The following is a 115,343-nucleotide window of genomic DNA, read 5'->3' on the forward strand; positions in this document are numbered from 1 at the left end:
CCGATTATTACAGCGGCCTACTGGTGACGGTTCCCCTGCCTCTTGCGGCCTTGAAAGCCCCGTATGCTTCGGGCCAAGAGCTGGCTGGGCTTTTGCAAGATTATTATCAAAACAGCCCGCTTGTTAAGGTTCAGCCCTTAAATAGCCAGCCAGATGAGAAAATGCTGGCGGGCAACCGCTTGGCCAATCTGGATGGTTTAGATATTTTTGTCTTTAGCCAGGGTGATCAGATCTTATTGGCAGCCAGCCTAGATAACCTGGGCAAGGGGGCGTCAGGGGCAGCGGTGCAGTGTATGAATTTGATGTTGGGAAGGGATGAGGTGGCAGGGCTTAATCTCTAATAAATGATGGCGCCAGCCTCTAGGCTGGTGCCTTGTGATATAAGCACCAGCCTGGAGGCTGGCGCTATCGTGAGGAAACACTATGCAAACACAAATAATTTCAGGCGGCGTAACCGCCCCAAAAGGTTTTAAGGCGGCAGGCATACACGCTGGCATTCGGAAAAATAAGGACAAGTTAGACCTGGCCCTCTTGGTCAGTGAAGTGCCTTGTGCCACGGCGGCCGTTTACACCCAAAACAAGGTCAAGGGTGCACCTATTACGGTGACCAAAAACAATATCGCCGATGGCTATGCCCAGGCCATGCTCTGTAACAGCGGCAATGCCAACACCTGCAATGCAGATGGCCTTGAGCTGGCAGAAAAATGCTGTGGTTTGGTGGCTCAAGCCTTGGGCTTAAAAACTAGCGATATTGTGATCGCCTCCACTGGCGTAATCGGCCAGCCCCTGCCCCTTGAGCCTTTTGAATACGGCATTCCCTTGGCTGTTAAGGCCTTGAGTGCGCAAGGCGGCAGCCAGGCAGCTGAGGCCATTATGACCACCGACACCCGCAAGAAGGAATATGCCCTGGCCTTTGAACTGGACGGCAAGCCCTGCAAGATGGGCATCATGACCAAGGGGTCAGGCATGATCAACCCCAACATGGCCACCATGCTGACCTTTATCACCACCGATGTGGCCATCAGCCCGGCCATGCTCCAAGCAGCCTTGAGCCAAACGGTCAAACAGACCCTCAACCAAATCAGTGTGGACGGCGACACTTCCACCAATGATATGGCCAGCATCATGGCCAATGGCCTGGCCGGCAATCCGGTGATTGAAGCGGCCAATGCCGACTTCGAGGCTTTCTGCCAAGTGCTGCACCAGCTCTGCGTTTGGGCCTGCCGTGAGATTGCCGCAGATGGCGAAGGGGCGACTAAGCTCCTGCAATGCTCGGTTAAAAACGCACCCAGCCAGCAAGTGGCCCTAGCCGTGGCCAAGAGCATTATTTCCAGCGATCTCTTTAAGTCGGCCATGTTCGGCCAAGATGCCAACTGGGGGCGGATTTTATGTGCTATTGGCTACACCGAGGGGGACTTCGCCATTGAGCGGGTATCGGTATCTTTGAAAAGTGCTAAGGGGGAGGTTTTGGTCTGCCAGAATGCGGCCTATCACCCCTTTAGCGAGGAGGAGGCAGCCCAGATTCTGACCGAAAGCGAGATTGAAATTTTGGTGGATATGCAGGACGGGCTTGAATTTGCCCAGGCTTGGGGCTGCGATTTGACCTATGACTATGTCAAGATCAACGGGGATTATCGGAGTTAAAAACTCCCCTCTTTAGCAAAGAGGGGTAGGGGGAGATTTGGCAGAAGTGATAGGCGAAGAGAGAGAATAAATAAAGCGATAACAAGCGGCCTAAGATTTGCGAAAAATTGCAAATTTAAGCGTAAAGCTAGGCTGTCAAATCTCCCCTAACCCCTCTTTTCTAAAGAGGGGAACAGGATCGCTAGGTATTGAAATTCCTTCTGATTAAACCAAAACCTTCATCAAGGAAATAATATGCAAACAACACAAATCCACACCCTCGCCCAGGTGATGGGCGAAGCTACACCCTATATCAAGAAATATCAGGATCAGGTTATCGTGGTTAAATACGGTGGAAATGCCATGATCAACCAAGAGCTTAAACAAACCGTGATGCAGGACTTGCTCCTGCTCAACCAGCTGGGCATTAAGGTGGTTTTGGTGCATGGCGGGGGGCCGGAGATCTCCCAAGGCCTCAAGCTGATTGGCAAGGAAAGCCAGTTTATCCAAGGCCTGCGGGTGACCGATCAGGAAACCATGGACGTGGTTCAGCAAATGCTGGCCGGCAAGGTTAATAAGGGCCTGGTTTCCCTCCTCCAGGGCAAGGGCATTGGCCTATGCGGCTTGGACGGCAATCTCTTCCTCTGCCAAAAACTCCAGGGCGAGGCCGATTGGGGCTTTGTGGGCGAGGTCACTCAGGTGGACACCACTCTCATTGACTTCGCCTTTCAGGCCGGCTTTATCCCTGTGATTGCCACCATTGGGGCGGACGAGCAGGGCGTGGTTTATAACGTCAATGCTGATACGGCCGCCAGCCAAATTGCCATTGCCCTTAAGGCCAGCAAACTGATTTCCATGACCGATATTGCCGGCCTCCTGCGGGATTGTTCCGATGAAAGCAGCTTGATTGCCAGCGTGGAACTGGGCCAGGTGCAAGGCCTGATCGCAGAGGGCATTATTTCAGGCGGTATGATCCCTAAAATTGCCTGCTGCACCGACTGCCTCAAGCAGGGCGTGCAGGAATCCGCCATCATTGACGGCCGGGTGCCCCACGCCATTTTGCTGGAACTCTTCAGCGACAAGGGCAACGGCACTCTCTTTTATAAGGAGCCAGCCCATGACTAACCAGCAACTTCAAGCCCTAGACCAAGATTTTCTAGCCCCCACCTACGCCCGTTTTGAACTGGCCCTGTCTCATGGCAAGGGCTGCGAGGTCTGGGATTTTGACGGCAACAAGTACCTGGATTTCACCAGCGGCATCGGCACCAACAGCCTGGGCTTTGCCAACGATAAATGGTTGGCCACCCTGACCCAGCAGGCAGGCCTGCTCCAACACGCCTCCAACCTCTTTGTGACCCAGCCCGCTGTCCAGCTTGCCCAAAAACTGGTGGCGGCAAGCGGCCTAAAAAAGGCCTTTTTTTGCAACAGCGGGGCCGAGGCCAACGAAGGCGCCCTTAAAACCGCTCGCAAGTACAGCCAGGACAAGTATGGCCCAGGCCGTGCCACGGTCTTAAGCCTAGTCAATTCCTTCCATGGCCGCACCATCTCCACCCTGGCGGCCACTGGCCAAGACGTCTTCCACCAACACTTCCAGCCCTTTACCTCAGGCTTCGACCATGTGCCTGCCAATGATCTAGCGGCCTTAACAACCCGGCTGGGCCAGGGCGATGTTTGTGCTATCTTGCTGGAAGTGGTTCAGGGCGAGGGCGGGATTGTGGCCTTGGAGGCGGCTTACTTAGAGGCCGTTCAAGCCCTCTGCCAAGAGCAGGATATTCTGCTTATCATTGATGAAATCCAAACAGGGATTGGCCGCACAGGCAAGCTCTTTGCCTACCAGCATTTTGGCCTGAAACCTGATATGATTACCCTGGCCAAGGGCTTGGGCGGTGGCCTGCCTATCGGTGCCTTCCTCTTGGGTGAAAAATGCCAAGCGACCCTGGGCAAGGGCGATCACGGCTCCACCTTTGGCGGCAATCCCGTTTGCTGTGCAGCAGCCTGTGCGGTCTTAGAGCAGCTAGATGAAGCCTTCTTACAAGATGTGGCCCGCAAGGGGGCCTATTTGCAAGAAAACCTGCAAAAATTACCGCTTGTCAAAAGCGTGACGGGCTTAGGTCTGATGATTGGGGTAGAATTTGAGGCAGGGCTTGTGGCCGGCGACATCGTCAAAAAAGCCATGGACATGGGCCTCTTAACCCTCACCGCCAAACACAAACTCCGCCTCCTTCCTCCACTGATTGTCAGTGATGAGCAGCTGGAATTGGGTTTGGAGGTGTTGAGAAGGGCGGTGGGAGGCGATTGCAGTGATGGTCACTTGCCTATTTGACGCAAACGATTGTCTTTGAGGTGGGTCAAAAGTCTTATGAAATAAAAGCGGAGAACCTTGTTAATCTCCATTCAAAGTAGTTTAATAGGTTTGGTTATAACCCTAAAATTATTATTGAAAAAGGAGACGAAGATGAAAAAAATGCTTTTACCCCTCACTATGGCCCTCTGTTTAGGCGCTTGTAACAATTCTTCTGATGTTGCCCAAGGCTTTGCGGAAAATTTGTTTGATTCATCAGGCACCAACGGTTATAAGACGCTCACGCTCAATCAATCTGTTTTGGCACAGAACGAAGAGCTGATTGTCGATGGCAAGGCATATCGCCTTGGTTCGACACTTGATATAGGCAAATGGAATCAGGGCTTGACTACTAAACCAATGGAAATGAGAAACCAAGATGGTTCGGTTCAAAAAGGCAATTTATTGGTTTATAAGCAGGTTCATTCAGCTGTGCTAGCAACCAACCTTCAAGGGCAGGGAGGCGATCTCTTTTCTGTGAGAAGTGTTCAAGGCCAAGAAACTACCGAGAGCTTGATTCCTAAACAGGGCGATGCAGCTTATGAAGGTGCTGCTTTTACAGCACAGGGTGTAGGTAAGTTTCTCTACAATCTGGATTTTGCCAATAAACAAGGCCAGGGCACTATTCGTGATCTCCCAGGCATGAATGGCACGCTCATACTGCAAGAAGGGGCTTTAGTTGGCAATAAAATAAACGGGAAACTGGTACAAGATAGCCAAGAAGGTGCGTATAGTTTATCCCTTTTTGGCGACAAGGCTCAGGAAGTGGCAGGCCAAGCCAAGATCCTTAACCAAGAGATTGGTCTTGCAGGCAAGAAAACCCCGTCCTTAGGTCATTAAGAGGTTTGATAAGCGGTTAAAAAATCTCCCCGATAACCCAAGCCTCCACTCCACAATTGTTCAAAACATCAAAATGCGATAAAACGTGGTTGGTAGGGACGCATTGCATGCGTCCGTTGCGATATTTATGCCTCATCAACATTTGAATAATGCCTTGTTTGCGGACGCATTCAATGTGTCCCTACAAAAGACTATTTAAGTTCAACGGTAAGGTTTTGAACAGTTGTGGTCAGGCCAGTGCTGGGAGCTTTATATACAAGCGGAGCGTGATGTGTAATATTTTGCAAAAATTGGCCTTAGCTTTACCGCTTGTATTTTCCATCAGCCAGGAAGCTGGCGATTAGCCTTTTATCCTAAAGTGATAACGAATCGGATACTTGTGCAACAAGTCCTCCTCCTGGGTGCCAGATCCGATATTATGAATAACTAGCGGCTGGCCGGCTTGGTTGGTTTTGTCGCTTAAAATCCCAATATGGGTGAGTCCCTTGGGGAGGTTCCAGGTCACAATATCGCCTGCCTGGTAGGGCTGGTTCTTGAGTTGGTAGCCTTGCCGTTTAAAGTAGGTTTCAATATTGGGTACACGGCGGTGGTCTATATTGCGGTCGGTGGTTTTCAAGCCCCATATCTTGGGGTAGTGTTTGAAATGCTTGGCCATGTCTTCATGAATGAGTTGTTGTAAATCCATTTTTTGGCCTCGCAGGGCACGAATCACCACATCAGTACATACGCCCTTAACCAGCGGGACATCGCCCATGGGATAAGATAATTTACTATAGGCAGGATCGTAATAGCGGGTTTGGCCAATCTGTGAACGGCCCGCCTCCACCAAATCCGTGGCCGAAAAGGCCCAGAGAGCAGGGCTAAACAAGAGGCTAATAAGGGCAAGTTTTTTCATGATTCTCCCATCAGGTTTATGGCCTTTTGAGCGCGCTGCTTGCATAAAGTTCTTTGTTTTCCTTAATTTTCAAATTTTTGTTAGAATTGTTAGCAAATTTGCGGGATTTCCTTATCCCTTGTCCATCATATCACTAGAGAATCTATGCTAAACCACGTTTCCCAAAGCCTGCTGGCTGCCAGCGGGCTTGAATTATCCGACCTCAGCCGTGTGCTCGACCACTTTTCCCCCCGCCAAATCGACTATGCCGATCTTTATTTTCAACTGAGCCAGGACGAAAGCTGGTCGCTGGAAGATGGCATCATCAAAGAGGGCGGGTTTTATATCGACCGTGGCTTTGGCGTGCGGGCGGTGGCCGGCGAGAAAACGGGCTTTGCCTATGCCGACCAAATTTCTCTCCACCAGTTAGAGCAATGTGCAGCAGCCGCTCGCTCCATTTCCCAGGAAAAGGGTTCGCTCATCATCCAGCCCTTTCGCCAAACGCAAGCTGTGCAACGTTATGCGGCCATCAACCCGCTAGACAGCCTTAGCCGTGAGCAGAAGGTGGAATTACTCCATTTGGTCGATAAGGTGGCAAGGGCCGAAGACCCTCGGGTGATTCAGGTCAATGCTGGCCTGTCAGCCGTTTATGAAGAAATGCTGGTGGCTGCCACCGATGGCACCCTGGCTGCGGATATTCGGCCACTGGTGCGTTTGTCTATTTCGGTCTTGGTGGAGCAAAATGGCAAGCGGGAGCGGGGTTCAGCAGGCGCGGGCGGGCGCTTTGGGCTGGAATGGTTCTTAGCTCCCCATGCCACGGGCGACAGCCGGGCCATTTATCTGGCCAAGGAAGCTGTTCGTCAGGCGCTAGTGAATCTGGGAGCTGTGGCTGCTCCAGCCGGCGCCATGCCCATTGTCTTAGGGGCAGGCTGGCCAGGCATTTTGCTGCACGAGGCGGTTGGCCACGGACTGGAAGGCGATTTCAACCGCAAGGAATCCTCCCTCTTTACAGGCCGCATTGGCGAACTGGTGACTTCACCGCTCTGCACCATTGTGGACGATGGCACCGTGCCGGATATGCGGGGTTCCATCACGGTGGACGATGAGGGCGTGGCTGCTAAACGTAACGTCTTGATTGAAAACGGCATTCTCAAGGGCTATATGCAGGACAAGCTCAACGCCCGCCTGATGGGCGTGGCCCCAACTGGCAATGGCCGGCGGGAATCCTATGCCCACCTGCCGATGCCGCGTATGACTAACACCTACATGACCGAGGGCAACCACGAGTTTGAGGAGATGATTGAATCGGTCGAATTTGGCCTTTACGCCCCGCATTTTAGCAGCGGCCAGGTGGACATTACCTCGGGCAAATTCGTCTTCTCCACCGCCGAAGCCTATTTAATTGAAAAAGGTAAGATAACCAAGCCTGTCACAGGCGCCACCCTAATTGGCTCTGGCATTGAAGCCATGCAGCAGGTGTCCATGGTGGGCAAAAAGATGGAGCTGGATCTGGGCATCGGCACCTGCGGCAAAGAGGGCCAGAGCGTGCCTGTCGGCGTGGGCCAGCCTTGCTTGAAGCTAGATAAAATTACCGTGGGCGGGCGAGGCTAGCAAGCGGTTAAATTTAGGTGTTTTTCTGCAAAAAGGAGGGGGAGCATGATTGATAAACAAGACTTGTCAGAGAGTTTAATTGGGCAAATTGGTGATGTGGTCGAGGGCAATCAGGCTCAAGCCAAGGATGTCAAACCAGAGGCCTGCCGCAGTGAGCTTTTTCAGGCAGATTTGACCGTGGACTGGCATTTTACCAGCCAAGTCCATGATGAACGTATTGCAGGTGGCGCAAGGCGAGACAATCACTTTATCTACATCAGGGATTTTGAGGATAAAACCCAGATCTATATGGAAGCGGCCAGCTATGATGTCAGCTTACGTCAGGACTTTTTAGCCCATTTAGAGGCTTCAGGCGTGGCCAGCCTAGACCAATCTGATCATCCTCACACGATTGCCGAATTCCCGCCCTTTTCCCACCCAGAAACCTGCTCCCAGTGTAGTGGCCAAGGGCAAAATCGCTGTTCCAGTTGCGGGGGTTCAGGCAAGCACACCTGCTCAAGCTGTGGCGGTTCGGGTCGTCAGCACTATAGCGTGACCACCTACGACAACCAGGGCCGAGCCAATGGCACCCGCATGGATTTTCGCTCCTGCCCAAATTGCCTAGGTGGAAAAACCACCTGTTATACTTGCTCGGGCCGGGGTTCGGTGCGTTGCAAGCCCTGTGATGGCCATGGCTATTTTATGCTGGTGCGGAGCATTTCAGCGGTGGCCGTACCCAGTTATCAGGTGGGGGTCAGCCCAAGCCTGGCTCAAACAGAACTGCAAGCCCTACTCAACTGCCAAGGCACAGCCTTCTGTCGTCACAAGATCTATTTCGACCAAATGCAGGGTGCGGAGGCAGGCCCCGACCACTATCAATATCACTACCAGGGCGAAGGGCAGGTCTTGGAGCAGGACTTCCGCCTCAAGGGCAAGCATTATCGCTGCTACGCCCTCTCAAACCCGCCTTATGCCTTTGTGAAACCACCTATTTTTGATGATCTTTTTGCCGATGAATTGGCCTTTTTGCAATCTAGCGTGTCGGCCAAGGGCAAAATCAACAAGCGACAGGCTTCCACCTTTTTCGTCCGCTATTCCCAACAGCCGGCCTTGGAGCGATCCATGCGAGCCATTGCCGAGGCACGCCAAGCCCAAGATCAGGTCTTAGATGAAAAAATCATGGCTTCCTGCCAGGGCTATATCTCACAACCCATGGCCAACCAGCTAGGCCAGTACCTCAACAAGATTATGGACAAGGTCTCGCCCGCTTATTCGGCAGGCATTTGGTGGATTTGGGGGCTTCTGGCCAGTTTGTACGCCCTAGTTTTCGCCCAAGCAAAATTTGAAGCCACCTTTAGCAGTTCCCCTATCGGCACGATTTTGGGTACATTCTTCGGCGTTTTCCCTTGGATATTGGCCGGCTCGTTTTTTGCCTGGATCCTAAGCATCCTGGTGGTCTGGATTAGGCGGCAGAAAATTCCTAAGGAATATCGCCAAAATATGCGCCATAAGGAGCCTTTTAAGCAGGTTTTGAAGGCGGCCAGTCTGTCCCTTATTTTAGGCGCTGCCTACGGCTATGCCACCACCCAAAACTGGCTGCCCAAGTGGCATAATGCCCCGCTAAATTGGGTGAGCCAGCAACTCAAACAAACCTGCCAATTCCCAATCATCGCAGAGCATTTTAGCCAGTGTAAGCCAGAGGAAAAGCCAGTTGTTACCAAGGGGAAAAGGGCTAAAAATTAGGTGGCTTGAGAAATCAAGCGGGATGGGGGGCGATTGGAATGCTTAGCTGCTAAGCTGTCCTTTATGCCTCCTATTTGGCTCCATCATAAGCCCGCAACATTGGCGGGCTGGGCCTATAAAACAAGCTGTTCTGGTAAACAGTTATAAATCTTGGCGAGCTTTTCCCTGGTGCGTTTTTGGGGCTTGCTGCCTTTGCGTTCAGCTTGTGAAATAGCGGATTGAGTCAGGCCGGTTTTCTCTGCCACCTCTGCCTGTGATAGGTTTCTGTAAATTCTCCAGGCGCCTAATAGGTTTACATTGTGCTCAAACTGAAGAAAGACGACATCATGTGGGATAGTAACATCATCAGAACCATCTTCGCTAGGTTCTACAGGGATGCTTTCCCATTCCTCTTCTAAGCCCTCTTCTTCATCGTAAAAGCGGGCCTTACGTGCGATTTCTTCATAGTCTGCTACTGGTAAAACAACAAATTCAGGCTTGCCAGCTGGGCTGTTAATGTATTGAACGTTCATCTTATTTGCTCCATTAAAGAGGTTGGTTTCCTCTCTGCTTAATTGTAGGTTCTCTCGCTTCGTTTTAGGACTTCTTGGACTTCTATCACGGTTGGAACGCCTGCGATTACTTCGAAGATTACCCGATAATTCCCCACCCTTAGGCGGTATTGGTTCTCGTATTGCTTGCCTCTTAAGTCCTTAATATCAAGTTCTACATCGGGAAAGCTGGCTAGTTCCTTAACTTTCTGATCAATCCTAGCAATATATCGAACATCTATCTTTTCTAGCTGTTTGCTGGCCCGCCTCGTCCACTTTATTTCATTTGCCACAGTTTCCCCTTGTTTGCTTAATTTGAGGTTATTCTAATAAAATTAGATAATTAGCACAATATAGATATTAGAAAATTTGGGGTGATAGACAAAATAGGTGCTATTTAAGCAAAATTTAGCCGTCATATCCCTCTAATAGACATTTTAGGTGTTTTTCTTCTGCTTCTTTGATAAATAATCTTTTATAAACAATAGCTTATTCTCTCTTTTAAGCCCTTGATGACACCTTAATTTCTGCTTCAGATCACCAAAAAGACCTTCTAGCAAATTGGTCGTTTTGGGGATCTGAAATTCAGGATAACGTTCAAAAGTAAATAACCGTTCTAGATTACGCTTCAAGCTAAAATAAGCACTTCTCAGCTTACGATGAGCATAGCCAACCTTGCCTGTTGAGGGACTTATGGATCGCTCATTGAGGTAATCTTTATGGTCTTCATACCAGGCTTCTAGCTTCGCTGAAAACGCTGCTTTATTGTTTTCTTTCAAGGTTAAAGTAATCGCTCTCAATTCTTGCCCTGCAAGCGATTTAAGTTTCCTGCTAAGGTATTGAGTAACTCTTGAAACCTGGTGAAACTGGCAAAGTTGTACAGGAGTTGAGCCAAAAAGACGACTTAAGCCTTGCCGACCATCATAGATAACACTTTGAATTATAATGCCTTTTTTAAGTAATGCTTGATATTGTGAAAAATAGAGTGCGTTGGTTTCATATTTTACTTCTAAGACAGACAGAACTTGATGAGATAGGCTATCAAACATCACCATCACGCCATATTGACGACCAAAATAAGTCGTATCCATGACCAAATTTACGCATTCAGGCTGCGCAAACTCACTCTGCTTATTCGCTTTCTTAAGTAATCTTTCGATTGTTTTCACGCTCACTTTAAAACGTGTAGCAAGCTGTTTTTTCGTCTGCTTACCTAAGCAATATTCTGACCAAATAAGATCAGGATCTGGCTTTGAACCCGCACTGAATCGCTTAAAACATAAGCAAGCATTTATAACGTTGTTTATGGTTTTGATGACCGTCTTTTTTCACCTTGCAAGACTGGCAAAAAGGGCATTTTTTGTATTCAAAACTTTTGAACCTCGTTAAATCCTTATACTATAAGGCTTGCGAGCATTTTTAGCACCTATTTTGTCTATTACCCCGAATATTTTGTTTTATCCCCATCACGGAAAAAGTAGAAAAGAAGGCTTGGTAAGTAAAGGCTGGGAGGTTATTGGCGGTCACTGGAATTTATGGGTTGGCGGAAGTAAATGGGAGTCGAACCCACCCGAGAACGCTGGCGTCCTCAACAGGTTTTGAAGACCTGCCGCCTCACCGGAGACGACTTACTTCCGAAGTTGTGGCCTTATTCTACTGTTTTCATTACAATTATGCAAAATGTCTTCATGAGATCCCTGCTATGTCATCACTTTTTCGTCAAATTCCTTCGCTAGATAAGCTCTTAAAAACCGCCCAAGGCTCGCTTTTGGTTGAACAGTTTGGCCATACTGCCGTTGTTGAACAGGCTCGCAGCTTAATCGATCAGGCCCGCCTCTTTATCAGCCAACATCAAGCCCTGCCTGATTATCTACAAGATGAATTTGCAATTTTTGCTCAAATTGAAACCGCTTGCCAGCAGCTCAAGCAGGTGCAAATTAAGCAGGTCTTTAACCTGACAGGCACGGTTTTGCATACCAATCTGGGCCGGGGGATTTGGTCGGCAGAGGCGGTTGAGGCGGCCAGTCTGGCCATGAAGAATAATGTGGCCCTAGAGTTTGACATTGAAGCCGGCAAGCGCAGCCACCGAGATCTCTATATCTCCCAGCTCCTTGCAAAAATTACTGGGGCGGAGGCCGCTTGTGTGGTCAATAATAATGCGGCGGCGGTTCTGCTTATGCTGGCTACCTTTGCCCAGGGCAAGGAGGTGATTATCTCCCGGGGGGAGCTGATTGAGATTGGTGGCGCCTTCCGCATTCCCGATATTATGGCCCAGGCGGGCTGTAAACTGGTGGAGGTCGGCACGACTAATCGCACTCATCTCAAGGACTACCGTCAGGCCATCAACGAAAATACTGCCTTTCTTATGAAAGTCCACACCAGCAACTATCAAATTCAGGGCTTTACTAAATCTGTGACAGAAGAGGAACTGGTTGAGCTAGGCCGAGAAGTTGGCCTGCCGGTCATCAGCGATTTGGGCAGCGGCTCCCTAACCAATTTGGCTGCACTTGGCCTGCCAGCAGAACCTATGGTTCAGGAGAAAGTGGCGGCTGGGGTGGATCTGGTGTCCTTCTCAGGCGATAAATTACTGGGCGGCCCTCAGGCGGGCATTATTGTGGGCAAAAAGGCCTTGATTGACCAGCTCCAGGCCCACCCGCTTAAACGGGTTCTACGCTGCGATAAGGTGATTTTATCGGCTTTGGAAGCCACCTTTCGCCATTATCTCTTCCCTGATCTGCTAACCCAGCAACTGCCGACCTTGCAGTTGCTGACCCAGCCCTTGGCCTGCTTACAAACCAAGGCAGAGCAATTAAAAGCCGCTCTAAGCAAGCGGTTAGATGCCCGCTATTTCTTGCAAATTGAGGCCAGCCTGGCTCAAATCGGCAGTGGTGCCTTGCCTACCCAAACCCTTCCTTCTGTGGCCGTTAGCATTCAGGCGGAAAAGCAGGGCGATCTCCTGGCCTTGGAGGAGGCTTTTAAGCAATATCCTTCCCCTATTATTGGAAGAATGGCCCAGGGGAAAATGTGGCTGGATCTGCGGTCTGTCACCCAATTTGATGAGTTAATTATGATGTTAGACAAGGGCCAATAAGTCAAAATAATATTTTATAGTTGAACTTATTTTAAATAAGAGGCTCTAATCTAAATAGATTGAGTGGCATATAAGATAATATTATATTAAATAAGGATTTAAATTTGACATGGACTTATGATGTGTGTATTATAAAAAGCGTACAGAATATTTGTGCAACTCAATTAAGTTCATCAACCAAAATAGGAGGCCATTATGAGCAAAGATTTTGATTTGAAACGTGAAGAGTTAACTAATGAAATTCAAGAAATCTTGAGAAGTGCTGAAGAACTATTTAGCGATAAATCAGAAAGCACAGCTGAAGAGCTTGAAAAATTAAAAGCGAAATTAAATAGAAACATCAAAAAAGCCAAGGGTCAATTTGCGTCTTTACAAGACAATGCAGTTGAAACCACTAAGCAGGCAGTTAAACAAACCGATGCTTATGTACAAGACAATCCTTACAAGGCAATTGGTGTTGCAGGTGTAGTCGGTCTTTTATTAGGTGTGTTAATTAGTAAAAGATAATCTATAACCAAATATAGGGCTACGCAAAGGTGTAGCCCTTTGTTTATCTACGCTTTCTTATTTGAGGGATTTTAATGCAGCTATTACAAAATATTAAATCCAGTATTAAAAATAGCGGAATTACCTTGCTTGAATTAGCCACTGTGCGTTTAGAAATGGCTAAGTTAGAAATCAATCAGCAAAAAGAACGCTTGATTAAAACCCTGATCTTGGTGTTATTTATTTTTGTTTTCTTTTTGTTTTCAACCATTAGCCTCTTATTTGGCCTAGATGCTATTTTATTACCAGAACAAAAACAATGGGTCTTTTTTGCCATTAGCGGCGGCAGTTTTGCCCTTATGCTTATTTTGGCCTTGATTACGGTTGCCTTATTGAAAAAGCAACGCCACTTTATGCACAACACTTTAGAAGAGCTAAAATTAGACATTGAGGCTTTAAAAAGTGCAGCCAAACCCAAAGTAGCACCCAGCACAGAGGTAAGGGGGTATGATGAGTAAGCAGTTACCAACCGAAGAAGAACTTTTAATTATGAAGGGCAGTGCCTTGCGCATGAAGTTTAAGGCGCAAACCAACCAAACCAAGAAATCGGTGGCCTATCCATTCAGCCAATTAAAGGCCCTAGGCTCGCCCATGGTGCGGTCTGTTTTGCTAACCCTGCTTTCCAAGCGTTTACTCACCGCCAAGGCCCTGACCTATTCGGCCTTGGGCGTGGGGGCCTTGCTCTTATTAAATCGCCCTAAAAATCAGGACAGCGACTAGGTACAATTCCCTCTTGGCAGGTTGATTAGCGGAGCCTCTCCCTATATACTTGCCATTTTTCATTCTCAAGAGTCTTGCTATGGAAATGGTCTTTACCCTACTCAGCTTTGTGGCGAGTTTTATCAGTTTTATCTTGGTCTTGCGGGCTTGGCTGGAGTTTTGCCGAGTGGATCCCCGCCTGCCCCTGTCCCAAACCCTCATTCGTTTAACCCAACCGCTTTTAAGCCTGCCGGCTAAATTTATCCCGAATGTGAAGCAGGTGAATGTGGTCGCCCTCTTACTGGCTGCCTTGGTGATGGCCCTTTTCTTCTGGATTGTGGGCAATCCGGTGCAAATTGCGGTCTTGGTTGGGGTTTTAAGCGTGGTCAAAACCTTTGGGCAGATCCTCTTTTTCACCACCTTAATTCGGGCACTGATGAGCTGGGTAACCCAGGGTAACCACCCGCTAGACTATGTGGTAGCCCAAATTACCGAACCCGTCCTCGGCCTTATCCGCCGCCTTTTACCCCGCACAGGTATGTTGGATTTCTCGGTCATGGTTTTAGGCTTTATCTTGATCCTACTCAATAGCCTTATGTATAACATTTTCGGTGCCTTTTGGGCGGCAGCCTAATGCAGGCCATCGAACGCACTCACAATCCGCAGGGTATCCGCCTGCGGATTTTTTTACAGCCCAAGGCCAGCCGTGATCAGGTGGTTGGCCTGCATGATGGGGAAATCAAAATCGCCATCACCGCCCCGCCTGTGGACGGCAAGGCTAATGCTCATTTGATCAAATACTTGAGCAAACTTTTCAAGGTGCCCAAGAGCAGCCTGATTTTGGAGAAGGGCGAACTGCAACGGCATAAGCAGATTTTTATCCCCAACCCAGTCAAAATACCGGCTGAATTTGCGGAATTTCTGGCAGATTAATCCGCTTGTTCCAAATTATTCCCTCGGATAAATCGCCCCCAAACAAACCGCCTGCCTGGCTCCCGTCACACTGGGCAGATTGGCTGGCAGATTGTGCATACGCTGATAGGCCAGCCAGGCAAAGGCGGCGGCTTCGACATAATCCACATCTAAACCCAGTTCTGTTGTCGGCATCACCTGCCAATCGGGCAGGCTGGCCACAAGCCTTTCCATAATCAAAGCATTTTTAGCTCCACCCCCGCAGACCAAGAGGCGGCAGGGCAGGCGGGTCTTGATTTTAGCCAGCTCATTAACGATGGATTGCACAGTGAACTCCACCAGCGTGGCCTGCACATCTTGAGGCTGACAAGCGGGCTGGTTGGCTAGTTTTTTTGCAAGCCATGGCAGATTAAAGAGCTCCCGCCCTGTGCTTTTTGGTGGGGCTTGTGCAAAGAAAGGTTCATCTAAGAGGTCGGCCAGCAGGGCAGCATTAACCTTGCCCGTTTTGGCCCAGTCACCGTTTTTGTCGAAACGTTGGCCTAGGTGTTCTTCAATCCAGCTATCCAGTAAGGCATTGCCCACGCCTGTGTCGTAGCCCACAACAGGCTGGCCTGGAATGAGCAGGGAAATGTTGCTGATGCCGCCGATGTTAAGCACCACACTTGCAAGATTTTCATCAAAAAAGACCGCTTGATGGAAGGCCGGCACCAGCGGCGCCCCTTGGCCGCCAAAGGCCATGTCCTTGCGGCGCAGGTCGCCCACCACCGTAATGCCCGTAAGAGCGGCCACCAAATTCATATCGCCAATCTGCATGGTGAAGGGATACTCACCCTGCGGCGAATGCCAGATGGTTTGGCCGTGGCAGCCGATGGCCTGAATGGCTTCAGGGGCAATCTGCTCTTGGGCCAAAAAACGCTCAATACACTGGCCATAGAGCTGGCCCAGTTGATGATCTAACTCGCCCAGGGCTTGTAGGCTGACCTGGCCTGTTAGGCAGGCTTGAATGGCCACACGCAGGTTTTCAGGCATGGGCGTGAAGTTGCAAGCGGTTAAACGTGGGGGATTTTTTGTAAAATCGACCAGAGCCAAATCGACCCCGTCTAGGCTGGTGCCCGACATGACACCCAAATAATATTGCGGCTGCATAGGTTTTCTCAAAAAAGAACGGTTAGCCTAAGGCTAACCGTTGGGGAGGAATTATTCAACAATATCTAACAATTCAACTTCAAAGATCAAGGTGGCAAATGGTGGGATAGAAGCCCCTGCGCCACGCTCGCCATAGGCCAAATTGTGCGGAATGGTTAAACGCCATTTGGAGCCAACAGGCATCATGGTCAGTGCTTCAGTCCAGCCGGCAATCACGCCGCTGACAGGGAATTCGGCAGGCGTGCCACGTTTAACTGAGCTATCAAAGACCGTGCCATCAATCAGGTTACCAGTGTAATGCACACGCACCTTGTCTTGGCGGCTTGGGATTTTACCCGTGCCTTCGGTTAGGATTTCATACTGCAAACCACTCTCGGTTTCTTTCACGCTGGCGTGTTTTTTGTTCTCTGCTAAGAAGGCCTTACCTTCTTCTTCAAGAGCTGCAAAGGCCGCACGTTGAGCTTGCTCTGCACGGGCTTGGAGTTCTTGGAGGGCCGCTGTAACCTCGTTGAGATCAAGGGCTGGCGGGTTTTGGTTGAGGACATCCACAATCCCACGGGCAACCGCTTGGGCTTCCACATCCAGGCCGCTGGCAAGGAGTTGCTGGCCGATTTGTAAACCGATACCGTAGCCACCCTTGGCTTCGGTGCTTTCAAGTGCGATTGCATCAAAATTGACTGTCATAGTGTTTCCTTATAAGTGAGTTGAGTGGCTTAATATGGGGGAGGATTGGGGGAAAACAAGGGGGTGAAAGATATTTTATGTGAAAGAATGCTGGCGCCAGCGTCCTCGCTGGTGCCGTTGCGGAAAGAGAGATCTTACTTGAATGCCTTGAGTGAATGCAGTAGGATCCCTCCACTTCTTTTTATCGCCTTAACTATGAAACCAACCATTCTGCTCTACGATTCAGGCATGGGGGGCTTGACGGTTTATGATGCCATTCGCCAAGCCCTGCCCAACGCCCACTATCTCTACTGTTTCGACAACGCCTTTTTCCCCTATTCGGAAAAAAGCGAGGCGGTACTGATTGAGCGGGCGGTGCAGATTGTGCAGAAAATTGCCCAAAAACACCCGCTTGATGCGGTGGTGGTGGCCTGCAATACGGCCAGCACGGTGGTGCTGCCGGCCCTAAGAGCGGCTTTTCCCTTTGCCATTGTCGGCACCGTGCCGGCCATTAAGCCTGCGGCCAGGCTGTCCAAAACCAAGACCATTGGGCTTTTGGCCACCAAGGGAACGGTGGCGCGGCCCTATGTGCTGGACTTAATTGAGCAATATGCCAAAGACTGCGTGGTGGAAAAGATTGGCACAACCGATTTAGTAGAAATTGTTGAAGAGAAGCTCCAAACCGGGCAAGTGGACATGGCTCGATTGGCCAAGGTGGTTGAGCCTTGGGGGCATCATCCAAGCCTGGATACGGTGATCTTGGGCTGCACCCACTTTCCTCTAGTGACAGAAGAGTTGAAAGCCCTTCTGCCCCAGGTCAAATACTTTATCGACCCCAGCCACGGCATTGCCAAACGCTTGGCAGATTTAATCCGTTACTATCGCCCGGCCCATAAAAATACCGACAACATCGCCTACTGTACGGCTCTGCCTGAGAACCTTGAAAATCGCCAAGAAGTTATGCAGGCCTGGGGCTTCAAGCGGCTAGAAATCTTGGAAAATTTGCAAACATGAAGATCATCATTTTAGGGGCAGGCCAGGTGGGTTCGACCCTGGCAGAAAACCTGGCCAATCAGGACAACGACATCACAATCATTGATGATGATCAGGATCGGCTAGAAAAACTCAAGGAAAAGCACGATCTGCAAGTTATTCGTGGCAACGGGGCTTCGCCTCGGGTACTGCGGGAGGCTGGCGCAGGCGATGCCGATTTGCTGGTGGCCGTCACCAACAATGATGAAAGCAATATGATCGCCTGCCAGGTGGCCTACACCCTCTTTAATGTGCCCACCAAGCTGGCCCGTATCCGCAATCCTGACTATGTGCGGGAGAAGGACATTCTCTTTAATGATGGCGTCCTGCCCATCGACCACATTATCGCACCCGAACTCTTAGTGACTAAGGAGCTGCTTCGCCTGATTAACTACCCCGGCACCCTGCAAGTGGCTCATTTTGCTGATGAACTGGTCAGCTTGGTTAGCGTCAAGGCCTATTACGGCGGCCCACTGGTGGGCTACCCGATTTCTGCCCTGGCCGAACACCTGCCCCATATTGAGGCCCGAGTGGTGGCCATTTTCCGCCAGGACAAGTCCATCGTGCCGCAAGGTTCAACCATTATTGAGGCCGGCGATGAGGTCTATTTCATCTGTGCCACACCCCATATCAAGGCCGTGATGAGCGAACTGCAACGCCTGGAACGCCCGCATAAACGGGTGATGATCGTGGGCGGGGGTAATATCGGCACCAGCCTGGCCAAGGCCTTGGAAGATCATTGCAGCGTTAAGATTATCGAACGCAACCAGCAGCGAGCCGACCTCTTGGCGGAGAAGCTGTCCAAAACCCTGGTGCTGTGTGGCGATGCCTCCGATCAGGAGCTGCTTTTTGAAGAACATATCGAAAATATCGACCTCTTCCTGGCCCTAACCAGCGATGATGAGGCCAACATTATGTCGGCCCTCCTAGCTAAGCGGCTGGGGGCTAAAAAGGCCATTGTGCTGGTGCAACGCATGGCCTATCTCCACCTCATCCAGGGTGGCACCATCGACATCGCCCTCTCTCCGCAGCAGGCCACCATTTCCGCCCTGTCTAGCTATGTGCGCAAGGGCGATATTGTCAAGGTGGCCTCCCTCAAACAGGGCCAGGCCGAGGGGATCGAGGTCATCGCCCATGGGGATATGGAGTCCTCCAAGGTGGTGGGCAGGAAGATCAGCGAGATCAAACTGCCCCAAGGGGTGATTATTGGGGCCATTGTGCGTAACGGAGAGGTATGGATCGCCCATAAATCCACCCTGATCGAGGAAAATGATCGGGTTATTCTCTTTGCCAACGATAAAAAACAGGTCAATGAGATCGAAAAACTCTTTCAGGTGACCACCTTCTTCTTATAGGATCCTTGCAAATTTCGGGGGCGGGCAGACCGCTTGCAAGGATTTTTTCGATCCAGATCACAAAATCCTGCGATCCAAATCACAGTTTCAGAAAAATTTCCCCACAAATCCCAAAAATAAACCAAAATCCTGCTTGCTCTTTGCTTTATTTTTGCGTAGAATTGCGCACCTATTTTATATGAATTTTGAGTGCCTAAGCTCAAAGCAAATGGCACATTAGCGGAGTAAATAATGTACGCAGTATTCCAAAGTGGCGGCAAACAACACCGAGTAAGCGAAGGTCAAGTTGTTCGTTTAGAAAAACTTGAACTGGCTCAAGGCGAAACAGTTGAATTCGATTCAGTGTTATTAGTCGTTAATGGCGAAGAAGTTAAAATCGGTGCACCAGTTGTTGCTGGCGCAAAAGTAGTGGCTGAAGTGGTTGCACAAGGTCGTGGCGAGAAAATCCGTATCGTGAAATTCCGTCGTCGTAAACACAGCCGTAAACAACAAGGTCATCGTCAGTGGTTCACAGAAGTGAAAATCACTGGGATTCAAGCATAATTCAGAGGAGATCAAGTAGATGGCAACTAAAAAAGCTGGTGGTTCAACTCGTAACGGTCGTGATTCTGAAGCTAAACGCCTTGGTGTAAAACGTTTCGGTGGCGAATCTGTATTAGCAGGTAGCATCATTGTTCGTCAACGTGGTACTAAATTCCACGCAGGCAGCAACGTAGGTATGGGTAAAGACCACACCCTATTCGCAACTGCTGATGGTAAAGTTAAATTTGAAGTAAAAGGCGACAAAAACCGCAAATATGTGAGCATCATTGCTGACTAATACTTCAAAGCGCAACGCATAAGATACCCCGCACATCTGCGGGGTTTTTTGTATCTTCTTAGGACACAGGCCTATGAACCAATACCCCCTTTCAGGCTTTCTCTTTAGCTTAAGTGCAGTCATTATGTGGTCCACCCTGCCCATGGCCCTGCAACAAGTCCTGCCCATGATGGATTCGCAGACCATCGTCTGGCTGCGTTTTGTCACGGCCATGATCGGCGTCTTTGTCTTGCTCTTTTTTGCAAAAAAACTGCCTAAACTCACCGCTTGTAGCCCTAAGGAATGGGCCTTTTTAGGCCTGGGCATCGTGGGTCTGTCCTGCAACTTCCTCTTATTTAATATGGCCTTACGCTATATTCCTGCCACGGCCAGCCAGGTGCTTAGCCCAGTATCGTCTTTTATGATGATCCTCTCAGGCGTAGTGATTTTTAAGGAGGTGATGGGGATCCATCAAAAGCTGGGGCTCTTACTCCTGCTTATCGGCCTGCCGCTCTTTTTTAACGATCATTTTGGCGATTTTGCCCAAATGAATAATTATGCTTTTGGGATCTTGCTGGGCACCATTGCCTCTTTTGTTTGGATAGGCTACGGCATCGCCCAAAAAATCCTGCTCAAGCGCTTTAGCTCCCAGCAAATTTTGCTCATCATTTATGTGGGTTGCAGCCTGGTCTTTACCCCCACGGCCGACCCTGCCCAGCTCAAGCAGCTCACCCCCTTGGCCCTGGCCTGCCTGATCTATTGCTGCCTCAACACTGTGATTGCCTATGGCTGCTATGCCGAGGCCCTTAATCGCTGGAGGTGTCCAAGGTCAGCATGATGATGACCCAAATCCCCATTATGACCATCCTCTTTTCCCTGCTCGGCGCCTGGCTGTTTCCGCATCATTTGGTTCATCCTGAAATGAATGTATTGAGTTATTTGGGCGCAGTTTTGGTGGTCACAGGCGCCCTGTCGGCTGCTGTGGGGCATAAGATTTTTTATCGCAAATGGAGGAGAGCATAATGCCCAAACGCCCGTTCTTAGGCTTTGCCTATGCCCTCCTGGCCACGGCCATGTGGGGTATGTTGCCCATTGCGGCCCAGCAGGTCTTGGTGGCTATGGATGCCCCTACCCTGGTTTGGTACCGCTTTTTGGTCGCTGCCCTGGGCCTGGTGCTCATCTTGGGCTTTGCAAAAAAACTGCCCAAACTGACCGCTTGCTCCCCCGTATTTGGGGGCTGATGCTTCTGGGTGTGCTGGGCCTAGCGGCTAATTTTGTGCTTTTTGCCCACGCTCTCCATTACATCTCGCCCACCACCAATCAGGTGCTTTGGCAGTTGGCTCCCTTTACCATGATGTTATGTAGTGTGCTGCTTTTTAAGGAAACCTTTGGCTTCCACCAAAAGATTGGCCTAGTTCTGCTTGTTTTGGGGCTTTTGGCCTTCTTTAACGACCGCCTGGGGGAAATCCTGCAAATGGGGCCCTATAGCTGGGGGATCTTGTTCGGTGCGACAGCGGCTGTCGTCTGGGTCTTGTATGGTATGGCCCAAAAGCTACTCTTGGCCAAATTTATCTCCCAGCAGATCCTGCTCTTGATCTATCTGGGTTGTGGGCTCCTGCTTACGCCGATTAGCACGCCCAGCCAGCTAGAAGGCCTGACTGGCTTTGCCCTGGCCTGCTTTGTTTTTTGCTGTGCCAATACCCTGATTGGCTACGGGGCCTATGCCGAGGCCCTCAACCACTGGGAGGCTTCTAAGGTTAGCGTGGTGACTATTTTGCTGCCTATTTTCACCATGATTTTTTCCACTATCGGCCATTGGCTGGCCCCACAAACCTTTGCCGCCCCTGAAATGAATTTATTGAGCTATCTAGGGGCTTTTGTGGTAGTATTCGGCACGATTTTGTCCGCTGTCGGGCATAAACTGTTTAAGAAACCCTTGTAAAAAGAATAAAAAAATTACCGCTTGCAGGCGGTAAGGAGTAAAGATGAAATTTATTGATGAAGCCCTGATTCGTGTTGAAGCAGGCGATGGCGGTAACGGCTGTGTCAGCTTCCGCCGTGAAAAATTTATCCCCAATGGTGGCCCGGATGGGGGCGACGGCGGTGACGGCGGCGATGTCTATTTGATTGCCGATGAAAATCTCAACACCCTCATCGACTATCGCTTTGAAAAACGCTATGCAGCCGGCCGGGGCGAGAACGGCCGTTCCGCCAACTGTACCGGCCACCGGGGCAAGGACATCACCCTGCGTGTGCCTGTTGGCACCCGGGCCATCGACAACGACACCCAAGAAATCATTGGCGATCTTACTAAGCATGGTATGAAAATGCTGGTGGCCAAGGGCGGCTACCACGGCCTGGGCAACACCCGCTTTAAGTCCTCGGTCAACCGAGCCCCTCGCCAAAAAACCAACGGCACCAGCGGTGAAAAACGGGATCTGATGCTGGAGCTTATGCTCTTGGCTGATGTGGGCATGTTAGGTCTGCCAAATGCCGGTAAGTCCACCTTTATTCGAGCCGTGTCAGCGGCCAAACCAAAGGTAGCGGATTACCCCTTCACCACCCTAGTGCCAAGCTTGGGTGTGGCCCGTGTTGGGTCGGATCGCAGCTTTGTGGTGGCCGATATTCCAGGCTTAATTGAAGGGGCTTCAGATGGGGCAGGCTTAGGCATTCGCTTCCTCAAGCACTTGGAGCGTTGCCGTGTTCTCATTCACTTGGTGGATATTCTACCTATTGATGAAAGCGACCCGGCTCAGAACATTTCCATCATTGAGTCCGAGCTTTATCAATACAGCGAAAAATTGGCCGACAAGCCTCGCTGGTTGGTCTTTAACAAGATCGACACCATGAGCGAGGAAGAGGCCGCCGAACGAGCCGAAGCCATCGCCCAAGAAATCGGCTGGGAAGGGGACTATTACCTAATTTCCGCCGCGACAGGCAAAAATGTGGCAGACCTAACCCGTGACATCATGGACTTTATCGAAGCCAACCCACGAGAAGAAGCTCAGGAACAAGCAGCCGATGAGGTCAAATTCAAGTGGGACGACTACCACCAAGAGGCCCTACAAAACCCAATTGAAGAAGACGATTGGGAGGACTGGGATGACGATTGGTCGGAAGAAGACGAAGAGGGCGTAGAGGTTATCTACCAAAAATAGGCCGACAAGCGGTTTTATTTTGGAATAAATTTGCAAATCTGCGTGAAAAACGGTGCCTAGGCACCGTTTTTTTAAAGGTGTTTTATCAAGGTTGGCACTTCTTTATAAAGGTTTTAAGGAAAAATAAATCATGCAGCAAGAAATTCTAAATAAGCTTACTCAAATTGAAGCGGATGAAGCTTTGAGTATTTTATTAGCGGTCGAAAGTGGCAGTCGAGCTTGGGGATTTGCTTCTCCAGACAGTGATTTTGATGTGCGAGCAATTTATATCCGCCCTAAAGCATGGTATTTACAAATTGATGAGCAAAAAGATACCTTTGAGTTTATTGAAAATCAATGGTTTGATGTAGGTGGCTGGGATCTCCGTAAAGTCTTAGTTTTATTAAGAAAGAGTAATGCTGTTTTATTAGAATGGTTGCGTTCTCCAATTATTTATCAGCAAGATAATTTCTTCGTTCAGCAACTTAATCAATTATTGCCCTTATATGTGCAAGCTGCTCCTTTATTACATCATTATCGAGGTGTAGCAGGAAATACCTTAAAAGATGTTGATTTGTTTTCGCCTATTCGGTTGAAAAAATGGTTTTATATCTTGCGTTCCTTATTAGCTGCCAGATGGGTAGTTTATTATGGCGGTGTTCCACCAATGACCTTGCTTGAATTATTAAGTGACTGGCAGGTTAATTCCCATCAGGAAATTATAGATTTAGTTGCTCTTAAATCTCAACAAGATGAGGGATATTTACACCAATTAAGCCCTCATTTACGGCATTTAACCTTGGAATTATGGCAAGAACTTCAGGAAATAACCTTGCCACCTGCTAAAATCATGACGGACAGTGAGCCTTTAAATCACTTATTTCGTCAAATGCTTGAAAGGGACAAATCATGCTAACGATTCAGGACTTACAAGACCAAAATCTGATTTTATTTGAAGCCATATCAGGCAGTCGAGCCTATGGATTAGCCACACCGCAATCCGATACCGATATTCGAGGGGTGTTTTATTTGCCGCAAGCAGATTTTTATGGCTTAAATTATATCCCGCAGGTTGCCAATGAAACCAATGATATTGTTTATTATGAATTAGGACGTTTTGTTGAGCTTTTATTACAAAGTAACCCGACGGTTTTGGAATTACTTTCCTCTCCTCCTGATTGTATCCGCATAAAAGATCCCATCATGGATTTATTTAATCCCTCTTGGTTTATTTCCAAGGCTTGCCATTTAAGTTTTGCAGGCTATGCCTTAGGCCAAATTAAAAAGGCTCAGGGCTTAAATAAAAAGATGGTGAATCCTGTCGAAAAGGTCAAAAAATCTGTTTTAGACTTTTGCTATGTGATTGATAATGGTAAGAGCATTGCTTTACAGAAATGGTTGATTAAACATCAATTCCAGCAGGAAAATATCGGCCTGGCCAAGGTAAATCATGCCAAAAATACCTTTTCTTTATTCTATGACAGCACGGGGCATTCGGGCTATCACGGTGTTATGCAAAAAGAAAATGCTAATAGTATCTGCTTGAGTAATATTCCATCTTCTGCTCCAGTAGTGGCTTATTTATCTTTTAATCAAGATGGTTACAGTGCCTATTGTAAGGACTATACAGAATATTGGCAGTGGATGGAAAAACGTAATCCTGCGCGTTATGCCCATCAAGCCCAAGGGCAGACCTATGACACCAAAAATATGATGCACACCTTCCGCCTCTTGGAAATGGCAAGGGATATTGCCTGGTATGGAGAAATCCGGGTACGCCGCCCTAACCGAGAGGCCCTTTTGGCTATTAAGGCAGGACAGTTTATCTACGATGACTTGCTTGTAAGGGCTGAGAGTTTGGCTGGCGAAGTGGAGAGAGCCTTTAACCAATCTAACCTGTCTGAGCAAGTTAATCGAAACTTGGCCTTGCAGGCCTTGGTAGAGGCGCGTTTGAGTGTGTATAAGTAAAAACACAAGCGGGCCAAACTTTGCAAAAGTCTGCAAAGTTTGGCCAGCTTGTGCTTGAGGTTTAGAGAATAAAACGACTTAAATCTTCGTTTTCTACCACATCATTCAAGGCCTTGCCAACATAATCCGCATCAATAGTGATATGCTCACCCCGGCGTTCGCTGGCATCAAAAGAAATCCCGTCCATAAGGCGTTCTAGCACGGTGTGTAGCCGTCTGGCCCCGATGTTTTCGGTTTTCTCATTGACTCGGAAGGCGGATTCGGCAATCCGTTCAATCCCGTCACGGGTAAATTCTACTTCCACACCCTCGGTTTTCATGAGCTCACGATATTGAAGGGTTAAAGAGGCGTTTGGCTCGGTTAAGATTCGCTCGAAATCTTCCTTGGTCAGGGACTTGAGTTCCACCCGAATTGGTAAACGGCCCTGGAGTTCTGGCAGGAGATCAGACGGGCGAGCCACCTGGAAGGCCCCCGAACAGATAAAGAGGATGTGGTCGGTTTTAACCATACCATGCTTGGTATTGACAGTTGAGCCTTCGATGATTGGGAGCAGGTCACGCTGCACGCCTTCACGGGAAACATCACCGCCGCTGTGCTCACTCTTCTTACAGATCTTGTCGATCTCATCGATAAAGACAATCCCGTGCTGTTCTACGGCATCAATGGCCTCTTGTTTAAGCTCTTCAGGATTAACCATCTTGGCCGCTTCTTCATCAATTAAGACTTTCAAGGCATCCTTGATCTTCATCTTGCGTTTTTTGGTCTTATTCGGAGAGAAGCCTTCAAAGAGGGATTGGAGCTGGGAGGTCATCTCCTCCATGCCCGGCGGGGTCATGATTTCTACGCTGACAGGCGAGGACACTTCAATATCTACCTCTTTATCGTCTAGCTGGCCCTCCCGCAATTTTTTGCGGAAGATTTGGCGGGTGGACTTGTTGTCGCTCTCCTGCACATTGCCCCATTGATCCTTGGCTGGTGGGAGCAAGATGTCTAAAATCCGATCCTCAGCTGCTTCTTCTGCACGAAAACGGTTTTTTTCCACCGCTTGTTGGCGAACTAGCTTCATGGCCACATCGGTCAGATCACGGATAATGGACTCAACTTCCTTACCCACATAGCCCACTTCGGTGAACTTGGTGGCTTCTACCTTGATAAAAGGGGCATTGGCCAGCTTGGCTAAACGGCGGGCGATTTCGGTTTTACCTACGCCGGTTGGGCCGATCATGAGAATATTTTTTGGGGTCACTTCCTGACGCAGCTCTTCTGGTAACTGCATTCTCCGCCAGCGGTTACGCAGGGCAATGGCCACTGCCCGCTTGGCTTCATTTTGGCCGATAATGTGGGCATCTAATTCGGATACGATTTCACGAGGGGTCATGGACATATTGTCTTCTTCCTTCTTAATCTAAAATAGGTTGATGGCGCAAGCGTCCTCGCTTGTGCCTAGGTATCAAAGCACCAGCCTGGAGGCTGGCGCTATCTTTCATAGGGGTTATACTTGCTCAATTACGTGATTTTGGTTGCTGTAAATATCAATTTCGCCGGCAATTTTAAGGGCCTGTTCCACGATTTCCTTGGCGGATAAATCGCTATTACGCAAGAGGGCGAGTGCTGCCGATTTGGCATAGTTACCGCCTGAACCAATGGCTAGAACATCTGCCTCTGGCTCAATTACATCACCCGAGCCTGACACCAGCAAGAATTCGCTTTCATTAGCCACAATCATCATGGCTTCTAGTCTGCGTAAAGCCCGGTCAGACCGCCACTCCTTGGCCAGTTCCACGGCGGATTTAATCAAGTGACCTTGGTGGAGTTCTAGCTTGCGTTCAAAGAGTTCACGCAGGATAAAGGCATCAGCGGTGGAGCCTGCAAAGCCGGTCACCACCTTATCATTATACATGCGGCGAACCTTGCGAACTGTGCCCTTTTCCACACAGTTGCCCAGGGTTGCCTGCCCATCGCCGCCGATAGCGACCTTGCCATCACGGCGTACACATACGATTGTTGTCATCTTGAATCCTTTGGTTTGAAAAGTGCGGGATTAGATTGTGGCGGTTTGGGCCTTTTTCAAGGCGTGGATCATTTTTTCTCCTTTAAAGGCAGGATACAAGCGGATTAAAAAACCTAAAAATTTACAAAAATGTAAAATTTCTTCCTTTTTGTTTAAAGATTATCGCCTTTTAGTCCTAAATTTTGTACAATTTCACCTTATTTTATCCGCTTGCGAGGGCGGATTTTTTGTGATTGATTACCTATTATTTTTGAGATTTTTATGAATTCAGCACCAAACATTGGCTTTGTCAGCCTTGGTTGCCCTAAAAATTTAGTGGACTCTGAACGTATTTTAACCGAGCTGCGTTCAGACGGTTACAACATTATTCCCACTTACGAAAATGCCGATTTGGTTATTGTGAACACCTGTGGCTTTATCGACAGTGCCGTGCAGGAATCCTTGGAAACCATCGGTGAGGCCTTGGATGCCAATGGCCGTGTGATTGTGACAGGCTGCCTGGGGGCCAAGGAAAACCAGATTCGTGAAGTGCACCCTAAGGTGCTGGAAATTACAGGCCCGCACAGCTATGAGGCGGTCATGAGCCATGTGCATAAGTATGTGCCCAAGCCAGAATATAACCCTTATGTGAACTTGGTGCCCAAACAGGGCGTGAAATTAACCCCTAAACACTACGCCTATTTGAAGATTTCTGAGGGCTGTGACCACCGCTGCACCTTCTGCATTATCCCTTCCATGCGGGGGGACTTGGACTCTCGTCCAATCCATCAGGTTTTAGATGAGGCTAAACGCTTGGCTGATGCAGGGGTCAAGGAGCTTTTGGTGGTCTCGCAAGATACCTCGGCCTATGCTTTGGATACTAAACGCAAAGAAGGCACCAAAACCGTCTTTTGGAACGGGATGCCCATTAAAAACGATTTGCTGACCCTGTGTAAGCAGCTGGGTACCTTGGGTATTTGGGTGCGTTTGCACTATGTTTACCCTTATCCGCACGTGGATGATTTAATTCCGCTTATGGCTGAGGGCAAGATTTTGCCTTATTTGGATATTCCACTCCAGCACGCCAGCCCGAAAATTCTTAAGGCCATGAAGCGGCCAGGTTCAGTGGAAAGAACCCTAGAGCGGATTAAGAAATGGCGGGAAATTTGCCCAGATTTAACCCTGCGTTCTACCTTTATTGTAGGCTTCCCAGGGGAAACGGAAGAAGACTTCCAAATGCTCTTGGACTTCCTCAAAGAAGCCCAGCTAGACCGTGTCGGCTGCTTTAAATTCAGCCCTGTGGAAGGGGCAGTGGCGACCGAGATGGCCGACCAGGTGCCTGAAGAGGTCAAAGAAGAACGCTTCCACCGCTTTATGCAGTTGCAGCAAGAGATTTCTGCTGCCCGCCTCCAGCAAAAGGTAGGAAAAACCTTGCAAGTTATTGTGGATGAGATTGATGAGGAAGGCATTATTGGCCGGTCTATGGCCGATGCGCCAGAAATTGATGGCGTGGTCTATGTGGACAATGCCAGCGGCATAGAAGTAAAAGTTGGTCAAATTATTTCTGTGCAAATTACCCAGGCAGATGAGTACGATCTGTGGGGCTCTTGTTAAGTTTATAGAAGGAATAAATATGTCTGAACAACAAGCAAAATCGCTTAGTATTGAAGCGCTCGAACAGGCCATTGCAGCCAAGGACTATGAAGGAGCCTGCAACCAGCTCTTAGCCATTTTGGGTAAACTGGATAGCAATTTTGGTGGTATTCAGGGTATTGACTTTGAGATGCCAAGCCAACTCTCAAGCCTAGAACAAGACAAGGTGGTTTATTTCTGTAGCCGCATGGCCGTGGCTATCACCGCCTTATTTAGCGATCCAGCCCTACAAGTTTCTGTTTCAGGGGCGCAACGTTTCTTGTCTCTGCAACGCTGGATCAATATGATTTTTGCTTCCTCGCCTTTTGTGAACGCAGACCATATTTTAAAAACCTATAACGTTAATCCTAATCCAGAGCATGCACTCGATATTCACTTGGCCCCGACAGAGGCAGCCCTCATCAAGTTCTGCATCCTCTATTTGCCAGAGTCTAATGTGGTGGTCAATCTTGATAGCTTATGGAGCTTAAACCCTGAGCTGTGTGCCTCCCTGGCCTTTGCTTTGCAGTCGCCACGCTTTATTGCCACTGAACAGGCCTTTGGCAAGCGGGCGACTCTTCTTAAATGGTTCCCTGAAAAACTGGCCCAAATTAAGAACCTCAACAATGTGCCAAGCAGCATTTCCCACGATGTCTATATGCACTGTAGCTATGATGTGGATGCCAACAAGCATCTGGTCAAAAAATCGCTGAATCAGGTTATCCGTCGCCATATCCTAGAATGCGGCTGGAAGGATCGTAATGTTTCTCGCATTGGCCAAACCAATGGCAAGCCTGTGATGGTAGTGCTTTTAGAGCATTTCCACTCGGCCCATTCGATTTATCGCACCCATTCTACTTCCATGATTGCCGCCCGTGAGCATTTCCATCTTATCGGCTTAGGCAATAACTCAGTGGATCAAAAAGGCCGTGAGGTCTTTGATGAATTCCATCTGGTTGAGGGCGAGAATATGCTGGCCAAGATGAATTTTGTGCGGGATATTTGTGAAAAACATGAAGCAGCTGTTTTCTATATGCCAAGTATCGGCATGGACCTGAGCACGATTTTCGTCAGCAACACCCGCCTAGCCCCTATTCAAGCTGTGGCCCTGGGCCATCCAGCCACCACCCATTCAGACTTTATTGAATATGTGGTTGTGGAAGATGATTATGTGGGTTCAGAAGACTGCTTTAGCGAAACCCTGCTTCGCCTGCCGAAAGATGCCCTGCCTTATGTGCCATCATCGTTGGCACCAAGCAGCGTGGAATACCGCCTGCGTGAACATCCAGAAGTGGTTAATATCGGGATTGCTTCCACCACCATGAAGCTCAATCCTTTCTTCTTGAAAGCCTTACAGGCCATTCGTGATCGGGCCAAGGTTAAGGTACATTTCCACTTTGCCCTGGGCCAATCCAGCGGTGTGACCCACCCTTATGTGGAACGCTTCATTAAGAGCTACCTAGGCGACAGTGCCACAGCCCATGCCCACAGCCCTTACGATCAGTACCTGCGTATCCTGCACAACTGCGATATGATGCTTAACCCATTCCCGTTTGGCAACACCAACGGCATTATTGATATGGTGACGCTTGGCCTGGTTGGCATCTGCAAAACTGGCCCTGAAGTGCATGAACATATTGATGAAGGCCTCTTCAAACGCCTGGGCCTGCCAGAATGGTTGATTGCAGACTCAGCGGATCAGTATGTGGAACGCGCCATTTACCTGGCCGAAAACCACAAGGAACGCCTGGCCCTACGCCGCCATATTATTGAAAGCAATGGCCTGCAAACCCTCTTTACTGGCGATCCAAGCCCGATGGGCAAGATCTTCCTTGAGAAGGTAGAGGCCCTAGGTGCCAAACCTGCTCCAGCCAAAAAAGCGACCAAGGCCAGCAAAACCACGCAGGCCAAGGTTCAAGAAGCCGCACCAAAAGAGGCGGTCAAGCCAAAAGCAGAGACTAAGCCAAAAGCCGCCGCCAAGCCAAGAACCAAGGCAGCAGCAAGCAAAGAGGCCGTCAAGCAAGAGCTGCTTAAAGAAGTAGCCAAAAAGGCCAGCAGAACCAAAAAAGCTAGTTAAACATAAGGGCGATTACCTAAGGTAGTCGCCCTTTTTACAGGGGCAAAGCCCCTGAATTATTCGTAACCGATTGCGACGAAGTCGCTGTCGGTAAAAACAAGCGGTCAAAACCCGCCCAAAATTTGCAAATTTTCAGCCCGAACTTACCGCTTGATCTGCTTGTCGAAGCTCTTATTAAAGCCTCAATCTACCCCTTTTGGGCAAGCGGCACAAATAGACAAAATCCCTGCTTTTTGCTATCTTGTTCTGCAAATTTCTCTACAAATTTTCAACAAAATTTGTAATCTTTAAATTCTTGTTGAAAATCAATGAGATAGCTTAATTTATGGCAAGCTGATTTGAGTGGCGAAAGAGGTTCTTCTGAATTTTGCCGCTTGTGTTTACGGTTAGATTAGGTTAAATTTTCAGCGAATAACGCTTTTTGTTAAAAGGTTGTTATTTATCATTCACTCATCAAAAAGGAAAAGACTATGTCAGAATTATTAGCTCATGACGTAGATCCATTCGAAACTCAAGAATGGTTAGACTCAGTTAATTCTCTTGTGAAAGAAGAAGGTTCTGAGCGTGCGCAATTTATTATTCAACAAGTAATGCAACACGCTCGCACTCAGGGCGTTAGCCTCCCTTCAGGTGTAACCACCGATTATGTCAATACAATCCCTGTTTCAGAGCAACCTGTTTACCCTGGTAACCAAGAGATCGAGCGTCGTATCCGTTCTGCGGTGCGTTGGAACGCCATTGCTATGGTGCTGCGTAGTCAGAAGAAAGATCTGGATTTAGGCGGCCATATTTCAACCTTCCAATCTGCGGCTACCATGTATGAAGTCTGCTTCAACCACTTCTTTAAAGCAGCCACAGACAAGGACGGCGGTGACTTAGTTTACTCCCAAGGCCACGCTGCCCCAGGTATCTATGCCCGTTCTTTCCTCGAAGGCCGTTTAACTGCTGAACAGTTAGACAACTTCCGCCAAGAAGCCTTTACTGACGGTTTATCTTCCTACCCACACCCGAAACTCATGCCTGACTACTGGCAGTTCTCTACCGTTTCCATGGGTTTAGGCCCGGTAAACGCCATCTACCAAGCCCGTTTCCTCAAATATCTTGAGAACCGTGGCATTAAAGACACCTCTGGCCAAACCGTTTACGCCTTCTTGGGTGACGGTGAGATGGACGAAATCGAGTCCAAAGGCGCCTTAACCGTTGCAGGCCGTGAGAAATTAGACAACCTTATCTTCGTGATCAGCTGTAACCTCCAACGCTTGGACGGCCCAGTAAATGGTAACGGTAAAATCGTTCAAGAGCTTGAAGGCCTCTTCACGGGTGCAGGCTGGGAAGTGATCAAGGTTCTATGGGGCAGCGGTTGGGATAAACTCTTCGCCAAAGACACTTCAGGCAAACTTGCCCAGCTTATGATGGAAGTGGTTGATGGTGACTACCTGACCTTCAAGTCTAAAGACGGTGCTTATGTGCGTGAACACTTCTTCGGTCGCTACCCAGAAACAGCTGCCCTGGTTGCAGACATGACAGACGATGAAATCTGGGCCTTACGCCGTGGTGCACACGACAGCGAAAAAATGTACGCTGCCTTTGAACGTGCTAAAAAATCCAACAAACCAGCGGTTATCTTAGCCCACCAAGTGAAGGGTTATAAGATCCCAGAAGCGGAAAGTAAAAACACTGCCCACCAGTCTAAAAAAATGTCAGCCGAAAGCTTGCGTGGCTTCCGTGACTACTTCCACCTGCCATTGACCGATGAACAAGTGGAAAACTTAGAATATGTAACCTTCCCAGAAGGCTCTGAGGAATACAACTACCTCCACGGCCACCGTCAGGCTTTAGATGGTTACTTGCCAGCTCGTCGTAAGCAATTCGACATTGAGTACAAAGTGCCAGCCCTTGCTGACTTCCAAGCCTTGCTTGAAGAACAACCACGCGGCATTTCAACCACCATGGCCTTTAGCCGTGTCTTGAACACCCTACTCAAAGACAAAAACATCGGCAAAACCATCGTGCCAATCATTGCGGACGAAGCCCGTACCTTTGGTATGGAAGGTCTCTTCCGTCAAATCGGTATCTACAATCCAGCCGGCCAAAACTACGTGCCATCAGACCGTGATCTCGTGGCCTACTACCGTGAAGCCAAAGACGGCCAAGTACTACAAGAAGGTATCAACGAATTAGGTGCAACCGCCTCTTGGGTAGCGGCTGCGACTTCTTACTCGGTCAATAACCAACCGATGATCCCATTCTTCATCTACTACTCCATGTTCGGTTTCCAACGTGTGGGTGATATGATGTGGTTGGCGGGTGACCAATTAGCCCGTGGCTTTATGATCGGTGGTACCTCAGGCCGTACAACCTTAAACGGTGAAGGCTTGCAGCACGAAGACGGCCACAGCCACATTCAAGCAGGCGTTATCCCGAACTGTGTCACCTACGACCCAGCCTTCGCCTTTGAGGTTGCGGTGATCGTCCAAGACGGTATCAACCGTATGTACGGTGAAAAACAAGAAGACGTCTTCTACTACATCACCACCCTCAACGAAGTGACCGAGCAACCAGCCATGCCGGCCGGTGCAGAAGAAGGTATCCGTAAGGGTCTCTACAAGTTTGAAACTGTAGAAGGTAAGGGTAAAGGCCGTGTTCAATTATTAAGCTCTGGTGCCATTATGCGTCATGTGCGTGAAGCAGCTAAGATTCTTGCCAACGACTACGGCGTAACTGCCGATGTCTTCAGTGCCCCATCTTTCAACGAGCTTGCTCGTGAAGGTAACGACGCTGCCCGCTGGAACTTGCTCCACCCAACTGAAGAACAACGTGTACCGTATGTCGCTCAAGTCTTGGCTGATGTACCAACCGTGGCTTCAACCGACTACATGAAACTTTACGCCGAGCAAATCCGTGCCTTCGTACCAAGCAAACACTACCATGTGTTAGGTACTGACGGTTTCGGCCGTTCAGACAGCCGTGCTAACCTACGTGAACACTTCGAAGTGGATGAGCGTTATGTCGTGGTTGCAGCCCTTACCCAACTTGCCAACGAAGGCACAGTGGATCGTAAAGTGGTTGCCGAAGCCATCACTAAATTTGGCTTGAACGTGGATCGCATTAACCCGTTATATGCCTAATATTTGATGGCGCCAGCGTCCACGCTGGTGCCTATTAAATACCTCTGGCACCAGCGTGGACGCTGGCGCCAGCATTACAAAATTTTCCAAAAGGAAAAATCAAAATGTCAAAACAAATTCAAATTCCTGATATTGGTAGCGATGAAGTTACCGTAACTGAAGTGATGGTCAAAGTGGGTGATACCATCGAAGCCGATCAATCTGTTATCAACGTTGAGGGCGACAAGGCCTCTATGGAAGTGCCAGCCCCAGAAGCGGGTGTGGTCAAAGAAGTTTTAGTCAAGGTGGGCGATAAGGTGACTACTGGCACCCCTATGCTAGTTTTAGAGGCAGCGGGTAGCGCAGAAGCTCCAGCCGCCGCTCCAGCTCAAGCAGTAGCACCTGCCCCGGCGGCCGCACCAGCTGCCGCTTCTGTGGTAGAAGTCAATGTGCCAGACATCGGTTCTGACGAAGTCAACGTAACCGACATTATGGTTAAAGTGGGCGACACGGTTGAGGTAGATCAGTCCATCATCAACGTAGAAGGCGACAAGGCCTCTATGGAAGTTCCAGCCCCAGTTGCTGGCGTGGTGAAAGAAATCCTTATCAACGTGGGCGACAAGGTTGTCACTGGCAAACTTATTATGAAATTTGAAGTAGCGGGTGCTGCCCCTGCGGCAGCGGCGCCACAAGCTGAAGCAGCTGCACCAGCCGCGCCAGTTGCCTCTGCGGTGAAAGATGTTAATGTACCAGACATCGGTGGCGATGAAGTTAATGTAACCGAAATCATGGTGAAAGTGGGCGATACCATTGCTGAAGAACAATCTCTTATCACGGTTGAAGGTGACAAGGCCTCTATGGAAGTGCCTGCGCCATTTGCCGGCGTAGTTAAAGAAATCCTGGTCAAATCAGGCGACAAGGTTTCAACTGGCTCACTTATTATGCGCTTTGAAGTACAAGGTGCAGCCCCTGCTCCAGCAGCGGCGCCTGCCCAAGCAGCCCCAGCACCACAAGCTGCTGCACCAGCCGCAGCCCCTGCTCAATCAGGCAATGTGTCTGGTCTTAGCCAAGAACAAGTGGTGGCAAGTGCTGGCTATGCCCACGCTACCCCAGTTATCCGCCGTCTCGCCCGTGAATTTGGCGTGAACCTAGACCGTGTGAAAGGCACAGGCCGTAAGGGTCGCATTGTTAAAGAAGACATCCAAGCCTATGTGAAGAGCGCAGTACAAGTCTTTGAAGACATCAAGGCCGGCAAGGCGCCAGCAGGTTCAGGTGTGGCCAACGGTGCAGGCCTAGGCCTACTCCCATGGCCGAAAGTAGACTTCAGCAAGTTTGGTGAAGTGGAAGAGGTGGAATTAAGCCGGATCAATAAGATCTCAGGTGCTAACCTCCACCGTAACTGGGTCATGATCCCGCACGTTACCCATTTCGACCGCACCGACATTACGGATTTAGAAAACTTCCGTAAAGAGCAAAACAAACTGGCTGAAAAACAAAAATTAGACGTGAAAATCACCCCAGTGGTCTTCATTATGAAAGCGGTAGCCAAGGCACTTGAAGCCTTCCCACGCTTCAACAGCTCTATTTCTGAAGATGGCCAAAAACTCACGCTCAAAAAATACATCAACATCGGCGTGGCGGTGGATACACCAAACGGCCTCGTTGTACCTGTGTTCAAAAACGTAAACAAGAAAGGCATTATCGAGCTTTCCCGTGAATTGATGGAAGTGTCTAAGAAGGCCCGTGACGGTAAATTAACAGCCTCTGATATGCAGGGTGGTTGCTTTACCATCTCCAGCCTAGGCGGCATCGGCACAACCCACTTTGCCCCAATCGTGAATGCGCCTGAAGTGGCCATTCTTGGTGTGTCTAAGTCTGAAATGGCACCAGTTTGGAACGGTAAAGAGTTTGAGCCACGCTTAATGTTGCCTGTTTCCCTCTCCTTCGACCACCGTGTGATCGATGGCGCGGACGGCGCAAGATTCTTAAGCTACATGAACGGCGTCTTAGCAGACATTCGTCGTTTAGTGATGTAATCCACAAGCGGTCGTTTTTGCAAGAAAATCTGCAAATCCGACCGCTTTTGATAAAAGCGTAGGGTGCGTGTAAACGCACCAAATGTACAAAAAACGGTGCGTGCGAACGCACCCTACTAAGGAAACTCTATGAGCAAAGAAATCAAAACCCAAGTGGTGGTACTTGGTGCAGGCCCTGCGGGCTACTCGGCGGCCTTCCGTTGTGCAGACTTAGGCTTAGAAACCGTGATCGTTGAACGCTACCCAACCCTAGGTGGGGTTTGCTTAAACGTGGGTTGTATCCCATCAAAAGCCCTTCTTCATGTGGCTAAAGTAATTGAAGAAGCCAAACACGCTGAGAAAAACGGCGTGACCTTTGGCGAGCCAACCATCGATTTAGATAAGGTTCGTGCAGGTAAAGAAGCGGTTGTAGCTAAATTAACAGGCGGCTTGGCAGGCATGGCCAAACAGCGTAAAGTAACCGTGGTAGAAGGCTTAGCGACCTTTGCTGACTCCAACACCCTTGTTGCTCGTGACCGTGATGGCAACCCAACCACCATCAAGTTCGACAACGCTATCATTGCGGCAGGTTCACGCCCAATCCAACTTCCATTTATTCCACACGAAGATCCACGTGTATGGGATTCAACAGACGCCCTTAAACTCAAAGAAGTGCCGAAAAAACTCCTTATCATGGGTGGCGGTATCATCGGTTTAGAGATGGGTACGGTTTACAACTCCCTCGGTTCAGAAGTGGAAGTGGTGGAAATGTTCGACCAAGTGATTCCAGCAGCCGATAAAGACGTGGTAGCCATCTACACCAAACAAATCGAGAAAAAATTCAAGCTCATGCTTGAAACCAAGGTAACCGCTGTTGAAGCTAAAGACGACGGTATCTATGTGTCTATGGAAGGTAAGGCTTGCAACGATACCAAACGCTATGATGCGGTGCTTGTTGCTATCGGCCGTGTACCAAACGGCAAACTCATTGACGCAGGCAAGGCTGGCGTGAATGTGGACGACCGTGGTTTTATCGCTGTTGATAAACAAATGCGTACCAACGTGCCACACATCTTCGCTATCGGCGACATCGTAGGCCAACCAATGTTAGCCCATAAGGGCGTACACGAAGGCCACGTAGCGGCTGAAGTGATTGCCGGCCAAAAACACTACTTCGACCCGAAAGTGATTCCATCCATCGCCTACACCGAGCCAGAAGTAGCCTGGGTGGGTAAAACCGAGAAAGAGTGTAAGCAAGAAGGCCTCAACTACGAAGTGGCCAAGTTCCCTTGGGCAGCCTCTGGCCGTGCTATCGCTTCTGAATGTTCAGAAGGTATGACCAAACTCATCTTCGACAAAGACACCCACCGTGTATTAGGTGGTGCCATTGTGGGTTCAAACGGCGGCGAACTCTTAGGCGAAATCGGCCTGGCCATCGAAATGGGTTGTGATGCAGAAGACATCGCTCTCACCATCCATGCTCACCCAACCCTACACGAATCTGTAGGCTTGGCGGCAGAAGTGTTTGAAGGCTCCATTACTGACCTTCCAAATGCCAAAGCCAAGAAAAAATAAGGCTTAAAAGCAAAAATGGCACGCTCGAAGCGTGCCATTTTTTATAGCATGGCCTTCTGTAACTTTCCTTGATTTTTATCCAATAAGGCTTGAGCCTCATCTTTATTTAACCCCGTCAAAACCATCATAATTGCAAGTTTTGCCTGATTTCCAGCCGCTTGTAGGGCGGTTTGGGCCTCTTCTCGGCTGCAATCGGTGGCCTGCATAACAATCCGAATGGCTCGGGCCTTGAGTTTTTCATTGCTGGCTTGAACATCTACCATCAGGTTTTGGTAGCACTTGCCCATGAGCACCATGGAGGCGGTGGTCAGCATATTGAGCACCAGCTTCTGGGCCGTGCCGGATTTCATGCGGCTGGATCCGGTCAGCACCTCGGGGCCGACGATGGTATCAATGGCAATGTCAGCCACTTGAGCCATTGCAGATTGGGGGTTGCTGGCGATGGAAACCACAGTCGCCCCCAGGCCCTTGGCATATTCCATGGCACCCAAAACGTAAGGGGTGCGGCCGCTGGCGGCAATTCCAACGAGGGTATCTTGCGGGCCAAAGTTGATGGCCTTGAGGTCGTTTTGGCCGGCCTCCTTCTTGTCCTCAGCCCCCTCAATCGGGTGGCGGAGGGCATGGTCGCCACCTGCAATCAGGCCCTTGACCATGTCAGGCGAGACCCCAAAGGTAGGCGGGCATTCCGAGGCATCCAGCACACCTAGGCGGCCGCTGGTACCCGCTCCCACATAGACCAAACGCCCACCTGCCTCAAAGCTGGCCACAATTTTTTCCACCGCCTGGGCAATCTGGGGCAAGGCTTTCTCTATGGCCAAAGGAACCAGCTTGTCCTCCTGGTTGATCAGGGTTACGATTTCCAGGGCGGAAAGCTGATCTAGATGTTGGCTATTAGGATTGCGTTGTTCAGTAATGAGCTGGGACAGGGTTTGGAGTAAATTTTGTTCTGACATGGTAGGCCTCAGATTGGTCTTTTAAAAGCACTAGGGTACAATAAGGCCATTATAAATGAAACGAGAAGATTGAATGAACAAGTTAAGAATTATTTTCGCTGGCACGCCTGATTTTGCGGCCACCCACCTTCAGGCCCTCTTGGATTCAGACCATGAGGTCATTGCCGTTTACACCCAGCCTGATAGGCCTGCAGGACGAGGCAATAAATTGCAGGCTAGCCCGGTTAAACTCTTGGCAGAAGCAAATGGCTTACCGGTCTATCAGCCGAAATCCCTACGCAAGGAAGAGGCCCAGGCAGAATTGGCTGCCTTGAAGGCCGATGTGATGGTGGTAGTGGCTTATGGCCTGATTCTGCCTGAAGCCGTACTGAATGCCCCACGCTTGGGCTGCCTCAATGTGCACGGCTCCCTCCTGCCTCGCTGGCGGGGGGCGGCCCCGATTCAGCGGGCCATTTGGGCAGGCGACAAGGAAACCGGCATTACCATTATGCAGATGGACGTGGGCTTGGACACGGGCCATATGCTGCATAAGGTGACAACCCCGATTGAGCCTACTGAAACTTCCGCCTCCCTCTATCACAAACTGGCCCAGCTGGCCCCACCTGCCTTGCTTGAGGTCTTAAACGGCCTAGAAAGCGGCAAGTTCCTGCCTGAAAAACAGGACGATGAGCTGGCCAATTATGCCGAAAAACTAACCAAGGAAGAGGCCAAGTTGGATTGGAACCTGCCAGCCCAGCAGCTCGAACGCAATATCCGAGCCTTCAACCCGGCCCCTGTGGCCTATTTGACTGTGGAGGTCAATGGCAAGGAAGAGCGGGTTAAGGTTTATGGGGCTGAGGTCTTGCCACATCAGGCGAAAGAGGCGGGGACTGTATTGGCCTTTGATCGCAAAGGGCTGCAAATTGCCACCTCAGCAGGCGTGCTGAATATCACTCAATTACAGCCACAGGGTAAGAAACCGATGACAGTGCAGGATTTCCTGAATGGACGGGGGGATTGGTTTGAAGTGGGGGAGAGGATCTAGGTAAGCCCTAGTATTTGCTTAAATTTCAGCAAACAAGTGTCTTTATTTGATCTCGCTATGCTTTAAGCTATTTGGAATTGAGGCCAGATAGATTAGCATAGCGACCCATTTTCACTTAGGGAAATGGTTAACCTATCATGACACTATAAGAAGGATAAGCAATGCTTCCATTTTTAAAATCAAAACCTGGCACGCCCGTACCAGAAGCAGAAATTCGGGATCGTTATAACCGCCTCAGATGGCACGCCCTCTTTGGTATCTTCATCGGCTATGCCGCCTACTATATCTTACGCAATAACTTCTTGCTCTCCTCACCTGAGCTGATTAGCGAGTTTGGCTTTACCAAGAAGGATATCGGCTTTATTTCCGGCACCATGCTCATTGTTTATGGCTTGAGTAAGGGGGTGATGTCGGCCTTTGCGGATAAGTCCAACCCTAAGCATTTTATGATCTTCGGTCTGATGATGTCAGCCCTAGTCAACTTAATGATGGGCTTTAGTGCCTCCTTCTGGGTCTTTCTCTTCCTCTGTATTCTCAACGGTATCTTCCAAGGGATGGGGGCTGGGCCGGCCTATGTGGTCTTGGCCAGCTGGTTCCCCCGCAAATCCCGTGGTGTGACCACTGCCATGTTTAACATTTCGCATAATGTGGGCGGTGGTTTGGTGGCGCCGATTGCAGGGGCCAGTATCGCCTGGTTGGGCCAGGAACATTGGCAGGCTGCCCACTTTGTGGTACCAACCGCCCTTGCAACCCTCGTGGCTATTATCTTCTATATTTTTGGCACAGGCCGCACCTATAACGAGGGCCTACCACCAACCAGTAAAATTCTGGGCACAGAGCAAGAAGAACTGGTGGTTACTAAGGATGAAAACGTCAGTTTAAGCACCTGGGAAATCTTCCGTGACTATATCCTCAAGGATATTAATGTTTGGTTTGTGTCCTTTATTGATGTCTTTACCTATATGATCCGCTTTGGCGTATTGACCTGGTTGCCTCTCTATCTCTTAGAAACCAAGGGCTTCTCCAAGGGGCAAATGGCCACCGCCTTCGCTATTTTTGAATGGGCAGCTATTCCGTCCACCCTCTTGGCCGGCTGGCTAACCGACACCTATTTCAAGGGCCGCCGTATGCCGCTGGCCATTATCACCCTGGTGGGTGTAGGGGCCGCCATGTTTGCCTACTGGGGCGGGACCGATCTGCTCACCGTGACCATTGGGGCCGGTATTATTGGTTGCTTGATTTATGTGCCCATGTTCCTCTCCTCCCTCCAAACTATCGAGCTAGTGCCTTCATTTGCAGCGGGTTCAGCCACCGGCCTACGAGGCCTTCTGAGCTACATTTTAGGCAGCTTCTCAGGCACGGCCCTCTTTGGTATTTTGGCAGAGCGTTTTGGCTGGGATGCAGGCTTCTACCTCCTCCTCTTTGCAGTAGTCGGTTGTATCTTCTGTTGCTATATGACCCATTTGGGCGTATTGAGATTAGAGCGGAAGAAGTTAGCCCAGGCCAAAGCTTAGTAAATAAAGAACTAAGATCATTATAAAAATAACCTAGTTAAGAGATTTAACTGGGTTATTTTTTGAAATGTTATTTAGCCAGTCTTTAACCTGGCCCTTGGCAAGCAATAAACCACCAAGGCTACTCAAAGCGTAATTTTGCTTAACATAGGAGGCTTTCTTGGGATAAGCAAGCGGATCAAAGGAAGAACTATGTCGTACACCACAGCCCAACTGGTCGAAAAACTTGGCCAGCTTAAAATCGTCCCCGTTATCGCCTTGGAAAAAGCCGAGGATATTCTACCGCTTGCAGAGACCCTAGCCGAGAATGGTTTACCTGTGGCGGAAATTACCTTTCGTTCAGAAGCGGCTCAAGAGGCTATTCGACAGCTTCGTCAGGCTCGCCCTGATTTCTTGATTGCAGCTGGTACAGTTTTGACCGCAGAGCAGGTGGTGCAGGCCAAGAATGCAGGCGCAGATTGGATTGTTACCCCAGGCTTTAACCCTAAAATCGTCCAGCTCTGCCAAGATCTGAATTTGCCGATTACCCCTGGGGTCAATAACCCGATGGCGATTGAAGCGGCTTTAGATATGGGGATTGAAACGGTGAAATTCTTCCCAGCAGAGGCTAGTGGCGGAGTGAAGATGATCAAGGCACTGGTCGCCCCTTATGCTATGTTGCAGATTATGCCAACAGGTGGCGTAGGCGTGCAGAATATCAAGGACTATCTGGCCATCCCTAATGTTATTGCCTGCGGTGGTTCTTGGTTTGTGGAGAAATCCTTAATCAGGGAGCACAACTGGCAGGAGATTGGTAGGTTGGTAAGGGAGGCGGTGGCACTAACACGGTAAGAGAAAGCAGGTGAAAGCCTGCTTTTTTGTTTTGGATGATTTTCCTTATTTCGCAGTGCTACAATGAGCAGGCGGCGGGTAATGTGGTTGTCGGTGTTGTAGCTCCCTTTCTCATTTCGCAGTGCTACAATGTTATGGTTAAATCTGATTTTTGGGCGTGATGTTGTAGCTCCCTTTCTCATTTCGCAGTGCTACAATTCGCCATCACGTTTTGCGATTAAGTTAAATGTTGTAGCTCCCTTTCTCATTTCGCAGTGCTACAATTCGCTCACCAAGGCGTTTAAATTGAGGTTAGTTGTAGCTCCCTTTCTCATTTCGCAGTGCTACAATTTCGAAATTAACGATAAAGTTATCAAATTGGTTGTAGCTCCCTTTCTCATTTCGCAGTGCTACAATAACACCCCGCAATGCGAGGTGATGATGTACGTTGTAGCTCCCTTTCTCATTTCGCAGTGCTACAATAACCTCACTTCAACCATCGCCCTAACACAGGTTGTAGCTCCCTTTCTCATTTCGCAGTGCTACAATGGGGTATATCCCATTAAATCAGACCTCAGAGTTGTAGCTCCCTTTCTCATTTCGCAGTGCTACAATCAAGAATTACCTATTAGAACGGAACTCAGAGTTGTAGCTCCCTTTCTCATTTCGCAGTGCTACAATATAGAATGGGTTGTATTTTTAGCTCTAAAAGTTGTAGCTCCCTTTCTCATTTCGCAGTGCTACAATGGTGTATAACCAACTTGGTCAGAACTCAAAGTTGTAGCTCCCTTTCTCATTTCGCAGTGCTACAATCTAAACCTTAAACTAATTTAAATTTGTACTGTTGTAGCTCCCTTTCTCATTTCGCAGTGCTACAATCAAATGATAAAGCTTATGGTGAAACATTTATGTTGTAGCTCCCTTTCTCATTTCGCAGTGCTACAATTTTGCAAGGTTGCGTGCTTTGTAAGAGCAAGTTGTAGCTCCCTTTCTCATTTCGCAGTGCTACAATCGATTGTTCCGCTTTTTGCAATGTTGCACGGTTGTAGCTCCCTTTCTCATTTCGCAGTGCTACAATGCAAGTATCCCGCCTTCGGAACGGATATCGGTTGTAGCTCCCTTTCTCATTTCGCAGTGCTACAATTTGCCAATCCTGCGGTCATCAAGACCATGCGTTGTAGCTCCCTTTCTCATTTCGCAGTGCTACAATGCCCCGCTAACATTCAGGGAATGTTAAATAGTTGTAGCTCCCTTTCTCATTTCGCAGTGCTACAATCGTAAGGTATATGTTTAAGCTTCTTATCGGGTTGTAGCTCCCTTTCTCATTTCGCAGTGCTACAATATCCCCATTCATACGCTTGTAACCTATTGAGTTGTAGCTCCCTTTCTCATTTCGCAGTGCTACAATTTGACGGCCCTGGTATGGCGTATGTAGTTGGTTGTAGCTCCCTTTCTCATTTCGCAGTGCTACAATTTATCCGAAGATGTGAACTTTACCCTACCCGTTGTAGCTCCCTTTCTCATTTCGCAGTGCTACAATGGTTGCGGCTGTTGGTAGGGTGTCCATAAAGTTGTAGCTCCCTTTCTCATTTCGCAGTGCTACAATTAGAACCTCATCTAGTACGGAAACGTTAATGTTGTAGCTCCCTTTCTCATTTCGCAGTGCTACAATGCGGTAGCGGTAGCGGTAGTTTTCACAAAAGTTGTAGCTCCCTTTCTCATTTCGCAGTGCTACAATGAGGCTCTTTAGGGCCCGATTCATTGGCTAGTTGTAGCTCCCTTTCTCATTTCGCAGTGCTACAATATCGCTATCAGTGCTATATGCCCCCGGTTAGTTGTAGCTCCCTTTCTCATTTCGCAGTGCTACAATACCGATCGGCTAGAACCTTGATTTATCAGGGTTTATCGCATGTTAAAGGTAAGAAAAAATGCTGGTAATTTCTTAAAATTTAGGAAATTCCAGCATTTTTTTATGGCGAAAAGATGTAGATTTTTTGAAATTTTGCCCCGCTTGTAGGGTTGTGGTGGCCAAAAAAGCCTAAATAAGGTCAAATTCACTGTCTAAAAATAGAGCGCTTGAACAGTTGATTTGCCTATTAAATCAGCAATTGAACTGTCTTGTGTGGGGTGTGGATGAGCCGATTAAAAGACTAAAATGGAGCAAATCCTTTACATCAAAAGAGCAGTAGTTGATCGCTATTGACCTTTTTCTCTTGTGGTTTCACCTCACCCAGTAACACCGCCATACTAGCAAACTGCTTTTCGGTAATTTCTAAACAACGAATGGAGCCATCTTCAGGCAGGTTTTGGGTCAGCCGTTTGCTGTGTTTTTCAAGGGCATCTCGCCCACGGATAATCCGTGCGTAAACCGATAATTGCAACATTTGGTAGCCGTCTTTAAGCAGGAATTTGCGAAATTGATTGGCTATTTTGCGTTGTAATTTGGTTTTAACCGGTAGATCAAAAAAGACGATTAAACGCATAAATTTTGCCTCACTCATACTGGTGCTCCGCAAGCGGTAACATTTGGGGCAGTTTTAGCAATTTGGCATTTTTGTTGAGCAGGGCAACTTGCAGAGAAGCTACGGTGCGATCAATAGCCGTGAGAACACTCACCGCTTGCTGGTTAAGGCTCATTTGATGGTTAAGCAGTTTAATCAGGTTTTGCTTGGTGCTAGGGGTTAGCCCATAATCAAGTTTGTCCTTTTCTACCAGTTCCCAGACCTTTAAATCCACAAGAGGGCGGAAGGGCTCAATAAAATCATCGGCAAGATTAAAGGGGTTGAGTTCGCTATGATGGTTTAGCCCCAAGGTGGGTAACCAACCATACAGAACAAGGCTGCGAGCCACCGCACTTCGCAATACCATATAGGCATAATTAAGATGGGCGTTGATTTGGTTTTCCTGCTTGCGATGAAAGGCTTTGCCAAAGAGTTGGATAAAATAAGATTGGGCGGCTTGGGCTTCCAGATTATCCTTGTCGCCTGATTTTACCTCATTTGCCATTGCCAGCAGACGTTGGGCTGTACTGATTTCTCCCGCCTGTTCTAGTACAAAGGCTTGATTGCGGATTTTCTGTTGTACCAGCTGTTGCCAGAGCTGTTTCTTCAGGGGCTGGCTCATTTCTAGCTGTAATTTGAGGGTTTTGAGCTGGCGGTGGTATTGCCCAAAGGGTAACCATTGTCCACAGGGAAGAAACTGGTCGTCGCAGGTCAACAGCGTAATGCCATTAAGGGCGAGGGCGGATAAGAGGGGCGTGGTGATCACGGTTTCCCGATTTTCCACCACAATAATGGCAATATCCTCCAGGGGCACACTAAATTCTTGCTCTTCCTGCCAAATCAGCATTTGCTTCTGTTTTAGTGAGAGTTTTCCCCCTTTACTAATTAGAATACTTCGCCAGCTCATAGGGTCTCCTTGTAAAATTTAATAAAAAATCAACCGCTTGTGACAAAAAATCCCTGCCCTCGGGTGAGGTGGCAGGGATTGGTTTTATTTTACGCCTTGGCGTTTAGTTGTTTTGCAGGGGCGGATATTTTTGCCTAGTGGGTCGACCTGGTATTTTTCAAAGGAAAGGGCGGTTTTGACGCCTAAACTACGGTACTCGCCATTTTTTCCTTTGGATTTTTCTAGGTCGTGTTCTCGAATGGTTATATTACCTGTCGCTCGATCTAAACCAGCATAATAACCGAAGGTGATACCTTTTTTAGTCGTCAATTTGACAAGATCGTTAGCAAATAAGGAAAATTTAAAAGTATGGGCTTCAGTTATTTCTTCCCATTCACTTTCGTCCTTACCTTGAATGATCGCCCTATTCGGCAAAATCCCCTCAGCAACCTGCCAAGTGTAGATTGGCACAAGGTAGAACTTGCCTGCCTTTTCAAACACATCGACCCGCACCATTGAGGCATTGTCTGCCACGCCCTTATTTTGGCGAACCAATACGCCTGATTTCTGCACGCGTTCCACTCTCACTGCTTTCACCTCTTGCCCACCTGCCTTAAAGAAGGGTTGGGCAAAGGCCTTGGCAGGATCGTCCTTAAAGGCCTCTAAGCGATCTTTCAAGGCTTGATAAAGGGCGGGTTCACGCTCACGGTTGACCATGGACTCTAAATCCTTGAGCTTAAGGGCGGTTAGTGGCACACGTTGCACACTTACCCCTTCACTCAAGCGTTTGGCGGATTTAACCGTTTCCATATGGCCTTGGCCTGTCATCTTACGATTTGGCGAACGTGAAACAAAGAGCGGTGCGACAAATTTGTGTTGTGCCTGTGGACGACTTGGTAAAAGGTGGGAGAGGGCAGTTTGTGGATCCTCATCAAAAACACGGATCATCACTTCATTACGGAAGTAGGCCCAAGGCTCAGGGAAGTGAATGGTTTGAATTTCGCCCGTGGTGCGATCAATATGTTCACCGCTAAAGGCGTTCATTTCCTTGTAGCGGACAAAATCGGTAATTTTCTTCTGCATTGCCCGTGTGGTGCAGGCAACCACCACCGCATCAAGGGCGTGGTGGCGGTCGTTTTCTTCCCGCACCTTGCTCAAGCCCCAGCGTCCACGCAGTAGGGCAGTGATTTGCCCATTGGAGGCAAAGACCCTCTTTTTGCCCTGTCCTGTTAGGGCCATCTGCTCTTCAATAAAATTCATTAAGAAACGAGCCACATAACGGGTGTCGTTCAGGTTGCGTTGGATAAAGCCCTCGTCATCCAGTTTTTTGGTCAGAATCCGTTGCTTTTTGGTATAACTAAAACGGCTTCCGCTAACCAGGGCAACAAAAAGCCGCCAGCGTTCGCTGTTCGCCTCACCATCCAGCCATTCATAAGGGGTCTTATTGCCCTTGGCCTGGTTTTCTCCTGCCAGCACCAGTACTTTATTGTTGAAGCTGTCATCCCAGGTTCGAGAAAAAGGCAGGGCATGGTCGATTTCGACATAGCCCTTTTCTCGTAAGCGGTGTAAATCTAACGCCTTGCCTGAATAGAGGCACTTGCCCTGTTGTTCTTCATAGAGGCGGAGAGCCAGAATATCCTTGGCCTTGGGTTCACCCACAAAGTCAGGGAAAAATTCCTTGAATTTTTGTACCGCTTGCTGGCGTTTGGCTTGGTTTTCTAGCTGGTTTTTCTCGATCTTACGTCGCTCATCAAAGGATTTACCCACTTCACGCCCGGTTTCAATATGTACCCGAGCAGGCGAGCCATATAGGCGTACGATAGCATTGATAACCTTACGAGCCTGGGAAAGGGTGCGTAAGACCACGGGGTTACGGATTTCCTCGGCCGGTATTGCAGGCAGGAGCTGGTGATTTTTCTGTTCACGCTTTCCTAAATGGTCGCCATAGACTTGCTGGCAGGCCTCATCATAGCGTAGTCCCTTTTCCATAAGCGGTAGGATTTTGCCCAAACTTTGCAAGGAGAGCTGGATAAACTTATCAAAATTGAGTCCACCCAAAAGGGCTTCCAAAACAGCAGGTGGCAGTTTGCCGTCTAGGTGGGCAGAAATATCTTCATCGGTTTTGTAGAGGGAAAAGGCGGTGCCGATCTGATCGAGCAGTTCAGGTTTGGTTTTCAGTCCCTGCCATTCGGTTTCCAGACCAGCCTTTTCCAGCACCTTACGAATGGTATGCCAGGCTTTGAGTTCCATCAGGGTTGCTTTTTCGGCATCGCTTTCAGCGTTGAGCTGATAACGTAGCCCCTTAAAGATGGTTGTATCGGGTAGGTCTAAAATTGACCGCACTTGAGCATAGGTCAGTTTAGCCTTTTGATAGGGTTGTTCAAGCAATAAATGGCGTTCGGCGTCAGTTAAGGCTCTTTCCGAACCGTTTTCTTGTAAGCGTAAATTGTTGAGTTTGGTTAGCCAAACAAAGCGTTCGGCGGAATAGGTGTTTTTGGCAGCCTTATAGTGTTCAGGTTCAAGGGTGCACTTGCCCAGCATTTTTAAGATAGCTTCACCTGAAAGGGCAGGTTTTTGCCAAAGTAGCAGTTCAGAAAGTTGTTCTTCTAAATGCTGGCTGGTGAAGGGATTACCCAATTGACGCTGTTGGGCAAAAAGTTGCTGTAATTCATCAAGCAGGGAAAGGCGACTAAAGGTGTGGGTGTAGGCTCCACGCTGGTTGCGGATATGGCCCTCTTCTTCATAGAATTTTTTTAGGGCAAGCTCTGCGGGCGTGCGGTAGTCTGCCTGTGCCAACAATTCACTATTGGTGGCAATGCCAGAGAGCAAAGCCCCTTTTTCCTTATCTGCCCCTTGGCTTTCATTTTTGCGTTGCGATAAATAACCACGGCGTTTGAGCAAGTGAAGTAGAACAGCAGCCCATTCAAGACGTTCTAATTTGCGTTCAAGACCTGCTACCCGTAGTTGCCAGACATTGTTAGGCAAGGGTTTGAGGGTACGGCGATCGATAAAATCTTCCGGCAGAAGTAGGTTTTCTTGCTTTAAGAGGCATTTGGCTTTAAGAAGGCGATTGGCACGGCGGGCGATTAAACGGCGAGTAGAGCGGGCGAGACGGCGACTAAGGGCAAGGGATTCGCCTGTTTTAGGCACTTCTGCCCGTTCAAAGGTTCGTACGCCTAAATCAATCAGGCGGGTAGGGTTTTCTTCTTTATCGATTTCGACCACTGACCAGCCAACGGAGGCAATACCTAAATCAAGGCCGAGGATATAATTAAGATGTTGCATAAGGGTTCTCCATAAAAAATTGGACGATATGCCTTTTATCACAGAAAAGAAATCGCTTTGCGAAATGAGTTGAGAAAGGGAGCGACAATGCAATGCTTGATGCTTCCAAATAAGAGAGGTTATGTGAAAATATCTAGCATGAAGGGATTGTTCTTTACTATGGCAAAAGGCAAGCCTAGAATTGATCTAAATTTAGCGCTTGTAAAGAAAAATTTGTTGACAATTTGATCTGATATGGTCAGAATAAATGCGATTGTTGCACTGCGAAATGAGAAACGTTGCTACAATAAGAACTTCGAAAGAAGATCGTAACGCTCTGCCCCTGAAGACTTCGGTTTTCAGGGGCATCGTTTTTGAGAGTGGGTTAAAATAGACTTCTCTACTAAGAATTAAAAAGGTGAAAGATGAAAAACCAACAAGAAAGATCCTAAAATTTAGCCTAAGTGGATTTTTCTTAATCAAGCGGTAAAAAAATTGAAATTTTTTGCAAAAACCGCTTGCGTAGATTTCCAAAATCTCTATAATACGCCCCATCGCAACGACGCACAGTTGCAAATCAGTTTTCTGCAAGTGCGTCGTTCTTTTTTGCTCTTTAAAAAGATATCAGACAATCTGTGTGGGCACTTGTTGATTGACTTGTTAAAATATTTTTAATTTTGATTAAAGTCTTAATAGGTGCTTAAACTAGAAATTCATTATTAGATATTGGTTCTTTTGGATTGATATTTATATGTAAACTTTAGTTAAGCAGTTTATTGAGCGATTAAACTTTTTGAATTGAAGAGTTTGATCATGGCTCAGATTGAACGCTGGCGGCAGGCTTAACACATGCAAGTCGAACGGTAGCACAAGAGAGCTTGCTCTCTGGGTGACGAGTGGCGGACGGGTGAGTAATGCTTGGGAATCTGGCTTATGGAGGGGGATAACGACGGGAAACTGTCGCTAATACCGCGTAGTCTCTTAGGAGTAAAGTGTGGGACCTTCGGGCCACATGCCATAAGATGAGCCCAAGTGGGATTAGGTAGTTGGTGGGGTAAAGGCCTACCAAGCCGACGATCTCTAGCTGGTCTGAGAGGATGACCAGCCACACTGGAACTGAGACACGGTCCAGACTCCTACGGGAGGCAGCAGTGGGGAATATTGCACAATGGGCGGAAGCCTGATGCAGCCATGCCGCGTGAATGAAGAAGGCCTTCGGGTTGTAAAGTTCTTTCGGTGATGAGGAAGGTGTTGTGTTTAATAGACATAGCAATTGACGTTAGTCACAGAAGAAGCACCGGCTAACTCCGTGCCAGCAGCCGCGGTAATACGGAGGGTGCGAGCGTTAATCGGAATAACTGGGCGTAAAGGGCATGTAGGCGGTTACTTAAGTGAGATGTGAAAGCCCCGGGCTTAACCTGGGAATTGCATTTCATACTGGGTAGCTAGAGTATGTTAGGGAGGGGTAGAATTCCACGTGTAGCGGTGAAATGCGTAGAGATGTGGAGGAATACCGAAGGCGAAGGCAGCCCCTTGGGACAATACTGACGCTGAGATGCGAAAGCGTGGGGAGCAAACAGGATTAGATACCCTGGTAGTCCACGCTGTAAACGCTGTCGATTTGGGGATTGGGGTTTAACCTTGGTGCCCGAAGCTAACGTGATAAATCGACCGCCTGGGGAGTACGGCCGCAAGGTTAAAACTCAAATGAATTGACGGGGGCCCGCACAAGCGGTGGAGCATGTGGTTTAATTCGATGCAACGCGAAGAACCTTACCTACTCTTGACATCCATAGAAGGACTCAGAGATGAGTCTGTGCCTTCGGGAGCTATGAGACAGGTGCTGCATGGCTGTCGTCAGCTCGTGTTGTGAAATGTTGGGTTAAGTCCCGCAACGAGCGCAACCCTTATCCTTTGTTGCCAGCATGTAAAGATGGGAACTCAAAGGAGACTGCCAGTGATAAACTGGAGGAAGGTGGGGATGACGTCAAGTCATCATGGCCCTTACGAGTAGGGCTACACACGTGCTACAATGGTGCATACAGAGGGCTGCGAGACGGCGACGTTGAGCGAATCTCAGAAAGTGCATCTAAGTCCGGATTGGAGTCTGCAACTCGACTCCATGAAGTCGGAATCGCTAGTAATCGCAAATCAGAATGTTGCGGTGAATACGTTCCCGGGCCTTGTACACACCGCCCGTCACACCATGGGAGTGGGTTGTACCAGAAGTAGATAGCTTAACCTTCGGGAGGGCGTTTACCACGGTATGATTCATGACTGGGGTGAAGTCGTAACAAGGTAACCGTAGGGGAACCTGCGGTTGGATCACCTCCTTACCAAAGACGAGCAGTTACAAGTGTTCACACAGATTGTTTGATATAGGAAAAGACAAAGCATCCTTTTGGGTCTGTAGCTCAGGTGGTTAGAGCGCACCCCTGATAAGGGTGAGGTCGGTGGTTCAAGTCCACTCAGACCCACCACTCAAGCCAAGCGAAGTAAAACAAAGCGAGTGTGAAGAGTGAAAAACCGGAAGGAAAGATGTTTGGGGATATAGCTCAGCTGGGAGAGCGCCTGCCTTGCACGCAGGAGGTCAGCGGTTCGATCCCGCTTATCTCCACCAAGTCATCATTTTTGAATGTTTTACAAGCGTAGTGAAAATGCGAAATTTTTGCAAGCGCCAAATGATGTAAGCTAAAACATTGAAAAATGATGATGGTCGAAAGACCTTGTCTGATTGTTCTTTAAAAATTTGTAAACAAGCTGAAAAACTGAAGAGACTTTCAAGTCCGATATGAAGAGAAATCAACATATCAAAAGGATAAGAAAAAGTCTGAGTAGTAAAAATCTTGAACGAACAAAAGCGTTCAAGTCTAGTTGTTAATTAGACCTAAGTGTTTGAAAAAGTGAAGCTAAGATAAAACGAAGCGAACTTAGAAGAGCGTTTGAGGTTGTATAGTTAAGTGACTAAGCGTACACGGTGGATGCCTTGGCAATCAGAGGCGAAGAAGGACGTGCTAATCTGCGAAAAGCTTGGATGAGTTGATAAGAAGCGTTTAATCCAAGATATCCGAATGGGGAAACCCAGTAGGTGAAGAACCTACTATCTATTGCTGAATACATAGGCAATAGAGGCAAACCGGGAGAACTGAAACATCTAAGTACCCCGAGGAAAAGAAATCAACCGAGATTCCGTGAGTAGCGGCGAGCGAAAGTGGAAGAGCCAGTAAGTTATAGCAGTGAGGTTAGAGGAATCAGCTGGGAAGCTGGGCCATAGCGGGTGATAGCCCCGTACTTGAAAGCCTTATTGTGGAACTAAGCTTACGACAAGTAGGGCGGGACACGTGATATCCTGTCTGAAGATGGGGGGACCATCCTCCAAGGCTAAATACTCCTGATTGACCGATAGTGAACCAGTACTGTGAAGGAAAGGCGAAAAGAACCCCAGCGAGGGGAGTGAAATAGAACCTGAAACCGTGTACGTACAAGCAGTGGGAGCCGCAAGGTGACTGCGTACCTTTTGTATAATGGGTCAGCGACTTATATTTTGTAGCGAGGTTAACCGAATAGGGGAGCCGTAGGGAAACCGAGTCTTAACTGGGCGTCTAGTTGCAAGGTATAGACCCGAAACCCGGTGATCTAGCCATGGGCAGGTTGAAGGTTGGGTAACACTAACTGGAGGACCGAACCGACTAATGTTGAAAAATTAGCGGATGACTTGTGGCTGGGGGTGAAAGGCCAATCAAACCGGGAGATAGCTGGTTCTCCCCGAAATCTATTTAGGTAGAGCCTTGAGCGGACACCTTCGGGGTAGAGCACTGTTTCGGCTAGGGGTCCATCCCGGATTACCAACCCGATGCAAACTGCGAATACCGAAGAGTGATACTCAGGAGACACACGGTGGGTGCTAACGTCCATCGTGAAGAGGGAAACAACCCAGACCGCCAGCTAAGGTCCCCAAGTCTATATTAAGTGGGAAACGAAGTGGGAAGGCTTAGACAGCTAGGATGTTGGCTTAGAAGCAGCCACCATTTAAAGAAAGCGTAATAGCTCACTAGTCGAGTCGGCCTGCGCGGAAGATGTAACGGGGCTCAAATATAGCACCGAAGCTGCGGCATCAATGGAAACATTGTTGGGTAGGGGAGCGTCGTGTAAGCGGATGAAGGTGAGTCGAGAGGCTTGCTGGACGTATCACGAGTGCGAATGCTGACATAAGTAACGATAAAACGAGTGAAAAACTCGTTCGCCGGAAGACCAAGGGTTCCTGTCCAACGTTAATCGGGGCAGGGTGAGTCGGCCCCTAAGGCGAGGCTGAAAAGCGTAGTCGATGGGAAACGGGTTAATATTCCCGTACTTGGATAAACTGCGATGTGGGGACGGAGAAGGTTAGGTTAGCAGACTGTTGGATGTCTGTTTAAGGCGGTAGGTGGAGAGTTTAGGCAAATCCGGACTCTCTTAACACCGAGAACTGATGACGAGGTGCTACGGCACTGAAGTAACTGATACCACGCTTCCAGGAAAAGCCACTAAGCTTCAGGTTTATCTAAACCGTACTGAAAACCGACACAGGTGGTCAGGTAGAGAATACTCAGGCGCTTGAGAGAACTCGGGTGAAGGAACTAGGCAAAATAGCACCGTAACTTCGGGAGAAGGTGCGCCGGCGTAGATTGTAATCCCTTGCGGATGAAGGTTGAACCGGTCGAAGATACCAGCTGGCTGCAACTGTTTATTAAAAACACAGCACTCTGCAAACACGAAAGTGGACGTATAGGGTGTGATGCCTGCCCGGTGCTGGAAGGTTAATTGATGGTGTTATCGCAAGAGAAGCTCCTGATCGAAGCCCCAGTAAACGGCGGCCGTAACTATAACGGTCCTAAGGTAGCGAAATTCCTTGTCGGGTAAGTTCCGACCTGCACGAATGGCATAATGATGGCCAGGCTGTCTCCACCCGAGACTCAGTGAAATTGAAATCGCCGTGAAGATGCGGTGTACCCGCGGCTAGACGGAAAGACCCCGTGAACCTTTACTATAGCTTGACACTGAACATTGAATTTTGATGTGTAGGATAGGTGGGAGACTTAGAAGCAGGCACGCTAGTGCTTGTGGAGTCGTCCTTGAAATACCACCCTTTAACGTTTGATGTTCTAACGAAGAGTGGCAACACGCTCTCGGACAGTGTCTGGTGGGTAGTTTGACTGGGGCGGTCTCCTCCCAAAGCGTAACGGAGGAGCACGAAGGTTTGCTAATGACGGTCGGACATCGTCAGGTTAGTGCAATGGTATAAGCAAGCTTAACTGCGAGACAGACAAGTCGAGCAGGTGCGAAAGCAGGTCATAGTGATCCGGTGGTTCTGAATGGAAGGGCCATCGCTCAACGGATAAAAGGTACTCCGGGGATAACAGGCTGATACCGCCCAAGAGTTCATATCGACGGCGGTGTTTGGCACCTCGATGTCGGCTCATCACATCCTGGGGCTGAAGTAGGTCCCAAGGGTATGGCTGTTCGCCATTTAAAGTGGTACGCGAGCTGGGTTTAGAACGTCGTGAGACAGTTCGGTCCCTATCTGCCGTGGGCGTTGGAGAATTGAGAGGGGTTGCTCCTAGTACGAGAGGACCGGAGTGAACGCACCGCTGGTGTATCGGTTGTGTCGCCAGACGCATTGCCGAGTAGCTAAGTGCGGAAGAGATAAGTGCTGAAAGCATCTAAGCACGAAACTTGCCTTAAGATGAGTTCTCCCTAGCTATAAGCTAGTAAGGGTTGTTGGAGACTACGACGTAGATAGGTCAGGTGTGTAAGTGGTGTGAGCCATTGAGCTAACTGATACTAATTGCCCGAGAGGCTTAACTATACAACGCTCAAGCGTTTTTAAAAAACAAAGAAAGAAACGACAAGAAACGAAAAGACAAAACTCAAAAGTATTCAGCTTGGATTACAAAAAAGAACAAACAAAAAACAACAGAGAAAAGAATTTTCCTGATGGCCATAGTGCTGTGGCACCACCTGACCCCATCCCGAACTCAGAAGTGAAACGCAGTCACGCCGATGGTAGTGTGGGGTTTCCCCATGTGAGAGTAGGACACCATCAGGGTTTTATACCGAGAGAACCGCTAGAGCACAGGCTTTAGCGGTTTTTTGCTATCTAGACTTAAGACAAGCGGTTGAGATTTGCAAGAAAACCACAAATCCCAACCGCTTGGTGAACCTATCCTTTCAATCCTTCCTGCACTCGTACAGCATCCACACCCGCATCTGCCTCGACTCGCTGCATAAAGGGCTCAAGTTGTTCTAAATGGCTAAAGTCTAGGCCCAGTTTGCGGCACCAATTTAGCATGGTATAGAGATAAATATCGGCCACGCATAGGGTTTCGCCGAAGAAGGCATGGCTTTGCAAATGTTCGTTGGCGACAGCAAGTTGCTCTAGAATCTGTAGACCGGCCTGTTGGCGAATGGTTTTGGTCAATTCCTCATTGCCCTCGGCATAGCTTGGCAGGCGGAAGAGGGGAACGAAAGACTTATGTACATCGCCGTTAAAATAGGCTAACCAACGGGAGGCCTTGGCCTTGTCACGCACTGTGGTGCTACCAAAAAGTTTGGCCTCTGGGAAGCATTCATCTAGGTAGTGAAGAATGGCCTGGTTTTGGGATAGAACCAAATCACCATCGACCAGCACAGGCACCGCTCCACGAGGGTTAAAGGCCAAGAATTCAGGTGATTTAATAAATTCACGGCTGACTGCCTCAAATTCATAGGATTGGTTTTGACGAGCCTTGGCCCACTCCAGTGCAGTGTGTGGCACGAAGGAGCAGGCGCCATTTAAGCCATATAATTTCATAAGTGTGTCCTCTGGTTAAAAACTGCCTAAAGTTTAGCACAAGTTATGGCCCAAGGCTTTATGCGGGTGCCAAGTTTCGTTATGATAGGGCGGACAAGCGGTCAGTTTTTGCAGCTTTTTGCCAAATTTAGGTCGCTTGATAAGGAAACCTATGAGCGTAGATAAGACCGATTATCGGGGACTGGGCTGGGTGGCAGCCATTGCCTTTTTTATGCAGGCCCTAGATAGCACCATTCTCAACACTGCCCTGCCTGCCATTTCCCAGAGCCTCAATACCTCGCCCCTGAATATGCAGATGGCTATTATTAGCTATGCCCTCACGGTGGCGGCCTTAATTCCGCTTAGCGGTTGGTTGGCAGATAGGTTCGGTACGCTTAAGATTTTTCGTCTGGCCATTGGGCTTTTTGTGCTGGGATCGTTGGCCTGCGCCCTTTCTTATTCCTTAAACAGCTTGATCACTGCCCGCATTTTGCAGGGCCTAGGCGGAGCCTTGATGATGCCTGTGGCCAGGTTAGCCATTATTCGCAGCGTGCCCAAGGCCCAGTTGGTTGCCACTTGGAACCTGATGGCCACAGCCGGCCTGGTTGGCCCTATTTTAGGGCCTATGGTGGGCGGTTGGCTGGCCACCCACGCCTCTTGGCACTGGATCTTCCTGATTAACCTCCCCATCGGCCTCTTTGGCCTGCTGATTTCAGGTCACTATATGCCCAACTTAACCCGAGAGGCTATCAGCTTTGATGGCCGTGGTTTTATGCTCTTTGCAGCCAGCCTGGTTTTGCTGACCCTGGGCTTGGAAATGATGGCAGAAGAGATGGCCAAGATAAACCAAGCCCTCCTATTATTAGCACTTGGCCTAGCCTTTATGGGGTTATATGCTCTGCATGATCATTATAGCCCCAAGGCTATCCTGCCGCTTAAGCTCTTTAGGGTTCGCACTTTTGGGCTGAGTATGTTGGCCAACCTCTTTATCCGCCTCTGCAATGCGGGCGTGCCCTTCCTGGTACCGCTTATGTTGCAGCTGGCCTATGGCTACAGTGCCGATAAGGCTGGCCTGCTGGTGGCACCCATGGCACTGGGGGCAATTTTAGCCAAACGAGCCATCGTACCTACCCTCAAGCGTTTTGGTTATAAACGCACCTTGCAGGCCAATGCCCTGGCCATGAGCCTGACCATCGCAAGTCTCGCTCTCCTTCATGCCCAATCGCCCCTCTGGCTTATCTGCCTCATCCTGCTTTTATGCGGTGTGTGTAACTCCTTTATGTTTACCTGTATCAACACCCTGACCGTGTCAGATTTGAGCGACAGCCAGGCCAGTGCAGGTGCCACCTTTTTAAGTGTGATCCAACAGGTCGGCATTGGGATCGGCATTGCTGTGGCCTCGGTTATCTTAAATGCCCTCCGAGCCAGCCAGCTGCCACTTGAGCAGGCCTTCAGTGCCACCTTTGTGAGTGTAGCAGGCTTCGGGCTAGTGCTTTTGGCCCTGCTTTCCTGCCTGAGGCCACAAGATGGCCAGCAAATTACCTCGAAATAGGTCTTACAAGCGGTGGGTTTTGGCGTAAAATTTGCAAATATTTTGACTTTTTGTCCCGCTTGTATGAAAACTGCTTTTACCCTCTGCCTGATGCTAACTTCCACCCCCCTCCTTGCCCTTGAAAAGGAGGCCCGCACCATGCCTGCGGGCGGGATGGACAAGGCTCTGATGGGCCAGATCCTCTTTTTTGATGATCGCCTGTCCTTCCATGGCAACCAAAATTGCGCTTCTTGCCACAGTCCAGATACGGCCTTTGTGGATCTGCGGGAAACTTCAGCCCAGCAGATGGTATCCCAAGGCGATGATCCAAGCAAATTTGGGCGGAGAAATTCACCCACCATGCTTTATGCTAAGTTTGCCCCCGATTTTCATTTTGATGAAGTTGCCCAAGAATATGTCGGCGGCCAATTTTGGGACGGTCGGGCCAAGAATTTAGCCCAGCAGTCGGGCATGCCACCACTTGATCCGCTCGAAATGGGCATGCCCAACCAGCTTGAGGTGGCCAAACGCCTCTATAGCCTGCCTATGTACCGCCAGCTCTTCACTCAATTTTATGGGCAGGAGGTCTGGCAGTCTTATGAGGGCGTTTATGCAGCCATGGAAGATGCACTGGCCACCTTCCAAACTGAAAAACGCCTCCTGGCCCCCTTTGATAGCAAGTATGATAAGGTTCTGGAGGGCAAGGCCAGCCTGACAGCCCTAGAAGAGAAGGGGAGGGAGCTTTTTTTCGACAAGAGCAAAACCAGTTGCTCAAACTGCCATCAATCGCAGGGGGAAAAAGAGATTTTCACCGATTTTCGCTACCATAACCTGCAAGTGCCCCGCAATCTCTTTGTGATTGAACACAATGGCCTGCCTGCCGATTTTGAGGACTTGGGCTTGGCGGAAAACCCGCATATTAAGCCTGAACACCAGCAGGCGGCCAAGTACAAGTTCAAAACCCCCACGCTTAGGAATGTGGCTGTCACTGCCCCCTATATGCACAATGGCATCTTCCGTGAGCTGCGCACTGTGATTGAGTACATCGATCACTTCAACAACCCTGCCCGAGCCCTCAACCCTGAAACCGGCAAGCCCTGGGAAAAACTGCCCTTTGCAGAGAACCTGCCCCAAGAAAAACTCAAGGCCAGGGCCTTGACCGATGAGGACATTGAGGCCCTCGAAGCCTTTTTGAAAACCTTGACCGATGAGCGTTATGAGCCGCTTTTAAAGGACTAAATAGCATAAGTTCAACAATTTATATTTCATTACATTTGATGGCAGAGTATAAAAGTCTGTAAAGATTGTGTTGCTTGTGGCATATAAGGCCTACAATGGTTGGGTTCGGCTGTTATCAGCCATTTTTTGTTAAAAACCATAAGGAATGTTATGAATTTCGATTTATCCCAACTACTTCAAGGCCCTGTGCGTGAGCTTATCCTCAACCAAGTTTCCAATAAATTTGGTCTTTCACACGAGCAAGGTGGCAATCTTTTAACCAAGGGCCTTTCTATGGTCTTGGGTGGTATGGCCCAGCAGGCAGGAAGCAAGGATGGGGCATCTAATCTCTTTGATCTGATCAAAAATGTCAGTCTTGAGGGCAACCCTTTAGATGTGTTGGCGGGCAAAAGCAACTTAGCGGCCAATAGCCACTTAATTGATATGGCCAAGAACCTTCTACCAAGCATTTTTGGTAGCCGTGCAGATTCTATCGTTGATCATCTGGCCAACAGCAATAACACCACCCCAATGGCGGTAAAAGGCCTCTTGGGTGCTTTAGTGCCAGTGGTCTTGGCCTTCTTTAAAAATAAGATTGCAGGTGGCCTGGGCTTGGCTGGTTTCGCCAGCCTCTTGGGTGAGCAAACCAAGAAAGTGGCCGGCAACTTAGACAGTTCATCCCTTGCGGCCCTTGGTTTCACTGGTGCTTCTTTTAATGATGTGCTTGGCAATGTAGCCAAGGTTGCAGGCCTAGGTGCCGCTGCCACTGGTGCAGCAACCGCAGCCAAAGCCACTGTTGCGGAAGAGAAAAAATCAGGCGGCCTAGGCAAATGGTTGCTGGGTGCGGCTGTTTTATTAGCTGCCTTCTTCGGCATTAAGAGCTGTTCTGACAAGCAAGCAACCACCACAACAGCAGCACCTGCGAATAACACCGCTGCTGCACCAGCACCAGAAGCCAAACCGGCTACCAATGTTGAAGTGGCACCAAAAACCGTGGATGGCCTGGGCAACCTGGCTTGGTTAAAAACGGATAAAGACTTCACCGTGTCTGGCACAGTAAACAATGAGGGCGTGAAAACTAGCATTTTAGATGCCTTCAAGGGTCTGGCAGGCAGCCTGCCATTGGTGGATAAATTGGTGGTTGATGCCAACGCCCCACAATCCTCTTTCTCTAACTTTGCAGGCTTAGCGGGCTTGTTCAAGGACTTCCCAGGTGTGAGCGGTGCTTTTGTCGACACGACCCTTAACCTCTTGGGTCAAGTGGAAAGCGGCGAAGCCAAGGCTTCCTTATTAGACAAGGCCAAGGCGGTGTTAGGCAACCTTTTCGCTATCAATACTGACGGCGTGAAAGTGGCTGATCCTATCGCTAAACTGGTTGATGGCCTAGGCAACTTTGGCTGGGCACAAACTGCCAAAGGCTTGGCCTTATCTGGTACAGTAAACAATGATGGCGTGAAAGCCAGCATCTTAGACGGCTTCAAGGGCCTTAACCTGCCTGTGCTTGATGAGTTAGTTGTGGATGCCAATGCCACCCAATCTAACTTTACCAACTTCGCAGGCCTGGCTGGCTTGGTCAAAGACTTTCCAGGCGTGAAAGGCAGCTTTGCTGACACCGTGCTTAACCTTGTGGGCCAAGTGTCCAAGGGCGAAGAAAAAGTCGAACTGGCCGCCAAGGCCAAAGCCCTCTTAGGTGATGCCTTTAGCATTAACACCGATGAAGTCACCATCGCCCAAGCTGTTGAGGCAGAAGAGCCAGCAGCTGAAGTGATTGCTGATATGAATGCCGCCAAGCTCAACCTAGACATTGTGTTTAACACCGGTTCTGCGGACATTAGCCCTCGTTATTTCAACCGCCTCAACGCTTTTGCCAAGCACTTGATTGAAAACAATCGTAGCGGCGAAATTTCAGGCTTTACCGATAACACAGGCAATGCAGAAGCCAACCAGAAACTCTCAGAAGCCCGTGCTAACGCTGTGCGTAACTACCTGCTTAACCAAGGCGTACCAGCTGATGCCCTAAATGCGGTGGGTTATGGTCAAGCTAACCCGGTGGCAGACAACGGCACAGCCGAAGGCCGTGCCCAAAACCGCCGTATTGAGTTTAACGCCCGTTAATTCAAGTCGATGAAGGTGAAAAAGGACGCTTATGCGTCCTTTTTTGTTGGCTATTTTTAATAAGCCACCTGCGGATAAAACCTTTCAGTAATGGTCACTAATTCCTTGAGGGAAATGGCCTGACAAGCGGTTGGAAGAGGTAGGTTTCTTGCAAGTAAATCTTCTTTTAGCACAAAAACATGGGCCAGGTTTGCAAAAATTTGCGGGTTTTTGACCGCTTGTAGGACGCCGTCTTGCCATAAAAGCAGGGCATCATCTTGGCCTAGCAGGGCCAGTTGAGCGGTAAGGCTAGGCAGGTCGTATTGGGCTTGGGAAAGAGTATAAAGCATTAGAAGGTCAGTACCTTTTCAGATTGGTTGAGAATGGCCATGATGTCGGCCTGGCTTTGGGTTTGGAAATCGATTATCCAGTCAGCCTGGATTAAGTGGCGGCTGGCCAGGTCTTCTTCACAAGCAAAGCATTGGGTTAAGTCGTAAAGCTCAATCAGCTTGAAGGTGCTGATATGATCTTTTTGCAGGATTTGCTCAGGCTTTTGTCCGGCCAGCAGGTTGAAGACCCCATCGCCCCAAAAGCAGATGGCAATTTGGTCTTCCTCGCAAAAGGCTGAAGCGGCCAGCAGGGCATCCAGGCCCTCACGGCTGGCAGAGGAGCCAAAGGGCGGTTGGGTAAAGAGAATGGCAAGTTTATATTTCATGGCTTAAAAGGTGATAAGGCGGTCGGCTTCCAGCACGGCCTGGCTAAATTCGCCCAGGCCTGCCAGGGTAAAGCCCTGAGCCAAGTTATCTTCTCCGTTTTTGGCTGTTTCTTGATTGACCACCCCCCGCCGTTGGGCAGCAGCGATACATAAATGTAGCGATAAGCGGTGGGTTTGGGCCAAGTTTTGCCAAGCGGTTTGGAGGTTAAATTCATCGCTGGCCGGGTTAATCAGGCTATTGGCATGGCTAACCCCATTTTGGAAGAAGAAGACCTGGCGGATCTCATGCCCTTCTTCCAACAAGACTTGAGCGAATTGGTAGGCCAGGTAGGCCGCCTGCGAGCCATAAACCGGGCTTTTGATGGCAAGAACGTAACGCATTAGTCCTGATCCTGCTTGATTTGGCGGATGTAGAGATAAACCGTGTGGCGGGAGATGTCCAGCCTGTCGGCCACCTGATTGATGGCGTCTTTAATGTCGAAAATCCCCTTTTCATAGAGAGAGGCCACGATCTGGCGGTTCTTGTTATTGTTGGCCACCAGGCGGTCGTTGGTGATTTCCTCGATGGTGCGTTCAATGGTTTGGGCCACCAGATCTTCTACCGAGCTGGCGAAATTAACGCTATTTTCTTCCTCTTGCGGGGCAATAAAGGCCGCGATAAACTGGGACATAGGCACATCAAGGTTGATGTTAATGCAAAGCAGGCCGATGATGCGTTGGCGGCTGTTGCGAATGGCGATGGTGTTGGATTTCATCAAACCGTTGGACTTGGCCTTGGTAAAATAGGGCTTGGCCACGCTGTTGTTTTGGCTCATTTGGTGGAGTGAACGCAGGGCGCGGTCGGTAATGGGGGAGCCGATACGGCGGTTGGTATTATGCCCATTGGCGATATAGATGGCCGAATTTTCCAGGCTTTCGAGAGAGTGCAGCACGATTTCGCAGTGCTCGCCAAAGAGGGCGGCCAGGCCGTCCACCACAGGAATATAGGACTCGATAATGGCGTAGTCTTCAAGGGTAAAGGGTTGGGAATCCATAAGTTTTATCTTTTATTATTATTCTGGTGCTGATAAAGATAAAGGCACCAGCGTGGACGCTGGCGCCATCATACATATGAACGGCTGATTACTTAGCCTTAAAATCCAACAACTCAATCTCAAATTTCAGGGTTGAGTTAGGTGGGATCTTGCCGGCTGCACGGTTGCCGTAGGCCAGGGCTGGTGGCGCAACGATCTCCATTTTACCGCCTTTTTTCAGCATAGGAATGGCTTCGATCCAGGCTGGGATAAGCTGATTTAATTGAAACTCAATCGGCTCACCACGCTCGTAGGAGCTGTCGAACACCGTGCCATCGGTAAGGGTGCCCTTGTAGTGAACCTTGACCGTGTCAGTGGCTTTTGGTGACTCACCTTCGCCAGCCTTTTCAATTTTGTAGAGGAGGCCTGAGGAGCTTTTCTTCACGCCGGCTTGTTTTTCAAAGTCAGCACGGAACTTGTCGCCCTGGGCCATGGTGTTTTTAGCACGCTCTTCATCTAATTGCTTGCTTTTTTCTAGCAGGATCTTATCCAAACTTTCCAATTTAGCCTGAAGGGCATCCTTGTCTAGCTTTTCATTGCCCTTTAAGGCATCATCAATGCCCTTGAGTACGCTGGCCTTATCATAAGAGAAGAGGTTTTTTTGCGACTCGATCACATCGTCAATGTTGTCCTTCATGCCTTGGCCCATCAAAATGCCCACGGCATAAGAGGCCTCTTCAATGTATTTGGCATCGACTTTGTCTGCTGCAACAGCAGATTGAGCCAGGACGCTGCCTGCAAACAGGGCAAGCACTGATAATTTTGCTTTTAACATAAAAATTCCTAATTGAGAGGTTTAAACCACAGGTTGAATAGGTTAAAGTGTATTCCTTTAAGATACAACCTTTTTTACCATGAACCCACAAAATTCCGCCCTTCTTGAGCGTATTACCGAGCTAGAAACCAAGCTGGCCTTCCAAGAATTTACTCTGGAGGAGCTTAATCAGGCCCTTATTGAGCAGCAGTTTGCCCTGGATAAGTTGCAACTGCAAGTCCGCCATTTGGCGGAAAAACTTTCAGGCATGAAGGGCAGCAACATCGCCTCAAGAGAGGAAGAAACCCCACCGCCGCATTATTAAGCTAAGGAGCCTTATGATTACCCTACACTTACTCGCCCAATCCCGAGCCTTACGCATTGTCTGGCTCTTGGAAGAGCTGGGCCTGGATTACCAACTCAAGCAATACGCCCGAGACAGCCAAACCCTCTTGGCGCCTGATAGCCTCAAGCAGGTTCATCCACTGGGCAAGTCGCCCATCTTGCAAGATGGCGAGCAGGTGCTAACCGAAAGCGGCATGATCACCGATTATCTCATCAGCCGCTATGGCCAGCAGCTTATGCCTGAATATGGCTCGGCCGATTACTGGGCCTATCAACGCTGGCTCCATTATGCCGAAGCCTCGCTCATGCCACTCTTGCTAATGAGTTTGGTCTTCCAACGGGTAGAAAGTTCCCCAATGCCCTTTTTTGTGCGGCCCATTGCCCGCAAAATCAGCGGCAGCGTTAAGCAGAGCTTCCTTCATCCGCAACTGGCCCTGCACTTGGCCCATGTGGAGCGGGAGCTGACAGGCAAAACATGGCTGATGGGCGAAAAGCTTTCAGGGGCGGATATAATGATGAGCTACCCCTTACAAGCTGCTCGCATGCGGCTGGATATGAGCCAATATCCGCAAATTGCCCGTTATCTAGCCCAAATTGAACAAGGAGCCGCCTACCAACGGGCGGTAGAAAAGGCGGGTGAGCCGCTGCTCAAGTTAAAATAGGGTAGCTCAAGCGGGGTAAATTGGCCCATTTTTTGCAAATTTTTCAAAAAAATTCCCCGCTTGTCTGGCCAGAGCGAGAAATCTGCTTGAACAGGCCCTAGGATCTCTGTATAATTTCAGGTCTTTAAAACCGTAGTTAAGGTCGGGTAATACCTGACGAGGTAGTCGGAAGGCCAAGGCCCTGATAATCCGACCAATTAACTTAAGCTTAAGTAAATTTATTGGAGAAGTTCAAATGTCTAGAGTCTGTCAAGTAACAGGCAAGCGTCCAGCAGTTGGTAACAACCGCTCACACGCAATGAATGCGACCAAACGTCGCTTCCTACCAAACCTTCACACTCACCGTTTCTGGGTTGAGAGCGAAAACCGTTTCGTAACCTTACGCTTAACAGCCAAAGGTATGCGTATTATTGATAAAAAAGGCATTGATGCAGTATTAGCTGAAATCCGTGCTCGTGGCGAAAAAATCTAAGGAGCAGTAAATGGCAGCTAAAGGTAATCGTGAGAAAATCCGTTTAGTTTCTACCGCAGAAACCGGTCACTTCTACACTACAACAAAAAACAAACGTAATATGCCAGAAAAAATGGAAATCAAAAAATTTGATCCAGTTGTGCGTAAACACGTTATCTACAAAGAAGCAAAAATCAAATAATCTGTTTCTGCGTAATTCAAAACCCAGCCAAGGCTGGGTTTTTTCTTATCCTGTTTTGGCTGTGGGTAACGAGTTACCCACGGTTAAATATAAAGATTCTCCTTTGGGGAATGATCATTCTTATTCTCGACCTTTGCCCCAAAGGGGCAAGTTTATGCTTAACCTAGGGTCACTTTGTTACCCTAGGGAATAAATGACGAGCTAGATCATCATTTCTCTCCTATTGTATGTTCTCTAACCAACATTCTTTGAGCGATTTGCTATAATTGCTGCCCAATTCATTCTTGAGGAAATCTTATGAAAAAACTACTGACCTCCCTTTTTGTCCTGTCTGCGGTTAGCTTGGCTGTCGCCAAAGAAGTGAATGTGAAATTCTTAGGCACATCAGATGTGCACGGCCGGATTGTGCCTTGGAGCTATGGGGCAGACGTGGAAGATAAGTCTGGATCTTACGCCCAAATTAAAACCTATGTGGACAGCGTTCGTAAGGAACACAAAAACGTGGTTTTAGTTGATATTGGTGATGCCATTCAAGACAACCAAGTGGAAGTCTTTGCCAAAACACCAGAGTATGCCAAAGACAACCCTGTGCCGAAAGTGCTGAATGCCATGGATTACGATATTTTCATTCTAGGCAACCACGAATTTAACTTTGGTATGCCGGCCTTAGATGCCATTTTGGAAGACATTAAGGCTCAAAAAATCACAGCCAATTTCTACTATAATGATGGCAGGCGCTACCTGGAGCCAACCACCATTATCAAAAGAGAAGGCGTAAAAATTGGAGTGATCGGCTTGACCACGCCAATGTCTGCCACTTTTGAAGCCGACACTGGCCATTTAAAGGATATGAAATTTAGCTCCCCAATTGAGGAAACCAAGGTCCAAATTGCTGCCCTAAAAAAACAAGGGGTGGATGCCATCGTCGTTCTCGCCCATATGGGGATTGAAAACGAAAACAATATTCCTGATACGGGTGTGGAAGATTTAGTCAATGCTGTGGACGGGATTGATGTGATCATCGCCGGCCATATGCACAAAAATGTGCCGGCAGAAACCATCAAAAACACCCTGATTACCGAGCCACATCGCTACGGCACTGTCGTGTCTGAAGTCGATCTGACCTTTGATGTGGATGAAAAAGGTAAGGTTAAGTTGCTATCTAAAACCGCCAAAACGGTGCCTGTTAAGGATCTGGCAAGCGACCCTGTGATCGAAGAAATTTACAAGCCTTATCATGAAGAACTCCGCCGTTTAAATAATGTGGTGATTGGCCAAACGGTCAATGAAATGGTGCCTCAAGGCAAAAATCACGGGGTATCGATTGCCTTCTCCCAGGACACGGGGTTGTCCTCCTACATCAATGATGTACAACAACATTATAGCGGGGCGGATGTCGTTTCTTTTGCCTTCGACCATGAAAAGGTCCGCCAAGACCAGGGCGAGATTAAGAAGAAAGATGTTATCTACAACTACCGCTATGCAGGCGGCGATGTCACCGTCTATGAAATGAGCGGCAAACAACTCAAAACCTATATGGAATGGTCGGCCGACTACTTCGACACCATCCAACCAGGCGACAAGGACTACCGCTACAATGCTGAACGCAAGAAATCCAAATATGTGACCTTTGATATTTTTGGCGGTGTGAGCTATAAGATCGACCTACGTAACCCAAGCGGCAGCAAGATTGTTGATTTAAGCCTAGCCGATGGCACAAAAGTGACTGATGAGATGAAGCTCAAGGTGGGCATGAACTCCTACCGCTTCAATCAGCTGGTGCGTAAGGGCGGCGTGCTAGAAGGCCAGCAAATTCCTGTTGTATGGGAGTCTAAAGTGGCCATGGGCCAGGAACAAGGCACCATCCAAAATATGATGATCGACTACCTGACCAATGTGAAAGCCGGCAAGATTGAGGGTAAATCCCATAATCGCTGGGCTATTGTGGGTTTGGATTAAAAAATAGATAAGGGCGGATTTCCGCCCTTTTTTAGTTTATAAGCCCCTTCAAGTGATACAAAGCCTCCAATGCCTGCTTAGGCGTGAGCTCATCAGGGTTGATATCCTTAAGTGCCTGCAAAATTGCAAAATTTTCCTGACTTTTAACCGCTTGCTCAGGTTCTTCTTGCACCTCTGCAAACAAACTTTCCTGCGGGTGTTTGGTTAGATCGGCCGTTTGCACCGAAATGGCCTCCAACTGCACCAATTTCTGCTTGGCCAGGCTAACCACCTGTTTAGGCACGCCGGCTAAGGCTGCTACGGCCAGGCCGTAGCTCTTGCTGGCCGCCCCTTCTTCTACCGTGTGCATAAAGACAATGCTGTCCTTGTGTTCACGGGCATCCAAATGCACGTTGGCCACGCCCTTGAGCTGGCTAGGCAGGCTGGTGAGCTCGAAATAGTGGGTGGCAAAGAGGGTCAGCGACTGGATCTTCTTGGCCAGCCATTCGGCACAGGCCCAGGCCAGCGATAGACCATCATAGGTGGAGGTTCCCCGCCCGATTTCATCAATTAAGACCAGACTATTTTCCGTGGCCTGATGTAGGATGTTAGCCATTTCAGTCATTTCTACCATAAAGGTAGAACGGCCGGAAGCCAGGTCATCGCTGGCCCCGATTCGGGTGAAGATCCGATCAAGGGGGCCGATTTCGGCACTTTCGGCCGGCACAAAGCTGCCCATATAGGCCATGAGGCTAATCAGGGCAATCTGCCGCATATAGGTACTCTTACCGCCCATATTAGGGCCAGTAACCACTAGCAAGTGGCGTTGGGGGTCAGGTAAACCGGGTTGGCCATAAAGGGGGTTTTGAGTACCTGTTCCACAACTGGGTGGCGGCCGGACTTGATGTTGATGCCCCGCTGAGGGCTGAAGGTCGGGCAAGTCAGGTTGAGGTTTTCCGCCCGCTCGGCCAGGTTGGTCAGTACGTCTAATTCAGCCAAGATCAGGCTGGCATGCTGTAGCTGGCCCAAGCATGGCAGGAGCTGGTCGAAGAGTTCCTCATAGAGCTGCTTTTCCAGGGCCAGTGAAGCTCCCTTGGCTTTCAGCACCTTGTCCTCATAGGTTTTAAGCTCTGGAATGATGTAGCGTTCAGCATTTTTCAGGGTCTGGCGGCGGACATAGTGAATAGGAGCCCGGTGGGCCTGGCCCTGGCTGATCTGAATATAGTAGCCGTGCACCGCATTAAAGCCGATCTTAAGGGTATCAATCCCCGTGGCCTGCCGTTCCCGCTCCTCTAAGTCCTCCAGGTATTTGGTGGCCCCTTCAGCCAGGGATCGCCATTCGTCTAGCTCCGCATGATAACCTGGGGCAATCACGCCTCCGTCCCGAATGAGTTGCGGGGGGCTATCGATAATAGCTCGTTCTAAGAGGTCGTGCAGATCACTGAAGTCCCCCATGGCTACCAGTCTCTCACTTAAACAAGCGGGCTGGTTTTGGCATAAATTTGCAAGTGCAGGGATCTGGGCTAGGGCTGTCCGCAGGCGGGTTAAGTCCCGAGGGCGGCCCGTTCTCAGGGCAACCCGGGCCAGGATCCGCTCCATATCGCCTACCTGTTGCAAGAGGGGCTGAAGGTCGCAAACCAGATCCGCTTGCAGGATGGCCTTGATGGTTTGCTGACGTTGGGTCAGGCGGTTGAGATCACGAATGGGCTGGTGGATCCAGCGTTTGAGCAGGCGGCTACCCATAGGGGTTACGCACTTGTCCAAGACCGAGGCCAGGGTATTTTCCGTGCCACCGGCCAGGTTCTGGGTCAGCTCCAGATTACGGCGGGTGGCAGCATCCAGCAGGACGGTATCGCTGTTTTGGGAAAGATGAATGCTGTTGATATGGGGCAGGGCGGTGCGTTGGGTTTCCTGGGCATAGTGGAGCACGCAGCCAGCCGCACAGAGGGCCACCACCGCCTTTTCCACCCCGAACCCCGTCAGGTTTTGTGTACCAAATTGGCGGTTGAGCAGGTTAATAGCCGTGACCAACTCAAACTCCCAAACAGGCCGGCGGCGTAGACCCTTGTAGCCTTCCAGCAGGCCCATGTGGGCGAAGTCCTCTGGGTAGAGGATTTCGGCTGGTTGCAGGCGTTGCAGTTCAGAGGCCAGGCTTTCTGGGCTAGGCAGTTCAGAGATAAGAAAACGGCCCGAGGTCATATCCAGGCTGGCCAGGGCCAGGGTGGATTTTTCAGCATAAACCGCTGTTACCAAATTATCCTGACGTTCGGGCAGAAGGGCCTCATCACTGACCGTGCCCGGGGTCACAATCCGCACCACCTTGCGTTCCACCGGCCCCTTGCTGGTGGCCGGGTCGCCGATCTGCTCACAGATGGCCACCGATACACCCAAATTGACCAATTTAGCCAAATAGCCTTCAACTGAATGATAGGGCACGCCGGCCATGGGAATGGGCTCGCCAGCGGAAGATCCCCGCTTGGTCAGGGTCAAGTCCAGCAGGGCAGAGGCCCGTTTGGCATCCTCATAGAAAAGCTCATAGAAGTCGCCCATGCGGTAAAAGAGCAGAACATCAGGATTTTCAGCCTTAATCTTGAGGTATTGGGCCATCATGGGGGTGTGGTTGGAATATTGTGACGGGTCAGCCATGCTTATTTTGCGGTTAGAAATCAAGGCCGATAGTGTAGAGCAAAACGAAAGCGGTTAAAAGTGGCAATTTTTTTGCAAAAGTTTGGCCTAGATCGCATTTTTATTTGCATAACTTTGCTAAAATTTACACAGTAACATTTTTTAGGTATTTATGGAGACATTTATGAGTGAAATTGCACTCACGGTCAGCCTCTTGTCCTTGGTGGCCGTGCTAGGTTTGTGGATAGGACATATCAAAATTCGGGGCGTTAGCTTAGGGATTGGTGGCGTGCTCTTTGGCGGCCTGATTGTGTCGCATTTTATGGGCCAGTTTGGGGTCAGCCTGGATGCCCACACCCTGCACTTTATTCAAGAGTTCGGCCTAATCCTCTTTGTTTATACCATCGGGATCCAGGTCGGCCCGGGCTTTTTTGCTTCTTTACGCCATTCGGGCCTCAAACTTAACGGCTTTGCCATGCTGATTGTGGCCCTCAGCGGCCTTTTGGTTATTGCCTTACACAAGCTCTTTGATGTGCCTCTGCCTGTTATTCTGGGCATCTTTTCTGGTGCGGTCACCAATACGCCATCCCTGGGTGCAGGCCAACAGGTCTTGGCCGAATTGGGCAGCGATACGGCCGTGATGGGCATGAGCTATGCCATTGCCTATCCTTTTGGGATCATCGGTATCCTGCTGACCATGTGGCTGGTGCGGGTAGTGCTCAAAATCAATGTGGACAAGGAAGCCGAGGCCTTTGAGCAAACCCAGCATCGCACCCAGGCCCTGAGCACCCTAAGCGTGCGTTTAACCAATGCCAACCTCAATAACCTCATGCTGCGGGATTTGCCGGGGTTTGAACACCACGATGTGGTCTATTCCCGCCTTAAGCGGGGCGAGGAATGGTTAGTGCCTAAAATTGATACCGTCCTGCAAATTGGCGATATTTTGCACTTGGTTGGAGAGGCCAAAAACCTACGTAAGATGCAACTGGTGCTGGGCGAAGAGGTAAACACCACCTCCGTTTCTAATAATAAGGAAACCTACTTCCGCTCTGAGCGGGCCATTGTGACCAATGAAAAGGTTTTTGGCAAAAAAATCCGCCAGCTTATGCTCAAGGGCAAATATGATGTGGTGATTTCCCGCCTCAACCGTGCGGGCGTAGAGTTGGTGCCAACAGGGGAAATGACCCTGCAATTTGGTGACGTGCTCCACTTAGTTGGCCGTAAGGAGGACATTGAAACGGTAATGGGGATTATCGGCAATGCCAAACAAAAATTGCAACAGGTCCAAATGTTGCCGATTTTTATCGGGATTGGCCTGGGCGTGCTTTTTGGCTCTATTCCTGTTTATATTCCAGGCTTCCCGGTTGCCCTCAAACTGGGCCTGGCGGGTGGGCCTTTGGTCATTGCCCTTATCTTGGCTCGAATTGGTAGTTTCCGCAAACTCTACTGGTTTATGCCGCCGAGTGCCAACCTGGCCTTACGAGAAATCGGGATTGTGCTCTTCTTGGCCGTGGTCGGCCTTAAATCGGGTGGCCAGTTCCTAGAAACCTTGCTCAGCCCTGAAGGGATGTCTTGGATCTTTTACGGTGCGCTGATTACCTTCCTGCCCCTGGCCATTACCGGCATTGTAGCCCGTGTCTATGGCAAGATGAACTACCTTTCCCTCTGCGGCCTCTTGGCCGGCTCCATGACCGACCCGCCAGCCCTAGCCTTTGCCAACAGCATTAAAGAGGGCAACGGGGCGGCGGCACTTTCTTATGCCACGGTTTACCCACTGGTTATGTTCCTAAGGATTATCCTGCCGCAGCTCTTAGCCATTTTGCTCTGGGTTGCCTAGGCAAACAAGCGGGTGAAAACCCGCTTGTTTTGCAAATTTTGCCTGTAAATAGACCCCTTGTTAGGGCGTGTCCTCAATTTGCTTACGGCGGTATTTTCGGCAAAAATTCGCCATCTACTTCGTCAAAAATACTCGCCAAATGCCTATTTGGCTGCGTTTTTTTCCTCGAATCTGTCGTTTTTTGCTCGAAAAACCGACTCGTTTTCAAATTGAGGACACGCCCTAGTTATCGTCTATTGGCTCAAATTGGGCTATAATCCCCCTACTTTTTTAAGATAAGGAACCCACCATGCAAAACCCAAAAGATGATCTACTTTACGCCCCTGTTGAATGGACAGACTGTAGCCAGGGCTATAACGACATTCTCTACCACAAATCGGCCGATGGCATTGCCAAAATTACCATCAACCGCCCTGAAGTGCGTAATGCCTTCCGCCCGCAAACCGTCAAAGAAATGATCCAAGCCTTTTCTGACGCCCGCTTTGATGAAAGCGTGGGCGTGATTGTGCTAACTGGCCAGGGCGAAAAAGCCTTCTGTTCAGGCGGTGACCAAAAGGTCCGTGGCGACTACGGCGGCTATAAGGACGACAGCGGCGTCCACCACCTCAACGTTTTAGACTTCCAACGTGACATCCGCACCTGCCCGAAACCTGTGGTGGCCATGGTGGCCGGCTATGCCATTGGCGGTGGCCATGTTCTGCACATGATTTGCGACCTGACCATTGCCGCAGAAAATGCCATTTTCGGCCAAACTGGCCCGAAGGTTGGCTCCTTTGATGGTGGCTGGGGGGCTAGCTACATGGCTCGCATTGTTGGCCAGAAAAAGGCCCGTGAAATCTGGTTCCTCTGCCGTCAATATGACGCCAAGGAAGCCTTGGAAATGGGCTTGGTTAATACCGTTGTGCCTTATGCTGATCTTGAGAAAGAAACCGTCCGCTGGTGCCGTGAAATGCTCCGCAACAGCCCGATTGCCCTGCGCTGCTTAAAAGCGGCATTGAACGCCGACTGTGACGGCCAATCTGGCTTGCAGGAGTTAGCCGGCAATGCCACCATGCTCTTCTATATGACAGAAGAAGGCCAAGAAGGCCGCAACGCCTTCAACGAAAAACGCGCGCCTGATTTTAGCAAGTTTAAGCGGAATCCTTAGGTGCTTAATCCCCCCCTCCGCCTTCGGCAGCTCCCCCGCAAGCGGAGGGAGCGAAAGTTATACGGAATATTGATGAGACTTCCCTCCACCCGCTTGCGGGGGAGGTGCCGAAGGCGGAGGGGGATTTAGCTACCTTAGCAAATTATCAATAATCCCTAGGGTAAACGTTACCCTAGGAGAACAAGATTTAAACAAAAGAAAACCCCACGGCCTTAAAAGCAGTGGGGTTTGGTTTTTCACTTAAAGGTGATTATTTGGCAGCAGGGGCTTCTTGTTTTGGAGCAAAACGGGCTTGTAATTCGTTTTGGACTTTTTGCAGTTCAGCTGCTTTGGTTAAGAGGGTTTGTTGCTTTTCAGCCACGGCTTGTTGTTTCTCAGGTGTATCAGCCTGTTGGGCTTCTTTGGTGAAGTCTAGGGTTGTTTTTAAGACTTCAACCACGCTGTCTTTGAAAGATTTGACTTGGGCATCTTTCACATCAACCGCTTCGTATTTAGCAATCACTTGTTCCATGGTAGAGAAGTATTCTTTCACGCCTGCTTCAAGGGCTTCTTTGTTGCCCGCTTGTTGGGCTTCAACGATTTTTTGTTGAACCGCATTTAAGGCTGGGGTGAACTCGGCATCAAGACCTAAGACTTGTTGGAATTCTGCTTGGGCAGCGTCCGCTGGGTTGGCAGCAGGGGTTTCTGCTTTTGGTGCAGCAACTTCTGTTTTGGTTTCTTGGGCTGCTGGTGCTGTCGTTGTGGCAGCCTTATCAGCTGGTTTATCACAAGCGGTTAAGAAAAGGGCAACAAGTGCAGCGGCACTGATTTTGGTAAATTTGTTCATTTTAGTTCCTAACGTTGATTAAATATTCACAAAAAATGTGAGGTTTTATTGTATTACAGATGAGTAGGCAAACCAAGTGCTTGTTTGAGCAGCTGGTTTTTCACCGGCCTAAGCTGATTGGTTAGGCTAAGGCCCAAGCCCCGCACCAGTTTTTTTACTGGGTGATCATCTGCAAACAGTTCCTTTAAGACCCCCATGCTGCCTAAAAGTTTCACGGCCTCTACTTTTCTTTTGCGTTCAAAGCGTCTGAGGTGGCGGTAGTCGCCGATATCATGGCCTGCGGCCAGGTGTAGGGCTAACTCTTGGGCCAGGCATTTTGCATCGGCAAAGCCCAAATTCACGCCCAAGCCTGCCAGCGGGTGGATGGTATGGGCGGCATCACCAATTAAGGCCAGGCGGGGCTGGGCGAAATCCCGTGCATAGCGGGCAACAAGCGGGTAAATATTGCGAGAACCTTGCAAGTGGCAGAGGCCCAGGCGGTTGTCAAAGGCGATGGTCAGTTGCTTGTTAAAGTCGGCTTCCTCACAGGCCTGGAGAGCGGCAGCCCTTTCAGGTGGCAGTGACCAGACAATGGAGCATTGATGCGGATCCTTCATGGGCAAAAAGGCCAGAATGCTATCAGGGGCAAAAATTTGGCGGGCGGTTTGCTCATGAGGTTCTGCTGTTTTGACATTACAGACCAGGGCGGTGTGTTCATAATCCCTAGAAATGAGGGGAATATGGCTTTGGTTTCGCACCCAAGACTGGGCGCCATCAGCCCCCACCACCAATTTGGCCGAGAGCATTTGCCCATCTTCAAAGGTGAGAAAGGCACCGTTTTCGCTGATGCCCAGCTTTTGCAGCTTGTCAAAAACAAATTCCACATTGGCCTGGGTTTTGACCTGCTCATACAGGGCGTGTTGGATCTGCTGGTTTTCAATAATAAAGCCCAGTTGATCTAGGCCCAAGGCCCGCAGGGCAGGGTCTTGGTTATCAAACTGGATCTGGGCAAAGCTGTCTTTTTCCCAGACCTCCATCTGATCATAGGGCGAGCGTTTTTGAGCAGGAATATGCTGCCAGGCCCCGATCTCTTCCAAAAGGCTTTGGCTGGCAAAATTGATGGCGCTGACCCGATTGCTGGTTTGTTCTAAATTGAACTGGGGCGGAGCCTGTTCCACCAAAATAATGCGGCAGTCACAAGCTGCCAGCTGGCCAGCTAAGGCCAGACCCACCATACCAGCACCGACAATAACAAGATCTGCACTTTTCATACTAGGCCTGCTTATCCAGTTGGGCAATTTCGGCATCCAGTTGGGCAATCTTGTCGGCCATTTTTTGCTGGCAGAGGTCAATCAGCTCCCGCAGGTTTTCACGGCTATAGCCGCTGGTATCAATCGGGTCCATGGCCTCGCAAATAACCGTGCCATTGTTCCAGCGGTTTAGATCCACCTTATTATGTAAGGAGGAACACACAATCGGCACAATGGGCACGCCGGCGGCAATGGCGGTGTGGAAAGCGCCCGTTTTAAAGGGCAGGAGGCCACGACCACGGCTGCGGGTGCCTTCAGGGAACATCCAAACCGAAATCTGGCGTGCCTTGATAATATCAGCCACCTTGTTCATGGTGCCAATGGCGCTGCTGCGGTTTTCTCGGTGAATAAAAATATTGCCTGTTGCCCAGTAAACCAGGCCAAAAAAAGGCACCCAAATCAGGCTTTTCTTGCCGACCGACACCGTGCGAGGCGGCACCATGCCGGCAATGGTCACCATATCATAGTTGTTTTGGTGGTTGCCGATGTAGATAGCGGGTTGGTTAAATTCAGGCTTTTCCCGGCGAATAACCTTCAGCCCCACTAGCGGATGCAAGGCCCCAAACATACGGGCCACCACGCCCACCGAGCTTGGGTGGCGCAGGCGGCAAAGGGCATAAACAGAGCCAACCACAGACACCAAAATGGCCGCCAGGGCGACTAGAATAATACGGAGGAGTTTTAGCATAGTTGCTCCTTGTGCAAGCGGTTAATTTTTGTGTGGAATTTGCAAATTTTTGCTTAAATTTAGCCGCTTGTTTTATCTTTTAAGAAAAGATAGCACCTGCTTTTAGGCTACAACTGTTCAAAACATCAGAATATGATTAAACGTGATTGGTAGGGACGCATTGCATGCGTCCGTAAACAAGACCTTAATCAACTTTGATGAAACATAAATATCGCAATGGACGCATGCAATGCGTCCCTACAAAAGGTTATTTAAGTTCAATGACAAGGTTTTGAACAGTTGTGGCCTCCAAGTTGGTGCTGGTCTAAGGCACCAGCGAGGACGCTGGCGCCAGCATGTTATTGAGATTAAAGCTGAATTTGTGCCTTTAAGAAGGCCTGCACCTCATCCCGCTTCACCATGACTTTTTCCCCAGTGCGGCGGTTTTTGTATTCGACTTCGCCGTTTTCTAGGTTTTTCTCGCCAATCACGATAGTGTGCGGCACGCCGATCAGCTCCATATCAGCAAACATGACACCCGGGCGTTCCTTGCGGTCGTCAAAAATCACATCCACATTTTGGGCCTTAAGGCTGGCGTAAAGCTCTTGGGCAAAGGCTTGGACTTTTTCTGACTTGTGCATATTCATTGGCACGATGGCAACAGTAAACGGGGCGATTGGATCTGGCCACTTAATGCCACGCTCGTCAAAGTTCTGCTCAATGGCAGCCGCCACCACACGGGTCACACCAATGCCGTAGCAGCCCATGATCATGGTTTGCGGACGGCCGTCTTCGCCTTGCACAGTCGCTTTCATGGCTTCGGAATATTTGGTGCCAAGTTGGAAGATATGGCCAACTTCAATCCCACGTTTGATAAGCAGCGTACCCTTACCATCCGGGCTTGGATCGCCCTCTACCACGTTGCGTAAATCGGCCACTTTTGGCAGGGCTACATCCCGCTCCCAGTTGATGTTGAAGTAGTGCTTGCCGTCAATATTGGCCCCTGCACCGAAGTCGCTCATAAGGGCAACACTGCGGTCGATAATGGCTGGAATATTGAGGTTCACCGGGCCAAGTGAGCCAACGCCCGCACCGATTTTGGCCTTGATTTCCGCCTCATCCGCAAACTCAAAAGGCTCGGCCACCTCTGGCAATTTCACCGCCTTGATTTCGTTGAGCTCGTGGTCACCACGGATAATGAGTGCGACCAAAGGTGCTTCCTCACTAGCCCCCTTCACAATCAGGGTTTTCACCGTTTTCTCAATCGGCAGGTTGAACTGTTCCACTAATTCGTGAATGGTTTTGGCATTTGGGGTATCAACAAGCTGCATTTCTGCCGTTGGAGCTTGACGCTCGCCCACGGCAATGGCTTCGGCCAATTCAATATTGGCGGCATAGTTGGACTCGGTGGAAAAGACGATGTCGTCCTCACCGCTTTGGGCCAGCACCTGGAACTCGTGCGAGCCTGTCCCCCCGATGGAGCCAGTGTCTGCCTGGACTGGGCGGAAATCCAAACCTAAACGGTTAAAGATATTGCAGTAGGTTTGGTGCATAACCTCGTAGGTTTCTTGCAGGCTTTCATAGCTGGTGTGGAAGGAATAGGCATCCTTCATGGTAAATTCACGGCCTCGCATGACCCCGAAACGTGGGCGGATTTCGTCACGGAATTTGAGCTGGATTTGGTAAAGGGTCAGTGGCAGCTGTTTGTAGGAGCTGACTTCACGGCGAACCAGGTCGGTAATCACTTCCTCGTGGGTTGGACCTAGCACGAAGGGGCGGTTATTACGGTCGGCAAAGCGTAGAAGCTCAGGGCCATAGTCGTCCCAACGGCCGGATTCTTCCCAGAGTTCAGCTGGCTGGCTAAGCGGCATCAGGGTTTCAATGGCCCCGCTCTTGTTCATTTCTTCACGGATAATGTTGGTGACCTTATTGAGCACCCGCACACCAGTTGGCAACCAAGTGTAAAGGCCAGAGGCCAGCGGGCGGATCATGCCTGCTCGCAGCATTAACTGGTGGCTGACCACCTGAGCATCATTTGGGGTTTCTTTGAGGGTTGAAAGTAAATATTGACTGGTACGCATATTTTTCCTAGTTGAATTTGAAATTTGGGCCTATTCTAAAACAAAAAGAGGGTTGATTTTACCGATTTTTTGCAAATGGCAACATAATATAAAAAAATCAGGCATAGTCAAACTATGCCTGGGGTTTATTTTTGGCTTTCGTTGTAATACTTGTAGGCATCATCCATATTGGGGAAGTGGTGCATCATGCCATTTTCTAAGACGACGGCATTATCGCAATAGGACTTCATGGCGCTAGGACTATGAGAAACCAAGATAATGGAGCGGTCTTTGCGTTTTTCAAAAAGCTCATACTTACATTTTTCAGAAAAGCGTGAGTCACCTACGGCGATAACCTCATCAATGAGATAGCAGTCGAATTCCACCGAAAGTGAAAGTGCAAAGGCCAGGCGGGCTTTCATCCCCGAGGAGTATTTTTTGACAGGTTCATAGAGATAGTCACCTAATTCAGAAAATTCCTTGGTAAAGGCCGTGACATAATCGACATCAACATCATATAAACGGCAAATAAACCGTAAATTATCCATACCCGTTAGGCTGCCTTGGAAGGCCCCGCTAAAGGCAAGGGGCCAGGAAATGCTCATGGAGCGTTGAATAATCCCTGAGGATGGCGCTTCTACACCACTAATCAGGCGAATGAGGGTGGATTTACCTGCACCATTTCTGCCTAAAATACCAATTTTTTCGCCCTTTTGTAGCTCGAAATTGACATCATTAAGTACGGTTTTCCAGCCATTGCGGGTCTGATATTTTTTGCTCACATGTTGTACGCTAATCATGCGGGTTCCACTCCCTTGCTAAATTGCTTCACCATAAGTAATCCGATAAAGATCAAGACTAAATCAGTAACCAAGAGGAAATAGGGATCTTCATAGGTAATAACGGTTGAGCCAAAATATCCTTTCCTAAACATTTCTGTTCCGTGGATCATTGGAATCCAAAGCAACTGTTCCCTAATTTGGCTGGGTAGGTTGTGGACAAAAAAGAAGGCGCCAGATAAGGGGAGAAGTATAAAGCTAAATGTACCCCAGAGTTTGCCAAAAACATCAAAATGGTAGGCGATAGAACAGATAATCAAGCCCAAGCCAAAAGCGAAGAAAGCCATAAGCATCCAGGCTAAAAGCATATAGAACATATCATAGGGCATGCTAATCCAATCTAAGGCAATAAACAGCGCAGTAATAATGATCTGAGCAATGCTTGCCCCTGCAACTTCTAAGAGCACCCGTGTAAAAATGGTATCTAAAACTCGGACATTGCGGTGATAAAGTAAGCTAGTATTGGCTGAAATGGCACCGATAGCCCTGTTTGATGCATTACGCCACATCATGGCCATTGGGTAACCTGTAATCACAAAGGCAATGATATTCAGCGTAGAATAATTGTCCGCACGGATAAGCTTCCACATAAGGGCGATCATCAAGGTCATTAGCAATGGCTCAACAAAGAGCCATAAGAAGCCGATATTTTTTCTCCCATAACGTGTAATCACCTCCCGCATTAAGAGAGCACCGATAACCCGGCGTTGAATGCGGAAGGAATCTCCTAGGGAGGTTTCATCTCCGTATTTCATTAGTTTTTATGCTCTCTTACACTGGCTAAAAGTAAACTAAGCACACCATATAAAATCAGACCAATAACAAAGGTGGCAATGATATTGTAGATACGGTGGGGTTCAAAAGCCCAGTCTGGTTTACTTGGTTGGTTAATAACTTCCAAATAGAGTTGTTGGCGATCTGCCTCACCCTTGGCATTTTGATAGGAGGTCATGGCAGCGGTGAGTTGCTGTTGAGCAAGCTCATTGGCCAGCACCAAGCGTTGGTAGTCAGCCGTTTGGGTGGCAACTGAATTATTTCCACCAGAAAGCTGTTTAGACTGTTCTTCTATTTCCTTTTTGAGGCTACGTTGACGCATTTGCAAGGCGCCAACTTGAGGGTTATCTGGTGTAATAGAGAGCAGTTGAGCAAGCTGGGTTTCCACTCGGATAAGCTCACTTTTTAAACTCGAGATTAAGGTAAGTTGCACGCCTGATTGAGCAGGTAAGTCAAAAATGCGATTTTTAATGCGATACTGACTCAGTTCATCGGCGGTTAAATTGACATTATTTTGCGCTTCTTGAACCGCTTGTTCTGCAAACTCAATGGTATCTTTTCTTGCCCGCTCATTTAGGCGGTTAATTAAGGTTTCCCCCGCTTTAAGTAGTCTTTCATTGATCTGTTTTCCTTCTTCTGCTTCAAAAGAGCGAACGCTTAATGTTGCGATGCCTGACACAGAATCAACATCCACCGTAAGCCGATCTCTAAAGTAGAGATAAAAGGCCTCTTGCGAATCATTAAGGCCTAAGCCATTGAAACGGCTAAGAATATCCCCCTTGTTAGTATAAAACTCTCTTACTGGTAAGGTGCTTTCTAATTGCTCCAATGCCGTGCGAGAACGCATATATTCTTGAACCGAATAGGTATCATCTTGAGAACGTGCAAAGCCTGACCCCTGCAATAAGGCTCCAACGCCAGTTAAAGAGGCCTGGTTACGAGGCGAACGCACCACAAAGCTGGATTCAGACACATAAATATCTGAGGCAACTAGCCCAAAATAAACTGCTGAAAACAGGGTTGGGACAATAACGGTTAGCCATAACAAGGGGTTAAGGCGCTTTCTTTTTTTGGTTTTTTTGACTTCTGACATATAGGGTATCCTGTTAAATTAGAAGGCTCTAATAGAATTGGTTGTACTCGTAATTGGCGTAGTAATTGAGAAGATCATTCTCAAGAATTTTTGGAATTCGGCCAATGGTGCGTTAGAGACATAGACGATGTCCTTATCTTCGATTGGGAAACGTTGTAATAAGAACATGGTTTCTGGCTCAAGCAGATTAGCTCGGAAAACGGTTGGCACCTCCATGCCCATACCGTAGCCTTTGGCAGCCCATTCATTTTGTTGGGCGTAATCTAGCTGGGCAAAAGGCACATGGCGGAAGATAAACACGCCACGCGGGTCAGAGCGATCGTCAATTAGACCGCCCATTTTACCAATGGCTTCAGCCAAGGTAATGCCCTGGCTGGAGAAGCGTACTTGTTGGTTGTTGCCAACAGCACCAAGGCCCGTGAATTTATAAGGCGTATTCAATAAAGAGAGGACATCACCAGCACGAAGCGTGATGTTTTGAGTAGGATCTGCAATCAATGTTGAAAAAGCTAAGGTTTTTACCTGATAGCCACGGGTTAATTGCACAGTCACATCTTCAATATTTTCGGTTGTCCCCCCCACAGCGGCCACGGCGTCAAGTACCCGTTCATTATTGGCGGTTAAGGGCATTCTCACGGTGCTGCCCTGGCGAATAACTGTGACATCGGCTGAATTATTATTGGCAATTTTGACCAGGGCTTGCGGCTGATTGGCCTTACGCTTCAACGCCCCTACGATTTGATTTTGGATCTCTTCAGGGCTTTTGCCTGCAACCCGAATGTTGCCCACAAAGGGAACAGTGACCGTACCATTCTTATTGACCATTTGCGCAGGGAGTTGGGTTAAATGCCCACTACCCTGGCCTTCTGTGCTGAAGGTGCCACCAAATAAGACAGCAGGGGGGCTTCCCAAATCGAAATTTCTAAAACATCACCAACATTGACCTTGCCTGCATAGCCCGCATTGCCAGATATGCCATCAAAGCCTGAAAATTTTTGGTTTTGTTGGATAGATAGTAAGTGCTGGACGACAGTATCATTAAGCTCAACAAGATTGACTTTAGTAGCCAAATCAGCGCTCTGTCTATTGTTGTTGATGTCTAATATGGCCGAGTGACTAGGCCCTGAAGTTGGTAAAGAGGAGCAACTTGCTATAACTAATGATGAAGCAAGGCTTAATATTAGTTTGATTTTTTGTAATTTCATTTATATGATCTCTTATAAAATAAAGGGTACGTTTATTAAAGAATGTTTGGATATTGGATAATATATTATTTTCTATCACACCTAATATCATTTTCTTTTTTAAGCTTTAAATAAGCATCTACTAAGAACCCTTTTGGATTATTTATTAGCTTCCGAAATTTTCTAAATAAAATATTTTTCTTGGGAGATGACAAGTCTATTTCGGGCAAACAATCATTCTTACTATACACCATGTTTTTAATGTTATGCATTACCTTTTTAATCTCTAGATGTAATATTTCATTCCTGTTTAAGGGGAAGTCTATGTTATCTTCAAACCAATCTTGATTAAGATTAGAGAGAGGATTCTTAAGTATGTTATCCATTGGATGTATTATACCACTATCTATAAAATGATGCATAGCATATTTCTCTTTAACACCAATGTTACCTATAACAAGAGAAGGGATACCATAATATAATGCTTCTAATAGGACTGTAGAAGATATTGACATACAAAGATCTATTTTAGGGAAAAGGGTTTCTAGGCTCTCATCAGTGAAAAAGAAATTATTTACTTCTTTTAAATGTGGAGTTTCACCTATTAACTCGTAGTATAGCTCTTTATATGGGTATTTATCTAAGTGTATAGTTGTTTCTTTGTTTCCAGCCAATCTAGTTTTAATAAAAAATTTTTTATCAGGATTGTTGATTGCAAGATATATGATTTTGCTTAAGATAAAAACCCTTTCATTCTTGCTTTCAGGGTATTTCACTTGGTCTATAAAAACAATGTTTTTTATGCCATTCTCTATTTTTTTAGAGTAAGCCATTCTAAGCTGTTCATTTATATTAATAAGGCCATAATTGAAACTTGTAGTATTAGTATTATAAATGGTACTTAGTTTATTTATTCTATCTAGGTCAGCTTTGGAGTTTGCTAGAATTAGGTCTGACTTTAATCTAGCAAGGATGCTATCAGTATGTCCAAAAATGACCCCGGGGAAAATAGATAATATTAGAGGTCTATCATGATCTAAGGGAGAAAAATATCGGTAATATGACTCAACTATTTTTTGAAAAGCCATATTTCCCACTGATAATATGATTATATCATAGCGTTTATAATTTTCTCTATTTAAAGTATGATATTCAACCTTGGCATAGCACTGTGACTGGCTTTCCATAAGCTGTCTTTCAGACACCTGTTTTCTTTTCACGGGGTATAGACATAAATCAATATTGCTATGGTTAATCCTTTGTGCTAATTTCACACCAGATTTTAAAAAAGAGTCATAGGTAGCAATAATAAGAACTCTGTACATATATTGCCTCAAATTTGGTCTGATTTTTCTATAAAATCGATATTTTTAAATCTTTTAAGTATATGAAAGTGCTCATCTGATTCTTTAAATGTTTTATCTGAATACTCAAGTTTCTCTAGCATATTGTCCTTTAATAAAGGATATATTGATGCAGATAAAGAGTTTTCTGATATTTTTTTTCCATATATAAGACCTGTAGATGTTAGTGCAATAATAACTTTTGGCTTAGCCTGGCTAATCAGCCCTTCAATTAAGAAACCATACTCATCAAGGAGTAGTATTTTATTAAGTAGTCCTTTTTCTTGGATCTTATTGAACAGCATATTTTTTAGTTCAATAGGATCTTTCGGATGCAGTTTAATGAAAACTTTTGAATTGTATTTTTGGCTGTATTGTGACAATATATTTAATAATCCCTCTGCATAGATATCATGAGGGAATGGATATCTTTGGTTTAGGAATAAAATATCATTGTCTGTAATGTTGTATTGATTAATTATATGAAATATCTTGTGGTCTGGCTTTATATCTTCATATAGAAAAAACTCTTTCTTTTCCTTTATTTTAAATACAGGGTCTAATAACTCAGGGAAGACTGCATAGACTTTATTAAATTCAGAGCATAGACCTATAGCTGGCCTTAGTTGCCTAAGAAGGAAAAAGTTTTTAATTAGGAAAATAGATTTTTTTTCTTTTGCTGTGAATGATGATTTAAGTGTATTAATTGCCTCATTATAATCTTTATACTTATAAGTGGCTGTTCCTTCCTCTATGAGATTGAGCTCAATTTTCTTTTCTTTTGCCAGAGCACATAATAGGTTATAATGTTTTTCAAAGCTTAATATAAATAATCTATGAGGCTTTATTTTGTCAATCATGACTCTATAAGAGTTATTTATTATTGTTAATGCTTTGATATTAATAACATTAGGGAAAGAAGGTATTTTTAGTAATAAAATTGTATTAAATAGTGCTTTATTTGCATTTTTTTGAACTAATTTTGGCATTTCTAAGTTTTTTTTCGTATATATGATGACCAATACACAATTTAAAAATTTTTCTTTCTTTATTAGCCCTTCAACTTGAGCTAGCTGCCCTAAATGAGAAATAACAAATAGATTTTTTGTTTTCTTTACATATTCTAGATAGTTACATTTAAACATCCAAGAGTCTTGTAAAAATTTAATCGGATCTTTAATTAGTTTTTTAAATTTTTTCATAATTATCCTTAGGTAAAAGTTTAGATATGTTTTTCTATAATCTCTCTTAATAAGTCATATCCTTGTTCATTTAAATGTAGGCCATCACTACTTAAATCATTTCTGAGCTTACCATATTTATCACTAAAATGAGGATCTAAAGTAATCCAAATATGATTTTTAAGATTTTCTTTCAAATATTTATTCAGTAAGCGGATGTCGTTGTTGTTTCTATCTATTTGTAATGCTACCGGCATTATTTCTAAGAAGTGAATTTTCACATCGTGTTGAATAGATATCAAGTGATTAATTATATTTTGAATATCTTGTAGTATACTATTATCTGACCAGTTATTCTGGAGGATGTCATTTATCCCTAGCATGATAAAAACTTTATTTCCTAATTCTTTTATCAGTCCTTTGTTTAAAATTAAATCTAAGTATTGTTTGGCTGTAATACCAGATACACTTAGGTTATTAATTTTTTCTTGCTTTAATTCCTGAGCATCCCATCTTTCTAGTATAGAATGGCCAATAAAAGTTATTGGTTGGCAAGTGTTGAATTTTTCATGTTTAGCTAGAATGTTATGGTGGATTAATTCTAGTATGCCGTTTTCTTTATTTCTCTTTTGAAGGATAAAGTTAAAATACTCAAAATCAACAGATTCATCTATATCGATTGATGATTCTTTATCCATAAAGTAAGCGATTGATCGTTTTCCATAAAAGTGTTTATGCTGCAAGTATTCTGCAGGTTTAGCACTAAAAATAGCACCATTTGGGGAAAATTCTGGGTGGTATTGTTGGCGAGCATAGTTTGAATAATCTAACACGAAGTGCTTTAAACTTTGATCTTCATCAATTTGACGCGTTAATGTTGTTGGCTTATGTGCATCGCTGACAGATACACAAAAATCAAAATTTTCGAAATTTTCTTCGAATTTTTTATTTGCTTCTTGGATGTGTTGAGCTGTACGCAACGGTGAGGTGGGTTGTAATAGGACAAAATAGTCGATATATAAGGATGCATATTGATTTAGTACATCTTCAATAACAACAAACGAACTAGCCTTATCTGATGCGAGATGCTCAGCTCGTTTGATAAACTCTATAGGGTAGTGGGATAGTAGGTCGATATATTCTTGGGAATCAGTGCTAACAATGATTTTCTCAAATTCTTTAGATTCTATAGCAGCTTCGATGGTGTATGCGATTAAGGGTTTTCCATTGGCAAGTAAGACATTTTTGTTGGGCAATCCTTTTGAACCAGAGCGTGCAGTGATGATAGCGATTTTTTGCATAGTTAATGTTCTCAGCTTGATGAGTTAATACATGATTTTTCGCAAATTATAGCATGTATAGACGCAACTATGATGTACTACTTTGTATAGAATGATAAAATTTGTAAGGAAAGCATGTTTTCTTATACATATATATTCTTATACATACCTATAATGTTAAAAACCATACCTCTCTTATGTTAGAGGATGGGAGCTACTAAAGAGCATTTACTCTCATTGCTGCTAATGATATGCTATGTGACACTCGTTAGTGCGTAAGCAAAAATAAGAAACAAAGGGCATATGATGCAAGAATTGGATATTGGTTTACCTAAATGTTACAAAGCGGCCTACTATGATATAGGCAGTAAAAATCTCTTGATTACTTTTACTCCTTCTAATGGTTTTTTCTTATATCACAGTAAGATTAGTGCCAATAAGCTATGTATCGCTTCAACTACACCTAATTATTATATCTTTAATCCGGGATCTGCTTGTAAAAAGATTATAGACTTTATTAAAGATAAGGCTATTGAAAATATTATTTGCTTGGGCTCTAGTAAGGCAGGCCTGGCGAGTATTTTATGGGGGCAGATTTTATATGAGAAATTAAAGAATACTCATAATGTTTTTGTGTTGTCATTTAGCCCGCAGTCAAAACTCTATCCTTTTAATGAAAATTTATATTTCCCTTCTTATAAGCAGATGTGGAAAACTGCTCAAGTTGATAATGACTTAAATAAATGTCTAATAAATTATGGCGATGTTAATTTGGTATTAAAAGATTCGGATATTCCGGGTATGATTATATATCCAGAGCATAATATGACGGATAAGCTAGAGGCAGAGCGTATCGTAGCCAAAAACATTCGTCTTATTCCATTAAAGAATTACCCATTACATGGGTCTTTTTTGCCTTTTATGCCACAAGCGCAAGATAATGTAAAACTTAAATCTATGGTCAAAAAGCTATATGAGAATGCATTAAAAGATGATGATGTTAAAGCTACTCTTCCTAGTTCCGAATATGAGATATTGAAATTAATTAAACTTATTAATGCACCTAATATCGAAAACTTAATAGATGCAATATTTTTTAAAATAGGAAATGAAGAGCATTTGAATAATTTGAAAAAAATGCAAGACAGCGGCTTTCTTTAAGTTTATGAGAAATGATAACAACGTGGTGCATTGTTTTCTGTTACAGTCTATAGCAGATAACAGCCCTTACAGCCCCTGGATAACTTATGACCTCATCCCTCATCTTTTCTAAGGGGATTAAAACCATCCCCCACCTCCCCTCATTCTTCCCTAATGAGCAGCTTGTCTTTGCCAGTTTTTTCCAAAAACCCCTAGCGGACAAGGTGCTAGGCTGGGGGCTTCGGCCTTCTACCAAAAAAGCCCGTGCTTATGCTCTCAAGCATCATCTCCCCTATGTTGCCCTTGAAGATGGCTTTTTACGTTCAGTTGGCCTAGGTGTGGCGGGTTATCCGCCTTTTGCCATGGTTTATGATGATGTGGGGATCTACTACGATACTACTCGCCCTTCTCGCTTGGAAAACTTGATTTTACAAAGTGAGCTGGATGCCGAGCAGACACAAAAGGCCTTGGATCTAATTATCCAAAACAAACTGTCTAAATACAATCAAGCGGTTGATTTTGAAGGAAAATTTGCAAGTTCTAAAGTCGTCTTGGTTGTCGATCAAACCTTTGGGGATATGGCGGTTAAGTATGGCCAGGCAGCACAGGCCGATTTTGATGCTATGTTGCAAGCGGCTATCGCAGAAAACCCAGAAACCCTGATCTTGGTAAAAACCCATCCTGATGTCTTGTCTGGCAAGAAGCAGGGCTATTTGACCCAACTTGATAAACTACCTGCCAATGTTGAGCTGTTTACGGAGGATGTCAGTCCCCTTTCGCTGTTGGAAAAGGTGGATAAGGTCTATTGCGTGACGTCACAAATGGGCTTTGAGGCGCTTTTGCTGGGGAAAAAAGTGGTGACTTTCGGCCTGCCCTGGTTTGCAGCCTGGGGGCTGACAGACGATCGCCATCCTAAAGCCCTTGCCCTTGCTCAATCAGAGCGACGTGCTAAACGTAGCTTGTTGCAGCTTTTCTATGCGGCCTACTTTGCCTATAGTCGTTATATCAACCCCAATACTGGCCAAAGTGGCCATATCTTTGATGTGATTGACTATTTAGCCAGGGCCAAACAGCTCAATACACGTTTAAGCGGTCATCTTTATTGCGTGGGGATGTCACTGTGGAAACAGGCGGTTATTAAGCCCTTCTTCCGTTTTCCTCGCTGTCACTTGCACTTTGTGCCGAGTGTGGGCAAGTTGCCTTGCAAAAAATGGGCAGAAAACGACCGCTTGTTGATTTGGGGAACGGGCAAGCCTGAGGTCTTGGCCTACGCAGAGGCACACAAGATTGCCCTACTGCGGATGGAGGATGGCTTTATTCGCTCGGTCGGCCTAGGTTCCAACCTTGTGCCGCCACTTTCCTTGGTCTGTGATGATGTGGGGATTTATTTTAATGCCGAGCGGCCTTCACGCTTAGAGCAGATCCTGCAAGAGCAAGTGTTTACACAGGAAGATTTAGACCAGGCAGGCTTCTTACAGATAGCCTTAGTCGAAGAGCATATTGGCAAATATAATGTGGGCGACAGTCAGTTTAAGCTGCCACAAACGGATAAGAAGAAAATTTTGGTGGTTGGCCAAGTAGAGGACGACGCTTCTATTCGTACAGGCTCACCTCAAATCTTTAAGAACTTAGATTTGCTGAAAAAGGTGCGGGAAGGCAATCCTAATGCTTATATCGTCTATAAGCCCCACCCGGATGTGGTCAGTGGCAACCGTGTGGGCCATATTCCGCCTGATCAAGCGGTGCAGTTTGCCGATTTTCTTGCAGAAAAAGCCAATGTGCTAGATTGTATTTTAGCCGTAGATGAGCTGCACACTATGACCTCCTTAGCTGGCTTTGAGGCACTTTTACGAGGAAAAACGGTGCATTGCTATGGCCTGCCTTTTTATTCTAACTGGGGCTTAACAGTCGATCATCTCAAGCTTGAAAGGCGAACTCGGCAGCTTTCCCTCTTGGAACTTATTGCCGGTACCTTAGTCTATTATCCGCTCTATATTGATCCTAACACGCGTCATATGATCAATGCCCAGCAGGCCATCAAGCTTTTAAAAGCACAAAAGCAAGCCTTGAAGCATTCAGCCATTCATCGGCCGTTTTTAGCCAAACAGTGGGAGAAGTTAAAGCAACTTTATCGCACCTTAAAATAGACAATTATGCCAAATTCTTCTATGATTTGAAAAAATCCAAGCAAATAGTTATAAATAAGAATGGTTTTTAATTGGGTGGAAGTAATATGCTTAACCATAATTTAGACAAATTAGTTGAAAATTCGCAAAGGGTTTTACTTTTGCAGGGGCCTATTGGCTCTTTTTTTGCTGATTTAGCTTTATGGTTAAAATCTTATGATAAGGTGGTTTATAAAATTAACCTTAATGCAGGAGATGAGTATTTCTACCCGAATACGATTTATAATACCATTCCTTATCGAGATTCGATTACGCAATTCTATTTAGATCTTTATCATTTTGTTGAAGCTTATCAAATAGACACCTTTGTTTGTTTTGGCGATAACCGTAAATATCATAAAGTTGCCAAGAAAATTGCCTCAGAATTAAAATTAAATTTCTGGGTGCTTGAGGAAGGTTATTTCCGCCCAGACTACATCACCCTTGAAGACAAGGGCGTAAATGCCTTTTCTCTTGTGCCTAGGGAGGCTGATTTCTTTCTCACTCAAGCCTCCTCCCTGCCAGAGCCACCTAAACCGCAAAAATTAGCCAAAGGGTTTTGCCCGATGGCTAAACGGGCTGTCTTATATTATGCCCATGCCTATTTTAAGCGTAAAAAATATCCTAAGTATCAGCACCATCGAATTCTGAATGTAAAATATTATATTAAGCTGTGGTTTATTTCAGGCCTTCGGCGGCTTTCTTATTTTTTAAAAGACCGTTCCTTTGCCAAGAAAATTAATAGTAAGAAAATAGATAACTTTTTTATTGTTCCCTTACAGGTTTATGATGATAGTCAAGTCAGGGTGCATTGTGATTATGAAAGTGTGGGCGACTTTTTAAGGGAGGTTCTCTCCTCTTTTGCCCAAGATGCCCCCTTAGATCTTAATTTAATTGTGAAACATCACCCAATGGATCGGGGCTTTATTGATTATCAAGTATTGATTGATGAATTTGAGGAGAAATACCCTCATTTGAAGGGGCGGATTTATTATGTGCATGATGTGCCTCTGCCAGTATTCCTACGCCATGGTAGGGGAATGGTGACCCTAAATAGTACCAGCGGTATTTCGGCCCTCTTGCATAATATGCCTGTGATTACGCTTGGGCGAGCAAATTATGATTTTGAGGGGCTAACCCATCAGGGCAGCTTAGCGGAATTTTGGCATCAACCACAAGCGCCTGATCCTGATGTGTTTGAAGCCTATCGTAAATATCATTTATACACCACCCAACTGAATGGGAATTTCTATAACAGAAGCTGCTTGAATTATCCTTATAACAACAATGGCGAGTAAGACTCGCCATTGTTTTCTCTTTTTTACCCTTTAGGCTGTGGGTTTGGTGCTTGCTTTCAACAAGAGATAACCCAAGACTGCTGACACGCTAGACCCTAGTAAAATCCCCAATCGAGAAATGGTGGTCACACCGCTTTCGATATTATCCCCACCAAAGGCCAGGCCTGCTAGGAACATGGACATGGTAAAACCAATCCCGCAGAGGACGGAGATGGCGAAGATCTGCTTGAAGTTGATGCCTTCAGGCAGGCTGGCCAAGCGAAGGAGACTGGCGATATAGCTAAAGAGGAAGACGCCAATCGGTTTGCCTAGCACAAGGCCTAAAATAATCCCTAGGGCCAGTGGCGAGCTGAGTTTGTCCAGGGTCACGCCGCTCAGTGACACGCCTGCATTCGAGAAAGCAAAGAGGGGCAGAATAAAGAAGGAACACCAAGGGGCGAGAATATGCTCGAACTCGTGCAGGGGTTCTTCGCCATTTTTGCCCTTGAGTGGCACAGAGAAGCCAATAATCACGCCGGCCAAGGTGGCGTGGACGCCAGATTTAAGCACAGAGGCCCAGAGAACCAAACCAACCAGCATATAGGCACAAAGGCTGGTGACGTTAAAGCGGTTCAGAGCAATGAGGGTGATGACCGCTAGACTTGCAATAATCAGGGCCTGCATACTCATATCGTGGGAGAAGAAAATGGCAATCACGATAATGGCACCCAGGTCGTCAATGATGGCCAGGGCTAATAAGAAGACCTTGAGGGCAGGCGGCACACGGCTACCGAGGAGGGCTACAATGGCCAGAGCAAAGGCAATGTCGGTTGCCATGGGAATGGCCCAGCCGTCCAGATAGGCAGGGTAGTTAGCGTTGATGAGCCAGTAAATGAGGGCCGGCACCACCATGCCACCTAGGGCTGCAAAGAGGGGCAGGCTGGCCTTTTGGTAGCTAGAAAGCGAGCCTTCCACCAGCTCTTTTTTGACCTCTAAGCCTACCAAAACAAAGAAGACCGCCATAAAGCCATCGTTTACCCACATCAAAAGCGGCTTATCAATGCTAAAGGCACCAAATTGCACCGCAACCTTGGTTTCAAGAAAGCCAAAATAGAGGTGGCTAAGGGGCGTGTTGGCCAAGCTAATGGCTAAAATGGCAAAAATCAGCAGTAAAATACCGCTTGCAGCCTCTAATTTGAAGAATTTTTGTAGTTGATTTAACATAGTACTCCTTCCGAAAGGCGATCACCCATTTGGGGTAATCAATAAAAAAACATCTGGTCGTTTTAACATATCTTGCGAAAAGCCGCAAATCTCAATGGGCAGAAAATGGAACACAGCGTACAAAACTTTGATCAATATCATTCAATTTTAGCCAGAATGGCCTGGCAGGCTGAGCTTGGCGACTTGTCTGCCTGCCATCAGGCCTGGCTCTTGTGTGAAGGCTCGCTCACTGAAAAGCTCCAGCAGGTTTGCACCCACTTACAGGTGGAGGTGATCCAAGAGGGCTGGCTTGCAAAAAATCCAGCTTTTTCAACCGCTTGCTGGCAGCGGGATGTCCTGCTCAAATGCGGTTCAACCCCTTGGATCTTCGCCCAAACCATCTTGCCGGCTCAAACCGTGGAACAGGTGGCACAGGCCGTCTTAAGCCTGGGCGATAAGCCTATCGGCCTGTGGCTTTTTCCGCAAAAGCCTCAACGCCTAAGCCTAGAATGGGGATGGGACGCTCAAACTGGCCTCTATGCCCGGCGTTCTACTCTCGATCTCAAGGGCTACCCCCTTGAAATCAGCGAGCTTTTTTTACCCGCCTTTATTTTTGCGGGCTAGATATGGCAGAAGGGCGGATTTCTCGCTATAATCCCTGCGTTTATTCACCCTTAATTTATGAGAGGAAACCTAAATGGGCTTAGAAAATGTACCTGCTGGTAAAGAATTGCCAGATGATATTTATGTTGTAATCGAAATTCCGGCCAACTCTGATCCAATCAAATACGAAGTGGACAAGGAAAGCGGTGCCTTATTTGTAGATCGCTTTATGGCAACCGCCATGTTCTACCCAGCCAACTACGGCTATGTAAACCACACCCTTTCTTCAGATGGCGACCCTGTGGATGTGCTTGTGCCAACCCCATATCCACTTCAACCGGGTTCTGTAATTCGTTGCCGCCCAGTGGGTGTTTTAAAGATGACCGATGAAGCAGGTGGCGATGCCAAGGTGGTTGCGGTTCCACACACTAAATTAAGCAAGGAATACGACCATATTAAAGATGTGGGCGATTTGCCAGCCCTTTTGAAAGCCCAAATCCAGCACTTCTTTGAGAGCTACAAGGCGCTTGAAGCAGGCAAATGGGTTAAGGTTGAAGGTTGGGAAGGCGTTGAAGCGGCCCGCCAAGAGATCTTAGAATCCTTTGAGCGTGCCAAAAAATAAGTTTGTTCATTTTCTAAAAACTGTCAAATAGCCTGCTATTTGGCAGTTTTACTATATGCAAGGAATTACATGAAAAAGTTATTTGTCACGGCCTTAGCGGCCCTGGGTTTAGTGGGCTGTGCCACGACTGAGCAAGTCAATAATCAAGCAGCTCAAAATTATTTGAGCGTTAAGCAAGAAATGTATGCCAAGAGTGCGGTGGACACCAGTTCTACCACCTCCAAACGCATTCAGGCGGTCTTCAATAAAATGAAACCTTATGCCGAAAGAGCCAACCAAACAGGCGTGCCTTTTGATTGGGAGATTTTGGTTTTAAAGTCTGAACAGCTTAACGCTTGGGCCATGGCGGGCGGTAAAATGGCTTTTTACACGGGCTTGGTGGATAAGCTCAAATTAACCAATGATGAAATTGCCGTGGTGATGGGCCATGAAATGGCACATGCTCTCAAAGAGCATTCTAAGTCAGATCAAACCGTTGGCACCATTACAGGCGTGATTGCCTCTATTGGCTCAGCCGTGCTACAGGCCAAGGGTATTCCAACGGGCTATGCGGGCATTGATGGCGTTGGCCTGGCCAAAGATCTGATTATTGATAAGCCCTTCTCCCGCAGCCAGGAAACCGAAGCGGATGAGGTGGGTTTGATGCTTATGGCTGAATCAGGCTATAACCCATCTGCTGCCCCAACTTTATGGGAAAAAATGGCTGCCGCCACAGGCGATACCAGTGCCTTGGGCAGCCTGGTTTCCACCCACCCAACCAATGCTGATCGTCAAGCCAATCTGAAACGCTTGTTGCCAGAGGCGATGAAGGTTTATCAGGCCAGTAGATAAAAAAGAAAAGGGTATCAAATGATACCCTTTCGACTAAGCCCTAGAAGGGGTTAGTTAATAAGCGCTCTAAGGCGGATGACTACATTATAAGTGCTAATTTTGATTTTTCAAATTTTCTAGGGATTGTTGATCATTCCCCCCTCAGCCCTTCGGGCAGCTCCCCCCGCAAGCGGAGGGAGCGAAAGTTCTATAAATATTGATGGAAGACTTCCCTCCACCCGCTTGCGGGGGAGGTGCCGAAGGCGGAGGGGGGCAGATTATCGGAGATCACGATAACCGCAAATTTTATCTAATAATCAACGCCCCTTAGCCATAGGTTACACCGAAAAAGGATACTGAATGCTCGGATGGTACTGATAATTCTCCACCTGGAAATCCTCCAGTGTTACCCAGGTTTCCAGATCTTCTAAGGTCTTAATATCCGGGTTGATAATCAGCTTAGGGGCCTCAAAAGGTTCACGCTTAAGCTGCACATCCCGCATTAGCTCCAACTGATCCTCATAGATATGGGCATTGACAATCTTGTGGAAGGCCTGGCCTGGTTGGTGGCCAGTAATTTGGGCCATGAGGGCCAAAAAGGTATAGCACTGGATCATATTCCAATTAAGACCCAAGGGCACATCAGCCGAACGTTGGGTGCTGTTGAGGTATAAAACACCGTCTAAGAGGGAAAAATGGTGGCTGTGTAGGCAAGGCCGTAAGCAACCCAAGTGGAAGGCGCCTGGATGGTAGAAGGTATAGATTTCGCCCCGGTTGTCCTGGCCACGTTTGAGATCGTCCACAATTTGGCGGAGTAAATCCACACTGCCCCCATCAGGCTTGGGGAAGTTTCGGCCTACGGCTCCATAAACCAGGCCCATATCATCCACTCCCTTGCGGTGGGGGTTGGCCAGCCAGGCAGCGTTTTCATTAGCATTGGCATCCCAGGATTTTGTGCCTAGTTTGCGGAAATCAGCCGCATTATCATAGCCCCGAATATAGCCCAAAAGCTCGGCAATAGCTGCCTTCCAAAAGCTACGGCGGGTAGTGACCAGGGGGAACTCTCCCTTGGCCACATCATAAGTTAAATCCGCATTGATTACGGTCAGGCAACGTTTGCCTGTGCGTTCATTTTCTACCCACTTGCCCTCATTTACGATGCGTTGGCAGAGATCTAAGTACTGTTCCATTTTATTTTCTCGCAAAAACGTTGCATAATGGGGCAGATTTTACAGCAAAGTGAGGTAGATTATGAAATCTTTATTTAGAACTTTTGGCTTACTTTCAGCCCTTTTCGTCTTAACCGCCTGCAGCTTTGGTGGCAAAAAAACAGCCTACCAGCCGCTTAAAGCTTCAGAAGTAGATCAAAAATCCTACGCTGTTGCCTATGAGTCCACTGCTCAAACCTATCAAGATAGAGTTAATGATAGCTATGATATTGAATCCTTTATCAATGGTGTGGATGAGTGGTATAAGGGCCAAGTGAAGCTGCCGGTAGAACAAATCCGAGCTAGCCTGCTCAATCGGATGTTAGACCATGATGTCTATGCCTACTACAGTGGCGTGCTTTTTGCGGCTGACCTGCAAAACAACTTCAACCGCCTCAGCCCTGAATGCTGGAGCCAAACCCATCCAGCTAGTATGACCCAAGGCATTTATGAGGCCATGCAGGGGCTTAAGGCTGGCAAGGTGCGTAATGATGAATACGTCACTAAAGGCTCCGAGCAGTGGCTGCAACTTTGTGTGAAAAACGTTGAAGCCCAGGGCAAGAAGAAAAAGTAAATCAGGTCTTTACTTATCTGCCGTTCTGGTCTAGAATGGATCACCTTTTATCGTTCTCTGTCGCCGTGATTTTGTGCGACAATTTATTTAAACATATTCAATTCCTTGAGGTGATGGCATATGCCAGTAGTTAAAGTTCGTGAAAATGAATCATTTGACGTTGCATTACGTCGTTTTAAACGTTCTTGCGAAAAAGCAGGTTTATTAGCAGAAGTTCGTGCTCGTGAGTTCTACGAAAAACCAACCACAATTCGTAAACGTGAAAAAGCATCTTTAGCAAAACGTCACGCTAAACGTAACGCTCGCGAAAACGCTCGTAGCAACCGTTTATACTAATTTCATTTTCTAATGAAGACATTAAAACCGTGAAACCCTAGGGAATCGCGGTTTTAGTGTTTTTGTTCAGGCAAAAGGAGAAATCAATGGCAGGCCTTATTCCACGTTCCTTTATTGATGATCTGATTGCACGCACCGACATCGTGGCCCTGATTGACTCTCGGGTCAAGCTCAAAAAGGCTGGCCGTAATTACCAGGCCTGCTGCCCCTTCCACCACGAAAAGACCCCCTCCTTCTCTGTCAGCCCCCAAAAGCAGTTCTATCATTGTTTTGGCTGTGGCGAAAGCGGCAATGCCATTGGCTTTCTGATGGCCTACGACAAGCTGGAATTTGTCGAAGCTGTGGAAGAGCTAGCTGCCCTACATAATTTAGAAGTCCCTCGGGAAAACACCCGACCAGACGGCAAGCCCCAGGCCAGCTTTAAGACCCGGCGTAATCTCTATGAACTGATGGAGGCCATTGCTCACTTTTATCAGGCCAATCTCAAGCAACACCAGGCCAGCCAGGACTATTTGGCTAAGCGGGGCCTGTCGCCTGAAATTATCGACCGCTTTGAGCTGGGCTTCTGCCCCAATTCCATGGATACGGTCTTACGCAAGTTCGGCACCAATAAGGAAGAAATCCAAAAGCTCTTTGACACCGGTATGCTGTCGCAGAATGAGCGGGGCATGTATGATCGCTTCCGCAACCGGGTTATGTTCCCCATTCGGGACAAGCGGGGCCGGGTGGTGGCCTTTGGTGGCCGGGTTATGGGCGATGAAAAACCCAAGTACCTCAACTCGCCTGAATCCGTTACCTACCACAAGAGTAATGAACTCTACGGCCTCTATCAAGCCTTACAAGCCCAGGAAAATCCTGACTTTCTCTTTGTGGTAGAGGGCTATATGGACGTGGTCGCCCTGGCCCAGTATGGGATTAACAATGCCGTGGCCTCCCTAGGCACGGCCACCACAGGTGAGCAAATCCAACTGATGTTCCGCTGCACCGAACAGGTGATCTGTTGCTATGATGGCGACCGAGCTGGGCGGGATGCGGCCTGGAAGGCCTTAGAAAATGCCCTGCCTCATTTGCAGGACGGCCGACAAATCAAGTTTATCTTCCTGCCTGATGGGGAAGATCCGGACTCCTTCGTCCGTCAAGTGGGCAAGGAGGGCTTTGAGGCCTATCTGCAAAAGGCCCTGTCCCTGAGTGATTTTCTCTTTAATTCCCTTTTGGCTCAAGTGGATTTGACTACTAAAGAAGGCAAAACTAAGCTAGTAACTTTAGCTGCACCGTTATTGCAAAAAATTCCTGGAGATACTCTTAGACTAAACTTACGTAATACGCTAGGGCAAAAAGTCGGTATTGTGTTTTCTCCTGAGCAATTAGAAAAACTCTTACCGACTTTATCAAAAAAGAAGATAAGCCTAAACTTAAAATAAAGCAAACTCCCATGCGGTTACTAATTGCTCTTTTATTGCAAAACCCAGACCTGGTGCGTTTTGTGCCAGATCTGGCCCCGCTTAAGAGCTTGGAGGAACCGGGCTTTGACCTCTTGGTTGAACTCAGCGACCTTTGCCGGGACAAGGTGGGCATCAGCATGGGCCAGCTCCTAGAACACTGGCGGGAAAAAGAAAGCTACCGCACCCTTGAAATCCTGGCCAACTGGGATCATCTAGTCGCCCCAGAAAACATCGAGAAAACCTTTATCGAAACCCTGGATTTCCTCTATGCCAAACTGCTAGAGCAACGCACGGAATGGCTGATTGCCAAGGATCGCACCACAGGCCTGAATGAGGAAGAAAAGCAGGAATTGGTGGCTTTGATTAGTCAGTAGTAATATTTAGAAGGATAAGTCTTGAGTAAGAGGCTAATTTCCCCTATGATGACTACTTCATTGTAGTAGAGAGCTTATGTATACCGTTGTTGAAACACCCATTTATAGTCGTTTAGCTCAAGATATTTTGTCTCAGGATGAACAAGAAGAGCTGGCCGTTTATCTTGCTACGAATCCACAGGCAGGAGATGTTATTCCCCATAGTTCGGGCTGTCGGAAGGTTCGTTGGAAAAGATCAGGGGCAGGAAAAAGTGGCGGCGTTAGAACTATTTACTTTAATAAATTAGAAGAAGGAGAAATCCACTTATTACTGATTTATGCCAAGGCCAAACATGAAAATATCCCAACCCATATCTTAAAACAACTAAGAGAGGAGTTAGAAAAATGAACCTAGATAAGATCAATGCCAAAGAATATGAATTTTCAGGTGAAGAACTCGGCCAATTACTGTTGGCTTCTGTAAAGCAGATGAAAGCAGGCCAGGTGGGCAAGGTTCACCATGTTGAAAACCAAGCCATTCAAGCTCGTCAGAAAACAGGTTTATCTCAATCTGAATTTGCTCGCATTATGGGGATTTCTGTACGCACTTTGCAAGGTTGGGAACAGGGGCGAAGAACCCCATCAGGGGCAGCAGCTACCTTGCTTAAAATTGCCACTCGCCACCCTGAAACCTTAATTGAGTTGCGATAAGATAGGCTAGGGCATTATCAAACCCCACAACTAATGCTATAATCCATCCCTTTTCCATTAACATACAACACGGGTAATATTATGGAACAATACACAGACCAACAAACCCAGCTAGAAGAACAGCAATCCCAGATTGAATTGCTGATTGCCACTGGGCGAGAACAGGGCTATCTGACCCTGTCAGAAGTGCACGACCACCTGCCGGAAGAGCTGGTGGATGCCGATCAGATCGAAGATATTATTCAGATGATCAACGACATGGGCATTAAGGTGCTTGAAACCGCCCCCGATGCTGATGATCTCATGTTAGCTGGCGGCATTCCTGACGAAGATGTCGTTGAAGAAGCCACCAAGGTGCTTTCCACTGTAGAATCAGAACTCGGCCGCACCACCGACCCTGTGCGTATGTATATGCGTGAAATGGGCACGGTGGAGCTTTTAACCCGTGAAGGCGAGATCGATATTGCAAAACGGATTGAGGAAGGCATTAACGAGGTTCAATGTGCCATTACCGAATACCCGGAAGCCCTGATTGAGTTGATTCAAAGCTACCAACAGGTAGAAGAAGGCACCATGCGGATTTCCGACCTAGTCACCGCTTTCATTGACCCCAATGTGGTGGAAGAGGCCGCAGCGGATGAGTTTGCCGATATTGACGATGAAGACGAAGAAAGCGAATCGGCTGCCGATGTGCCTGATGACGATGAAAGCGAAGAGGAAGAGTCAAGCAGCAGTGACAGCAGCGATGACAACAGCATTGACCCAGAACTTGCCCGTGAGAAGTTCTATGCCCTGAAAGCTCAGCATGAAAAGGCCCTCCTCGTTATTCAAAAACATGGCCGCACAGGCGCCCGTGCCCGTAAGGAAATCGATGCCCTGTCAGACATCTTCCGTGAATTCCGCCTAGTGCCTAAACAGTTCGATCTCTTGGTTGAACGCATGCAGTCTATGATGAAGCAAGTTCGCCGTGAAGAACGCCAAATCCAGCGTTGTGCGGTGGAGTATGCCGGCATGGAAAGAGGCGTTTTCCTCAAACTCTTCCAAGGCCATGAAACCAACGAAGCCTGGTTAGACAAGGCCTTTGAGCGTTCCCTGCCGAAAAAAGAGAAAGACTACAAGGAAAAACTGGCCCAGCATAGCGACCAAATCCGCCTTAGCATTGCCAACCTCAAGGGCTTGGAAGAACGTACAGGCCTAACCATCAGCCAAATCCGTGAGATTGGTGGCCGCATTGCCAGCGGTGAGCTCAAGGCCCGCCGGGCCAAGACCGAAATGGTCGAAGCCAACCTGCGTTTGGTGATTTCCATTGCCAAAAAATACACCAACCGTGGCCTGCAATTCCTGGATCTGATCCAAGAAGGTAACATTGGCCTCATGAAGGCAGTGGACAAGTTTGAATACCGCCGTGGCTATAAGTTCTCCACCTATGCGACTTGGTGGATCCGCCAGGCCATCACCCGCTCCATTGCGGATCAGGCCCGCACCATCCGGATTCCGGTGCATATGATTGAGACCATCAACAAGCTCAACCGTATCTCCCGCCAATGCCTACAAGAAATGGGCCGGGAGGCCACGCCAGAAGAACTGGCCGAACGCATGGGCATGCCAGAGGACAAGATCCGCAAGGTGCTTAAAATCGCCAAGGAGCCAATCTCCATGGAAACCCCGGTGGGTGACGATGACGATTCGCACTTAGGTGACTTTATCCAGGATGAAAGCCTGGAATTACCATTGGATTCTGCCACGGCCGAAAGCCTGCGTATTGCCACCAACGAGGTGCTAGAGGGCTTGACCCCACGTGAAGCCAAGGTGCTGCGTATGCGGTTCGGTATCGACATGAACACCGACCACACGCTTGAAGAGGTGGGCAAGCAGTTTGACGTAACCCGTGAACGGATCCGTCAAATCGAGGCCAAGGCCCTGCGTAAGCTCCGCCACCCAAGCCGTTCAGAAACCCTGCGGAGTTTCTTAGACGACTAAGCCCCAGTGCCTTTGAGTTTTCAAAGGCATTGTTTTATGCCGCCAACAAGCGGTCTATTTTCTCCCATTTTTTACAAAAACATCAAAAATGAAAGCATCCATTATTAGCAAATTAGAAAGCCTGAGCGAACGCCACGAGGAACTGCAAGCCCTCCTAGGCGATGCCTCCATCATCAGCGATCAAGACAAGTTCCGTGCCTATTCCAAGGAATATGCCCAGCTTGAAGAAGTGGTTGGCACCTTCAACCGCTGGAACAAGCTCAACAGCGACATCGAAGAAGCCCAGCTCCTCTTAGACGACCCAGATATGAAGGAGATGGCAGCCGAGGAAATTGCCGAAAACAAGGCTGAGATCGAAAACCTGGAACAGCACCTGCAAATCCTCCTCCTGCCAAAAGATCCCAACGATGAATACAACGCCTTCCTGGAAATCCGAGCGGGTACAGGTGGCGATGAGGCAGGTATTTTTGCTGGCGATCTCTACCGGATGTACAGCCGTTATTGCGAAAGCAAACGCTGGCGGATTGAGGAAATGTCGGCCAACGAAAGCGAACAGGGCGGCTACAAGGAAATCATCGTCAAGATCAGTGGTGAAGGCGTGTATGGTCAGCTCAAGTTTGAGTCAGGCGGCCACCGGGTGCAGCGTGTGCCAAAAACCGAATCCCAGGGCCGAATCCACACCTCTGCCTGTACGGTTGCGGTGATGCCAGAGTTGCCTGAAAGCGAACTGCCTGAAATCAACCCAGCCGACTTACGTATCGACACCTACCGCTCCTCAGGGGCGGGTGGCCAGCACGTGAATACCACCGATTCGGCCGTGCGGATCACCCACTTACCAACCGGGATTGTGGTTGAGTGCCAGGACGAACGTTCCCAGCACAAGAACAAGGCCAAGGCCTTGGCCGTGCTCGCTTCCCGTATTGTTCAGGTAGAACAGGAACGCCAGGCTGCAGAACAGGCCGACACCCGCCGCAACCTCTTGGGTTCAGGCGATCGTTCTGACAAGATCCGGACCTACAACTACCCTCAAGGGCGAGTAACCGACCACCGTATCAACCTGACCGTTTACCGTCTCGATGAGATTATGAACGGCAAGATTGATGAACTGATTCAGCCGATTATTACGGAATATCAGGCGGATCAACTGGCGGCACTTTCCGAGCAGGCTTAATATGTAGGGTGGGCATCCTTGCCCACCATTGTGACCAAAATTATTTGGTGGGCAGGGATGCCCACCCTACCCAAAATTGTTAATCCCCATGAACTACCAAACCTGGCTTGAGCAGGCTATCAATCTGCTCAAGCCTAATCAGGCCCAAGACCCCTTTATCAACCCCAAGACCGATGCCAACCTGCTCCTGCAAGCGGTGACCAAACGCTCAAAATCTGCCATTTTTGCCTTTGGGGAAACCGAGCTTTCACTCCAAGAGCTAGGTCAGCTTGAAGGCCTTTTGGCCCGCCGTTTGCAGGGTGAGCCTATGGCCTATATCTTGGGCGAGCGGGAGTTTTGGTCGCTTCCCCTTAAGGTATCACCTGCCACCTTGATTCCCCGGCCAGATACCGAATGCCTGGTGGAACTGGCTCTGGACTGGGCCTTCAAGCGGTTGGAAAAGCAAGAAACCTTGCAAATCCTTGATTTAGGCACGGGCACAGGGGCTATTGCCCTAGCCTTGGCCAGTGAACTGGGCGAAAAAGCAGAGATTGTTGGTGTGGATAAGGAAGGAGAGGCTGTGCAACTGGCCCAAACCAATGCGGACAGCCTTAATTTAAACCAGGTCAAATTTTACCAAAGTAATTGGTTTGAGGCCTTGAAAAATCAGGCCTTTGACCTTATTGTCAGCAATCCGCCCTATATTGATGCCGAGGACGAAAACCTCAAATGGGGCGATGTGCGTTTCGAGCCGCTTTCGGCTTTGGTGGCAGGCAAGCAAGGCTTGAGTGATTTGCAAGAAATCATCCAAACTGCCCCGCTTTACCTCAAAGCAGGCGGGGCCTTAATGCTGGAACACGGCTGGCAACAGGCGGCAAGTGTGCAGAAAATATTTCAAGACAATCAATGGGATAGCATAGCAACCGCCCAAGACTACGGCGGTAAGGACAGAATAACATGGGCTATTTTGAACAAATTATAGGCGCAAACCTGCCACCCGCAGGGCTGCAAAAATACCTCTATCAAGAGCTGGTTCGGATTACCACGCTTTTAGACGAAAGTGTCAGCCCGCCACAAATTTTCGGCCAAATGGCGGCTCTAGTCAAAAAGGCCCGTTATGAGGTCAATGCCGAAAGCGACAGCGAGCGGCTGGATCAGCTCCTGCACCTGGTCTATCAAGACTGGCACTTTGGCTGTCACGCTGCCGGCTATTTTCACTCCGACAACCTCATGCTCAACAAGGTGCTCCGCACTCGCTGCGGTATGCCCGTCTCGCTTGGAGCAGTGGTGCTGAACCTGGCGGCTTCGCTTAATTTACCGCTTTACCCAGTGAATTTCCCCACCCAGCTTATCTTGCGGGCAGAATTGCAGGAGGGAGCGGCCAAGGTGGTCAAATACATCAACCCTTGGGACGGCTCGTTTTTGGATTACGCCCAACTCAACAAGTTACTTGAAGGGGAAATGGGCTATGCCAGTGAACTCAAAAGCGAATACCTGCGCCGGGCTGATGTTGAAGAGTTGCAAGAACGCCTAGAAACCGTGGTCAAAATGACCCTAGCAGGCGAAGGCCGTTATGAAGATGCTCTTAAGCTGATAGAGTTCCGCCTCATCCTTAACCCAGACGACCCCTACCAAATCCGAGACAGGGGCATGATGTTGGCCGGCCTGCACTGCTACCATGCAGCCGTGGAAGATCTGACCTACTTCATTGACCAATGCCCAGATGACCCATCAGCCATGATGCTCAAACTGGAAATGCCAGCCCTGGTGCAACAAAGTAAGCAGCAGGCCCTGCATTAAAGCCCAGCCCTATACCCTTGTATAGGGCTTTTTTGCGACCTAGATCACAAAAACCGCCCTCGGTCTTTGTGCAAGCGGGGGAAATTGGCTAGAATTTTACAAATTCATAACAAGACAAGGATTCAACATGTTAAACATTGTATTTTTAGACCGCACTGGCCTGCCAGCCAGCCATAATATCCCCGCCCTCACCTTCCCACATAACCTGACCGAATATGATGGCACCTTGCCTGAAGAAACCTTTGAGCGTGCCAAGGATGCTGATATTGTTATCACCAGCAAGGTGGTCTTTGGCCGTGAATTAATGGAAAAACTCCCCCGCCTCAAGCTGATTGCCATCACAGCCACGGGCACTAATAACGTTGATTTGGTGGCGGCCAAAGACTTGGGTATTGTGGTGAAAAACGTGACGGGTTATTCCAGCGTAACCGTGCCTGAACACGTTTTAGGCATGATCTTCGCCCTCAAACACAGCCTAGTGGGCTACCACCGTGATCAGGTGACCTCCGATCGCTGGGCGACTTGCGGCCAGTTCTGCTACACCGACTACCCAATTACCGATGTGCGTGGTTCCACCCTAGGCATCTTCGGCAAGGGCTGCTTGGGCACAGAAGTGGGCCGTTTGGCAGGCCTCTTGGGTATGAAAGTGCTTTATGCCGAACACAAGGGTGCAGCCAGTGTGCGTGAGGGCTACACGGCTTTTGAAGACGTCCTTAAACAGGCTGATATTGTGACCCTCCATTGCCCATTGACTGAAACCACACAAAACCTCATCAATGCCCAAACCTTGGGCTTAATGAAGCCAACAGCCTACCTGATTAACACCGGCCGTGGCCCCTTGGTGGATGAAGCCGCTCTGGTTGAAGCTCTGGAAAAAGGCACCATTGCAGGGGCAGCGGTGGATGTTCTCGTTAAAGAGCCGCCTGAAAAAGACAATGTGCTTATCCAAGCGGGCAAATGCCTACCCAACCTCCTCATTACCCCACACATTGCCTGGGCCAGCGATTCAGCCGTGACCACCTTGGTCAATAAAGTGGCACAAAACATTGAAGAGTTTGTTGCCACAGGCAAATAACCCCCTTTCCCAGCCGCCTTCGGGCGGCTTTTTTATGCTCTCAAGCCTGCCTTTCGCCTGCAAGCGGGTTAAAAACCGAAAAATTTCACAAATTTTCGCACTTTGCCCTTGAAGTCCCCTTTTTTGCCCCTATTTATGGCTCGTCCGAACGAAAACGTTCAGTTTATTTAATCCCCTCACCCTAACTTTTCCCCACAAGCGGAGAAAATATTCAGGGAAGGCAAACAATTTAATTGGAGAATTTACAAATGGGTAAAATTATTGGTATTGACTTAGGTACAACCAACTCTTGTGTAGCCGTAATGGACGGCGATCAACCGCGTGTGATTGAGAACGCAGAAGGTGCACGTACAACCCCGTCAATCATCGCTTACACAGACAAGGAAACCCTAGTCGGTCAGCCTGCCAAACGTCAGGCCATTACTAACCCGAAAAACACCTTATTTGCCATTAAGCGTTTAATCGGTCGTCGTTTTACCGACCAAGAAGTACAACGTGATATTGAAATCATGCCGTTTGAAATCACTAAAGCTGACAACGGCGATGCTTGGGTAAACGTGAAGGGCGACAAACTTGCTCCGCCACAAATCTCTGCGGAAGTTTTGAAAAAAATGAAGAAAACCGCCGAAGATTTCTTGGGCGAGCCAGTAACTGAAGCGGTGATTACCGTGCCAGCCTACTTCAACGACGCTCAACGTCAGGCAACCAAAGACGCCGGCCGTATCGCAGGTTTAGAAGTTAAACGTATCATCAACGAACCAACAGCGGCCGCCCTGGCTTATGGTTTAGGCAACAAGAAAGAAAACCAAATCATCGCGGTTTACGACTTGGGTGGTGGTACATTCGACTTGTCTATTATCGAAATCGACAACCTCGATGGCGAGCAAACCTTTGAAGTGCGTGCCACCAACGGCGACACCCACTTGGGTGGTGAAGACTTCGACAACCGTGTAATCAACTACTTGGTTGAAGAGTTCCAAAAAGAGCAGGGTTTAGACCTACGTAACGACCCAATGGCTATGCAACGTGTTAAAGAAGCTGCCGAAAAAGCCAAAATCGAGCTTTCTTCAGCCCAATCTACCGAAGTGAACCTGCCATACATCACAGCCGATGCAACTGGCCCGAAACACTTAGTGATTACGGTTAGCCGTGCCAAATTAGAGTCTTTGGTGGAAGATTTAGTGGTGCGTTCTTTAGAACCAGTGAAAACTGCCCTACAAGACGCTGGCCTCAGTGTGTCAGAAATTGACGATGTAATTTTGGTCGGTGGCCAAACCCGTATGCCATTGGTGCAACAAAAAGTGGAAGCCTTCTTCGGCAAAGCCCCACGTAAAGATGTGAACCCAGATGAAGCCGTGGCCATTGGTGCAGCGGTGCAAGGCGGTGTGTTGGCAGGTGATGTCACAGATGTTCTCTTGTTAGATGTAACCCCATTATCACTGGGTATCGAAACCATGGGTAGTGTGATGACCAAACTCATCGACAAAAACACCACGATCCCGACCAAGCACAGCCAAGTGTTCTCGACAGCGGAAGACAACCAGTCTGCGGTAACTATTCACGTGCTACAAGGCGAACGTAAACGTGCTTCAGACAACAAGTCACTAGGTCAATTCAACCTAGACGGCATTCAACCAGCTCCACGCGGTATGCCACAAATTGAAGTGACCTTCGACATTGACGCAGACGGTATCTTGCACGTTTCTGCTAAAGATAAGAACACGGGCAAAGAGCAAAAGATCACCATCAAGGCCTCTTCTGGCTTAAGCGATGATGAAGTGGCACAAATGGTGCGTGATGCCGAAGCCAACGCCGAAGCAGACCGCAAGTTTGAAGAGTTAGTCCAAACCCGCAACCAAGCGGACGCGATTGCCCACTCAACTCGCAAACAAATCACGGAAGCAGGCGATGCCTTGAACGCAGACGATAAAGCGAAAATCGAAGCAGCCGTGGCTGAACTTGAAAGCGCAGCTAAAGGCGAAGATAAGGCAGAAATCGAAGCTAAGATCGAAGCCCTTGTGAAGGTGTCTGAACCGCTTATCCAAGCAGGCCAAGCCCAGGCTCAAGCCGGTGCCAACCAAGCCCAAGGCAATGCGAAAGCTGACGATGGCGTAGTGGATGCTGAGTTTGAAGAAGTGAAAGATAATAAGTAATCTTTCTTGAGTAAGAAAAGGGCGTAGCGATACGCCCTTTTGGTGTATATAAAGTCGCTCCTTTCCCCGCTTGCGGGGGAAGGCTAGGATGGGGGGTTGTTGCGAAGCAACAAGAAACAAGCGGTGAGTTTTCCGCAAAAATTTGCAAATTTTTGTGAAAATTAGGCCGCTTGTATAAGTTAATCCTCTACTGATAGCGCCAGCGTCCTCGCTGGTGCTGATATTGATAAGGCACCAGCGAGGACGCTGGCGCCATCAAAGGGCTGGAAAATAACGCTATACCATAAAAAATAAATAAACAGAGAACCTATGTCAAAACGTGATTACTATGAAGTCCTTGGGCTTTCCAAAGGGGCGGATGAAAAAGAAATTAAGCGGGCCTACAAACGGCTGGCGGCCAAGCATCACCCCGATAAAAACCAGGGCAGTAAAGAAGCTGAAGAGAAATTTAAAGAGATCAAGGAAGCCTACGAAGTCTTAGGCGATGCCGAAAAGCGGGCTATGTACGATCAGTATGGCCATCAAGCCTTTGAGCAAGGCGGCTTTGGCGGCGGCCGAGGCGGTTTTGATGGCTTTAGTGGCTTCGGTGGCTTTGAGGATATTTTCAGCGAAATGTTCGGTGGTGGCAGCCGTGGGCGTTCCCGTGTAGTGCGGGGCGATGACCTGCGTTACGACCTAGAAATTACCCTTGAAGAAGCGGTTAAGGGTGTGAAGAAGGACATCCGCATTCAAACCTTGACCGCCTGCGATACCTGCCACGGTAGTGGAGCGGAAGCAGGTTCAAAAGTGGAAACCTGTCCGCACTGCCATGGTTCAGGCCGAATCCGCCGTCAGCAAGGCTTCTTTATGACCGAAACTGCCTGCCCAAGCTGTTATGGAAGCGGTAAGAAAATCGATAAACCTTGCAAATCCTGCCACGGTGATGGCCGGGTGCAAAAGGCCAAAAACCTGTCGGTAACCATTCCAGCAGGCGTGGACACCGGCAACCAGCTACGTTTAGCTGGTGAAGGGGCAGCGGGCGAAAACGGGGCACCAGCCGGTGATTTATATGTGGTTATCCACGTGAGAGATCACGAAATCTTCGTGCGGGACGGCTCCAACCTCTACTGCGAAGTGCCGATCAGCTTTACCATGGCAGCCCTAGGTGGCGAAATTGAAGTGCCAACCTTGGATGGCCGGGTCAAACTCAAGATCCCAGCGGAAACCCAAACGGGTAAACTCTTCCGTGTTCGAGGCAAGGGCGTACCAAGCCCACGGGGCGGCTATGCAGGCGATCTGATCTGCAAGGTTATCATCGAAACCCCTGTAGCCCTCAACGAGGAGCAAAAAGAGTTGCTACGCAAGCTGGAAGAAAGTTTGGAAGGCAAGAGCAACCGCCCCAAGCATGAAGGATTCATGGATGGGGTGAAGAACTTTTTTAGCAATTTAGGCAAGTAAGCAAAATATGGCCTGGCGGAAGCTAGGCCATATTTATATGGGATTGAGGGTTTTCAGAAAAGAAAAAACCTCTAGCAAGCTAGAGGTTTAAAATTTGGCGGAACGGACGGGACTCGAACCCGCGACCCCCTGCGTGACAGGCAGGTATTCTAACCAGCTGAACTACCGCTCCGTAATTAGAATAAGTTGGCGGAATGGACGGGACTCGAACCCGCGACCCCCTGCGTGACAGGCAGGTATTCTAACCAGCTGAACTACCACTCCGCAAAGCGGGAGAGATAATAATAATTTGTCGGGCCAAGGTCAAATCATTTTTTGCCAAAACGGTGTTTTTGGCTTTTTAATAGGCAGATTTGCCCGCCTCCCTTGTTTGCTGCCAAAGAATTTGTAAAAAAATTGCAGGTTTGAACCGCTTGTGGGGCAAAATTCGGTATAATCGCCCCATTTAGCTGTTTTGAGAGCGAGAAAACCATGTTTGAGAATTTATCGGACAGACTGTCCAAGACCCTACGCAATATCAGCGGCAAGGGACGTTTAACTGAAGATAATATTAAAGACACCCTACGTGAAGTGCGGATGGCCCTGCTTGAAGCCGATGTAGCCCTGCCGGTGGTACGGGAGTTTATCAACAAGGTCAAGGAACGGGCCATTGGGGTTGAAGTCAATAAGAGCCTGACCCCAGGCCAGGAGTTCGTCAAGATTGTCCAGGCTGAACTTGAGGCAGCGATGGGCGAGGCCAATGAGAGCCTTAACCTTTCCACCCAACCACCTGCGGTTATCCTGATGGCCGGCTTACAGGGGGCGGGTAAGACCACCTCGGTGGGAAAATTGGCCAAGTTCCTTAAAGAACGCCATAAGAAGAAGGTCTTGGTGGTGTCGGCTGACGTTTACCGCCCTGCGGCCATCAAGCAGCTCCAAACCCTGGCCGAGAGCCTTAAGGTGGACTTCTTCCCAAGCGAAACCAACCAGAAGCCAACCGATATTGCTGAGGCTGCCCTCAAGCACGCCAAACTCAACTTCTTTGATGTGCTGATTGTCGATACCGCCGGCCGCCTGCACGTGGATAGTGAGATGATGGCCGAGATCCAAGAGGTGCATAAGGTGCTCAACCCGATTGAGACCCTCTTTACCGTGGATGCGATGACCGGTCAAGATGCCGCCAACACGGCCAAGGCCTTTAACGAAGCCCTGCCACTGACTGGGGTGATTTTAACCAAGGTGGACGGCGATGCCCGTGGCGGTGCCGCCCTTTCTATCCGTCAAATCACCGGCAAGCCGATTAAGTTCTTGGGTGTGGGTGAAAAAACCGATGCCCTTGAGCCTTTCCACCCAGACCGCATTGCCTCCCGCATTTTGGGTATGGGGGATGTGCTGTCTTTGATTGAGGACTTGGAACGCTCGGTCGATAAGGAAAAGGCCGAAAAAATGGCGGCCAAGTTCAATAAGGGGGATGAATTTACCCTGGAAGACTTCCGTGAACAGCTGATCGAAATGAAGAAGATGGGCGGGATGATGTCTATGCTAGACAAGCTCCCAGGGGCCAAAAACCTGCCTGATCACGTCAAAAACCAGGTGGATGACAAGATGTTCGTCAAAATGGAAGCCATCATCAACTCCATGACCCTCAAAGAACGGGCCAACCCCGATATTATCAAGGGTTCCCGCCGCCGCCGTATTGCACTCGGTTCAGGCACGCAGGTGCAGGATGTCAATAAACTCCTTAAGCAGTTTGACGATATGCAGAAAATGATGAAAAAAATGCGTAAGGGCGGCATGGCCAAGATGATGAGGGGCATGAAAGGCATGATGGGCGGTGGCCTGGGTGGTTTAGGCGGGATGTTTGGGCGGTAAAATGCAGCCTTCCCCTATTATCGCCTTTATGTTAGGTGAGCAGCCTGATAGCCAAGGCCGTTGGATTAGCGACATTTGGCAGCTTTCTCCTTTTTGGAGGGAGTTTAAGCACGATTATATTCAGTGGCTTTTTCCCTTAGAGAGACGGGAGCGTTATGAAGGGCATAAACCCATTTTGAGCCTTGATGACCAAGCCTTTGCTAAAACCTCGCTCTTATTACAAGAAAATCAACGAAAGTCGCTTGATATGATGTGCCAGCATTGGGGATTAGTGAGAGCGGGGCTGGCCTTTAGTGTGGTTGAAAACCTCTCAAAACGGGAACATCGCTGGATTAAACCCTACGATCATAACCAATTACGCATCACAAGAGCCATTCGCAGCCTCGCACTTTGTGGCCAAAAGGAACTGGCCTTGGCCTTGCAGCAAGCAGTGCTACAGATAGGGCCTGTTTATGGAAACGTGGATCAAAAAGCCATTGACCATTGGCAACGGGCCTTAGATGACCTATAACAAGCGGTATAAAATCCGCCTCTTTTTGCAAATACAGGAACTTAAATGAAAAACGTACTTTCTATTCAATCTCACGTGGTCTATGGCTATGCCGGCAACAAGGCGGCCACCTTCCCTATGCAGACCCTGGGCGTAGATGTTTGGGCCCTTAATACCGTGCAATTTTCCAACCACACCCAATACGGCAAGTGGAAGGGCATGGTTTTACCTAAAGAACAAATCGGCGAAATTGCCCAAGGGATTGCTGAAATCGAAGCCCTGCACGAATGTGATGCGGTGCTTTCGGGCTATATTGGGGCGGCCGAGCAGGGGGCTGAAATCTTGGCCGTGGTGGAGCGGATTAAGTCCCTCAACCCCAATGCCCTTTATTTCTGCGACCCTGTGATGGGCCACCCAGACAAGGGCTGTATTGTCGCCCCAGGCGTGGCTGAATTCCTGCGTGATGAAGCCCTGGCTAAGGCCGATATCATCGCCCCGAATTTGGTCGAACTGCGGGAATTAACGGGCTTAACCGTGGAGAACTTTGAACAGGCCTTGGAAGCGGTTAAAGCCATTCGGGCCAAGGGCGTGAAGAAGGTTTTGGTTAAGCACTTAAGCCGAGTGGGTAAGGATCCGAATAAATTTGAAATGTTGCTTGCTAATGAAGATGGGATTTACCACATCAGCCGCCCCCTTCACGAATTTGTCGGCCGTGATCCAGTCGGTGTGGGCGACCTGACCAGCGGTGTCTTCTTGGCCAATTTGCTCAATGGCAAGTCTGATCTAGAAGCCTTCGAACACACAGCCAATGCGGTTAATGATGTCATGGCCGTGACCCAGCAATCGGGCAAGTATGAGCTACAAGTCATTGCAGCCCGAGCTTTTATCAACCAACCAGAGAGCCAGTACAAGGCAGAAAAAATCGCTTAAAGGGCTGACAAGCGGATCAAAAAGGGCAAAAACCTGCAAGTTTTTGCCCTTCTTTTTTAGGCGATGGCTTTTAGCACATTGACCATTTCAATCGCCCCAAGCGCACATTCGCTGCCCTTGTTGCCTGCTTTAGTGCCAGCACGTTCGATGGCTTGCTCGATGTTTTCAGTGGTCAATACACCGAAAATCACCGGTAACCCAGTTTGAAGGGATACCGCCCCAATGCCTTTGGCCGCTTCGTTACAAACATAGTCATAGTGGGTGGTTGAACCACGAATGACCGTGCCTAGGCAGATAACGGCATCATACTTACCACTTTCGGCCATTTTCTTGGCTACCAATGGGATTTCAAAAGCCCCTGGCACCCAAGCGGTGTCGATGTCGCTCTCAGCTGCCCCGTGGCGAACCAGGGTGTCGATAGCCCCACTTAAGAGTTTGTCGTTGATAAAATCATTAAAACGGGCACACACGATGCCGAATTTTAAACCTGTTGCAACTAGGTTGCCTGTTAATGTTGCCATTTTGAGTTCCTCTTTGAATAAAATTTATGTTTCATCAGCAATCAAAATAACGTTTTGTAGGGACGCACTGCGTGCGTCCGCATATATCACCATTAAATTAATATCGTACGGACGCACGCAGTGCGTCCCTACATTCACGTTATATTATGTTTGTGCTCTTAAAAATTAAACATATGCCGCATTTTGGCCTGTTTAACCTTTAAATAGTCCAAATCGTGCTCGGTCGCTTCAACCTGAATGGGTTCACGCTGCACGATGTTTAGGCCTTGTGCCACCAAGCCTTCAATCTTGGCAGGATTATTGGTTAAAAGACGGAGCGATTTCACCCCGAGTGCTTCAAACATTTGGGCGGCGATGTAGTATTCCCGCTCATCGTCCTTAAAGCCCAGGGCTAGGTTGGCTTCGACCGTGTCCATTCCCTTGTCTTGCAGTTCATAGGCACGCAGTTTGTTAATCAGGCCAATGCCTCGGCCTTCTTGACGGAGGTAGAGCACAATGCCCCGGCCTTCTTGCTCAATCTTTGTCATAGCCGCCGCAAATTGCTGGCCACAGTCGCAACGCTGTGAGCCAAAGGCATCGCCAGTTAAGCATTCAGAATGAATACGAGCCAAGACCTCCTGGCCCTCACCAATCTCACCCTTAACCAGAGCAACATGTTCCTTGCCAGAAATGGTTTCGACAAAGCTGTGGGCCATAAATTCGCCATACTTGGTTGGCATTTTGACAACAGAAACCACTTGAATTAGTTTATCGTGCTTGCGGCGGTATTCCTGGAGCTGCTGGATGGTGATAAAAGGCATCTTGTGCTGGGTGGCAAAGGCTTGCAGGTCGGCCATCTTCATCATCGTGCCGTCTTCAGCCATAATTTCACAGCAAAGGCCGGCAGGTTTAAGGCCAGCTAGGCGGGCCAGATCGACCGTGGCTTCCGTATGGCCATTACGCACCAGCACACCGCCATCTTTGGCCACCAGCGGGAACATGTGCCCAGGGCGGCGGAAGTCCTCAGCCTTGGCACTATCCTCCACTAATTTTAGGGCGGTAAGAGAACGCTCAAAGGCGGAAATGCCGGTGCCCGTTGCAATGTGATCGATAGCCACGGTAAAGGCCGTTTCATGGTTGTCCGTGTTGCGAGAAGACATGGGCTGAAGGTTGAGTTTTTCCGCAATCTGGCGGCTAATGGGCATACAAATCAAGCCCTTGCCATGCACGGCCATAAAGTTGATATTTTCAGGGGTGGCGAACTCAGCCGCACAGATAAAATCGCCCTCGTTTTCCCGATCTTCATCATCGGTGACTAAAATAATCTTGCCCTGACGAATGGCCTCAAGGGCCTCTTCTACGGTTGAGAATTGAAACATATTTATTCCTTTTTAATCTAACTAAATCCCCTCCCCCGCTTGCGGGGAGGGTTAGGGTGGGGGGATTGAGCGAAAGCTCAAGATTCAAGCGGTTATTTTTCTCGCAAAATTTGCAAATTTTGTTAAAAAAGCTATCGCTTGTTGCCTAACGGCAATCCCCCCATCCCAACCTTCCCCGCAAGCGGGGAAGGGGCTTGTTTGGTTTAAAATCCTGCTTTGCTTAGAAATTCTATTGTTAGGTTACTTTTCGCCTCTTCCGGCTCTTTCTTAAGCAAAAACTGCTCAATGTATTTCCCCACAATATCGTTTTCCAAATTGACCACACAGCCCACCTTTTTCGTGCCTAAATTGGTTTCGGCCAGTGTATGCGGAATAATAGAAACACGGAAACTATCGGCCTCGGTATCGACCACGGTCAGGCTAATCCCATCAATGGTGATAGAACCTTTTTCAATGATATAACGCATGAGTTTTGGTGAGGTCTTGATCTTGTACCAGACCGAATGATGGGCCGGTGTGATAGAAACGATTTCACCCGTGCCATCAATATGGCCTGAGACGATATGCCCACCAAAGCGACCATTGGCCGCCATCGCTCGCTCTAGGTTTACCGGGCTGTTGGACTGCAATTCGCCCAGTGAGGTGCGGGCTAGGGTTTCCGACATCACGTCCGCCGAAAAATGGTTGCTGCCAAATTCGGTCACGGTTAAGCATACGCCATTGACTGCAATGCTGTCGCCCAGGTGCATATCGCTAAAAATTTTATGGCCGGTGATGGTAATCACTGCAAATTCGCCCTGCTTGTGGATCTTGGCCACCTTGCCGACTTCTTCAATAATGCCTGTGAACATAATTTTTCCTCTCTTTGTTACCCCCTCCCTCGCTTGCGGGGGAGGGTTGGGGAGGGGGGATTGAGCGAAGCTCAAGATACAATACAAGCGGGACAAAAATACCTAAAATTTGCAAATTCTATTAAAAAATCTACCGCTTGTTGCCTGACGGCAATCCCCCCACCCTAGCCCTCCCCCGTAAACGGGGGAGGGGATTTGTTTTAGTTAGTTTCCACCTCAAAATCCACCAAAATATCCTCCCCAATCTGGCTGACTTGTGGATTTTTGAGTTTAACTGCCTGGGCTAAATCGCCAATACCAGCTCCACCAATCGGGGTTTTGGCAGCCACACCGCCCACTAATTTAGGGGCAATGTAGCAATGCACCCGATTAACCAAGCCCTTTTCCAGGGCGGAAAAATTGAGGCTGGAACCGCCTTCTAAGAGGAGGCTATCAATCTGCATTTGGCCTAATTTTTGCAAACAATCGGCCAAATCCACCCGCTTGTTATCTGATTTTGTTACCAGAATTTCCACCCCCAAGTCTTGGTAGGCTTGATGTTTAGCCTTATCAGCATTGACTGTGGCAATAATCGTTTTATAAGTTTGAGCCGTTTGCACTAACTGGCAGTCCAAGGGTGTTCTAAGCTGGCTGTCGCAGACAATCCGTACCGGCTGTTTGGCATTAGCCATTCGGCTGTTAAGCATAGGGTTATCGGCCAGCACGGTTTCCACTCCAACCATAATGGCACTATAAAGATGGCGGGTTTCCTGCACCTTGGCTCTGGCCTGCTCGCCTGTAATCCACTTGGATTGGCCTGTGCTGGTCGCAATTTTGCCGTCCGCTGTCATGGCATATTTCATCAGCACATAGGGGCGTTTGGTCTGAATATAGTGGAAGAAAATAGGGTTGAGGGCATCGCACCCAGCCTTCATCACACCTTCCACCACCTCAAGGCCCGCAGCCCGTAATTGTGCCGCCCCCTTGCCTGCCACCAGTGGATTAGGATCGCTTGAGCCAATCACCACCCGCTTAATGCCTCGTTCGATGAGAAGATCCGAACAGGGCGGGGTGCGGCCGTGATGGCAGCAAGGCTCCAAGGTCACATAGGCGGTTGCGCCGCTTAAGTCCTCATTGCAACTTAAAATGGCATTGCGTTCGGCGTGGAACTCGCCATATTTGGCGTGATAACCCTGGGCCACAATCTGGCCATTTTTCACGATCACACAGCCCACCAGCGGGTTGGGGTTGGTCCAGCCACGGCCCAGCTCGGCCAGGGCGATGGCTTTTTGCATATAGTCTAAGTCGGTCATTGGGGTTTTGTGTTGGTAGGGCAGGATAGAAACTGTTTCTAGGATAAGAGTAGGGACGCATTGCATGCGTCCGCAAACTTCATCACATACGATATATCGCACGGACGCATGCAATGCGTCCCTACAAGATAGTGGTATTAAGAAACAAAAACCCTGAAACCTTTCGATTTCAGGGCTTGCAAAAAAGACATGAAAAACCACCGCTTGCACGGTGATCTTTTTTCGCTCTTCTTCCATCCAGACTATACTGTCGGTACTGGAATTTCACCAGTTCCTGCCAAGTTCTCACTCGGCTCGCGGACTTTACCGCCGATCGGGAATTTCACCCTGCCCTGAAGATTAAAAATTAGGAGCGGATTTTGGGGGGATTTGGCTAAGATGTCAAGCCATATTGATTTAAAAGATCAATAAATGCCTGCTCATCCATGGTTGAAACCCCCAATTCCTGGGCCTTGGCCAGCTTGGAGCCGGCCTTTTCACCTGCAATCAGGTAGTCCGTCTTGCTGGAAACCGAACCCGACACCTTACAGCCTAGGCCCTGTAAAAGTGCCTTGGCCTGATCACGGGTTAGCTGGGTCAGGGTGCCGGTTAAGACCACGTTCTTGCCCTTAAGTGGGTTGTCAGCCACTTCCTTTTGTTCCACATTGGGCCAGGTTACGCCCTGTTGAATCAAGTCCTCGACCACTTCCACATTATGGGGTTCTTGCCAGAATTGGAAAATACGGTTGGCCACCACCTCGCCTACATCCTGCACCTCCTTGAGCTGATCTAAGTTAGCTGCCCGAATGGCCTCAAGCGAGCCAAAATGATTGGCCAGGTTCTGAGCGGTGGCTTCGCCCACATCCCGAATGCCGAGTGCAAAGAGGAAGCGGGCCAGGCTGGTGTTTTTGGCCTTGGTGATGCTGTTTAGGGCGTTAGCTGCGGATTTTTCCCCCATACGCTCAAGCCGCATAAGGGTGATCTGATCAAGCCTAAAGAGATCAGCCGGGGTGTGAACCAGCTCCTTTTCCATAAGCTGTTCGATGAGCTTTTCGCCTACGCCGTCAATGTCCATTGCCTTGCGGGAAACAAAGTGCTTGAGGGCCTCTTTACGCTGGGCCCCACAGAAGAGACCGCCGGTGCAGCGGGCCACAGCCTCGCCCTCCACCCGCACCACAGCCGAGCCGCAGACCGGGCAAGCGGTTGGGAAATGGATTTTTCTTGCAGATTCTGGCCGGCGATCTAGGACGACGCCCACAATCTGCGGAATCACATCGCCCGCCCGGCGGATAATCACTGTATCGCCGATGGTGATCCCTAAGCGTTCGATTTCATCGCCATTGTGTAGGGTGGCATTGCTGACCGTCACCCCAGCCACAAAGACCGGTTCCAGCTTGGCCACAGGCGTGATGGCTCCAGTTCGGCCCACCTGAAATTCCACGTCCTTGAGCAGGGTCATCTCCTCCTGGGCCGGGAACTTGTAGGCGATGGCCCAGCGGGGGGCGCGGGAGACAAAACCCAGTTGCTCTTGCAGGGCAATGCGATTGACCTTGAGCACCGTGCCGTCAATGTCGTAGCCCAGGGTCGGACGTTGGGTTTGGATGGCTTGGTAGAAGGCCAGCAAGTCGCTTCTGCCACGGGCCAACCTAATTTCAGGATTGACCGGAATGCCAATGGACTTGAGCCACTGCAAGCGTTCAAAATGGGTGCCCGGCAGGGGCTGTTCACTCTCATAAACCCCAATCCCATAGGCATTTAGCACCAGAGGGCGTTGGCGGGTGATTTTCGGATCCAGCTGTCGCAAAGATCCCGCTGCCGCATTACGGGGGTTGGAAAAGGTCTTTTCGCCCTTTTCCAAA

93 protein-coding genes, 4 tRNA genes, 3 rRNA genes, 5 pseudogenes, 1 CRISPR repeat array and 1 other annotated feature (2 of these 107 cut by a window edge) are annotated in these 115,343 nt (G+C 48.3%); of the genes and pseudogenes, 66 read left to right on the forward strand and 39 right to left on the reverse strand.

Translation table 11 applies throughout. The annotated features are described in order from the left end of the window. The 5 genes from A4G20_01730 to A4G20_01750 all read left to right on the forward strand — a co-directional run. Positions 1-341, forward strand: the 3' end of a protein-coding gene (locus tag A4G20_01730) for an N-acetyl-gamma-glutamyl-phosphate reductase (GenBank protein QIW15154.1). Its footprint begins 601 nt before the window's first position; only the last 341 of its 942 coding nucleotides appear in the window; its start codon lies beyond the left edge, outside the window; its stop codon occupies positions 339-341. Between the two features lie 82 nt (positions 342-423). Then, the gene (locus tag A4G20_01735) at positions 424-1,644 is read left to right on the forward strand and encodes a bifunctional ornithine acetyltransferase/N-acetylglutamate synthase (GenBank protein ID QIW15155.1); all 1,221 of its coding nucleotides are present in this window, start codon (positions 424-426) and stop codon (positions 1,642-1,644) included. Between the two features lie 234 nt (positions 1,645-1,878). Beyond that, positions 1,879-2,748: an acetylglutamate kinase gene (locus A4G20_01740; GenBank protein QIW15156.1), complete on the forward strand. Its 870-nt coding sequence runs from the start codon at positions 1,879-1,881 to the stop codon at positions 2,746-2,748. After that, on the forward strand, positions 2,741-3,946 hold the full coding sequence (locus tag A4G20_01745; GenBank protein ID QIW15157.1) for an acetylornithine aminotransferase: 1,206 nt from the start codon (positions 2,741-2,743) through the stop codon (positions 3,944-3,946). The genes A4G20_01740 and A4G20_01745 overlap by 8 nt, the downstream gene beginning before the upstream one ends. A gap of 132 nt (positions 3,947-4,078) precedes the next feature. Next, on the forward strand, positions 4,079-4,804 hold the full coding sequence (locus A4G20_01750) for a hypothetical protein (GenBank protein ID QIW15158.1): 726 nt from the start codon (positions 4,079-4,081) through the stop codon (positions 4,802-4,804). 340 nt (positions 4,805-5,144) lie between these two features. Here the strand turns inward: A4G20_01750 and A4G20_01755 are convergent, their stop codons facing one another. Next, a complete protein-coding gene (locus A4G20_01755) occupies positions 5,145-5,699 on the reverse strand; it encodes an NADH:ubiquinone oxidoreductase, Na (protein QIW15159.1) in 555 nt (184 codons plus the stop codon). Positions 5,700-5,843: 144 nt separating this feature from the next. Here A4G20_01755 and A4G20_01760 point away from each other — a divergent pair, with 144 nt between their 5' ends. Together A4G20_01760 and A4G20_01765 are read left to right on the forward strand one after the other, a co-directional pair. Further along, entirely contained in the window at positions 5,844-7,289 is a 1,446-nt protein-coding gene (locus A4G20_01760) for a protein TldD (protein QIW15160.1), read from the forward strand. Between the two features lie 45 nt (positions 7,290-7,334). Next, the gene (locus A4G20_01765) at positions 7,335-9,011 is read left to right on the forward strand and encodes a hypothetical protein (GenBank protein ID QIW15161.1); all 1,677 of its coding nucleotides are present in this window, start codon (positions 7,335-7,337) and stop codon (positions 9,009-9,011) included. A 113-nt stretch (positions 9,012-9,124) separates the two neighbouring features. On the opposite strand, the gene A4G20_01770 is transcribed toward A4G20_01765, so the two are convergent. The 3 genes from A4G20_01770 to A4G20_01780 all read right to left on the reverse strand — a co-directional run bounded on the left by A4G20_01770 (position 9,125) and on the right by A4G20_01780 (position 10,632). Continuing rightward, complete coding sequence (locus A4G20_01770) at positions 9,125-9,523, reverse strand: transcriptional regulator (GenBank protein ID QIW15162.1); 399 nt, start codon at positions 9,521-9,523, stop codon at positions 9,125-9,127. Positions 9,524-9,561: 38 nt separating this feature from the next. Then, a complete protein-coding gene (locus A4G20_01775) occupies positions 9,562-9,834 on the reverse strand; it encodes a hypothetical protein (GenBank protein ID QIW15163.1) in 273 nt (90 codons plus the stop codon). Between the two features lie 144 nt (positions 9,835-9,978). After that, positions 9,979-10,632, reverse strand: coding sequence for a hypothetical protein (locus A4G20_01780; GenBank protein QIW16828.1), 654 nt, complete (start codon positions 10,630-10,632; stop codon positions 9,979-9,981). Positions 10,633-11,243: 611 nt separating this feature from the next. Here A4G20_01780 and A4G20_01785 point away from each other — a divergent pair. From A4G20_01785 to A4G20_01810, 6 genes are all read left to right on the forward strand, one after another. Then, the gene (locus A4G20_01785) at positions 11,244-12,632 is read left to right on the forward strand and encodes an L-seryl-tRNA(Sec) selenium transferase (GenBank protein QIW15164.1); all 1,389 of its coding nucleotides are present in this window, start codon (positions 11,244-11,246) and stop codon (positions 12,630-12,632) included. Positions 12,633-12,827: 195 nt separating this feature from the next. Further along, positions 12,828-13,139, forward strand: coding sequence for a hypothetical protein (locus A4G20_01790; GenBank protein QIW15165.1), 312 nt, complete (start codon positions 12,828-12,830; stop codon positions 13,137-13,139). 74 nt (positions 13,140-13,213) lie between these two features. Continuing rightward, positions 13,214-13,636, forward strand: coding sequence for a hypothetical protein (locus A4G20_01795; GenBank protein QIW15166.1), 423 nt, complete (start codon positions 13,214-13,216; stop codon positions 13,634-13,636). Continuing rightward, a complete protein-coding gene (locus A4G20_01800) occupies positions 13,629-13,898 on the forward strand; it encodes a hypothetical protein (protein QIW15167.1) in 270 nt (89 codons plus the stop codon). Before A4G20_01795 ends, A4G20_01800 begins: the two co-directional genes overlap by 8 nt. A 79-nt stretch (positions 13,899-13,977) precedes the next feature. Then, positions 13,978-14,511 (forward strand): hypothetical protein, encoded by a 534-nt coding sequence (locus tag A4G20_01805; GenBank protein QIW15168.1) that lies wholly within the window; start codon positions 13,978-13,980, stop codon positions 14,509-14,511. Then, positions 14,511-14,810 carry a YggU family protein gene (locus A4G20_01810; protein QIW15169.1) on the forward strand — a complete coding sequence of 100 codons (300 nt, stop codon included), beginning with the start codon at positions 14,511-14,513 and terminating at the stop codon, positions 14,808-14,810. Before A4G20_01805 ends, A4G20_01810 begins: the two co-directional genes overlap by 1 nt. Before the next feature lie 15 nt (positions 14,811-14,825). Here the strand turns inward: A4G20_01810 and A4G20_01815 are convergent, their stop codons facing one another. Together A4G20_01815 and A4G20_01820 are read right to left on the reverse strand one after the other, a co-directional pair. Further along, positions 14,826-15,935 carry an anhydro-N-acetylmuramic acid kinase gene (locus A4G20_01815; protein ID QIW15170.1) on the reverse strand — a complete coding sequence of 370 codons (1,110 nt, stop codon included), beginning with the start codon at positions 15,933-15,935 and terminating at the stop codon, positions 14,826-14,828. 51 nt (positions 15,936-15,986) lie between these two features. Further along, the gene (locus A4G20_01820) at positions 15,987-16,619 is read right to left on the reverse strand and encodes a peptidylprolyl isomerase (protein ID QIW15171.1); all 633 of its coding nucleotides are present in this window, start codon (positions 16,617-16,619) and stop codon (positions 15,987-15,989) included. 195 nt (positions 16,620-16,814) lie between these two features. Here A4G20_01820 and A4G20_01825 point away from each other — a divergent pair, with 195 nt between their 5' ends. The 9 genes and pseudogenes from A4G20_01825 to A4G20_01865 all read left to right on the forward strand — a co-directional run bounded on the left by A4G20_01825 (position 16,815) and on the right by A4G20_01865 (position 24,889). Then, positions 16,815-17,612, forward strand: coding sequence for a glutamate racemase (locus A4G20_01825; protein ID QIW15172.1), 798 nt, complete (start codon positions 16,815-16,817; stop codon positions 17,610-17,612). Then, complete coding sequence (locus A4G20_01830) at positions 17,609-18,985, forward strand: Trk system potassium transport protein TrkA (GenBank protein ID QIW15173.1); 1,377 nt, start codon at positions 17,609-17,611, stop codon at positions 18,983-18,985. Before A4G20_01825 ends, A4G20_01830 begins: the two co-directional genes overlap by 4 nt. Positions 18,986-19,216: 231 nt before the next feature. Further along, complete coding sequence (locus A4G20_01835) at positions 19,217-19,528, forward strand: 50S ribosomal protein L21 (GenBank protein ID QIW15174.1); 312 nt, start codon at positions 19,217-19,219, stop codon at positions 19,526-19,528. A 19-nt stretch (positions 19,529-19,547) separates the two neighbouring features. Then, a complete protein-coding gene (locus A4G20_01840) occupies positions 19,548-19,805 on the forward strand; it encodes a 50S ribosomal protein L27 (GenBank protein ID QIW15175.1) in 258 nt (85 codons plus the stop codon). Between the two features lie 73 nt (positions 19,806-19,878). Next, positions 19,879-20,807, forward strand: a pseudogene (locus tag A4G20_01845) (hypothetical protein). Then, a pseudogene (locus tag A4G20_01850) lies at positions 20,807-21,726 on the forward strand (hypothetical protein). Before A4G20_01845 ends, A4G20_01850 begins: the two co-directional pseudogenes overlap by 1 nt. A gap of 43 nt (positions 21,727-21,769) precedes the next feature. Continuing rightward, positions 21,770-22,942, forward strand: a complete 1,173-nt coding sequence (gene obgE, locus A4G20_01855; GenBank protein ID QIW15176.1) for a GTPase ObgE — start codon at positions 21,770-21,772, stop codon at positions 22,940-22,942. Between the two features lie 130 nt (positions 22,943-23,072). Continuing rightward, entirely contained in the window at positions 23,073-23,837 is a 765-nt protein-coding gene (locus A4G20_01860; GenBank protein QIW15177.1) for a hypothetical protein, read from the forward strand. Continuing rightward, the gene (locus tag A4G20_01865; protein ID QIW15178.1) at positions 23,831-24,889 is read left to right on the forward strand and encodes a nucleotidyltransferase; all 1,059 of its coding nucleotides are present in this window, start codon (positions 23,831-23,833) and stop codon (positions 24,887-24,889) included. Before A4G20_01860 ends, A4G20_01865 begins: the two co-directional genes overlap by 7 nt. Positions 24,890-24,950: 61 nt before the next feature. Here A4G20_01865 and A4G20_01870 read toward each other — a convergent pair whose 3' ends face one another. Then, complete coding sequence (locus tag A4G20_01870; GenBank protein ID QIW15179.1) at positions 24,951-26,273, reverse strand: HslU--HslV peptidase ATPase subunit; 1,323 nt, start codon at positions 26,271-26,273, stop codon at positions 24,951-24,953. A 108-nt stretch (positions 26,274-26,381) separates the two neighbouring features. After that, complete coding sequence (locus A4G20_01875) at positions 26,382-26,900, reverse strand: HslU--HslV peptidase proteolytic subunit (GenBank protein ID QIW15180.1); 519 nt, start codon at positions 26,898-26,900, stop codon at positions 26,382-26,384. A gap of 37 nt (positions 26,901-26,937) precedes the next feature. Here A4G20_01875 and A4G20_01880 point away from each other — a divergent pair, with 37 nt between their 5' ends. The 6 genes from A4G20_01880 to A4G20_01905 all read left to right on the forward strand — a co-directional run bounded on the left by A4G20_01880 (position 26,938) and on the right by A4G20_01905 (position 37,285). Next, complete coding sequence (locus A4G20_01880; GenBank protein QIW15181.1) at positions 26,938-27,165, forward strand: hypothetical protein; 228 nt, start codon at positions 26,938-26,940, stop codon at positions 27,163-27,165. Further along, positions 27,162-28,493: a ribosomal protein S12 methylthiotransferase gene (rimO, locus tag A4G20_01885; protein ID QIW15182.1), complete on the forward strand. Its 1,332-nt coding sequence runs from the start codon at positions 27,162-27,164 to the stop codon at positions 28,491-28,493. Before A4G20_01880 ends, rimO begins: the two co-directional genes overlap by 4 nt. A gap of 19 nt (positions 28,494-28,512) precedes the next feature. After that, a complete protein-coding gene (locus A4G20_01890; GenBank protein ID QIW15183.1) occupies positions 28,513-30,588 on the forward strand; it encodes an adhesin in 2,076 nt (691 codons plus the stop codon). Positions 30,589-31,058: 470 nt separating this feature from the next. After that, positions 31,059-33,716: a pyruvate dehydrogenase (acetyl-transferring), homodimeric type gene (locus A4G20_01895; GenBank protein QIW15184.1), complete on the forward strand. Its 2,658-nt coding sequence runs from the start codon at positions 31,059-31,061 to the stop codon at positions 33,714-33,716. Between the two features lie 104 nt (positions 33,717-33,820). After that, positions 33,821-35,731, forward strand: coding sequence for a pyruvate dehydrogenase complex dihydrolipoyllysine-residue acetyltransferase (aceF, locus tag A4G20_01900; protein QIW15185.1), 1,911 nt, complete (start codon positions 33,821-33,823; stop codon positions 35,729-35,731). A 129-nt stretch (positions 35,732-35,860) separates the two neighbouring features. Further along, the gene (locus tag A4G20_01905; protein ID QIW15186.1) at positions 35,861-37,285 is read left to right on the forward strand and encodes a dihydrolipoyl dehydrogenase; all 1,425 of its coding nucleotides are present in this window, start codon (positions 35,861-35,863) and stop codon (positions 37,283-37,285) included. A 41-nt stretch (positions 37,286-37,326) separates the two neighbouring features. Here A4G20_01905 and A4G20_01910 read toward each other — a convergent pair whose 3' ends face one another. Further along, a complete protein-coding gene (locus A4G20_01910) occupies positions 37,327-38,238 on the reverse strand; it encodes an N-acetylmuramic acid 6-phosphate etherase (protein QIW15187.1) in 912 nt (303 codons plus the stop codon). Between the two features lie 73 nt (positions 38,239-38,311). Between A4G20_01910 and A4G20_01915 the strand changes: the two genes are divergently transcribed. The 3 genes from A4G20_01915 (at position 38,312) to A4G20_01925 (ending at position 41,607) form a co-directional block, all read left to right on the forward strand. Continuing rightward, complete coding sequence (locus tag A4G20_01915) at positions 38,312-39,262, forward strand: methionyl-tRNA formyltransferase (protein QIW15188.1); 951 nt, start codon at positions 38,312-38,314, stop codon at positions 39,260-39,262. A 161-nt stretch (positions 39,263-39,423) separates the two neighbouring features. After that, on the forward strand, positions 39,424-40,776 hold the full coding sequence (locus A4G20_01920) for a phosphoglycerate transporter (protein ID QIW15189.1): 1,353 nt from the start codon (positions 39,424-39,426) through the stop codon (positions 40,774-40,776). 192 nt (positions 40,777-40,968) lie between these two features. Further along, positions 40,969-41,607, forward strand: a complete 639-nt coding sequence (locus A4G20_01925; protein ID QIW15190.1) for a 2-dehydro-3-deoxyphosphogluconate aldolase — start codon at positions 40,969-40,971, stop codon at positions 41,605-41,607. Positions 41,608-41,636: 29 nt separating this feature from the next. Then, positions 41,637-43,456: direct repeats of the CRISPR family, unit length 36 nt; unit sequence GTTGTAGCTCCCTTTCTCATTTCGCAGTGCTACAAT. Between the two features lie 304 nt (positions 43,457-43,760). Here A4G20_01925 and A4G20_01930 read toward each other — a convergent pair. The 3 genes from A4G20_01930 to A4G20_01940 all read right to left on the reverse strand — a co-directional run bounded on the left by A4G20_01930 (position 43,761) and on the right by A4G20_01940 (position 48,258). After that, positions 43,761-44,087: a CRISPR-associated endonuclease Cas2 gene (locus A4G20_01930; protein QIW15191.1), complete on the reverse strand. Its 327-nt coding sequence runs from the start codon at positions 44,085-44,087 to the stop codon at positions 43,761-43,763. Next, positions 44,080-44,994: a subtype II CRISPR-associated endonuclease Cas1 gene (locus A4G20_01935; protein QIW15192.1), complete on the reverse strand. Its 915-nt coding sequence runs from the start codon at positions 44,992-44,994 to the stop codon at positions 44,080-44,082. Before A4G20_01935 ends, A4G20_01930 begins: the two co-directional genes overlap by 8 nt. Positions 44,995-45,078: 84 nt before the next feature. Next, complete coding sequence (locus A4G20_01940; protein QIW15193.1) at positions 45,079-48,258, reverse strand: type II CRISPR RNA-guided endonuclease Cas9; 3,180 nt, start codon at positions 48,256-48,258, stop codon at positions 45,079-45,081. Positions 48,259-49,030: 772 nt separating this feature from the next. Between A4G20_01940 and A4G20_01945 the strand changes: the two genes are divergently transcribed. From A4G20_01945 to rrf, 5 genes are all read left to right on the forward strand, one after another. Further along, positions 49,031-50,580 (forward strand): 16S ribosomal RNA (locus A4G20_01945). A 60-nt stretch (positions 50,581-50,640) separates the two neighbouring features. Next, positions 50,641-50,717, forward strand: a tRNA-Ile gene (locus tag A4G20_01950). Between the two features lie 64 nt (positions 50,718-50,781). Further along, positions 50,782-50,857: transfer RNA gene (locus A4G20_01955), tRNA-Ala, on the forward strand. Between the two features lie 327 nt (positions 50,858-51,184). After that, positions 51,185-54,098: ribosomal RNA gene (locus A4G20_01960) — 23S ribosomal RNA — on the forward strand. Between the two features lie 108 nt (positions 54,099-54,206). After that, positions 54,207-54,322 (forward strand): 5S ribosomal RNA (gene rrf, locus A4G20_01965). Together the 16S, 23S and 5S rRNA genes with 2 tRNA genes alongside form the textbook arrangement of a ribosomal RNA operon. A gap of 114 nt (positions 54,323-54,436) precedes the next feature. Here the strand turns inward: rrf and A4G20_01970 are convergent. Next, entirely contained in the window at positions 54,437-55,066 is a 630-nt protein-coding gene (locus A4G20_01970) for a glutathione S-transferase (protein ID QIW15194.1), read from the reverse strand. A gap of 151 nt (positions 55,067-55,217) precedes the next feature. Here A4G20_01970 and A4G20_01975 point away from each other — a divergent pair, with 151 nt between their 5' ends. The 3 genes from A4G20_01975 to A4G20_01985 all read left to right on the forward strand — a co-directional run bounded on the left by A4G20_01975 (position 55,218) and on the right by A4G20_01985 (position 59,909). Next, positions 55,218-56,597 carry an MFS transporter gene (locus A4G20_01975; protein QIW15195.1) on the forward strand — a complete coding sequence of 460 codons (1,380 nt, stop codon included), beginning with the start codon at positions 55,218-55,220 and terminating at the stop codon, positions 56,595-56,597. Between the two features lie 63 nt (positions 56,598-56,660). Then, positions 56,661-57,815, forward strand: a complete 1,155-nt coding sequence (locus A4G20_01980) for a methylamine utilization protein MauG (protein ID QIW15196.1) — start codon at positions 56,661-56,663, stop codon at positions 57,813-57,815. Between the two features lie 150 nt (positions 57,816-57,965). Further along, positions 57,966-59,909 (forward strand): hypothetical protein, encoded by a 1,944-nt coding sequence (locus tag A4G20_01985; GenBank protein QIW15197.1) that lies wholly within the window; start codon positions 57,966-57,968, stop codon positions 59,907-59,909. 56 nt (positions 59,910-59,965) lie between these two features. Here A4G20_01985 and A4G20_01990 read toward each other — a convergent pair whose 3' ends face one another. From A4G20_01990 to A4G20_02010, 5 genes are all read right to left on the reverse strand, one after another. Next, entirely contained in the window at positions 59,966-60,238 is a 273-nt protein-coding gene (locus A4G20_01990) for a hypothetical protein (protein ID QIW15198.1), read from the reverse strand. Continuing rightward, on the reverse strand, positions 60,238-60,603 hold the full coding sequence (locus tag A4G20_01995) for a tRNA 2-thiouridine(34) synthase TusC (protein QIW15199.1): 366 nt from the start codon (positions 60,601-60,603) through the stop codon (positions 60,238-60,240). The genes A4G20_01990 and A4G20_01995 overlap by 1 nt, the downstream gene beginning before the upstream one ends. Before the next feature lie 3 nt (positions 60,604-60,606). Beyond that, complete coding sequence (locus tag A4G20_02000; protein QIW15200.1) at positions 60,607-60,984, reverse strand: tRNA 2-thiouridine(34) synthase TusD; 378 nt, start codon at positions 60,982-60,984, stop codon at positions 60,607-60,609. Next, positions 60,984-61,637 carry a hypothetical protein gene (locus A4G20_02005; GenBank protein QIW15201.1) on the reverse strand — a complete coding sequence of 218 codons (654 nt, stop codon included), beginning with the start codon at positions 61,635-61,637 and terminating at the stop codon, positions 60,984-60,986. The genes A4G20_02000 and A4G20_02005 overlap by 1 nt, the downstream gene beginning before the upstream one ends. A gap of 88 nt (positions 61,638-61,725) precedes the next feature. Beyond that, positions 61,726-62,451 carry a peptidylprolyl isomerase gene (locus A4G20_02010; protein ID QIW15202.1) on the reverse strand — a complete coding sequence of 242 codons (726 nt, stop codon included), beginning with the start codon at positions 62,449-62,451 and terminating at the stop codon, positions 61,726-61,728. A gap of 79 nt (positions 62,452-62,530) precedes the next feature. On the opposite strand from A4G20_02010, the gene A4G20_02015 reads away from it, so the two are divergent. From A4G20_02015 to A4G20_02035, 5 genes are all read left to right on the forward strand, one after another. Beyond that, positions 62,531-62,755, forward strand: a complete 225-nt coding sequence (locus tag A4G20_02015; GenBank protein ID QIW15203.1) for a SlyX protein — start codon at positions 62,531-62,533, stop codon at positions 62,753-62,755. A gap of 13 nt (positions 62,756-62,768) precedes the next feature. Further along, positions 62,769-63,437 carry a glutathione S-transferase gene (locus A4G20_02020; GenBank protein ID QIW15204.1) on the forward strand — a complete coding sequence of 223 codons (669 nt, stop codon included), beginning with the start codon at positions 62,769-62,771 and terminating at the stop codon, positions 63,435-63,437. A 235-nt stretch (positions 63,438-63,672) separates the two neighbouring features. Then, positions 63,673-63,909, forward strand: a complete 237-nt coding sequence (locus A4G20_02025; GenBank protein ID QIW15205.1) for a 50S ribosomal protein L28 — start codon at positions 63,673-63,675, stop codon at positions 63,907-63,909. Positions 63,910-63,919: 10 nt separating this feature from the next. After that, on the forward strand, positions 63,920-64,090 hold the full coding sequence (locus A4G20_02030; GenBank protein QIW15206.1) for a 50S ribosomal protein L33: 171 nt from the start codon (positions 63,920-63,922) through the stop codon (positions 64,088-64,090). Between the two features lie 297 nt (positions 64,091-64,387). Beyond that, positions 64,388-66,049 (forward strand): bifunctional metallophosphatase/5'-nucleotidase, encoded by a 1,662-nt coding sequence (locus A4G20_02035; protein ID QIW15207.1) that lies wholly within the window; start codon positions 64,388-64,390, stop codon positions 66,047-66,049. A 31-nt stretch (positions 66,050-66,080) separates the two neighbouring features. Here the strand turns inward: A4G20_02035 and A4G20_02040 are convergent. Then, a pseudogene (locus tag A4G20_02040) lies at positions 66,081-68,674 on the reverse strand (DNA mismatch repair protein MutS). Positions 68,675-68,837: 163 nt separating this feature from the next. Here A4G20_02040 and A4G20_02045 point away from each other — a divergent pair. Both A4G20_02045 and A4G20_02050 read left to right on the forward strand, forming a co-directional pair. Further along, a complete protein-coding gene (locus tag A4G20_02045; GenBank protein ID QIW15208.1) occupies positions 68,838-70,490 on the forward strand; it encodes a transporter in 1,653 nt (550 codons plus the stop codon). A gap of 289 nt (positions 70,491-70,779) precedes the next feature. Continuing rightward, positions 70,780-71,637: a 1,4-dihydroxy-2-naphthoyl-CoA synthase gene (locus A4G20_02050; GenBank protein ID QIW15209.1), complete on the forward strand. Its 858-nt coding sequence runs from the start codon at positions 70,780-70,782 to the stop codon at positions 71,635-71,637. Between the two features lie 250 nt (positions 71,638-71,887). On the opposite strand, the gene A4G20_02055 is transcribed toward A4G20_02050, so the two are convergent. The 11 genes and pseudogenes from A4G20_02055 to A4G20_02105 form a co-directional block, all read right to left on the reverse strand. Continuing rightward, the gene (locus A4G20_02055) at positions 71,888-72,463 is read right to left on the reverse strand and encodes a hypothetical protein (protein QIW15210.1); all 576 of its coding nucleotides are present in this window, start codon (positions 72,461-72,463) and stop codon (positions 71,888-71,890) included. A gap of 53 nt (positions 72,464-72,516) precedes the next feature. After that, positions 72,517-73,713: an FAD-dependent 2-octaprenylphenol hydroxylase gene (locus A4G20_02060; protein QIW15211.1), complete on the reverse strand. Its 1,197-nt coding sequence runs from the start codon at positions 73,711-73,713 to the stop codon at positions 72,517-72,519. Position 73,714: 1 nt separating this feature from the next. After that, positions 73,715-74,440 carry an acyl-phosphate glycerol 3-phosphate acyltransferase gene (locus tag A4G20_02065; GenBank protein ID QIW15212.1) on the reverse strand — a complete coding sequence of 242 codons (726 nt, stop codon included), beginning with the start codon at positions 74,438-74,440 and terminating at the stop codon, positions 73,715-73,717. A gap of 347 nt (positions 74,441-74,787) precedes the next feature. Further along, positions 74,788-76,500 (reverse strand): proline--tRNA ligase, encoded by a 1,713-nt coding sequence (locus A4G20_02070; protein ID QIW15213.1) that lies wholly within the window; start codon positions 76,498-76,500, stop codon positions 74,788-74,790. 125 nt (positions 76,501-76,625) lie between these two features. Continuing rightward, positions 76,626-77,279: an ATP-binding protein gene (locus A4G20_02075; GenBank protein QIW15214.1), complete on the reverse strand. Its 654-nt coding sequence runs from the start codon at positions 77,277-77,279 to the stop codon at positions 76,626-76,628. Continuing rightward, complete coding sequence (locus A4G20_02080) at positions 77,276-78,073, reverse strand: sugar ABC transporter permease (protein ID QIW15215.1); 798 nt, start codon at positions 78,071-78,073, stop codon at positions 77,276-77,278. The genes A4G20_02075 and A4G20_02080 overlap by 4 nt, the downstream gene beginning before the upstream one ends. Then, positions 78,073-79,185: a capsule biosynthesis protein gene (locus A4G20_02085; protein QIW15216.1), complete on the reverse strand. Its 1,113-nt coding sequence runs from the start codon at positions 79,183-79,185 to the stop codon at positions 78,073-78,075. The genes A4G20_02080 and A4G20_02085 overlap by 1 nt, the downstream gene beginning before the upstream one ends. Before the next feature lie 18 nt (positions 79,186-79,203). Next, a pseudogene (locus A4G20_02090) lies at positions 79,204-80,390 on the reverse strand (sugar ABC transporter substrate-binding protein). Between the two features lie 65 nt (positions 80,391-80,455). Next, a complete protein-coding gene (locus tag A4G20_02095) occupies positions 80,456-81,694 on the reverse strand; it encodes a hypothetical protein (GenBank protein ID QIW15217.1) in 1,239 nt (412 codons plus the stop codon). 8 nt (positions 81,695-81,702) lie between these two features. Then, positions 81,703-82,914, reverse strand: a complete 1,212-nt coding sequence (locus A4G20_02100; protein QIW15218.1) for a hypothetical protein — start codon at positions 82,912-82,914, stop codon at positions 81,703-81,705. A 20-nt stretch (positions 82,915-82,934) separates the two neighbouring features. Next, positions 82,935-84,194, reverse strand: coding sequence for an acylneuraminate cytidylyltransferase (locus A4G20_02105; protein QIW15219.1), 1,260 nt, complete (start codon positions 84,192-84,194; stop codon positions 82,935-82,937). Positions 84,195-84,479: 285 nt separating this feature from the next. Between A4G20_02105 and A4G20_02110 the strand changes: the two genes are divergently transcribed. The 3 genes from A4G20_02110 (at position 84,480) to A4G20_02120 (ending at position 88,776) form a co-directional block, all read left to right on the forward strand. Further along, positions 84,480-85,334: a hypothetical protein gene (locus A4G20_02110; GenBank protein ID QIW15220.1), complete on the forward strand. Its 855-nt coding sequence runs from the start codon at positions 84,480-84,482 to the stop codon at positions 85,332-85,334. Between the two features lie 86 nt (positions 85,335-85,420). Next, complete coding sequence (locus tag A4G20_02115; GenBank protein QIW15221.1) at positions 85,421-87,460, forward strand: capsule biosynthesis protein; 2,040 nt, start codon at positions 85,421-85,423, stop codon at positions 87,458-87,460. Between the two features lie 86 nt (positions 87,461-87,546). After that, a complete protein-coding gene (locus A4G20_02120; protein ID QIW15222.1) occupies positions 87,547-88,776 on the forward strand; it encodes a capsule biosynthesis protein in 1,230 nt (409 codons plus the stop codon). A gap of 30 nt (positions 88,777-88,806) precedes the next feature. Here the strand turns inward: A4G20_02120 and nhaA are convergent, their stop codons facing one another. Further along, positions 88,807-89,979: a Na(+)/H(+) antiporter NhaA gene (gene nhaA / locus A4G20_02125; protein ID QIW15223.1), complete on the reverse strand. Its 1,173-nt coding sequence runs from the start codon at positions 89,977-89,979 to the stop codon at positions 88,807-88,809. 156 nt (positions 89,980-90,135) lie between these two features. Between nhaA and A4G20_02130 the strand changes: the two genes are divergently transcribed. The 3 genes from A4G20_02130 (at position 90,136) to A4G20_02140 (ending at position 92,014) form a co-directional block, all read left to right on the forward strand. Next, positions 90,136-90,582: a hypothetical protein gene (locus A4G20_02130; GenBank protein ID QIW16829.1), complete on the forward strand. Its 447-nt coding sequence runs from the start codon at positions 90,136-90,138 to the stop codon at positions 90,580-90,582. Between the two features lie 73 nt (positions 90,583-90,655). After that, positions 90,656-91,183, forward strand: a complete 528-nt coding sequence (locus A4G20_02135; GenBank protein ID QIW15224.1) for an inorganic pyrophosphatase — start codon at positions 90,656-90,658, stop codon at positions 91,181-91,183. 69 nt (positions 91,184-91,252) lie between these two features. Beyond that, complete coding sequence (locus tag A4G20_02140) at positions 91,253-92,014, forward strand: deoxyribonuclease HsdR (protein ID QIW15225.1); 762 nt, start codon at positions 91,253-91,255, stop codon at positions 92,012-92,014. A 317-nt stretch (positions 92,015-92,331) separates the two neighbouring features. On the opposite strand, the gene A4G20_02145 is transcribed toward A4G20_02140, so the two are convergent. Beyond that, positions 92,332-93,183 carry a thymidylate synthase gene (locus A4G20_02145; GenBank protein ID QIW15226.1) on the reverse strand — a complete coding sequence of 284 codons (852 nt, stop codon included), beginning with the start codon at positions 93,181-93,183 and terminating at the stop codon, positions 92,332-92,334. 61 nt (positions 93,184-93,244) lie between these two features. Between A4G20_02145 and A4G20_02150 the strand changes: the two genes are divergently transcribed. From A4G20_02150 to A4G20_02200, 11 genes and pseudogenes are all read left to right on the forward strand, one after another. Beyond that, positions 93,245-93,775, forward strand: coding sequence for a hypothetical protein (locus A4G20_02150; protein ID QIW15227.1), 531 nt, complete (start codon positions 93,245-93,247; stop codon positions 93,773-93,775). Positions 93,776-94,197: 422 nt separating this feature from the next. After that, positions 94,198-95,927: pseudogene (locus A4G20_02155) on the forward strand (DNA primase). A gap of 76 nt (positions 95,928-96,003) precedes the next feature. Further along, positions 96,004-96,315 carry a transcriptional regulator gene (locus A4G20_02160; GenBank protein QIW15228.1) on the forward strand — a complete coding sequence of 104 codons (312 nt, stop codon included), beginning with the start codon at positions 96,004-96,006 and terminating at the stop codon, positions 96,313-96,315. Beyond that, positions 96,312-96,617, forward strand: coding sequence for a transcriptional regulator (locus A4G20_02165; protein QIW15229.1), 306 nt, complete (start codon positions 96,312-96,314; stop codon positions 96,615-96,617). Before A4G20_02160 ends, A4G20_02165 begins: the two co-directional genes overlap by 4 nt. Positions 96,618-96,698: 81 nt before the next feature. Beyond that, on the forward strand, positions 96,699-98,597 hold the full coding sequence (locus A4G20_02170) for an RNA polymerase sigma factor RpoD (GenBank protein QIW15230.1): 1,899 nt from the start codon (positions 96,699-96,701) through the stop codon (positions 98,595-98,597). An 88-nt stretch (positions 98,598-98,685) separates the two neighbouring features. Continuing rightward, the gene (locus A4G20_02175; protein ID QIW15231.1) at positions 98,686-99,768 is read left to right on the forward strand and encodes a peptide chain release factor 1; all 1,083 of its coding nucleotides are present in this window, start codon (positions 98,686-98,688) and stop codon (positions 99,766-99,768) included. Positions 99,769-99,856: 88 nt separating this feature from the next. Then, on the forward strand, positions 99,857-100,729 hold the full coding sequence (locus A4G20_02180; protein ID QIW15232.1) for a protein-(glutamine-N5) methyltransferase, release factor-specific: 873 nt from the start codon (positions 99,857-99,859) through the stop codon (positions 100,727-100,729). Beyond that, positions 100,705-101,547 (forward strand): hypothetical protein, encoded by an 843-nt coding sequence (locus A4G20_02185; GenBank protein ID QIW15233.1) that lies wholly within the window; start codon positions 100,705-100,707, stop codon positions 101,545-101,547. Before A4G20_02180 ends, A4G20_02185 begins: the two co-directional genes overlap by 25 nt. A gap of 127 nt (positions 101,548-101,674) precedes the next feature. Next, positions 101,675-102,622: a glycerate dehydrogenase gene (locus A4G20_02190; GenBank protein QIW15234.1), complete on the forward strand. Its 948-nt coding sequence runs from the start codon at positions 101,675-101,677 to the stop codon at positions 102,620-102,622. A 248-nt stretch (positions 102,623-102,870) separates the two neighbouring features. Next, on the forward strand, positions 102,871-104,775 hold the full coding sequence (locus A4G20_02195) for a molecular chaperone DnaK (protein ID QIW15235.1): 1,905 nt from the start codon (positions 102,871-102,873) through the stop codon (positions 104,773-104,775). 309 nt (positions 104,776-105,084) lie between these two features. Further along, entirely contained in the window at positions 105,085-106,212 is a 1,128-nt protein-coding gene (locus A4G20_02200; protein ID QIW15236.1) for a molecular chaperone DnaJ, read from the forward strand. Between the two features lie 95 nt (positions 106,213-106,307). Here A4G20_02200 and A4G20_02205 read toward each other — a convergent pair. Together A4G20_02205 and A4G20_02210 are read right to left on the reverse strand one after the other, a co-directional pair. Continuing rightward, positions 106,308-106,384, reverse strand: a tRNA-Asp gene (locus A4G20_02205). A 15-nt stretch (positions 106,385-106,399) separates the two neighbouring features. After that, positions 106,400-106,476, reverse strand: a tRNA-Asp gene (locus A4G20_02210). 207 nt (positions 106,477-106,683) lie between these two features. On the opposite strand from A4G20_02210, the gene A4G20_02215 reads away from it, so the two are divergent. Genes A4G20_02215 through A4G20_02225 form a run of 3 tightly spaced genes read left to right on the forward strand, consistent with a single transcriptional unit; the run spans position 106,684 to position 109,483 of the window. After that, a complete protein-coding gene (locus A4G20_02215) occupies positions 106,684-108,063 on the forward strand; it encodes a signal recognition particle protein (protein QIW15237.1) in 1,380 nt (459 codons plus the stop codon). A gap of 1 nt (position 108,064) precedes the next feature. Beyond that, positions 108,065-108,574, forward strand: a complete 510-nt coding sequence (locus A4G20_02220; GenBank protein QIW15238.1) for a hypothetical protein — start codon at positions 108,065-108,067, stop codon at positions 108,572-108,574. A gap of 45 nt (positions 108,575-108,619) precedes the next feature. Then, on the forward strand, positions 108,620-109,483 hold the full coding sequence (locus tag A4G20_02225) for a pyridoxal kinase (protein QIW15239.1): 864 nt from the start codon (positions 108,620-108,622) through the stop codon (positions 109,481-109,483). A 56-nt stretch (positions 109,484-109,539) separates the two neighbouring features. Here A4G20_02225 and A4G20_02230 read toward each other — a convergent pair whose 3' ends face one another. From A4G20_02230 to ligA, 5 genes are all read right to left on the reverse strand, one after another. After that, positions 109,540-110,004: a 6,7-dimethyl-8-ribityllumazine synthase gene (locus A4G20_02230; protein ID QIW15240.1), complete on the reverse strand. Its 465-nt coding sequence runs from the start codon at positions 110,002-110,004 to the stop codon at positions 109,540-109,542. Positions 110,005-110,162: 158 nt separating this feature from the next. Continuing rightward, positions 110,163-111,362: a bifunctional 3,4-dihydroxy-2-butanone 4-phosphate synthase/GTP cyclohydrolase II gene (locus tag A4G20_02235; GenBank protein ID QIW15241.1), complete on the reverse strand. Its 1,200-nt coding sequence runs from the start codon at positions 111,360-111,362 to the stop codon at positions 110,163-110,165. 203 nt (positions 111,363-111,565) lie between these two features. Beyond that, positions 111,566-112,213 (reverse strand): riboflavin synthase subunit alpha, encoded by a 648-nt coding sequence (locus A4G20_02240; protein ID QIW15242.1) that lies wholly within the window; start codon positions 112,211-112,213, stop codon positions 111,566-111,568. 200 nt (positions 112,214-112,413) lie between these two features. Beyond that, a complete protein-coding gene (locus A4G20_02245) occupies positions 112,414-113,505 on the reverse strand; it encodes a riboflavin biosynthesis protein RibD (protein QIW16830.1) in 1,092 nt (363 codons plus the stop codon). 221 nt (positions 113,506-113,726) lie between these two features. Further along, positions 113,727-113,849, reverse strand: a binding site (FMN riboswitch). A 29-nt stretch (positions 113,850-113,878) separates the two neighbouring features. After that, positions 113,879-115,343, reverse strand: partial view of a DNA ligase (NAD(+)) LigA gene (gene ligA, locus A4G20_02250; GenBank protein ID QIW15243.1) — the 3' portion only. Its footprint extends 560 nt past the window's final position; 1,465 of the gene's 2,025 nt are visible here — the last part of the coding sequence; its start codon lies beyond the right edge, outside the window; it ends in the stop codon at positions 113,879-113,881.

It is taken from the genome of Pasteurellaceae bacterium RH1A, assembly GCA_012221805.1.
GTDB lineage: Bacteria > Pseudomonadota > Gammaproteobacteria > Enterobacterales > Pasteurellaceae > RH1A.

Excerpts from the sequence above, each read along its gene's own strand:
- A4G20_01735 (QIW15155.1), top strand. The coding sequence starts at position 424 with ATGCAAACACAAATAATTTCAGGCGGCGTAACCGCCCCAAAAGGTTTT.
- A4G20_01740 (QIW15156.1), top strand. The coding sequence starts at position 1,879 with ATGCAAACAACACAAATCCACACCCTCGCCCAGGTGATGGGCGAAGCT.
- A4G20_01745 (QIW15157.1), top strand. The coding sequence starts at position 2,741 with ATGACTAACCAGCAACTTCAAGCCCTAGACCAAGATTTTCTAGCCCCC.
- A4G20_01750 (QIW15158.1), top strand. The coding sequence starts at position 4,079 with ATGAAAAAAATGCTTTTACCCCTCACTATGGCCCTCTGTTTAGGCGCT.
- A4G20_01755 (QIW15159.1), bottom strand. The coding sequence starts at position 5,699 with ATGAAAAAACTTGCCCTTATTAGCCTCTTGTTTAGCCCTGCTCTCTGG.
- A4G20_01760 (QIW15160.1), top strand. The coding sequence starts at position 5,844 with ATGCTAAACCACGTTTCCCAAAGCCTGCTGGCTGCCAGCGGGCTTGAA.
- A4G20_01765 (QIW15161.1), top strand. The coding sequence starts at position 7,335 with ATGATTGATAAACAAGACTTGTCAGAGAGTTTAATTGGGCAAATTGGT.
- A4G20_01770 (QIW15162.1), bottom strand. The coding sequence starts at position 9,523 with ATGAACGTTCAATACATTAACAGCCCAGCTGGCAAGCCTGAATTTGTT.
- A4G20_01780 (QIW16828.1), bottom strand. The coding sequence starts at position 10,632 with ATGGATACGACTTATTTTGGTCGTCAATATGGCGTGATGGTGATGTTT.
- A4G20_01785 (QIW15164.1), top strand. The coding sequence starts at position 11,244 with ATGTCATCACTTTTTCGTCAAATTCCTTCGCTAGATAAGCTCTTAAAA.
- A4G20_01790 (QIW15165.1), top strand. The coding sequence starts at position 12,828 with ATGAGCAAAGATTTTGATTTGAAACGTGAAGAGTTAACTAATGAAATT.
- A4G20_01795 (QIW15166.1), top strand. The coding sequence starts at position 13,214 with ATGCAGCTATTACAAAATATTAAATCCAGTATTAAAAATAGCGGAATT.
- A4G20_01800 (QIW15167.1), top strand. The coding sequence starts at position 13,629 with ATGAGTAAGCAGTTACCAACCGAAGAAGAACTTTTAATTATGAAGGGC.
- A4G20_01805 (QIW15168.1), top strand. The coding sequence starts at position 13,978 with ATGGAAATGGTCTTTACCCTACTCAGCTTTGTGGCGAGTTTTATCAGT.
- A4G20_01810 (QIW15169.1), top strand. The coding sequence starts at position 14,511 with ATGCAGGCCATCGAACGCACTCACAATCCGCAGGGTATCCGCCTGCGG.
- A4G20_01815 (QIW15170.1), bottom strand. The coding sequence starts at position 15,935 with ATGCAGCCGCAATATTATTTGGGTGTCATGTCGGGCACCAGCCTAGAC.
- A4G20_01820 (QIW15171.1), bottom strand. The coding sequence starts at position 16,619 with ATGACAGTCAATTTTGATGCAATCGCACTTGAAAGCACCGAAGCCAAG.
- A4G20_01825 (QIW15172.1), top strand. The coding sequence starts at position 16,815 with ATGAAACCAACCATTCTGCTCTACGATTCAGGCATGGGGGGCTTGACG.
- A4G20_01830 (QIW15173.1), top strand. The coding sequence starts at position 17,609 with ATGAAGATCATCATTTTAGGGGCAGGCCAGGTGGGTTCGACCCTGGCA.
- A4G20_01835 (QIW15174.1), top strand. The coding sequence starts at position 19,217 with ATGTACGCAGTATTCCAAAGTGGCGGCAAACAACACCGAGTAAGCGAA.
- A4G20_01840 (QIW15175.1), top strand. The coding sequence starts at position 19,548 with ATGGCAACTAAAAAAGCTGGTGGTTCAACTCGTAACGGTCGTGATTCT.
- obgE (QIW15176.1), top strand. The coding sequence starts at position 21,770 with ATGAAATTTATTGATGAAGCCCTGATTCGTGTTGAAGCAGGCGATGGC.
- A4G20_01860 (QIW15177.1), top strand. The coding sequence starts at position 23,073 with ATGCAGCAAGAAATTCTAAATAAGCTTACTCAAATTGAAGCGGATGAA.
- A4G20_01865 (QIW15178.1), top strand. The coding sequence starts at position 23,831 with ATGCTAACGATTCAGGACTTACAAGACCAAAATCTGATTTTATTTGAA.
- A4G20_01870 (QIW15179.1), bottom strand. The coding sequence starts at position 26,273 with ATGTCCATGACCCCTCGTGAAATCGTATCCGAATTAGATGCCCACATT.
- A4G20_01875 (QIW15180.1), bottom strand. The coding sequence starts at position 26,900 with ATGACAACAATCGTATGTGTACGCCGTGATGGCAAGGTCGCTATCGGC.
- rimO (QIW15182.1), top strand. The coding sequence starts at position 27,162 with ATGAATTCAGCACCAAACATTGGCTTTGTCAGCCTTGGTTGCCCTAAA.
- A4G20_01890 (QIW15183.1), top strand. The coding sequence starts at position 28,513 with ATGTCTGAACAACAAGCAAAATCGCTTAGTATTGAAGCGCTCGAACAG.
- A4G20_01895 (QIW15184.1), top strand. The coding sequence starts at position 31,059 with ATGTCAGAATTATTAGCTCATGACGTAGATCCATTCGAAACTCAAGAA.
- aceF (QIW15185.1), top strand. The coding sequence starts at position 33,821 with ATGTCAAAACAAATTCAAATTCCTGATATTGGTAGCGATGAAGTTACC.
- A4G20_01905 (QIW15186.1), top strand. The coding sequence starts at position 35,861 with ATGAGCAAAGAAATCAAAACCCAAGTGGTGGTACTTGGTGCAGGCCCT.
- A4G20_01910 (QIW15187.1), bottom strand. The coding sequence starts at position 38,238 with ATGTCAGAACAAAATTTACTCCAAACCCTGTCCCAGCTCATTACTGAA.
- A4G20_01915 (QIW15188.1), top strand. The coding sequence starts at position 38,312 with ATGAACAAGTTAAGAATTATTTTCGCTGGCACGCCTGATTTTGCGGCC.
- A4G20_01920 (QIW15189.1), top strand. The coding sequence starts at position 39,424 with ATGCTTCCATTTTTAAAATCAAAACCTGGCACGCCCGTACCAGAAGCA.
- A4G20_01925 (QIW15190.1), top strand. The coding sequence starts at position 40,969 with ATGTCGTACACCACAGCCCAACTGGTCGAAAAACTTGGCCAGCTTAAA.
- A4G20_01930 (QIW15191.1), bottom strand. The coding sequence starts at position 44,087 with ATGAGTGAGGCAAAATTTATGCGTTTAATCGTCTTTTTTGATCTACCG.
- A4G20_01935 (QIW15192.1), bottom strand. The coding sequence starts at position 44,994 with ATGAGCTGGCGAAGTATTCTAATTAGTAAAGGGGGAAAACTCTCACTA.
- A4G20_01940 (QIW15193.1), bottom strand. The coding sequence starts at position 48,258 with ATGCAACATCTTAATTATATCCTCGGCCTTGATTTAGGTATTGCCTCC.
- A4G20_01970 (QIW15194.1), bottom strand. The coding sequence starts at position 55,066 with ATGAAATTATATGGCTTAAATGGCGCCTGCTCCTTCGTGCCACACACT.
- A4G20_01975 (QIW15195.1), top strand. The coding sequence starts at position 55,218 with ATGAGCGTAGATAAGACCGATTATCGGGGACTGGGCTGGGTGGCAGCC.
- A4G20_01980 (QIW15196.1), top strand. The coding sequence starts at position 56,661 with ATGAAAACTGCTTTTACCCTCTGCCTGATGCTAACTTCCACCCCCCTC.
- A4G20_01985 (QIW15197.1), top strand. The coding sequence starts at position 57,966 with ATGAATTTCGATTTATCCCAACTACTTCAAGGCCCTGTGCGTGAGCTT.
- A4G20_01990 (QIW15198.1), bottom strand. The coding sequence starts at position 60,238 with ATGCTTTATACTCTTTCCCAAGCCCAATACGACCTGCCTAGCCTTACC.
- A4G20_01995 (QIW15199.1), bottom strand. The coding sequence starts at position 60,603 with ATGAAATATAAACTTGCCATTCTCTTTACCCAACCGCCCTTTGGCTCC.
- A4G20_02000 (QIW15200.1), bottom strand. The coding sequence starts at position 60,984 with ATGCGTTACGTTCTTGCCATCAAAAGCCCGGTTTATGGCTCGCAGGCG.
- A4G20_02005 (QIW15201.1), bottom strand. The coding sequence starts at position 61,637 with ATGGATTCCCAACCCTTTACCCTTGAAGACTACGCCATTATCGAGTCC.
- A4G20_02010 (QIW15202.1), bottom strand. The coding sequence starts at position 62,451 with ATGTTAAAAGCAAAATTATCAGTGCTTGCCCTGTTTGCAGGCAGCGTC.
- A4G20_02015 (QIW15203.1), top strand. The coding sequence starts at position 62,531 with ATGAACCCACAAAATTCCGCCCTTCTTGAGCGTATTACCGAGCTAGAA.
- A4G20_02020 (QIW15204.1), top strand. The coding sequence starts at position 62,769 with ATGATTACCCTACACTTACTCGCCCAATCCCGAGCCTTACGCATTGTC.
- A4G20_02025 (QIW15205.1), top strand. The coding sequence starts at position 63,673 with ATGTCTAGAGTCTGTCAAGTAACAGGCAAGCGTCCAGCAGTTGGTAAC.
- A4G20_02030 (QIW15206.1), top strand. The coding sequence starts at position 63,920 with ATGGCAGCTAAAGGTAATCGTGAGAAAATCCGTTTAGTTTCTACCGCA.
- A4G20_02035 (QIW15207.1), top strand. The coding sequence starts at position 64,388 with ATGAAAAAACTACTGACCTCCCTTTTTGTCCTGTCTGCGGTTAGCTTG.
- A4G20_02045 (QIW15208.1), top strand. The coding sequence starts at position 68,838 with ATGAGTGAAATTGCACTCACGGTCAGCCTCTTGTCCTTGGTGGCCGTG.
- A4G20_02050 (QIW15209.1), top strand. The coding sequence starts at position 70,780 with ATGCAAAACCCAAAAGATGATCTACTTTACGCCCCTGTTGAATGGACA.
- A4G20_02055 (QIW15210.1), bottom strand. The coding sequence starts at position 72,463 with ATGAACAAATTTACCAAAATCAGTGCCGCTGCACTTGTTGCCCTTTTC.
- A4G20_02060 (QIW15211.1), bottom strand. The coding sequence starts at position 73,713 with ATGAAAAGTGCAGATCTTGTTATTGTCGGTGCTGGTATGGTGGGTCTG.
- A4G20_02065 (QIW15212.1), bottom strand. The coding sequence starts at position 74,440 with ATGCTAAAACTCCTCCGTATTATTCTAGTCGCCCTGGCGGCCATTTTG.
- A4G20_02070 (QIW15213.1), bottom strand. The coding sequence starts at position 76,500 with ATGCGTACCAGTCAATATTTACTTTCAACCCTCAAAGAAACCCCAAAT.
- A4G20_02075 (QIW15214.1), bottom strand. The coding sequence starts at position 77,279 with ATGATTAGCGTACAACATGTGAGCAAAAAATATCAGACCCGCAATGGC.
- A4G20_02080 (QIW15215.1), bottom strand. The coding sequence starts at position 78,073 with ATGAAATACGGAGATGAAACCTCCCTAGGAGATTCCTTCCGCATTCAA.
- A4G20_02085 (QIW15216.1), bottom strand. The coding sequence starts at position 79,185 with ATGTCAGAAGTCAAAAAAACCAAAAAAAGAAAGCGCCTTAACCCCTTG.
- A4G20_02095 (QIW15217.1), bottom strand. The coding sequence starts at position 81,694 with ATGTACAGAGTTCTTATTATTGCTACCTATGACTCTTTTTTAAAATCT.
- A4G20_02100 (QIW15218.1), bottom strand. The coding sequence starts at position 82,914 with ATGAAAAAATTTAAAAAACTAATTAAAGATCCGATTAAATTTTTACAA.
- A4G20_02105 (QIW15219.1), bottom strand. The coding sequence starts at position 84,194 with ATGCAAAAAATCGCTATCATCACTGCACGCTCTGGTTCAAAAGGATTG.
- A4G20_02110 (QIW15220.1), top strand. The coding sequence starts at position 84,480 with ATGCAAGAATTGGATATTGGTTTACCTAAATGTTACAAAGCGGCCTAC.
- A4G20_02115 (QIW15221.1), top strand. The coding sequence starts at position 85,421 with ATGACCTCATCCCTCATCTTTTCTAAGGGGATTAAAACCATCCCCCAC.
- A4G20_02120 (QIW15222.1), top strand. The coding sequence starts at position 87,547 with ATGCTTAACCATAATTTAGACAAATTAGTTGAAAATTCGCAAAGGGTT.
- nhaA (QIW15223.1), bottom strand. The coding sequence starts at position 89,979 with ATGTTAAATCAACTACAAAAATTCTTCAAATTAGAGGCTGCAAGCGGT.
- A4G20_02130 (QIW16829.1), top strand. The coding sequence starts at position 90,136 with ATGGCCTGGCAGGCTGAGCTTGGCGACTTGTCTGCCTGCCATCAGGCC.
- A4G20_02135 (QIW15224.1), top strand. The coding sequence starts at position 90,656 with ATGGGCTTAGAAAATGTACCTGCTGGTAAAGAATTGCCAGATGATATT.
- A4G20_02140 (QIW15225.1), top strand. The coding sequence starts at position 91,253 with ATGAAAAAGTTATTTGTCACGGCCTTAGCGGCCCTGGGTTTAGTGGGC.
- A4G20_02145 (QIW15226.1), bottom strand. The coding sequence starts at position 93,183 with ATGGAACAGTACTTAGATCTCTGCCAACGCATCGTAAATGAGGGCAAG.
- A4G20_02150 (QIW15227.1), top strand. The coding sequence starts at position 93,245 with ATGAAATCTTTATTTAGAACTTTTGGCTTACTTTCAGCCCTTTTCGTC.
- A4G20_02160 (QIW15228.1), top strand. The coding sequence starts at position 96,004 with ATGTATACCGTTGTTGAAACACCCATTTATAGTCGTTTAGCTCAAGAT.
- A4G20_02165 (QIW15229.1), top strand. The coding sequence starts at position 96,312 with ATGAACCTAGATAAGATCAATGCCAAAGAATATGAATTTTCAGGTGAA.
- A4G20_02170 (QIW15230.1), top strand. The coding sequence starts at position 96,699 with ATGGAACAATACACAGACCAACAAACCCAGCTAGAAGAACAGCAATCC.
- A4G20_02175 (QIW15231.1), top strand. The coding sequence starts at position 98,686 with ATGAAAGCATCCATTATTAGCAAATTAGAAAGCCTGAGCGAACGCCAC.
- A4G20_02180 (QIW15232.1), top strand. The coding sequence starts at position 99,857 with ATGAACTACCAAACCTGGCTTGAGCAGGCTATCAATCTGCTCAAGCCT.
- A4G20_02185 (QIW15233.1), top strand. The coding sequence starts at position 100,705 with ATGGGCTATTTTGAACAAATTATAGGCGCAAACCTGCCACCCGCAGGG.
- A4G20_02190 (QIW15234.1), top strand. The coding sequence starts at position 101,675 with ATGTTAAACATTGTATTTTTAGACCGCACTGGCCTGCCAGCCAGCCAT.
- A4G20_02195 (QIW15235.1), top strand. The coding sequence starts at position 102,871 with ATGGGTAAAATTATTGGTATTGACTTAGGTACAACCAACTCTTGTGTA.
- A4G20_02200 (QIW15236.1), top strand. The coding sequence starts at position 105,085 with ATGTCAAAACGTGATTACTATGAAGTCCTTGGGCTTTCCAAAGGGGCG.
- A4G20_02215 (QIW15237.1), top strand. The coding sequence starts at position 106,684 with ATGTTTGAGAATTTATCGGACAGACTGTCCAAGACCCTACGCAATATC.
- A4G20_02220 (QIW15238.1), top strand. The coding sequence starts at position 108,065 with ATGCAGCCTTCCCCTATTATCGCCTTTATGTTAGGTGAGCAGCCTGAT.
- A4G20_02225 (QIW15239.1), top strand. The coding sequence starts at position 108,620 with ATGAAAAACGTACTTTCTATTCAATCTCACGTGGTCTATGGCTATGCC.
- A4G20_02230 (QIW15240.1), bottom strand. The coding sequence starts at position 110,004 with ATGGCAACATTAACAGGCAACCTAGTTGCAACAGGTTTAAAATTCGGC.
- A4G20_02235 (QIW15241.1), bottom strand. The coding sequence starts at position 111,362 with ATGTTTCAATTCTCAACCGTAGAAGAGGCCCTTGAGGCCATTCGTCAG.
- A4G20_02240 (QIW15242.1), bottom strand. The coding sequence starts at position 112,213 with ATGTTCACAGGCATTATTGAAGAAGTCGGCAAGGTGGCCAAGATCCAC.
- A4G20_02245 (QIW16830.1), bottom strand. The coding sequence starts at position 113,505 with ATGACCGACTTAGACTATATGCAAAAAGCCATCGCCCTGGCCGAGCTG.